General features: G+C 42.9%; 111 protein-coding genes and 3 tRNA genes (2 of these 114 cut by a window edge). 87 read left to right on the top strand and 27 right to left on the bottom strand.

Annotated elements, in window-relative coordinates; translation table 11 throughout:
* From ABE547_RS08230 to ABE547_RS08190, 9 genes are all read left to right on the top strand, one after another.
* Window positions 1–21: transfer RNA gene (locus tag ABE547_RS08230), tRNA-Phe, on the top strand (it extends 52 nt beyond the left edge of the window).
* A 24-nt stretch (window positions 22–45) separates the two neighbouring features.
* Window positions 46–118, top strand: a tRNA-Lys gene (locus tag ABE547_RS08225).
* 121 nt (window positions 119–239) lie between these two features.
* Window positions 240–887 carry a GntR family transcriptional regulator gene (locus tag ABE547_RS08220; RefSeq protein ID WP_347378329.1) on the top strand — a complete coding sequence of 216 codons (648 nt, stop codon included), beginning with the start codon at window positions 240–242 and terminating at the stop codon, window positions 885–887.
* A 3-nt stretch (window positions 888–890) separates the two neighbouring features.
* Window positions 891–1772: a LysR family transcriptional regulator gene (locus ABE547_RS08215; RefSeq protein ID WP_347378328.1), complete on the top strand. Its 882-nt coding sequence runs from the start codon at window positions 891–893 to the stop codon at window positions 1770–1772.
* A 196-nt stretch (window positions 1773–1968) separates the two neighbouring features.
* Entirely contained in the window at window positions 1969–3357 is a 1389-nt protein-coding gene (locus ABE547_RS08210; protein ID WP_347378327.1) for an aminopeptidase, read from the top strand.
* Between the two features lie 20 nt (window positions 3358–3377).
* Entirely contained in the window at window positions 3378–4730 is a 1353-nt protein-coding gene (locus ABE547_RS08205) for a peptide MFS transporter (protein ID WP_347378326.1), read from the top strand.
* A gap of 70 nt (window positions 4731–4800) precedes the next feature.
* Entirely contained in the window at window positions 4801–6588 is a 1788-nt protein-coding gene (locus ABE547_RS08200; protein ID WP_347378325.1) for an aminopeptidase P family N-terminal domain-containing protein, read from the top strand.
* Window positions 6589–6915: 327 nt separating this feature from the next.
* Entirely contained in the window at window positions 6916–9468 is a 2553-nt protein-coding gene (locus ABE547_RS08195; RefSeq protein ID WP_347378324.1) for a cation-translocating P-type ATPase, read from the top strand.
* A 32-nt stretch (window positions 9469–9500) separates the two neighbouring features.
* Window positions 9501–10718 carry an AI-2E family transporter gene (locus ABE547_RS08190; RefSeq protein WP_347378323.1) on the top strand — a complete coding sequence of 406 codons (1218 nt, stop codon included), beginning with the start codon at window positions 9501–9503 and terminating at the stop codon, window positions 10716–10718.
* 41 nt (window positions 10719–10759) lie between these two features.
* On the opposite strand, the gene ABE547_RS08185 is transcribed toward ABE547_RS08190, so the two are convergent.
* Entirely contained in the window at window positions 10760–11644 is an 885-nt protein-coding gene (locus ABE547_RS08185; protein WP_347378322.1) for a LysR family transcriptional regulator, read from the bottom strand.
* A 259-nt stretch (window positions 11645–11903) separates the two neighbouring features.
* On the opposite strand from ABE547_RS08185, the gene ABE547_RS08180 reads away from it, so the two are divergent.
* Together ABE547_RS08180 and ABE547_RS08175 are read left to right on the top strand one after the other, a co-directional pair.
* Window positions 11904–12287, top strand: a complete 384-nt coding sequence (locus tag ABE547_RS08180) for a transposase (protein ID WP_347378321.1) — start codon at window positions 11904–11906, stop codon at window positions 12285–12287.
* 280 nt (window positions 12288–12567) lie between these two features.
* Entirely contained in the window at window positions 12568–13209 is a 642-nt protein-coding gene (locus ABE547_RS08175; protein ID WP_347378320.1) for a transposase, read from the top strand.
* 485 nt (window positions 13210–13694) lie between these two features.
* Here ABE547_RS08175 and ABE547_RS08170 read toward each other — a convergent pair whose 3' ends face one another.
* The gene (locus ABE547_RS08170; protein ID WP_347378319.1) at window positions 13695–14309 is read right to left on the bottom strand and encodes a nucleoside recognition protein; all 615 of its coding nucleotides are present in this window, start codon (window positions 14307–14309) and stop codon (window positions 13695–13697) included.
* Window positions 14310–14492: 183 nt separating this feature from the next.
* Here ABE547_RS08170 and ABE547_RS08165 point away from each other — a divergent pair, with 183 nt between their 5' ends.
* Window positions 14493–15020 (top strand): nucleoside recognition domain-containing protein, encoded by a 528-nt coding sequence (locus ABE547_RS08165; protein WP_347378318.1) that lies wholly within the window; start codon window positions 14493–14495, stop codon window positions 15018–15020.
* 9 nt (window positions 15021–15029) lie between these two features.
* Here the strand turns inward: ABE547_RS08165 and ABE547_RS08160 are convergent, their stop codons facing one another.
* Complete coding sequence (locus ABE547_RS08160; RefSeq protein WP_347378317.1) at window positions 15030–15887, bottom strand: AraC family transcriptional regulator; 858 nt, start codon at window positions 15885–15887, stop codon at window positions 15030–15032.
* Window positions 15888–16129: 242 nt separating this feature from the next.
* On the opposite strand from ABE547_RS08160, the gene ABE547_RS08155 reads away from it, so the two are divergent.
* The 5 genes from ABE547_RS08155 to ABE547_RS08135 are packed head-to-tail and all read left to right on the top strand — an operon-like array spanning window position 16130 to window position 23272.
* Window positions 16130–17422 carry an extracellular solute-binding protein gene (locus ABE547_RS08155; protein ID WP_347378316.1) on the top strand — a complete coding sequence of 431 codons (1293 nt, stop codon included), beginning with the start codon at window positions 16130–16132 and terminating at the stop codon, window positions 17420–17422.
* A gap of 18 nt (window positions 17423–17440) precedes the next feature.
* Window positions 17441–18319, top strand: a complete 879-nt coding sequence (locus tag ABE547_RS08150) for a sugar ABC transporter permease (RefSeq protein WP_347378315.1) — start codon at window positions 17441–17443, stop codon at window positions 18317–18319.
* The gene (locus ABE547_RS08145; RefSeq protein WP_347378314.1) at window positions 18319–19164 is read left to right on the top strand and encodes a carbohydrate ABC transporter permease; all 846 of its coding nucleotides are present in this window, start codon (window positions 18319–18321) and stop codon (window positions 19162–19164) included. Before ABE547_RS08150 ends, ABE547_RS08145 begins: the two co-directional genes overlap by 1 nt.
* A gap of 37 nt (window positions 19165–19201) precedes the next feature.
* Window positions 19202–21385 (top strand): alpha-galactosidase, encoded by a 2184-nt coding sequence (locus ABE547_RS08140; RefSeq protein WP_347378313.1) that lies wholly within the window; start codon window positions 19202–19204, stop codon window positions 21383–21385.
* 27 nt (window positions 21386–21412) lie between these two features.
* Entirely contained in the window at window positions 21413–23272 is a 1860-nt protein-coding gene (locus ABE547_RS08135; protein WP_347378312.1) for an alpha-amylase family protein, read from the top strand.
* Between the two features lie 86 nt (window positions 23273–23358).
* On the opposite strand, the gene rbr is transcribed toward ABE547_RS08135, so the two are convergent.
* The 3 genes from rbr to ABE547_RS08120 all read right to left on the bottom strand — a co-directional run bounded on the left by rbr (window position 23359) and on the right by ABE547_RS08120 (window position 25067).
* Entirely contained in the window at window positions 23359–23895 is a 537-nt protein-coding gene (rbr, locus tag ABE547_RS08130; protein WP_347378311.1) for a rubrerythrin, read from the bottom strand.
* A 118-nt stretch (window positions 23896–24013) separates the two neighbouring features.
* Entirely contained in the window at window positions 24014–24559 is a 546-nt protein-coding gene (locus tag ABE547_RS08125) for an NADH peroxidase (protein ID WP_347378310.1), read from the bottom strand.
* Window positions 24560–24656: 97 nt separating this feature from the next.
* The gene (locus tag ABE547_RS08120) at window positions 24657–25067 is read right to left on the bottom strand and encodes a transcriptional repressor (RefSeq protein WP_347378309.1); all 411 of its coding nucleotides are present in this window, start codon (window positions 25065–25067) and stop codon (window positions 24657–24659) included.
* Between the two features lie 270 nt (window positions 25068–25337).
* On the opposite strand from ABE547_RS08120, the gene ABE547_RS08115 reads away from it, so the two are divergent.
* Together ABE547_RS08115 and ABE547_RS08110 are read left to right on the top strand one after the other, a co-directional pair.
* Window positions 25338–26240 carry a C40 family peptidase gene (locus ABE547_RS08115; protein ID WP_347378308.1) on the top strand — a complete coding sequence of 301 codons (903 nt, stop codon included), beginning with the start codon at window positions 25338–25340 and terminating at the stop codon, window positions 26238–26240.
* A gap of 432 nt (window positions 26241–26672) precedes the next feature.
* Window positions 26673–26894 (top strand): DUF1858 domain-containing protein, encoded by a 222-nt coding sequence (locus tag ABE547_RS08110; protein ID WP_347378307.1) that lies wholly within the window; start codon window positions 26673–26675, stop codon window positions 26892–26894.
* Between the two features lie 97 nt (window positions 26895–26991).
* Here ABE547_RS08110 and ABE547_RS08105 read toward each other — a convergent pair whose 3' ends face one another.
* Window positions 26992–27726 (bottom strand): adaptor protein MecA, encoded by a 735-nt coding sequence (locus tag ABE547_RS08105; RefSeq protein WP_347378306.1) that lies wholly within the window; start codon window positions 27724–27726, stop codon window positions 26992–26994.
* A gap of 413 nt (window positions 27727–28139) precedes the next feature.
* Between ABE547_RS08105 and ABE547_RS08100 the strand changes: the two genes are divergently transcribed.
* From ABE547_RS08100 to ABE547_RS08075, 6 genes are all read left to right on the top strand, one after another.
* On the top strand, window positions 28140–28352 hold the full coding sequence (locus ABE547_RS08100) for a hypothetical protein (protein ID WP_347378305.1): 213 nt from the start codon (window positions 28140–28142) through the stop codon (window positions 28350–28352).
* A 637-nt stretch (window positions 28353–28989) separates the two neighbouring features.
* Window positions 28990–30717, top strand: coding sequence for a glycosyl hydrolase family 18 protein (locus ABE547_RS08095; protein WP_347378332.1), 1728 nt, complete (start codon window positions 28990–28992; stop codon window positions 30715–30717).
* 57 nt (window positions 30718–30774) lie between these two features.
* Window positions 30775–31455 carry an N-acetylmuramoyl-L-alanine amidase gene (locus ABE547_RS08090; protein WP_347378304.1) on the top strand — a complete coding sequence of 227 codons (681 nt, stop codon included), beginning with the start codon at window positions 30775–30777 and terminating at the stop codon, window positions 31453–31455.
* Window positions 31456–31475: 20 nt separating this feature from the next.
* Complete coding sequence (locus ABE547_RS08085; protein ID WP_347378303.1) at window positions 31476–32525, top strand: L-threonylcarbamoyladenylate synthase; 1050 nt, start codon at window positions 31476–31478, stop codon at window positions 32523–32525.
* Window positions 32526–32582: 57 nt separating this feature from the next.
* Window positions 32583–33212 (top strand): uracil phosphoribosyltransferase, encoded by a 630-nt coding sequence (gene upp, locus ABE547_RS08080; RefSeq protein ID WP_347378302.1) that lies wholly within the window; start codon window positions 32583–32585, stop codon window positions 33210–33212.
* 18 nt (window positions 33213–33230) lie between these two features.
* Complete coding sequence (locus ABE547_RS08075; protein WP_347378301.1) at window positions 33231–33719, top strand: dCMP deaminase family protein; 489 nt, start codon at window positions 33231–33233, stop codon at window positions 33717–33719.
* A 30-nt stretch (window positions 33720–33749) separates the two neighbouring features.
* Here the strand turns inward: ABE547_RS08075 and ABE547_RS08070 are convergent, their stop codons facing one another.
* Complete coding sequence (locus ABE547_RS08070; RefSeq protein WP_347378300.1) at window positions 33750–33986, bottom strand: YaaL family protein; 237 nt, start codon at window positions 33984–33986, stop codon at window positions 33750–33752.
* 99 nt (window positions 33987–34085) lie between these two features.
* Between ABE547_RS08070 and ABE547_RS08065 the strand changes: the two genes are divergently transcribed.
* The 12 genes from ABE547_RS08065 to ABE547_RS08010 all read left to right on the top strand — a co-directional run bounded on the left by ABE547_RS08065 (window position 34086) and on the right by ABE547_RS08010 (window position 43400).
* On the top strand, window positions 34086–34313 hold the full coding sequence (locus ABE547_RS08065; RefSeq protein WP_347378299.1) for a pro-sigmaK processing inhibitor BofA family protein: 228 nt from the start codon (window positions 34086–34088) through the stop codon (window positions 34311–34313).
* Window positions 34314–34522: 209 nt separating this feature from the next.
* The gene (locus ABE547_RS08060) at window positions 34523–35500 is read left to right on the top strand and encodes a hypothetical protein (protein WP_347378298.1); all 978 of its coding nucleotides are present in this window, start codon (window positions 34523–34525) and stop codon (window positions 35498–35500) included.
* Complete coding sequence (locus ABE547_RS08055) at window positions 35436–36644, top strand: CpaF family protein (protein WP_347378297.1); 1209 nt, start codon at window positions 35436–35438, stop codon at window positions 36642–36644. The genes ABE547_RS08060 and ABE547_RS08055 overlap by 65 nt, the downstream gene beginning before the upstream one ends.
* Window positions 36592–37347: a type II secretion system F family protein gene (locus tag ABE547_RS08050; RefSeq protein WP_347378296.1), complete on the top strand. Its 756-nt coding sequence runs from the start codon at window positions 36592–36594 to the stop codon at window positions 37345–37347. The genes ABE547_RS08055 and ABE547_RS08050 overlap by 53 nt, the downstream gene beginning before the upstream one ends.
* A gap of 80 nt (window positions 37348–37427) precedes the next feature.
* Window positions 37428–38573 carry a hypothetical protein gene (locus ABE547_RS08045; protein WP_347378295.1) on the top strand — a complete coding sequence of 382 codons (1146 nt, stop codon included), beginning with the start codon at window positions 37428–37430 and terminating at the stop codon, window positions 38571–38573.
* A gap of 26 nt (window positions 38574–38599) precedes the next feature.
* On the top strand, window positions 38600–38776 hold the full coding sequence (locus tag ABE547_RS08040) for a Flp1 family type IVb pilin (RefSeq protein ID WP_347378294.1): 177 nt from the start codon (window positions 38600–38602) through the stop codon (window positions 38774–38776).
* A 17-nt stretch (window positions 38777–38793) separates the two neighbouring features.
* On the top strand, window positions 38794–40137 hold the full coding sequence (locus ABE547_RS08035; RefSeq protein ID WP_347378293.1) for a DUF5702 domain-containing protein: 1344 nt from the start codon (window positions 38794–38796) through the stop codon (window positions 40135–40137).
* Window positions 40138–40228: 91 nt separating this feature from the next.
* On the top strand, window positions 40229–41038 hold the full coding sequence (locus ABE547_RS08030) for a TadE family protein (protein WP_347378292.1): 810 nt from the start codon (window positions 40229–40231) through the stop codon (window positions 41036–41038).
* A 52-nt stretch (window positions 41039–41090) separates the two neighbouring features.
* Window positions 41091–41522: an A24 family peptidase gene (locus tag ABE547_RS08025; RefSeq protein ID WP_347378291.1), complete on the top strand. Its 432-nt coding sequence runs from the start codon at window positions 41091–41093 to the stop codon at window positions 41520–41522.
* 3 nt (window positions 41523–41525) lie between these two features.
* Window positions 41526–41948 (top strand): TadE family protein, encoded by a 423-nt coding sequence (locus ABE547_RS08020; RefSeq protein ID WP_347378290.1) that lies wholly within the window; start codon window positions 41526–41528, stop codon window positions 41946–41948.
* The gene (locus ABE547_RS08015) at window positions 41926–42663 is read left to right on the top strand and encodes a DUF6382 domain-containing protein (protein ID WP_347378289.1); all 738 of its coding nucleotides are present in this window, start codon (window positions 41926–41928) and stop codon (window positions 42661–42663) included. Before ABE547_RS08020 ends, ABE547_RS08015 begins: the two co-directional genes overlap by 23 nt.
* Before the next feature lie 122 nt (window positions 42664–42785).
* A complete protein-coding gene (locus tag ABE547_RS08010) occupies window positions 42786–43400 on the top strand; it encodes a rhomboid family intramembrane serine protease (RefSeq protein ID WP_347378288.1) in 615 nt (204 codons plus the stop codon).
* Here the strand turns inward: ABE547_RS08010 and ABE547_RS08005 are convergent.
* Entirely contained in the window at window positions 43338–44093 is a 756-nt protein-coding gene (locus tag ABE547_RS08005) for a HAMP domain-containing sensor histidine kinase (protein WP_347378287.1), read from the bottom strand. The two genes, ABE547_RS08010 and ABE547_RS08005, sit on opposite strands and share 63 nt — an antisense overlap.
* Window positions 44094–44182: 89 nt before the next feature.
* On the opposite strand from ABE547_RS08005, the gene ABE547_RS08000 reads away from it, so the two are divergent.
* Both ABE547_RS08000 and ABE547_RS07995 read left to right on the top strand, forming a co-directional pair.
* Entirely contained in the window at window positions 44183–44593 is a 411-nt protein-coding gene (locus ABE547_RS08000; protein ID WP_347378286.1) for an HIT family protein, read from the top strand.
* 23 nt (window positions 44594–44616) lie between these two features.
* Window positions 44617–45174: a sigma-70 family RNA polymerase sigma factor gene (locus ABE547_RS07995; protein WP_347378285.1), complete on the top strand. Its 558-nt coding sequence runs from the start codon at window positions 44617–44619 to the stop codon at window positions 45172–45174.
* A gap of 52 nt (window positions 45175–45226) precedes the next feature.
* Here the strand turns inward: ABE547_RS07995 and ABE547_RS07990 are convergent, their stop codons facing one another.
* A complete protein-coding gene (locus ABE547_RS07990) occupies window positions 45227–46294 on the bottom strand; it encodes an undecaprenyldiphospho-muramoylpentapeptide beta-N-acetylglucosaminyltransferase (protein ID WP_347378284.1) in 1068 nt (355 codons plus the stop codon).
* A 147-nt stretch (window positions 46295–46441) separates the two neighbouring features.
* Between ABE547_RS07990 and ABE547_RS07985 the strand changes: the two genes are divergently transcribed.
* Together ABE547_RS07985 and ABE547_RS07980 are read left to right on the top strand one after the other, a co-directional pair.
* Window positions 46442–47305 carry a DUF4367 domain-containing protein gene (locus tag ABE547_RS07985; protein WP_347378283.1) on the top strand — a complete coding sequence of 288 codons (864 nt, stop codon included), beginning with the start codon at window positions 46442–46444 and terminating at the stop codon, window positions 47303–47305.
* Window positions 47306–47386: 81 nt separating this feature from the next.
* Entirely contained in the window at window positions 47387–47863 is a 477-nt protein-coding gene (locus ABE547_RS07980; protein WP_347378282.1) for a hypothetical protein, read from the top strand.
* A 220-nt stretch (window positions 47864–48083) separates the two neighbouring features.
* Here ABE547_RS07980 and ABE547_RS07975 read toward each other — a convergent pair whose 3' ends face one another.
* Window positions 48084–48332: a TIGR03905 family TSCPD domain-containing protein gene (locus ABE547_RS07975; protein WP_347378281.1), complete on the bottom strand. Its 249-nt coding sequence runs from the start codon at window positions 48330–48332 to the stop codon at window positions 48084–48086.
* Between the two features lie 170 nt (window positions 48333–48502).
* Between ABE547_RS07975 and ABE547_RS07970 the strand changes: the two genes are divergently transcribed.
* The 16 genes from ABE547_RS07970 to glgB all read left to right on the top strand — a co-directional run bounded on the left by ABE547_RS07970 (window position 48503) and on the right by glgB (window position 70147).
* Window positions 48503–49195 carry a 5'-methylthioadenosine/adenosylhomocysteine nucleosidase gene (locus ABE547_RS07970; RefSeq protein WP_347378280.1) on the top strand — a complete coding sequence of 231 codons (693 nt, stop codon included), beginning with the start codon at window positions 48503–48505 and terminating at the stop codon, window positions 49193–49195.
* A 141-nt stretch (window positions 49196–49336) separates the two neighbouring features.
* Window positions 49337–50125, top strand: a complete 789-nt coding sequence (locus tag ABE547_RS07965) for a hypothetical protein (protein WP_347378279.1) — start codon at window positions 49337–49339, stop codon at window positions 50123–50125.
* Between the two features lie 103 nt (window positions 50126–50228).
* A complete protein-coding gene (locus ABE547_RS07960) occupies window positions 50229–51650 on the top strand; it encodes an aminotransferase class I/II-fold pyridoxal phosphate-dependent enzyme (RefSeq protein ID WP_347378278.1) in 1422 nt (473 codons plus the stop codon).
* Complete coding sequence (locus tag ABE547_RS07955) at window positions 51643–52230, top strand: guanylate kinase (protein WP_347378277.1); 588 nt, start codon at window positions 51643–51645, stop codon at window positions 52228–52230. The genes ABE547_RS07960 and ABE547_RS07955 overlap by 8 nt, the downstream gene beginning before the upstream one ends.
* Window positions 52217–53206, top strand: a complete 990-nt coding sequence (gene holB / locus ABE547_RS07950) for a DNA polymerase III subunit delta' (RefSeq protein WP_347378276.1) — start codon at window positions 52217–52219, stop codon at window positions 53204–53206. Before ABE547_RS07955 ends, holB begins: the two co-directional genes overlap by 14 nt.
* Window positions 53207–53210: 4 nt before the next feature.
* On the top strand, window positions 53211–54122 hold the full coding sequence (locus ABE547_RS07945) for a stage 0 sporulation family protein (protein WP_235250499.1): 912 nt from the start codon (window positions 53211–53213) through the stop codon (window positions 54120–54122).
* Window positions 54112–54882: a tRNA1(Val) (adenine(37)-N6)-methyltransferase gene (locus ABE547_RS07940; RefSeq protein ID WP_347378275.1), complete on the top strand. Its 771-nt coding sequence runs from the start codon at window positions 54112–54114 to the stop codon at window positions 54880–54882. The genes ABE547_RS07945 and ABE547_RS07940 overlap by 11 nt, the downstream gene beginning before the upstream one ends.
* A 441-nt stretch (window positions 54883–55323) precedes the next feature.
* Complete coding sequence (locus ABE547_RS07935; RefSeq protein WP_347378274.1) at window positions 55324–55584, top strand: hypothetical protein; 261 nt, start codon at window positions 55324–55326, stop codon at window positions 55582–55584.
* Complete coding sequence (rsmI, locus tag ABE547_RS07930; RefSeq protein WP_347378273.1) at window positions 55575–56438, top strand: 16S rRNA (cytidine(1402)-2'-O)-methyltransferase; 864 nt, start codon at window positions 55575–55577, stop codon at window positions 56436–56438. The genes ABE547_RS07935 and rsmI overlap by 10 nt, the downstream gene beginning before the upstream one ends.
* A gap of 162 nt (window positions 56439–56600) precedes the next feature.
* Window positions 56601–57713, top strand: coding sequence for a sn-glycerol-3-phosphate ABC transporter ATP-binding protein UgpC (gene ugpC, locus ABE547_RS07925; protein WP_347378272.1), 1113 nt, complete (start codon window positions 56601–56603; stop codon window positions 57711–57713).
* A 186-nt stretch (window positions 57714–57899) separates the two neighbouring features.
* The gene (locus tag ABE547_RS07920) at window positions 57900–58985 is read left to right on the top strand and encodes a helix-turn-helix domain-containing protein (RefSeq protein ID WP_347378271.1); all 1086 of its coding nucleotides are present in this window, start codon (window positions 57900–57902) and stop codon (window positions 58983–58985) included.
* A gap of 13 nt (window positions 58986–58998) precedes the next feature.
* Window positions 58999–61278 (top strand): hydratase, encoded by a 2280-nt coding sequence (locus ABE547_RS07915; RefSeq protein ID WP_347378270.1) that lies wholly within the window; start codon window positions 58999–59001, stop codon window positions 61276–61278.
* 170 nt (window positions 61279–61448) lie between these two features.
* The gene (locus tag ABE547_RS07910; protein WP_347378269.1) at window positions 61449–61928 is read left to right on the top strand and encodes an RNA polymerase sigma factor; all 480 of its coding nucleotides are present in this window, start codon (window positions 61449–61451) and stop codon (window positions 61926–61928) included.
* A gap of 17 nt (window positions 61929–61945) precedes the next feature.
* Window positions 61946–63826: a beta-propeller domain-containing protein gene (locus ABE547_RS07905; protein WP_347378268.1), complete on the top strand. Its 1881-nt coding sequence runs from the start codon at window positions 61946–61948 to the stop codon at window positions 63824–63826.
* A gap of 1195 nt (window positions 63827–65021) precedes the next feature.
* Window positions 65022–68126, top strand: coding sequence for a hypothetical protein (locus ABE547_RS07900; protein ID WP_347378331.1), 3105 nt, complete (start codon window positions 65022–65024; stop codon window positions 68124–68126).
* A gap of 110 nt (window positions 68127–68236) precedes the next feature.
* A complete protein-coding gene (gene glgB / locus ABE547_RS07895) occupies window positions 68237–70147 on the top strand; it encodes a 1,4-alpha-glucan branching protein GlgB (RefSeq protein ID WP_347378267.1) in 1911 nt (636 codons plus the stop codon).
* Between the two features lie 79 nt (window positions 70148–70226).
* Here glgB and ABE547_RS07890 read toward each other — a convergent pair whose 3' ends face one another.
* The 3 genes from ABE547_RS07890 to trmB form a co-directional block, all read right to left on the bottom strand.
* Window positions 70227–71462, bottom strand: a complete 1236-nt coding sequence (locus ABE547_RS07890; protein ID WP_347378266.1) for a DUF1002 domain-containing protein — start codon at window positions 71460–71462, stop codon at window positions 70227–70229.
* A gap of 79 nt (window positions 71463–71541) precedes the next feature.
* The gene (locus ABE547_RS07885; RefSeq protein ID WP_347378265.1) at window positions 71542–71865 is read right to left on the bottom strand and encodes a thioredoxin domain-containing protein; all 324 of its coding nucleotides are present in this window, start codon (window positions 71863–71865) and stop codon (window positions 71542–71544) included.
* Window positions 71866–72065: 200 nt separating this feature from the next.
* Window positions 72066–72719, bottom strand: coding sequence for a tRNA (guanosine(46)-N7)-methyltransferase TrmB (gene trmB / locus ABE547_RS07880; RefSeq protein WP_347378264.1), 654 nt, complete (start codon window positions 72717–72719; stop codon window positions 72066–72068).
* A gap of 215 nt (window positions 72720–72934) precedes the next feature.
* Here trmB and ABE547_RS07875 point away from each other — a divergent pair, with 215 nt between their 5' ends.
* The 9 genes from ABE547_RS07875 to ABE547_RS07835 all read left to right on the top strand — a co-directional run bounded on the left by ABE547_RS07875 (window position 72935) and on the right by ABE547_RS07835 (window position 81651).
* Window positions 72935–73246: a hypothetical protein gene (locus ABE547_RS07875; protein WP_347378263.1), complete on the top strand. Its 312-nt coding sequence runs from the start codon at window positions 72935–72937 to the stop codon at window positions 73244–73246.
* 3 nt (window positions 73247–73249) lie between these two features.
* Window positions 73250–74299, top strand: a complete 1050-nt coding sequence (locus tag ABE547_RS07870) for a V-type ATPase subunit (protein WP_347378262.1) — start codon at window positions 73250–73252, stop codon at window positions 74297–74299.
* Window positions 74296–76236, top strand: a complete 1941-nt coding sequence (locus ABE547_RS07865; protein ID WP_347378261.1) for a V-type ATPase 116kDa subunit family protein — start codon at window positions 74296–74298, stop codon at window positions 76234–76236. The genes ABE547_RS07870 and ABE547_RS07865 overlap by 4 nt, the downstream gene beginning before the upstream one ends.
* A gap of 28 nt (window positions 76237–76264) precedes the next feature.
* Window positions 76265–76696, top strand: coding sequence for an ATP synthase subunit C (locus tag ABE547_RS07860; protein WP_347378260.1), 432 nt, complete (start codon window positions 76265–76267; stop codon window positions 76694–76696).
* Between the two features lies 1 nt (window position 76697).
* Complete coding sequence (locus ABE547_RS07855; RefSeq protein WP_347378259.1) at window positions 76698–77006, top strand: V-type ATP synthase subunit F; 309 nt, start codon at window positions 76698–76700, stop codon at window positions 77004–77006.
* Window positions 77007–77080: 74 nt separating this feature from the next.
* Window positions 77081–77668, top strand: a complete 588-nt coding sequence (locus tag ABE547_RS07850; RefSeq protein ID WP_347378258.1) for a V-type ATP synthase subunit E — start codon at window positions 77081–77083, stop codon at window positions 77666–77668.
* Window positions 77661–79433 (top strand): V-type ATP synthase subunit A, encoded by a 1773-nt coding sequence (locus ABE547_RS07845; RefSeq protein ID WP_347378257.1) that lies wholly within the window; start codon window positions 77661–77663, stop codon window positions 79431–79433. Before ABE547_RS07850 ends, ABE547_RS07845 begins: the two co-directional genes overlap by 8 nt.
* 15 nt (window positions 79434–79448) lie before the next feature.
* Window positions 79449–80831, top strand: a complete 1383-nt coding sequence (locus tag ABE547_RS07840; RefSeq protein ID WP_347378256.1) for a V-type ATP synthase subunit B — start codon at window positions 79449–79451, stop codon at window positions 80829–80831.
* A 202-nt stretch (window positions 80832–81033) separates the two neighbouring features.
* A complete protein-coding gene (locus ABE547_RS07835; protein ID WP_235248668.1) occupies window positions 81034–81651 on the top strand; it encodes a V-type ATP synthase subunit D in 618 nt (205 codons plus the stop codon).
* A gap of 125 nt (window positions 81652–81776) precedes the next feature.
* Here the strand turns inward: ABE547_RS07835 and proC are convergent, their stop codons facing one another.
* The 4 genes from proC to ABE547_RS07815 all read right to left on the bottom strand — a co-directional run bounded on the left by proC (window position 81777) and on the right by ABE547_RS07815 (window position 85302).
* Complete coding sequence (gene proC, locus ABE547_RS07830) at window positions 81777–82574, bottom strand: pyrroline-5-carboxylate reductase (RefSeq protein WP_347378255.1); 798 nt, start codon at window positions 82572–82574, stop codon at window positions 81777–81779.
* Window positions 82575–82649: 75 nt separating this feature from the next.
* A complete protein-coding gene (locus ABE547_RS07825) occupies window positions 82650–83927 on the bottom strand; it encodes an amidohydrolase (protein WP_347378254.1) in 1278 nt (425 codons plus the stop codon).
* Between the two features lie 51 nt (window positions 83928–83978).
* Complete coding sequence (locus ABE547_RS07820) at window positions 83979–84680, bottom strand: L-2-amino-thiazoline-4-carboxylic acid hydrolase (protein WP_347378253.1); 702 nt, start codon at window positions 84678–84680, stop codon at window positions 83979–83981.
* 79 nt (window positions 84681–84759) lie between these two features.
* Entirely contained in the window at window positions 84760–85302 is a 543-nt protein-coding gene (locus ABE547_RS07815) for a DUF6512 family protein (RefSeq protein ID WP_347378252.1), read from the bottom strand.
* Window positions 85303–85439: 137 nt separating this feature from the next.
* Here ABE547_RS07815 and ABE547_RS07810 point away from each other — a divergent pair.
* From ABE547_RS07810 to ABE547_RS07790, 5 genes are all read left to right on the top strand, one after another.
* A tRNA-Lys gene (locus ABE547_RS07810) sits at window positions 85440–85512 on the top strand.
* A 153-nt stretch (window positions 85513–85665) separates the two neighbouring features.
* Entirely contained in the window at window positions 85666–86538 is an 873-nt protein-coding gene (locus tag ABE547_RS07805) for a DUF6282 family protein (RefSeq protein WP_347378251.1), read from the top strand.
* Window positions 86539–86629: 91 nt separating this feature from the next.
* Window positions 86630–87757, top strand: coding sequence for an ROK family transcriptional regulator (locus ABE547_RS07800; RefSeq protein WP_347378250.1), 1128 nt, complete (start codon window positions 86630–86632; stop codon window positions 87755–87757).
* Window positions 87758–88017: 260 nt separating this feature from the next.
* On the top strand, window positions 88018–89067 hold the full coding sequence (locus ABE547_RS07795; RefSeq protein WP_347378249.1) for an NAD(P)-dependent alcohol dehydrogenase: 1050 nt from the start codon (window positions 88018–88020) through the stop codon (window positions 89065–89067).
* Window positions 89068–89111: 44 nt separating this feature from the next.
* Window positions 89112–90479: an MFS transporter gene (locus ABE547_RS07790; RefSeq protein WP_347378248.1), complete on the top strand. Its 1368-nt coding sequence runs from the start codon at window positions 89112–89114 to the stop codon at window positions 90477–90479.
* Here the strand turns inward: ABE547_RS07790 and ABE547_RS07785 are convergent.
* Window positions 90468–90785 (bottom strand): hypothetical protein, encoded by a 318-nt coding sequence (locus ABE547_RS07785; RefSeq protein WP_347378247.1) that lies wholly within the window; start codon window positions 90783–90785, stop codon window positions 90468–90470. The two genes, ABE547_RS07790 and ABE547_RS07785, sit on opposite strands and share 12 nt — an antisense overlap.
* A 153-nt stretch (window positions 90786–90938) precedes the next feature.
* Between ABE547_RS07785 and ABE547_RS07780 the strand changes: the two genes are divergently transcribed.
* From ABE547_RS07780 to nrdG, 9 genes are all read left to right on the top strand, one after another.
* Window positions 90939–92465, top strand: coding sequence for a DNA methylase (locus ABE547_RS07780; RefSeq protein WP_347378246.1), 1527 nt, complete (start codon window positions 90939–90941; stop codon window positions 92463–92465).
* Between the two features lie 16 nt (window positions 92466–92481).
* Window positions 92482–92901, top strand: coding sequence for a hypothetical protein (locus ABE547_RS07775; protein ID WP_347378245.1), 420 nt, complete (start codon window positions 92482–92484; stop codon window positions 92899–92901).
* A 463-nt stretch (window positions 92902–93364) separates the two neighbouring features.
* Window positions 93365–93922, top strand: coding sequence for a molybdenum cofactor guanylyltransferase (locus ABE547_RS07770; RefSeq protein WP_347378244.1), 558 nt, complete (start codon window positions 93365–93367; stop codon window positions 93920–93922).
* A gap of 29 nt (window positions 93923–93951) precedes the next feature.
* Entirely contained in the window at window positions 93952–94464 is a 513-nt protein-coding gene (gene mobB, locus ABE547_RS07765) for a molybdopterin-guanine dinucleotide biosynthesis protein B (RefSeq protein WP_347378243.1), read from the top strand.
* A gap of 205 nt (window positions 94465–94669) precedes the next feature.
* A complete protein-coding gene (gene nrdD / locus ABE547_RS07760) occupies window positions 94670–96859 on the top strand; it encodes an anaerobic ribonucleoside-triphosphate reductase (RefSeq protein WP_347378242.1) in 2190 nt (729 codons plus the stop codon).
* A gap of 292 nt (window positions 96860–97151) precedes the next feature.
* Window positions 97152–97373 (top strand): hypothetical protein, encoded by a 222-nt coding sequence (locus tag ABE547_RS07755; RefSeq protein WP_347378241.1) that lies wholly within the window; start codon window positions 97152–97154, stop codon window positions 97371–97373.
* A gap of 9 nt (window positions 97374–97382) precedes the next feature.
* Window positions 97383–97613, top strand: coding sequence for a hypothetical protein (locus ABE547_RS07750; protein ID WP_347378240.1), 231 nt, complete (start codon window positions 97383–97385; stop codon window positions 97611–97613).
* A 127-nt stretch (window positions 97614–97740) separates the two neighbouring features.
* Complete coding sequence (locus ABE547_RS07745; RefSeq protein WP_347378239.1) at window positions 97741–99021, top strand: L-serine ammonia-lyase, iron-sulfur-dependent, subunit alpha; 1281 nt, start codon at window positions 97741–97743, stop codon at window positions 99019–99021.
* A 60-nt stretch (window positions 99022–99081) separates the two neighbouring features.
* Window positions 99082–99570: an anaerobic ribonucleoside-triphosphate reductase activating protein gene (gene nrdG, locus ABE547_RS07740; RefSeq protein WP_347378238.1), complete on the top strand. Its 489-nt coding sequence runs from the start codon at window positions 99082–99084 to the stop codon at window positions 99568–99570.
* Window positions 99571–99601: 31 nt separating this feature from the next.
* Here the strand turns inward: nrdG and ABE547_RS07735 are convergent, their stop codons facing one another.
* Window positions 99602–99943 (bottom strand): helix-turn-helix transcriptional regulator, encoded by a 342-nt coding sequence (locus ABE547_RS07735; protein WP_347378237.1) that lies wholly within the window; start codon window positions 99941–99943, stop codon window positions 99602–99604.
* Between the two features lie 185 nt (window positions 99944–100128).
* Here ABE547_RS07735 and ABE547_RS07730 point away from each other — a divergent pair, with 185 nt between their 5' ends.
* A complete protein-coding gene (locus ABE547_RS07730) occupies window positions 100129–100596 on the top strand; it encodes an ATPase P (RefSeq protein ID WP_347378236.1) in 468 nt (155 codons plus the stop codon).
* Window positions 100597–100615: 19 nt separating this feature from the next.
* On the opposite strand, the gene ABE547_RS07725 is transcribed toward ABE547_RS07730, so the two are convergent.
* Window positions 100616–101662: an AraC family transcriptional regulator gene (locus tag ABE547_RS07725; protein ID WP_347378235.1), complete on the bottom strand. Its 1047-nt coding sequence runs from the start codon at window positions 101660–101662 to the stop codon at window positions 100616–100618.
* 221 nt (window positions 101663–101883) lie between these two features.
* On the opposite strand from ABE547_RS07725, the gene araA reads away from it, so the two are divergent.
* The 3 genes from araA to ABE547_RS07710 all read left to right on the top strand — a co-directional run bounded on the left by araA (window position 101884) and on the right by ABE547_RS07710 (window position 105776).
* Window positions 101884–103383, top strand: a complete 1500-nt coding sequence (gene araA, locus ABE547_RS07720; protein WP_347378234.1) for an L-arabinose isomerase — start codon at window positions 101884–101886, stop codon at window positions 103381–103383.
* Between the two features lie 66 nt (window positions 103384–103449).
* The gene (locus ABE547_RS07715; protein WP_347378330.1) at window positions 103450–104151 is read left to right on the top strand and encodes an L-ribulose-5-phosphate 4-epimerase; all 702 of its coding nucleotides are present in this window, start codon (window positions 103450–103452) and stop codon (window positions 104149–104151) included.
* Between the two features lie 32 nt (window positions 104152–104183).
* The gene (locus ABE547_RS07710; RefSeq protein ID WP_347378233.1) at window positions 104184–105776 is read left to right on the top strand and encodes an FGGY-family carbohydrate kinase; all 1593 of its coding nucleotides are present in this window, start codon (window positions 104184–104186) and stop codon (window positions 105774–105776) included.
* A 247-nt stretch (window positions 105777–106023) separates the two neighbouring features.
* On the opposite strand, the gene ABE547_RS07705 is transcribed toward ABE547_RS07710, so the two are convergent.
* From ABE547_RS07705 to aroF, 3 genes are read right to left on the bottom strand one after another with little or no spacing between them, the layout of a single operon-like run.
* The gene (locus ABE547_RS07705; protein ID WP_347378232.1) at window positions 106024–106770 is read right to left on the bottom strand and encodes an SDR family NAD(P)-dependent oxidoreductase; all 747 of its coding nucleotides are present in this window, start codon (window positions 106768–106770) and stop codon (window positions 106024–106026) included.
* A 27-nt stretch (window positions 106771–106797) separates the two neighbouring features.
* Entirely contained in the window at window positions 106798–107859 is a 1062-nt protein-coding gene (aroB, locus tag ABE547_RS07700; RefSeq protein ID WP_347378231.1) for a 3-dehydroquinate synthase, read from the bottom strand.
* Window positions 107860–107876: 17 nt separating this feature from the next.
* Window positions 107877–108890, bottom strand: coding sequence for a 3-deoxy-7-phosphoheptulonate synthase (aroF, locus tag ABE547_RS07695; protein ID WP_347378230.1), 1014 nt, complete (start codon window positions 108888–108890; stop codon window positions 107877–107879).
* 200 nt (window positions 108891–109090) lie between these two features.
* Between aroF and ABE547_RS07690 the strand changes: the two genes are divergently transcribed.
* Together ABE547_RS07690 and ABE547_RS07685 are read left to right on the top strand one after the other, a co-directional pair.
* Complete coding sequence (locus tag ABE547_RS07690) at window positions 109091–109717, top strand: 4'-phosphopantetheinyl transferase superfamily protein (RefSeq protein ID WP_347378229.1); 627 nt, start codon at window positions 109091–109093, stop codon at window positions 109715–109717.
* A gap of 42 nt (window positions 109718–109759) precedes the next feature.
* On the top strand, window positions 109760–111508 hold the full coding sequence (locus tag ABE547_RS07685) for a glycoside hydrolase family 2 TIM barrel-domain containing protein (RefSeq protein ID WP_347378228.1): 1749 nt from the start codon (window positions 109760–109762) through the stop codon (window positions 111506–111508).
* A gap of 109 nt (window positions 111509–111617) precedes the next feature.
* On the opposite strand, the gene ABE547_RS07680 is transcribed toward ABE547_RS07685, so the two are convergent.
* The 3 genes from ABE547_RS07680 to ABE547_RS07670 all read right to left on the bottom strand — a co-directional run bounded on the left by ABE547_RS07680 (window position 111618) and on the right by ABE547_RS07670 (window position 114320).
* Window positions 111618–112868 carry an ammonium transporter gene (locus ABE547_RS07680; RefSeq protein WP_347378227.1) on the bottom strand — a complete coding sequence of 417 codons (1251 nt, stop codon included), beginning with the start codon at window positions 112866–112868 and terminating at the stop codon, window positions 111618–111620.
* Window positions 112869–112999: 131 nt separating this feature from the next.
* Window positions 113000–113338: a P-II family nitrogen regulator gene (locus tag ABE547_RS07675; protein ID WP_347378226.1), complete on the bottom strand. Its 339-nt coding sequence runs from the start codon at window positions 113336–113338 to the stop codon at window positions 113000–113002.
* A gap of 196 nt (window positions 113339–113534) precedes the next feature.
* Window positions 113535–114320: a Uma2 family endonuclease gene (locus ABE547_RS07670; protein ID WP_347378225.1), complete on the bottom strand. Its 786-nt coding sequence runs from the start codon at window positions 114318–114320 to the stop codon at window positions 113535–113537.
* 238 nt (window positions 114321–114558) lie between these two features.
* Between ABE547_RS07670 and ABE547_RS07665 the strand changes: the two genes are divergently transcribed.
* On the top strand, window positions 114559–115343 hold the 5' portion of the coding sequence (locus ABE547_RS07665) for a chloride channel protein (protein WP_347378224.1). Its footprint extends 493 nt past the window's final position; only the first 785 of its 1278 coding nucleotides appear in the window; the start codon lies at window positions 114559–114561; its stop codon lies beyond the right edge, outside the window.

Below are 115343 nucleotides of genomic sequence, written 5' to 3'. Positions count from 1 at the left end.
GTTCGATTCCGGCTCTGGGCATTTTATTTGCTAATAATTGAATAAGGGCGTGTAGCTCAGTCGGTAGAGCACTTGACTTTTAATCAAGTTGTCCGGGGTTCGAATCCCCGCACGCTCAGGAATGAGAGAGCGTAAATCCTTTTTTCGGGATTTACGTTTTTTTGTTGAAAAAAATGTAGAAATATGTTATGCTGACAGTAGATTGTTAACAATCTACTTTTTAAAAAGGATATACATTCATGGGAAAATTATCACATTGTACATTAAGAGAAAAAATTGTAGAAGAGATAAGAACTAAGATTCTGGATCAGGAATTGAATTCTGGCATGAGAATTATAGAACAGGATCTTGCAGAAGAATTTGGAGTGAGCCGTGGACCGATCCGGGAGGCTCTTCGTCAGCTGGAACAGGAAGGCATGATCGAGTATAAGAGAAATGCAGGATGTTCTGTTCGTAAAGTAACTCTGGAGGATATAAAAGAGATCTATATGCTTAGTTCGAATTACGAGATTATGGCGGTTCAGTCTTATGACGGTAATTTTTCTGATGAAGATATAAAGAGAATGGATACGATTCTTGAATTGATGAAGAATTTGAAAGATGCGAATTATAAGACGGTTGTTTCACTTGACTGTCTGCTTCACAGGGTGATTATTGAAAGAGCCGGATTATCGCGTCTTGAAAAAGCCTGGACAGACATGAATTATGGAAATATACTCAGCTGCTATGCAGGGAATCAGGACATAAAGCAGATTGAAAAAAGACAGTATCCAATACATAAAAAACTGGTAGATGCGTGCAGGACAAGAGATACGCAGATAATATGCGACGCAATTTCTGATCATTATAGCCTGACTGTGAACAGGATATTAAAGGAAGGAAATTAGGCAATGATTCTTTGGAAATACAAATATTTTGTTGATGTTATTGACAGCAAAAGTTTTACAAAAGCAGGAAAGAAAAATTTTGTATCACAAACTGCAATCAGTCAACAGATATCTTCGTTGGAAAAAAGCATAGGCGGAAAGCTTATTGACAGAGGTAACGGGGAGATTGTAGTAACTGAATTGGGGCAGATCGTGTATGATAAGGCGAAGGAAATGCTTCGTTTGAACGAGGAGATGTCAAAGGAGATACAGCAGTTAAAGGAAAAGCCTACGATTGATATAGGAGTGGATTCTTCTATCAATCGCATTTTCTGGGATAAGCTTCAGAATGTTATCAGAAGTAATTATAAAGGTTCTGAAGAGAGATTTGGCTTCAGTAAGATAGATCCCAGAGAGGGAGGAAGGATGCTGGAGGCGAATAAACTGGACATTTTTATCGGATATGGGATTCCGGTGCCTGATATGAAAATGGAATTGGAAGAGGAAGTTCTTTGTGAAAGTCCGATCGGTGTCTATGTAGGAAGTCATACTGCTCTGAAAGATAAAGAAGAACTCATGCTGAAGGATCTGGAAGGGTACAGAAGATATGAGACAAAAGTGTATCCCTGCAGTATACAGAATGCTTTCAAGGATGAGAAGGAAGCTGCAGAAGAGCAGACCCAGGAAGATATATCAGTATACGATAATATTGATACCATGAAGTTAAAAGTAGAATTTAATGATGGGTATGCATTCGCCGATAGTCGTTTTTTTTCATATGAGGACGGCGAAATCCGATTATTGTCAGACTACAAGGAATCCTGTAATTTGAAATTATTTTATCGTAAAGAAAAGAACAAAAAAAGAATACAGAAAATATATCGGGAGCTTCAGGATGTCATTTGAGATATAAGTTAATAGATATAATTATGATACAAAATTCACAAACCAGTCAGATAATGGCTGGTTTTTCTTTGTCTTATCAGAATATAACGCTATAACTTTTTCTTATTCCGATATTAGAAAAACTTGTTTGTAATTATTGTGAAACAGAGATAAAATCTGACATAGGGACTGCTGACAACAAAAGGAGGTGTAAAAAATGGAAAGAAAAAATATGTGGAAGCAGTATACAGATGCACAATGTCTGGAAGTTGAGCAATTAAGCGAAAGATATAAAAAATGTCTGAATGCCGGAAAGACAGAAAGAGAGTGTGTTGTCCTTGGAATTGAGATGGCGAAAAATGCTGGTTATCGTAATCTTAATGAATGTATAAAAGAGGGAACTCAGCTGAAGGCAGGAGATAAAGTGTACGCTGAGTGTATGGGCAAAGCACTTGTTTTATTTCAGATAGGAACAGAACCACTGGAAAATGGAATGAATATTCTTGGGGCGCATGTTGATTCTCCAAGACTGGATATTAAGCAGAATCCATTGTATGAAGACAGTGATATGGCATTTCTTGATACTCATTATTATGGTGGAATTAAGAAATATCAGTGGGTTACCATTCCGCTTGCGCTTCATGGAACGGTTGCAAAGAAAGATGGATCAAGCATAAACGTCGTTATCGGGGAAGACGAAAAGGATCCTGTATTAGTGATTTCGGATCTTTTAATCCATATTGCTCAGGAGCAGATGGAGAAAAAGGCGAACGTAGTGATCGAGGGTGAAAAGCTGGATGTTCTTGTCGGAACAAAGCCGCTTACAGAAACAGAGGAAGAAAAGGATCTGGTAAAGGCGTCCATTCTGAAGTATTTAAAAGATAATTATGACATGGAAGAAGAAGATTTTCTTTCAGCAGAGTTTGAAGTAGTGCCTGCGGGGAAGGCAAGAGACTGCGGACTTGACAGAAGTCTGATTATCGGATACGGACAGGATGACAGAGTATGTGCATTTACTTCATTATTTGCAATGCTGGAAACAGAAAATCCGAAACGTACAAGCTGTTGTATTCTGGTCGACAAAGAAGAGATTGGAAGCGTTGGTGCGACAGGTATGCATTCCAGATTCTTTGAAGATACAGTGGCAGAGATTGCTGCCCTTTCAGGTGGTATCGAGGGGTTAACCGTAAGACGGGCATTACATAATTCTTATATGCTGTCATCTGATGTAAGTGCGGCATACGATCCATTATTTGCAGATGCATTTGAAAAGAAGAATACGGCATTCTTTGGAAGAGGTCTGGTTTTCAATAAATATACCGGAAGCCGTGGAAAAAACAACACTAGTGATGCAAATGCGGAATACATCGCAAAGATCCGTAAAGTAATGGATGATAATGAAGTTGGATTCCAGACAGCTGAGATGGGAAGAGTCGATCTCGGTGGAGGAGGAACCATCGCATATATTATGGCAAATTACGGTATGAACGTAATTGACAGTGGTGTTGCAGTGTTATCTATGCATGCGCCACACGAAGTAACGAGCAAATCTGATATCTATGAGGTATACAGAGGCTATAAAGCATTTTTAAAAGAAATGGAATAAGGAAGAGAGGAAAAAAACCAATGGAAACTAAGAAAAAAGGCTATCCAAAAGCATTCTGGGCATGTGCCTGCACAGAAATCTTCGAACGTCTTTCCTATTATCTTGGACGTTCACTGATCTTAATCTTTGTAACAGCAACTGTAGCAACAGGAGGTCTGGGACTTTCTGATACAGTAGCAGCAAATATGCAGTCAAACCTGACAGCATTTTCTTACCTGCTTCCACTTTTGGGAGGAGTTGTCGTAGACAAATATATAGGTGCAAAATATACGACACCAATTGGTATGGTGATCGCAGGTGTCGGTTACTTCATGGGTTCCGTTGCAACCAGCACAACAGGCGTATATCTGATGATCTTCTTTGTCAGCGCAGGGCTTGCTCTTTTCAAAAATGGACCGATTATCGGACGTGTTATTACAGATAAATCACAGATGGACTCTGCATTTTCTGTCCGTTATTCTCTGGTAAATGTAGGCGCATTTATTGGAACATTTGCAGTTGGTATCTTATATAAAGACGTATTTGCAAAAGATGGTGTATTAGGTTTCATTCCATGCTTCAGACTTGCAGCATTGATCATGGTATTGGGTGCACTCTGGTATGTATTTGTATGCTGGAGATTCTTAGGCGATACAGCAGCACTGCCATTCAAAAAGACAATGACTGCTGAAGAAATCGAAGCAGAAAAAGCAAGAAAAGCTTCTGAAAAAGAAGAAAAACAGCCAATGACAACTGTGGAAAAGAAGAGAATCGGTGCTATTGTTGTTGCATCTATCTTCTCCATTATTTTCTGGATCTTCTGGTATCTTGGATATCTTCCGGTATACTACTACTGGGCAGAAAATGCAAACTGGGCTATTGGAGGATACGAAGTACCGGCAACATGGTTTGATGCAGCAAACTCTATGTTCTGTGTAATCTTGGGTCCGGTTGTTGCTTCCTTATGGAAGAAACTTGCAGCAAGACCACAGGGTGATATGAGTATTTTCCGTAAAACGGCTCTTGGTATCACAACAATCGGTTTAGGTTACCTTTTCTATATCCTTATGGATATTGTTCGTGGAGATGGAAAAGTCAGCGTAATCTGGCTTCTTGGATTTGCATTCCTTCTGACACTTGGTGAAATGTTCTTCTCACCACTGGGACATGCATTTATCAGTAAATATTCTCCAAGCCGTTACCTGGCAGTTATGATGTCCGTATGGGGATTTGCAACATTTATCGCTGCAAAATCTTATGGATACGTATACGGATTGTTATTTGGCGGTAATCTGGAATTCAGAGTTGCATGTGGAATCGTTGCAGTAATTGCATTAGTTTCTGCTGTCATCATGGTTGCTCTGGATAAGAAATTAGCTGCATTGGTAGACTAATGAAACAGATGTACAGGATGCAGAAGCTTCCTGTACATCATTTTTAATAAATGAATTGGAGAGAGGTAAAATGAACATTCGTGAAAGACTTTCAAAGCTTCGTGAGCTGATGGCCGAAAAAGAAATTGATATGTATATTATTCCAACAGCTGATTTTCATCAGAGTGAATATGTAGGGGAATATTTTAAAGCGAGAAAATTCATGACCGGATTTTCCGGTTCTGCAGGAACTGCTGTTGTGACAAAAGAAAAAGCATATTTATGGACAGATGGAAGATATTTTATTCAGGCAGCAAAGCAGATTGAGGGAACAACTGTAGAGCTGATGAAGATGAGAGAGCCGGGTGTTCCGACGATTGAAGAATATCTGCGCGAGAACCTTCCGGAAAATGGAACGATCGGTTTTGACGGACGAGTAGTATCCATGGGTGAAGGAATGGAATATGAAAAGATTGTCGCAGAAAAAGGCGGACAGATTGTATATGAATATGATCTGGTTGATACTTTCTGGGAAGAGCGTCCAAAAATGTCTGAAGAGCCGGCGTTTGCACTCGATGTTCAGTATGCAGGAGAGTCAACGGCAGACAAGCTTTCCAGAATCCGTGAGTTTATGAAAGAGCATGGAGCGACAGCTCATGTACTTACTACTCTGGATGATATCTGCTGGACTTTAAATATGCGTGGAAACGATATAGATTTCTTCCCGATGGTTTTATGCTATGCCATGATTAAAATGGATGGCGTGGATCTCTATATAGATGAAAGAAAGCTCGGAACTGAGATGAAGGAAAGCTTTGCAAAAGACGGTATTTCCATTCATGCGTACAACGATATCTATGAAGATATGAAAAAAATTGCCGGTGAGGAAGTGGTTCTTCTGGATGAAGCAAAGATTAATTATGCGATCTATAGAAATATTCCGGAAGAGGTAAAGACGGTAGAAGCGCGTAATCCGGAGATCTTATTTAAGGCTGTTAAGAATGATGTTGAGATCGAAAATATCAGAAAAGCGCAGTTAAAAGACAGTGTAGCGCACATCAGATTTATGAAATGGCTGAAAGAAAATATAGGAAAAATCAGAATTACAGAGATGACTGCTTCTGAGAAACTGGATGAGTTCCGTGTACAGATGGGTAATTTTATCCGTCCAAGCTTTGAGCCGATCTCTGCATATGGAGAACATGCGGCCCTCTGTCACTATACTTCTTCAGAGGAAACGGACGTAGAGCTGAAAGAGGGATCCGTATTCCTGACGGATACAGGAGCAGGCTTCTATGAAGGTTCTACAGACGTAACAAGAACATATGCGCTTGGAGAGATTCCTGATATTATGAAAGAGCATTTTACTATGGTTGCAATCAGTAATCTCCAGCTTGCAAGTGCAAAATTCTTAAAAGGATGTAATGGAATGAATCTGGACATCCTTGCAAGAAAACCGTTCTGGGACAGAGGACTTAACTTTAATCACGGAACAGGACATGGAGTCGGATATCTTCTGAATATCCATGAAGGACCGACCAACTTCCGCTGGCAGTACCGTGTGAAAGATACCCATCCGTTTGAGGAGGGAATTATACTGACAGATGAGCCGGGAATCTATTTTGAAGGATCCCACGGAGTTCGTCTTGAGAATGAGCTTCTTGTAAAAGCATGGAAGAAGAATGAATATGGTGAATTCCTGTGCTTTGAACCAATCACTCTGATCCCGATGGATCTGGATGCGATTATGCCGGAGATGATGTCAGAAGAAGAAAAACGTCTTTTGAATGAATATCATGCACTGGTATATGAAAAAGTGTCTCCGTATCTGGAGGAAGAAGAGAAAGAGTGGCTGAAAAAGTATACAAGAGCGATTTAATTATTACAATTAGGTTTTTTGATTGATATCATACCCTTCAGTTGAATGTGCTTTTCTGAGTTTGGCAGGAAAGCACATTCGTATTTTATATAATTTTTTATAAAAAATAAATTGACAAGAGTAATAAATTTTCGTATATTATAAAATAATAAGAGGGAGTAACTGGCATTCGTTTGTAAAAGACGGGTGTTTACGATGACGTCAATACGATGATGATTCATCCGTATCGTAATGAAATGGTGAGACTTTTATTGCATGTAGTTTATGTGCAATAAAAGTCTCTTTTTTATTTTCATAATAGATGTCAGACGAGAAAGGAGAATTAGAATGCTGACAAGTGAACAAGCCAGAAATAATCAGGAAAAGTATGGATTTAATGAATTAGTGGAAGGAAAAAAGAAAAGTGTATTGCAGATATTTGCAGAACAGTTCAAGGATTTTCTTGTAATCATTCTGATCATCTCAGCGATTATATCAGGAATCATGGGAGATGCGGAAAGTGCAGCTGTTATCTTTGTTGTAATTACCATCAACGCAATACTCGGAACGGTGCAGACCGTAAAGGCAGAGCAGTCTTTAAAGAGTCTGAAGCAGATGTCGGCACCGGAAGCAAAGGTTATGCGTGACGGAAGACTGATTCAGATTCCATCCAGAGAAGTAACGATCGGAGATGAAGTAATCATTGAAGCGGGTGATTGTATCCCGGCAGATGGAAAACTGTCAGAATGTGCAAGCCTTAAGGTGGATGAGAGTGCATTGACGGGAGAAAGTATTGCGGTGGAAAAGTCACTGGATGAAGCGCCGGAAGGAGCGGCTCTTGGAGATCAGACAAACATGGTATTTTCCGGAAGTTTTGTCACGTATGGCAGAGGAATCTATGAAGTGACAGAGATTGGAATGGGAACGGAGGTAGGTAAGATAGCCGGACTTCTGAAGACTACTTCTGAGAAGAAAACGCCGCTTCAGGTTAATCTGGATGATTTCGGGAAAAAACTTTCGATTCTCATCCTGATATTCTGTGGAATCATATTTGGGGTCAATGTATGGCAGGGCGGTTCTGCGGGAGATGCGTTTCTCTTTGCAATCGCACTTGCAGTTGCTGCGATTCCGGAAGCACTGAGTTCTATCGTTACCATCGTATTGTCGTTCGGGACACAGAAGATGGCAAAAGAACATGCTATTATACGAAAACTTCAGGCAGTGGAGGGGCTTGGAAGTGTGTCAATTATCTGCTCTGATAAAACGGGCACTCTTACGCAGAACCGAATGACGGTAGAGGATTATTATGTAGATGAAAAACGAATCCCAACATCGGATCTCAATATGGATCATAAAAATCAGAGACTGCTTTTAAAGTTCAGTATGCTCTGCAATGATTCCACGAATGAAAATGAGCAGGAGATCGGAGATCCTACAGAAACTGCGCTGATTAATCTTGGCAGTAATCTTGGACTGGAAGCATCAGAGATCAGAGAAAAATATCCCAGAAAGTCGGAGGTTCCATTTGACAGCGACAGAAAACTCATGTCAACAGCACATGAGATGGAAGAAGGGTATCTGATGGTCGTAAAAGGTGCTGTTGATGTGTTGATACAGCGCATGACCCGGATCAGAATTGGCGATACTGTAAGAGAGTTTACGGAAGATGATCAGGAAAAGATCATGCGGCAGAACCTGGAATTTTCAAGAGACGGACTTCGCGTTCTGGCATTTGCTTATAAAGAAACAGAGCAGGGCGCAGAGCTGACGCCTGAAGATGAACAGGAGCTGACCTTCCTTGGACTGATCGCGATGATGGATCCTCCGAGAGAGGAATCGAAAGATGCAGTGTCGGAATGTATAAAGGCAGGAATTAAACCGATCATGATTACGGGGGATCATAAGATCACCGCTTCTGCAATTGCAAAAAGAATCGGTATCCTGAAAGAAGAATCCGAGGCGTGTGAGGGAGCAGACATTGAGCATATGTCAGATGAAGAGCTTCGGGAATTTGTAAAAGACGTATCGGTATATGCAAGAGTGTCTCCGGAACACAAGATCCGTATTGTGCGTGCATGGCAGGAAAGAGGAAATATTGTTGCCATGACCGGTGATGGAGTCAATGATGCACCGGCTCTTCGACAGGCCAATATTGGTGTTGCCATGGGAATTACCGGAAGCGAAGTAGCAAAAGATGCGGCAGATATGGTTCTGACGGATGATAATTTTGCAACCATTGTAAAAGCGGTGGAAAACGGAAGAAATGTATATCAGAATATTAAAAATTCGATTCAGTTTCTTCTGTCCGGCAACTTTGGAGCGATTCTGGCAGTGTTATATGCCTCTGTAACAGGACTTCCGGTTCCGTTTGCGCCGGTTCATCTGTTATTTATCAATCTTCTGACAGACAGTCTTCCGGCGATTGCGCTGGGACTGGAGCCGCATACAACAGAAGTTATGAAGGAAAAACCACGTCCGATGAATGAATCCATACTGACCGGACCATATCTTGCGAGTATTGGAACAGAGGGACTGATTATCGGAATTATGACAATGGCTGCATTTTTCATTGGTTATCGGAACGGAGACGCCGTACTTGCAAGTACAATGGCATTTGGAACCTTGTGTACCAGCCGTCTGGTACATGGATTTAACTGCAAGAGCAATCGTCCGGTGATATTTACAAAACGATTTTTTAATAACATCTATCTGATCGGTGCGTTTTTACTGGGACTGGCGCTTATTACAGCAGTGCTTGTTCTTCCGGGAATGCAGGGATTATTCAAGGTGGTAAGTCTTAATATGGAACAGCTGCTTACGGTATATGGACTGGCACTTTTAAATCTTCCGATCATACAGTTGCTGAAGTGGATACGTCAGTTGATAAAAAAGAAGGGTTAGATCGGATTATGCTCATTTTTCAGGAGGTATAAATGGAGTTAAATAAAGAAACAATTCATAAAATAAAGGGCCTCATTGTATTTACAGCTGTGGTTATCATGTGTTTCTGGAAATATGATGTTGTGATTAAAGTATTTCGATTTGTGTTCAATATTATATATCCGTTTGTCCTTGGAGGAGCGATTGCATTTATTCTGAATGTTCCGATGAGTTTTGTTGAGAGACATCTGTTTTACAGAAAAGAAAAGGATGATGCAGATGAGGATGAAAATAAAAATGAAGAGTTAAAGGGGAAAGTCTGTCCTGAGAAAACAGCCAGACAGAAAAAGATAGTCCGTTTTATCAGTCTTCTGATCGTAATTGCCGGCGTGACGGGGATTATTGCATTTATTATGTTTGTTCTGATCCCACAATTAGCGGATACATTTTCCAATCTGGGAAAAAGTATTCAGGATTTTATTCCTACGATTCAGCAATGCGCAGACAGGTGGTTTCACAATAACAAAGAAATCATGGAATGGATCAATGGCCTGAAGTTTGACTGGAATAAGGTTGTAAATGCCGGTATAGGATTTTTAAGGAATGGAGCCGGAAATGTAGTAGAATCTACGATTAACACCGCCAAAAGCATCATAAGCGCATTGTCGACATTTTTTATTGCACTGTCTTTCTCAATATATGTACTGGTGCAGAAGGAAAAACTTGGAATCCAGGCAAAAAAAGTGTTATTCGCATTTGTGAGAAAAGGACGGGCAGAGGCTGCACTGGAAGTGATATCGCTGACTTATCGAACATTTTCCAGTTTTCTCACCGGGCAGTGCTTTGAGGCGATCATACTGGGAACAATGTTTGCTGTAACAATGGCCGTACTCCGGCTTCCATATGCATTACTTATCGGGATTGTAATTGCATTTACCGCATTGATCCCGATATTTGGTGCGTTTATCGGATGTGTGGTCGGCGCTTTCCTGATCTTTATGGTGAATCCTCTGCAGGCACTGATATTTGTGATTCTGTTTCTGGTTCTGCAGCAGATAGAGGGAAATCTGATATATCCGCATGTAGTGGGAAATTCGGTGGGACTTCCGTCAATCTGGGTGCTGGCAGCAGTCAGTATCGGAGGAAGTCTTATGGGAATAAAGGGAATGTTGATCTTTATTCCGGTGGTATCTGTGATGTATGCATTGTTCCGGGAAATTGTATACTTAAAATTGAAGCAAAGAAACATCAATCCGGATGATATAAATTAAAGTAGGGGACGGAGGATTTTTAAAAATTCCCCGTCCCCATTTTAGTTGATTAAAGTGGATTGGATATATGTAATAAATTCCTGAGCGATGTGTGACAGGTGATGGCTTTTGTTCCAGATTAAAATGTAGGATGCTTTTACGCATGGTTTTCGAATTTCTTTTATACTTATATCCGAATTGGCAATATCTGCTGCGGATGCAGGATATATTGCAATACCGACACCCTGGCGTACCAGTTCATAGGCATTCAGCATGTGAGCCATGCGACAGCGAATGGTGGGTGTTTGTCCGGTGTATTGGAACCAGTTGTTAATCTCATCCAGTCTGGAAGCCCGGGAAGGAATGATAAGATCATACGGAAGCAGATCGGCGGCTTCAAGAGTTGAGCTTTTATTGTGCGCCAGTGGATGATCTTTTGGAATCATGGCGATCCAGGGTTCCTGATATACAGGAATGGACTCCAGACCTTCTGCGATGTGTGGTTCCATGATTATGGCAAGTTCGCATAATCCTTTTGTGACGCGGTTAACAACGTCATCAGAATTGCCGTTCCAGAGATTATATTGAACAAGAGGATATTTTCGATGAAATGCAGCGATCCATTCGGAAAGCAGTCTGGGTGCGTGTCCTTCTACAGATGCCAGATACAGGGTGCCCTGCAGTCCGCTTTTGATTTCCCGGATGTCTTCCGTTGATTTATTTACCAGATCAAGAATCTGGCTGGCGTATTGTTTAAATAAGATACCCTCCTCTGTCAGCTGCAGGGCATGTGGTTTTCGGATGAAAAGCTTAGCACCAAGTTCGTTTTCCAGATCCTGAATCTGTCTGCTGAGAGGCGGCTGTGCCATACAGAGCTTTTCAGCGGCTCTGGTGAAATTAAGTTCTTCGGAAACAGCAAGAAAGTATCGGATATGACGGATTTCCATAAAATTTCCCCCTTATAAGAATAAAAATACTATACCTAAAAGGTATTGTTATATGTTTATTATATATATTTTACAATATGCAGTCAATGTGTTAAATTATAATCAAGAAAAGGAAGTCAGGACGGACCTTTAAAAAGTAAACAAGAGTTTCATTAAGCATTCCTATAGAACATGAAATTTGAAAAAAATAAAATCTCCCCGTATGATGTATATGAGTTTGGCGACTTAATACATCAGAAAACAAAGGAGATTTTATAACATGAGTAAAAGAAACCATTTAAAGGAACGCTTAAACGAAAAACTTGAAGCAATCACATTTAAAACCTTAATTGTCGGTGTCGATATTGCCAAGCATAATCAATGGGCAAGGTTTGTAGACTGTCGTGGCATCGAACATAACAAGGCTCTTAAATTTGAAAATAACCGAAATGGTTTCAATGCAATCTTAGCAAGAATTTATGAAATCTGCAAGAAGGAAGATTTTAATAAGGTTATCGTAGGAATGGAGCCAACCGGACATTACTGGAAGGCATTTGCAAATTTTCTGTTGAAGCAGGCAAAAATCACAGTTGTTTTGGTAAATCCTTATCATACAAAAAAAGGCAAAGGAGCTGGACGACAACAGCCAGACAAAATCAGATAAGAAGGATGCACTTACCATAGCAAGGCTGGTTAAGGACGGACGATATTTTGATACATATCTTCCGCACGATGTCTATGCAGAATTACGGGGACTGACAACGACCAGGCAAAGCATGAATAAGAGAAAAAAGTCCATCATCAATACAATTACTGCAGTGTTGGATGAATATTTTCCAGAGTTTGAAACAGTATTCAAGCATCCTTTTAAAGGGAAAACCTCAATGCACCTTCTGAAAGTGTGCCCTATTCCTAAGTTTATATTGGAATTAGGGGAAGATGGTGTGTTAGATGAAATTAAGAAGGCAGTCAAAAAGACGGTTGGCAGAAAAAAGGCAGCACAGCTGGTAGAAGTTGCGAGAGACAGCATAGGTGTTGATTATGGTGAATATGCAGCACGCTTTAAAATACAGCAACTGATGGAAGAACTGGAGTTAATAACAAGCCAGTTGGAAGAATTAGAAGTGGAAATGGCAGAAGCATTGAAGAAAACAGAAGTATCTGAATACTTGTTGAGCATAACCGGTATGGGAGTAGTTTCTCTTGCGACATGTCTGGGTGAACTAGGAGATCCGTTACGCTTTGAAGATGCAAGACAGATGAGCCGTTTGGCGGGATATAACCTAATAGAGGACAGTTCCGGTAAAAACAAAAGTGGAACGTGTATTTCAAAGCGAGGCAGAAAAAATCTGCGGAGCGTGTTGTATCAGATTTCACTTACGATGGTAGCAACCAATAAGGAGATGCGTCAACTCTATGATTACCTGAAAACAAGGGAAGATAATCCGCTGAAAAAGATGCAGGCACTGGTAGTTGTAAGCAAAAAGGTGCTTACCCTTATATTTACGTTGTCCAAAAAGAAAGCTTATTATGAACCGGAGCTTGTCTTCGGAAGTTATAGAAAGAGCCAGCTGCAGGCGGCTTAACAGATTTATAGTGCCGATACTGGTACAGGGATAAGGAGGATTCCTCCATCAGCCCAATGAGGCAGCACCTAAGCAAAAGTCTACCCTGTACCTTTATCCATAAAACAGAATGAAGGAATGTAAGGACATGGATCCAGTGAGAACTGATAGGGTAAGTGTATGGATAAACAAGGCGAATGATTTATTAATAATGAATTGATACCCGTAAAGGTATTGAGATAAATTTTAAAAATATGTGGGAGAGATGTATTGACAAATTTCAAATATTGAGATAGGAGGAATGATTTATGAAGATGAAGATGAGAAAGATCAGAACAATGCTGGAAGAATATTATGAAAGCTTTAGAACTGTTGTGTAGAAAAACAGGAAGATAATGTTCATTCGAAGGTAGATAGAAATGAGTAATATAGCAGATCATCCGTAACGGGATATCAGACAATGAGTTTCATGTGTGATATCCCGTTATTTTTGTGCCGGGAATTTTTTAGCTGTTGTCATGTTCAAACAGTTTACAATACAGAATAGCAGCCAGAGTACTCACAGATGTAGCGATAATTCCGGCACCGACAATTGCGGCAGGATTGACACTTCCGTATTGGCTCCGATACGCAATTACATTCACGGGAATCAGCTGAAGTGAAGAAATATTAAGGATCAGAAAAGAACACATTTCATTACTGGCAACTCCTTTTTTACGGACCGGTCCTGAGAGGAGACCAAGCCTTCGATCCTCTTCCAGATGTTCCAGTTCTTCCATTGCCTTCAGACCGGCAGGTGTTGCTGCCCAGCCAAGCCCCAGGATATTGGCGATAATATTGGTGGTAATGTGGCCTATAGAGGGGTGGTTTAGAGGAAGATCCGGAAATAGAAATTGTATAAAAGGAAGTATTTTTTCGGAAGCAGACTTGATAATACCGGATTTGGAGGCTATCTCCATGATTCCGACCCAGAAAGACATGATTCCCATCATGGTAATGCACAGAGCAATAGCTTCCTTAGAAGAATCCACGGCAGCATTGGTGATGTCCGGCATTCGCCCGGTAAAAGCAGCATATATGATCCCGGTCAGAATCATACCGGCCCAGAGATAATTTAACATAGTTGTCACCTTAAGGTGGAAATTGTTATATTATATGTGTGGAAAATGTGGATTATTAAAAAGGGACAGGGGAATTTTCATTGGGGACGGAGGATTTTTAAAAATCCTCCGTCCCCAATGAAAATTCCCCTGTAGTTATGCATATATTTTAAGTGGATATTGTGGATAACAGGGAGTTTAGGAATGAAGTTCGTATTATATCTGGCGGATTTTATTGTGCCGCTTGTGATTTTTGGGATTATCTGTTATGGACTTTTAATGAAGGTCAATGTATATGATACTTTTGTCAAAGGTGCCAAAAGTGGATTTTTTACTGTGATCAGGATCATGCCGACGCTGGTTGGTCTGATGGTGGCCGTCGGAATATTAAGAGCTTCCGGATTCCTGGATTTTCTGTCAGATATGATCGGCATGTTTTCTGAAAGGATTGGATTCCCGGGGGAGTTGGTTCCGCTTACGGTAGTGAAATTGTTTTCGTCGTCCGCTGCGACAAGTCTTCTTCTGGATGTGTATAAGGAATATGGGACGGATTCATATATTGGTCTTATTGCTTCCATCAGTATGTCCTGCACGGAGACGGTTTTTTATACAATGAGCGTATATTACATGACCGCAAAAGTCACAAAAACGAGGTACACGCTCGGAGGTGCTCTTTTTGCAACTTTTGCAGGCATTGCTGCAAGTGTACTGCTGGCCGGATGGATGGTGTAGAATGCAGGATTACTTTAAAGGTTCCAGTCGATTTTCATTGCGCCAGTTTCTTGGTGATATTCCATATACTTTTTTAAATGCACGCGAGAAATGCAGCTGGTTCGGATATCCGACGGCATTTCCGATATCCGCAACGGACAGACCTGTTAGTTTTAAGAGTTCGGCTGCTTTTGTCATGCGGTAGCTGATCAGAAATTCCTGCGGAGATTTGCCAATGATATCATGAAATATTTTCCCGAAGTAGCTGCGATTCAGTCCGCAGGAATCAGCGATGTCTTCCACTGTGATATCATTCTGGAAATTTTGTTCTATAAAGGTAAGAGCTTCTTTAATATAGAAATCTCTCAATTTTCCTCCTTGATTTAATCTGACTGAATGTGCGGAACGCATAAAATAGTCAAGAAAAAGAAACAGATGCCCGATCAGGTGCATGGGAGATTCTGTAGAATGCTGGACGATATACAGCATTTCATTCATCATATCATTTCTCAGATCCTTGGAGCCTGCATGATATACCGGATTGTCCGGTCTTAGCCCTGCGATTTCGATAGCTTCTCTGGCTCTCAGTCCATCGAATTCAATCCAGACATATTCCCAGGGAAGATCGTGATCAGCAATATAGGTATTGATCTGATGTGGAAACAGCATAAAGCCCTGTCCGCTTTTGATCTGATATTCTACGGTGTTTCCCGGAGATTTGTCTACGAGCAATTTTCCGGTTCCGGATATTACATAATGAAACAGGTAGTGATTTCTGGCAGCAGGACCAAAAGAATGGGAAGGCTTACAGTGTTCCCAGCCATACTGGTAGAGTCCCAGGTCAACAAAGTTTTCATTGGGAAAAACAGAAAAAAGTACGTTGTTCATAATGCCCTCCTTTGGTGATTTTTTTGTATTATATACCAAAATGCTTGCATAGTTCAATATATCGGGAAAAAAGTTGTATTTTGATATAAAACAAGAGAAATATGGATATTTATGGACGCATAAAGGCATGTTACAATTTTTTTGTGAAAAAGAAAAACGAAAAAAACCTGATGAAATGCAACATAATCCCGGGATAATCAGGAGAAAAGCCGACAAACATGTTGGAAAGGAGTAAATGAGAGATGTATAAAAGAGGAAAAAAATTAATCAGTACAGGACTGATCCTCTGTATGGTTGCGGCCATGGCTCTTCAGGGTTGTGGAACAAAAGACAAAAGCGACGGAAAAATAGAGATTAATCTTGTTCAGTACAAACCTGAGGCGGTAAAAACATTTGAACAGATTGAAGAAAAGTTCAATGAAACACATGATGATATTCATCTGACGATTGAATCGCCAAATGATGCAATGACAGTGCTGAAAACGAGATTTATCCGGGAAGATAATCCGGACATTATCGGAATCGGTGGTGACGTGAATTTTTCTAATTTCATGGATGCTGAGATCCTTATGGATATATCAGACTTTGAAGGATTGAATGATATTAAACAGGCATACAGGGATATTGATAAGGCACTGGAATTTGTACCGCTGGAGGGGACTTATGCCGTTCCTTATGTTGCAAACGCAGCCGGAATTCTTTACAATCGTGAAATGTTTGAAGAACATGGATGGGAAATCCCGGAAACATGGGATGAATTCATGAGCCTGTGTGAACAGATTCAGTCAGAAGGTATATTGCCGATGTATTTCGGTTTTAAGGACACATGGACCTGTCTTGCACCGTGGAATGCGCTTGCAGTAGGTCTCGCACCCATCGATGTATGCCGTCAGGTGAACAAAGGTGAGACAACATTTACAGATGAATACAGAGAAACTGCTGAAAAAATGCTGGAAACTATTCAGTACGGACCGGATGATCCGTTTGCTTATGACTATAATGGAGCCTGTACGGCCTTTGCAAATGGAGAAGCAGCGATGTATCCGATCGGAAGCTATGCAGTACCTCAGATTCAGACGGTAAATCCGGACATGGATATTGATTCTTTTGTAATGCCGGCAAATGATAAGGAAGAGGATAATGTACTGAATTCCGGTATTGACCTGCAGTTCTGTGTAATGGCAGACTGTGAAAATAAGGAAGCTGCCTATGAGGTGTTGGATTTCCTTTTGAAGGATGAAAGTGTACAGGCTTACCTGGATGCACAGAATGCAGTACCTTGTAAAGAAGGTGATTTCGAACTGTCTTCTATGCTGGATGGAATGAGAACCTATATTGAAGAAGGAAGAATGGCAGACTATCAGGATCACTATTATCCGTCAGAAATGTCAGTTGATGCACAGATTCAGACATTCCTCATGAAAAAAGACACAGATGCATTTCTTAAGAAATTTGACAAGGATTGGATAAGATACAATCGTGATATTATCCAGAAAGTTCAGGATTACGAAAAAGAACATGCAAATGAAAATTAGGGGAAGGAGAGATAGAAAATGAAGAAAAAGCAAATGAACGGCAGAGAGCGGACATTTTTACTGATTACGATACCGATCGTGGCTCTGTTTTTCTGTTTTAACACATTGCCGCTGATTAAGGGCGTGATCTACAGTTTTACAAACTTCCGTGGATACGGAAGCTTTGACTGGGTAGGGCTTCGAAATTATATAGATCTGTTTACGGATATCCGAGTGGGACATTCTTATCTTTTTACGTTTAAACTTGCGATTGTTGCAACAATTTTGACCAATGTAGTCAGTCTTCTGCTTGCACTGGGATTAAACAGTAAGATTAAATTCAAGAGTACACTGAGGGGTGCCTACTTTATCCCGAATGTACTTGGAGCATTGGTTGTCGGTTATATTTTCAACTATTTCTTTACCTATATTCTCCCTGCATTTGGAGAGATGATTGGAAGCAGTACATTTTCTTCCAGTATGTTGTCCAATACAAAACTGGCCTGGATTGCGGTCGTAATTGTATGTGCATGGCAGTCTATTGCTATGAATACTATCATATATATATCCGGTCTGCAGACAGTTCCGGAGGATGTGTATGAAGCGGGAGCAATTGACGGAGCAACTGGATTCAGAAAATTTCAGCATCTGACATTTCCACTGATTATTCCGTTCTTCTCCATCAATATGGTACTTTGTGTGAAGAACTTCCTGATGGTATTTGATCAGATTATGGCATTGACCAAAGGTGGACCGGCTCAGAGCACAGAATCTATCTCTTATCTGATTTATAACAATGGTATGGGCGGCGGACAGTTTGGATTCCAGAGTGCCAATGCAGTAATCTTCTTTATTGTAATTGTGGTACTTTCTGCATTCCAGATGACGATCACCGGTAAGAAGGAGGAGCAGTTGTAATGAAAAAGAACATAGGAAAAGAAAGAGTAAACTGGCCTTTGACAATTTTATTGATTCTGGGATTGATCACTGTAGCATTTCCATTATATATGACGATTATGATCGCATTTAAGCAGCCTTCAGAGATGACAAACAGCATTGCCGGAATCCTGTCTCTTCCGAAAAGCTGGAGTCTGAATAATTTTAAAGAAGCAATGGAAGTAACAGATTTCTGGCACTCTCTCGGAAACAGTATCCTGATTACGATGATTACCGTTATACTGTCTATCCTGATTCATTCACTGCTCGGATATGCAATCGGAAGAAATAAGGCACACAGTAAATTTTACAAAGGAATTTACTTCTATGTAGTCAGCGGTATGTTTGTTCCATTCGCAATTCTGATGATGCCTCTGGTAAAGCAGACGGCACAGATGGGACTTGCAAATATGGCGGGTGTGATTATACTATATGTTGTATTCTATATGCCGATGAATGTGCTCCTCTATTCCGGATATCTTACCAATATCCCAATGGCTCTGGAAGAAGCTGCATGTGTGGATGGCGCCACCACATGGACAACGTACTGGAAGGTGATCTTTCCGATTATGAAGCCGATGCATGCGACGGTTGCAGTACTGACAGCGCTCGGAACATGGAATGATGTTATGACACCGCTGGTTATCATGTCAGGTTCCGGCAATACAACGTTGCCGCTGGCACAGCTGAACTTCCAGACACAGTTTGGAACCAATTACAATCTGGCATTTGCATCATATCTGCTTGCATTGTTACCAATTCTGATCTTCTATCTGATCTGTCAGAAGCAGATTTTGAACGGTGTAGTAAATGGTGCAGTTAAATAATTCTTAAAATATTACATCATTAAAAAGGAGAATCGCTATGGGAATTATCTATTGTCAAACAGACAGAACATTTACGATACATACAATGACAACAACTTATCAGATGAAGGTAGATGACTATGGATTCCTTTTGCATCTGTACTACGGGAAAAAAGTAACGGGATGTATGGATTACCTGTTGACTTATTATGACAGAGGATTTTCCGGTAATCCGTATGATGCAGGAAATGACAGAACATATTCTATGGATTCCCTGCCTCAGGAATTTCCCTGTCTCGGAAATGGAGATTACAGAAGTGTGGCTCTATCTGTTGAAAATGCGGATGGTACGTTCAGTTGTGATCTGAGATACAGGGGATATGAGATTACAAAAGGAAAATATAGACTTCCCGGTCTTCCGGCAGTATATGCGGATGAAGAAGAGGCCCAGACGTTAAAAATTGAGCTGGAGGACCGGGTAACGGGTCTCCAGGTCAATCTATTATATGGAGTACTTACGGACCTGGATGTGATTACCAGGAGTGCAGAGATTATTAACGGTGGATCTGGAAAAATCTATCTGGAGAAGGCTCAGTCCGCATGCCTTGATTTTCTGTATGGAGAGTATGATCTGATTACATTTTACGGGCGTCATGCAATGGAACGTAATTTTCAGAGAGTTCCTGTTGTTCATGGAAGTCAGGTGATCGGAAGCAGAAGAGGAGCTTCCAGTCATCAGTATAATCCAATGATGATCCTTGCGGAAAAAGGGACAACAGAAGATGTTGGATGTGGTTATGCAATGTCATTTGTATACAGCGGAAATTTTCAGGGAGAGGCACAGAAAGATCAGTTTAATCAAACACGTATCCTGATGGGGCTTCAGGAGGAGATGTTCCGTTATCCACTGGAAGAAGGAGAAACTTTTTATTGTCCGGAAGTAATCATTACATTTACGGATAAAGGATTAAATCAGCTGTCTCAAAATCTGCATTCGTGTATTCGTCATCATGTGTGTCGTGGAAAATATAAAGAAACGGTTCGCCCGGTACTGATCAACAGCTGGGAAGCGTCTTACTTTGACTTTTCAGGAGAGTCGATCTATGAGCTTGCAAAGCATGCAAAAGAAGCTGATATTGAGATGCTGGTGATGGACGACGGCTGGTTTGGAAAAAGAGAAGATGATAACAGCGGACTTGGCGACTGGTATGTAAATGAAGAAAAACTTGGTGGAACATTAGGAGATCTGATTCAGAAGATCAATGATCTTGGCATCAAATTCGGCATCTGGATTGAACCGGAAATGATATCTGAAGACAGTGATCTGTACCGGACATATCCGGACTGGGCACTGGCAATTCCGGGGAGAGCTCCGGTGCGTGCGAGAAATCAGCTGGTATTGGACTTTTCAAGAAAAGAAGTGGTAGATTATGTCTACGAACAGATCTGTAAGATTCTGGATCAGGGCAATATTGAATATGTAAAATGGGATATGAACCGAAGCCTGATGGATATCTATTCGGTGTCTGTAAAAGATCAGGGAAGAGTTATGTACGATTATGTTCTGGGGGTATATGAATTTCTGGAACGGCTGGTACAGAGATATCCGGACATGCTGATCGAAGGATGCAGCGGCGGTGGTGGAAGGTTTGATGCCGGAATGTTATATTATACGCCGCAGATCTGGTGCAGCGATAATACAGATGCCATAGATCGCCTGAAAATTCAGTATGGAACTTCTTTTGGTTACCCGGTTTCCGCAGTAGGCTCTCATGTGTCGGCTGTACCAAATCATCAGACCGGAAGAACTGTATCAATGAAGACACGAGGGATTACAGCGATGGCCGGAACATTCGGTTATGAGCTGGATCTTGGTGCGCTGACGAAGGAAGAGAAGGAAGAAGTCAAAAAGCAGATTGCAGATTATCACAAATATGCACCATTGATTCAAAATGGAAAGTATTATCGTCTGTCTGATCCGTTTCACGATGAAATATGTGCATGGGAATTTGCATCGGAGGATGGAAAAGAGGCTCTTTTGAATGTGGTGATGCAGGAGATTCATGGAAATATGACGGTCAATTATGTAAAAATGAGAGGACTGAATGCAGGTGAGATGTATCAGGAGAAAAATACCGGAAAAATGTACAGCGGAGCAGCTCTGATGGACGCAGGAATTCCTGTTCCGGTAGAAACCGGAGAATATCAGGGATATCAGCTGCATTTTGAAATCTTTGAATAGAGAACAATTCAGGAGAGGATAAAGACAATGGAATCGAAAGAGGATGTCAGATTCAAAGAACGGTTAAGCAGACATCATGATGAACTCAGATGGCTGTATATGGAGTTATATCAGAATGATGATATGTTTGCTGAACTGTGTTCGCAGATGTATGAGTATTATAAAAAACGTAGAGAATCATTGAAAATCAGAGATGCATATCGCGAAAAAGAAACGGATTGGTTTCAAAAGAAAGATATGCTCGGTGTGATGCTTTATATTGATAATTTTGCGGGTACAATAAAAGGCGTGACAGAAAAGCTCCCTTATCTGAAGGAATGTAATGTAAACTGCATTCATCTGATGCCGTTTCTGGATACTCCGAAAGGGCGTTCAGACGGCGGATATGCAGTATCTGATTTCCGGAAAGTAAGAGCAGATCTTGGAACGATGGATGATCTTGCAGAGCTTGCGGACAGGTGTCATCAGAATGGAATCAACCTGTGTATGGATTTTGTCATGAATCATACTTCCGAAGATCATGAATGGGCCAGACGTGCCAGACAGGGTGACGGGGAGTATATGAGCCGGTATTTCTTCTATCAGGACAGAAGGATCCCAGAAAGATACGAACAGACGGTTCCACAGGTATTTCCAACTACGGCACCGGGGAACTTTACCTATCTGCAGGAGATGGACCACTATGTGATGACGACTTTTTATCCATATCAGTGGGATCTGAATTACCGCAATCCAAGAGTATTTAACGAAATGATGTATAACTTCCTGTACCTGGCTAACCAGGGGATGGATATCATCCGGATCGATGCAGTCCCGTATATCTGGAAAGAACTGGGAACGCAGTGCCGAAATCTGAAGCAGGTACATACGATCGTTCGTATGATGCGAATGATTAGTGAGATTGTGTGCCCAAGCGTACTCTTATTGGGAGAAGTGGTCATGGAACCGGAAAAGGTGGTTCCTTATTTTGGAACAGTGGAGAAACCGGAATGTCACATGCTGTATAATGTTACGACGATGGCAACGACATGGAACAGTGTGGCAACGAAAGATGTCCGCCTGCTGAAGCAGCAGATGGATATTGTGAACAGTCTGCCCAAGCAGTATACATTTTTGAATTATCTGCGCTGTCATGATGATATCGGCTGGGGATTAGATTATCCGACCTTAAGAAAATGGGGAATGAATGAACCGCAGCATAAGAAATATCTGAATGATTATTTTACCGGAAAGGTGGAGGAAAGCGTCAGCCGCGGTGAGCTGTACAATGACGATCCGGTAACGCAGGATGCCCGTTTCTGTGGGACGATTGCATCTATGTGCGGAGTGGAATGTGCGGGCTTTCAGGGTAAGAAGCTGGAGGATTCCGGTGATGAGGAAATGAAGGCAGCGGTGCGTCTGGATATTATGCTGCATGCCTATATGCTGACCCAGTCAGGAATTCCGATGCTTTACAGTGGTGATGAAATCGGGCAGACGAATGATTACAGTTATAAACAGGATCCGGAAAAAGCAGAGGATTCCCGCTATATTCACCGTGGACAGTTTCACTGGGAACTTGCAGAGAACAGACATGATGTATTAAGTGTTGAGGGCGCTATCTTTCAGGCACTGGATCGTCTGGAACAGATCCGGAGACAGGAAAATGTATTTGATCAGAAGGCAGATGTCTATACCTATGATGTTCATGAAGATGCGATACTGGGAATTTTCAGAGAATATCAGGGAGAATATCTGATCGGACTGTTTAACTTCAGTGATCAGCCCAAAACTGCGTGGATGCAGGAAGAGGGAAGCTTCAGGAGTCTGATGACAGATGAAAAACTGGAACTGAAAGATATTGTGGTTCCGGGACATGACTTTCTGTGGTGTAAGAAAACAGATTAAACGGTACTTGTAAAAATTACCGATATATTAAGAGGGAAAGTTGCAAAATTTTGCAACTTTCCCTCTTTGATATGTCTTATAAGGAATTAATAATTTTCAGCTTTGCGTTCAAAATGAGCCTTTGGATGAGCGCATACCGGGCATACTTCCGGAGCATCTTCTCCGATGTAGATATATCCGCAGTTGTTACATTTCCATCCAAGAGGAGCATCTCCCTTGAAGGTAGTTCCATTCTTGTAATTTTCAAGAAGCTTGTTGTAGCGTTTTTCGTGTGCAGCCTCTACTTCGCCAACCAGTTCAAACTTTGCAGCCAATTCCGGGAAGCCTTCTTCTCTGGCATCCTCAGCCATCTGCTTGTACATTTCTGTCCATTCGTAATTCTCGCCTGCTGCAGCATCAGCAAGATTTTCCTCTACAGTTCCGATTCCGTGAAATTCTTTGAACCACATTTTAGCGTGTTCTTTTTCCTGATTTGCAGTTTCTTCAAAGATGTTTGCCATCTGTACAAATCCGGCCTTTTTTGCAGCAGAAGCGTAGTAAGTGTATTTGTTACGTGCTTGAGATTCTCCTGCAAATGCAGCCATAAGATTCTTTTCTGTTTTTGTTCCTGCATATTTTGACATAGTTTAGTTCCTCCTTATAAATGTATTATTAAAATGGCATGATATAAATTCATAAGAATGTCTGTTATATAAAAATGAGGATGAATCCGGGATTCATCCTCATTTTTATTAAATGGGATTACTCGCCAAAGTATCTCTTTAACAGGCCTTCGAATGCTTTTCCGTGTCTAGCCTCGTCTCTTGCCATCTCATGAACTGTATCATGGATTGCATCAAGGTTAGCAGCTTTTGCTCTCTTAGCAAGATCAAACTTACCAGCTGTTGCACCGTTCTCAGCATCAACTCTCATCTCAAGGTTCTTCTTTGTGCTGTCTGTTACAACTTCTCCGAGTAATTCTGCAAATTTAGCAGCATGTTCAGCTTCTTCGTAAGCAGCTTTCTCCCAGTATAATCCGATCTCCGGATATCCTTCTCTGTGAGCAACTCTTGCCATTGCAAGGTACATACCTACTTCAGAGCATTCGCCTTCGAAGTTTGCTCTCAGGTCTGCAAGGATGTCTTCGCTAACGCCCTTAGCAACACCTACAACGTGCTCTGCAGCCCATTCTCTTTCGCCAGCCTGCTCTTTGAACTTATCTGCGCCAACGCCACATACTGGACATTTTTCCGGTGCAGCTTCGCCTTCATAAACATAACCACATACTGTACAAACAAATTTTTTCATGATGAATTTCTCCTTTTCTTATTTAAATTTTATTAATTTTAATATTAGTAATTGTTACTGATATTAAATTACCACAACTGATATGTTTTGTCAATTATTATTTCAGCTTTTTTTCTTCTTTCTCAGCGCAATCAGCACAAATACCATAAAATAAAGTAGTGTGTGAATCAATAGTTCCGTTGAAACATTCATTTGCAAGTTTATTAATCTGGTGAATGTGTTCTTCGCTCATCTTCAGATCATATACATTGCCACAACAATTGCATACAACATGGTAGTGAGGATCCCTTCTTCCGTCGAACCGGTCGCCTCCGTTCGGAGTGGAGATCTTGACGACTTCTCCGATATCTGCCAGCAGATTCAGATTGCGGTAAACCGTCCCAAGGCTAATATTGGGAAATTCTTCTCTTACATGGAGATATACGGTATCAGCAGTTGGGTGTTCCATAGTATTTGACAAATATTCTTTGATAGAAGCTCTCTGCCTGCTGTATTTTAAAGTTGCCATTTTAATCCTCATTTCAATAATAATAATTATTATTATAATCAGTATAAGATGGATTTAAATTTTTGTCAACGTAAAAAAACAAAATGTAACAATTTGTAATAATTATATCGTTATAAAAAGTAGAATTTTCGGGAAACTACGTAGAGTGTGGAGATATAAACATTGTAAAATGGCTTGACAAAGCGATTTCACATGGTATAATTACATCGTAACATATGTAACAATTCTGTAACATTTACAAAAGATAAGAAAACATAAAGGAGGGAGTTTATGGATTCTGGTCTTAAAAAAGGATTGTTCCTGGTTACTTTTACGGGAGCTATGATAACATTGCCGGCCACGGTACATGCATCAGATGCTGAAAATGATAACATGTTGCCACAGGTCGGAATTGAGGAGGTACTGGGTGAATGTTATCTGTCTGATAAAGACATAACCATAGAAGATTATCTGGTGCCGACAGAGAAGGGTGAGTATTTAGATATGGCGTTCGCTGACGTGCAGTCGTTTCTTTATATAAGAAGCGCGCCGTCAACGGACAGCGAATGGATAGGAAAATTATATCCTGATTACGCAGCAAGGATCATCGGACCGGTAGGGGAGTGGACACAAATAGAGTCCGGATCCGTTACAGGATATGTGTATTCTGAATACATTACCATAGGAATGGATGCAGAACAAAAAGCACAGGAGATTATGCAGAGTTCCGGAGTTCAGGATGCAAAAGAAGCGTTCCAATACGCGGAATCCAGAGAAGAAGAAGAGGCGAGACTGCGAAAAGAAGCAGAAGAAGCGGCAGAAAGAGCGAGAGAAGAAGCCGCTGCGAAGGCGGAAAAAGGACAGGCAATTGTTGATTACGCATGCCAGTTTATCGGAAACCCCTATGTATGGGGAGGGACAAGCCTGACGAATGGAGCGGATTGTTCCGGATTTGTTCAATCTGTATTTGCACATTTTGGGGTTTCATTGCCAAGAACCACCTGGGATATGGAAAACGTAGGAACGCCGGTAAGCTATGAAGAAGCCATACCGGGAGATATCATACTATATAACGGACATGTGGGGATCTATATGGGTAATGGACAGATTGTGAATGCAATCAACAGTGCAAAAGGGATTGGTATATTACCGGCGACATATGCAAATATAATAACAATAAGAAGAATTATTTAATTTGGGACGGAGGATTTTTAAAAATCCTCCGTCCCAAATTAAATATCCCCTGTCCCTTTTTAGTGCTTTTTAAAAACTTTGTAAAGTAAATGTACAAAATAGACAAAAATGTAAAATTTTGTAAAAAAGTTTAAAATGTATTTATCCAAGTTATCCACATTGAAATAGCCGAAAAAGGTGGAAAAAATGATGTTTTTCAAAAATTATCCACATTATCCACATAAATCGGAATGAAATTGGGGGATTATTCCAGATAAAAAAAAGAACGAACGTTTTGTGGAGTTGTTATAAAAATTGATTTTTGTCGAAAAAAAACGAAATAGATATTGACATTTGAGTAGTCAAATATTAGGAAGAATTTTGCGGAAAATGTTTACACAATGGGAAAAAGACATTATAATGAGAATATTGAAGAGAAAAGGAGGCGATAAGATGGCACAGATTACGAAAGATATGACTTTTGGTGAATTGCTTTCAAAGTATTATGATACATGTCCGAAGATTGTTGATGTTTTGATTGAAGCTGGTATGGGATGTATCGGCTGCCCGCATTCACAGATGGAATCTATCGAAGAGGGTGCAATGGGACACGGAATTGATCCGGATCTTTTGATTGCAAAGCTGAATGCAACACTGCAGGCAAGTCAGGAATAGCAAGTGATCATATAGCGTGAACTTTGCAGATGACAAAGTATGAAATGAAAAAGATGCTCTTGGAATTTATCCAAAAGCATCTTTTTTTCATCGTAGATTATACCGTTGCGAGTTTTTGAACAGCATCTGAAGAAATCAGAGTTTCGCAATGTTCTTCAAGAAATGCCAGCATCGCGCCGGAAGCATGTTCCGGAGTACCATACTCAGAAAGCATATTGCAGATGCGATTAAATTCTGCGGAGGTATGCTCTGACTGAGCAAGTGCAAGAAGATACATGTCTTCCTGGTGGTCTTTGTATAGTGTGTTGGAACCGGTGTACATCGGAGCAAGCAAATGCGCTGCTTTCAGTACATTATCCATAATTGTGAAAGAGAACAGGCGTACCACTTCCCGGGGAGCCTTTTCTTCTTCTTTTTTCGTCTCTGCCGCGCCGGCAGGTGCTGCATCAAATTTTTCCTTTACTTTATCAAGCAGTTCCAGCAGACTGTCTGCTCCGTTAAGTTTGCCGGGAGAATCCTTTTTGCGTGAATCCCGTTCACCAGGAGAAGACGGTGCGAATTTTGAAAAGCGGGTATCGAGTTCCTCAGGGTCCTCGACTTTAGTAATTATCAGCACAATAGAATCGGATGAAGGAATTGCTTCTATCATAAGAGGTATGTCTTCTGCTTCAAATCCAAATTCGAAGGCTGCCTGTTGCATCATATCGCGGAAAAGTGATTTGGCTTTTTCGGTTCCGTATGCCAGCTCGCTTAACTGAAGCTGCCGGTCTGCCAGATCCGCACGTGTTAAAGTGCAGCGAATCTGATTGTCACTTAGTTTTTCAATCTTCATATTCATCACTTCCTTCTAAAATAGTATATCATAGAAAATGTAAGATGTTAAATAAAATAAGTATAAAAAGTGCTTGCACTAGTCTATTATATCAGATATAATTACAATACTAGAAGATAGTTTTCCCTGATAGCTACGTTCTTAGAACAAAGGAGGGAGAATTTCTTAAATATTATTAAATATTTCAATTCTGTTATCAAAACGGAATGAATCTATCAAACAAATCAGATTTCGCCATTTCTGGCAAAATAATTCACACTAACACTAACATATGTATAATGCCGGAACTATCTTCTATTTATAATGTAAGCTGAAGCATATAAGCCAGATTTATGTATCACATGCATCTCCTTTATTGGTATTATATGCAGATACAGCCGTAGTTATCATCCGGTGGATAAGGAGGATGAAGCATGCAAAATGATAAAAATCTGCAGCAGATGTTCCAGGAACTTACAGGGTATGAAAAAAGGAATGTAGAACTGAAGATTAATGGAGCACCGGCAAGCCCCATGCAGATTGTACAGGCCCACATGATGCGTGAGCACAATGAATATATGCGAGAGTATGTACTGGACGAGGAAGGTGACATCAAAGAACTGCGTTTCCAACGTATTGAAAAATAATATAATAATTGAATAAGATTTGCAAATATCCCGCAAAATACAATAAAATGTCGAAATAAATAATGACGTGTGTCGACTGGTTTGATATAATGAAATCTGTAGGAGGTGCAGCATGGAAGATAAAGAAAAAAGAAGCCGCACAACTTTGGACCGTACAGGAAGCATCAAACGACCAAACGAGGCAGGACAGAAAGTACAGCAAACCACGGAAACCGAGTCTGCAGGAAGTCGTGCCGGTATGCCTAGAACCGGTGGAGATGAGACCAGGACACGTCGAAATGCTGGAAAAGAATATATAGATCAGAAGGCCGGTACGATCAGAACAGGAACGTCTGAACGCCGCACCGGAGGAACGAGAAGTACAACACCAAGATCAGGGAATGCATCATCGAGACCAACAGGTGCATCTGCAAATGTAAGAGGTACATCTGCGGGAATGAAGAACACATTGACGGGTTCAAGAAACGTATCGGGACAGGAGAGAAGAACCGGAGAATCCTCAAGAAGAAGTTCAGAAAGATCGACAGGGACGCAGAGAAGGCGGTCTCAGAATTCGAGGCCACAGTCTCAAAGACCGTCATCAAGAAAAAGGCCGGCTGGCAAGGCACAGTCCAGGAGAAGAAGAAAGAGAAATCTTATGCTTAAGATGATTCTTCTGTTGATATTAATAGCTGCAGCGATCATAGGAGTATTTTTGTGGAAAAGATACAGTCCTTCTAAAGAAACGTATGATTTACAGAAATATTATGGAATAGAAAATGAAGGACAGATGGCGATTACCGTTGATAACCAGGTGGTAGAGCCACATGGAATGATCGACAACGGAAAAGCTTATATTGAGTATAATGTGGTGAGAGATTATATCAACAGTCGGTTTTATTGGGATCCGAATGAAAATATTCTCCTGTATACGCTTCCGAAAGATACAGTATCTGTAGAGGTTGGAAGTAAGGATTATTCTGTGTCCAGAGAAAAGAAAAGTGAAGATTATATTATTTTAAAGACAGAAGGAAGCACAGCTTATATTGCACTGGATTTTATCCAGCAGTATACAAACATTGAATATGAAGTGTTCAGTGAACCGGATCGCGTGATGATTCAGACAGAATGGGGCGAGACAAAAGTCGCGACGGTGAAAAAAGATACACAGGTGAGATATCAGGGCGGTGTAAAGAGTCCGATATTAACCGAACTGAAGAAGAAAGAAGAAGTTACCATCGTAGAAGAAGAGGAAAACTGGAGTAAGGTTCGTACAAAGGATGGTTTTATAGGCTACGTGAAAAAGAGTGCTCTGAAAAAGGTTGAAACAAAGAATTTGACCAGAGAGTTTGAAGAACCGGTCTATACGAACATTACAAAGGATTACACGATCAACATGGCATGGCACAACGTGACCAATCAGGATGCGAATAATAACGTATTGCAGAGAATTGCACAAAGTAAGGGTCTTACGACAATTGCGCCTACATGGTTCCATATTGCAGATACCGATGGCAATATGAATTCGATCGCTTCAGCAGATTATGTAAATTATGCACATCAGTCGAACATTGAAGTGTGGGCGACGATCAGAGATTTTGACGGTGGAATTAATTCCTATGATGAGTCTTATGAGGTTCTCAGTTATACATCGAAGAGAGAGAATCTGATTAATGAGCTGATCTCAGAATCACTTCGTGTTGGAGTAGATGGCATCAATGTGGATTTTGAAAAGATTTCGGATGAATGTGGAGAACATTATATACAGTTTATTCGTGAACTTTCAGTGAGGTGCAGACAGAACGGTCTGGTGCTTTCTGTGGATAATTATGTTCCAAAGGGTTATAACATGCAGTATGACCGCAAAGAACAGGGAATCGTGGCAGACTATGTAGTCATCATGGGTTATGATGAGTATTTTGCAGGTTCTCCGGAAGCGGGTCCGGTGTCTTCCTATGATTTTGTAAAAGAAGGAATTGAGGAAACATTAAAGGAGGTTCCGGCTGAAAAAGTAATCAGCGGCATTCCGTTCTTCTCAAGATTATGGAAAGAAACACCAAAGACCGAGGAGGAGCTGGAAAGTCAGGAAGGAACTGACGAGGCCGAGTATACGATGAATGTGGAAAGCGAGGCCATGGGAATGGACAGCGCAAAAGCACAGGTAGAGCAGGCCGGAGCGGAGATTACCTGGGATGATGCGGCTGGTCAGAATTATGCAGCATGGGAAGTAGACGGTACAACATATAAGATCTGGCTGGAAGATGAAAACTCACTTGAACCGAAGCTTAAGCTCATGAAAGAGAATAAGCTTGCCGGTACAGCTGCATGGGCACTTGGACAGGAAAATGCTGATATCTGGAATCTGATATTAAAATATGTAAACTAAAATAAAATACCTCTCGAAGTCATATAGTATGATATAAGACAGTCGGGAGGTATTTTTTTGTACAGAAAAGTAGAGCTGATAATTCTGGTTTTGATATTGATAGGCCTGGCGGCATTGAGCAGGAACCTGCAGCAGTATGTCTCGAGTAATCAGGTTACACAACAGGAAGATGTGATCGTGATCGATGCCGGACATGGAGGATTTGATCCTGGAAAGATAGGAGTGAATCAGGCGAAAGAAAAGGATATTAATCTTATTATCGCAAAAAAAGTGAAAGAAAAAATTGAAAAAAGAAATATAAAAGTTGTCATGACAAGAGATAAAGATACTACGTTAGCGGAAGATAATGATGTTAATAAAAAAGTACAGGATATGAAAGCAAGGGTACAGACAATCAATAAGACAGCTCCGGCACTTGTAGTGAGCATTCACCAAAACAGTTATAGTGATGAGAAAGTGCATGGAGCGCAGGTGTTTTACTATTCACATTCAGAAAAAGGAAAGAGGGCAGCAGAGATTATGCAGAAAGCATTACTCGAAATAGATCCGGAGAATACAAGAGAGGCGAAGGAAAATGATACATATTATCTTCTGAAACGTACGGAAGTGCCGACAATCATTGTAGAGTGCGGATTTCTCAGCAATTATGAGGAAGCAGAAAAACTGATTGATGAGAATTATCAGGAACAGATTGCAGATGTGATCGTAGAGGGAATCATAACTTGTCTGGAAAACTAGAGTGTAGTATAATAAAAAACATGAGAACAATAATAGAGAAAGTAAATAAAAATGAATTAAATACAGAAATTATCAAAGAAGCCGGGCGCATCTTAAAAGAAGGAGGACTGGTAGCATTTCCTACAGAGACAGTGTATGGTCTGGGGGCAGATGCTTTAAATGAAGATGCGGCCAGAAAGATATATGCCGCAAAAGGGAGACCGTCCGATAATCCTTTGATCATTCACATTACAAATATGGATGCTTTAGGAAAGATTACCAGAAACGTTTCCGAAAAAGCGAAGAAAGTAGCACAGCATTACTGGCCGGGCCCGCTTACCATGATATTTGACAAAAGTGAGATCGTTCCTTATGGAACAACCGGGGGGCTGGATACGGTGGCCGTCAGAATGCCGGTACATGATGTTGCAAAGGAAGTCATAGATGCCGGCGGTGGATATATTGCCGCACCAAGCGCTAATACATCCGGACGTCCGAGTCCTACGACTGCACAGCATGTTGCAGAAGATATGGATGGAAGAATTGATATGATCGTAGATGGCGGTGCGGTAGATATAGGTGTGGAATCCACGATTCTTGATATGACAGTGGATCCGCCGATGATACTGCGTCCGGGAGCTGTTACAAAAGAGATGCTGGAAGAACTGATCGGTGAGATTGATGTTGACAGAACACTGATCCAACCGGACAGTAAAAAGGTTCCGAAAGCACCGGGCATGAAGTACAGGCATTACGCACCGAAAGCAGAGCTTACGATTGTCGAAGGAAATATTGATCAGGTGGTTTGTGAGATCAACCGGCTTACGGATGAAAAACAGAAAGAAGGGTATAAAGTCGGAATCATCGGCACCAGGGAAACTGTCGGCAGATATCTGTATGGTGACGTAAAATGTATTGGGACCAGAGAGGATGAGGCAACGATTGCGGGAAATCTGTATGGTATCCTGAGAGAGTTTGATGACGACAAAGTTGACTTTATCTACAGCGAATCTTTCGCGACAGATGGCATAGGCAGTGCGATTATGAATCGTCTGTTAAAAGCGGCAGGACATCATGTGATCAGGATATAACAGAGCATGTAAAAAAATGATACAAAAGTATATGCAGACAATGAAGGAGGAGAAAAGATGTCAAAAGTACAGGTTATGGATCATCCGTTGATTCAGCACAAGATCACTTACATTCGAAGAGAAGATGTAGGATCAAAAGAATTCAGAGAGATCGTCGGGGAGATTGCATCTCTGATGTGTTATGAAGCAACACGGGATCTCAAGCTTCAGGATGTGAAGATCAAAACGCCAATTTGTGAAACAACAGGGAAAGAACTGAGCGGAAAGAAGCTTGCAATTGTTCCGATCTTAAGGGCGGGCCTTGGAATGGTAGATGGTATGATTCATATGATCCCGTCTGCAAAAGTAGGTCATATCGGATTGTACAGAGATCCGGATACATTTGAACCGATCGAGTATTACTGTAAACTGCCGGCTGATTGTGATGAGAGAGAAGTGTTCGTGGTAGATCCGATGCTGGCAACCGGAGGCTCCAGCGTTGCGGCGATTCAGATGCTTAAGGAGAAAGGTGTAAAACGTATCCGCTTTATGTGTATCATTGCGGCACCGGAAGGTGTAGAGAGAATGCAGAAGGAACATCCGGATGTGGACCTTTATATTGGTGCACTGGATGATCATCTGAATGATCATAAATATATTGTTCCGGGCCTTGGAGACGCAGGAGATCGTATTTTTGGAACCAAATAGGCTTTGGGGAGGTACTGTATGGGAAATAAGCGAGAGGATTACATCAGCTGGGATGAATATTTTATGGGCGTAGCGAAGCTTTCAGGTATGCGCTCCAAAGATCCGAATACACAGGTTGGCTGCTGTATTGTGAGTCAGGATAATAAGATTCTTTCCATGGGATATAATGGACTTCCGGTAGGGTGCTCGGATGATGTGTTTCCGTGGGACAGAGAAGGGGAAGACCCGCTGGAAACGAAATACGTGTATACTGTTCACAGCGAACTGAATGCAATTCTGAACTATCGGGGAGGTAGTCTGGAAGGAGCAAAATTATATGTTTCACTGTTTCCGTGTAACGAGTGTGCAAAAGCGATCATTCAGAGTGGAATTAAGGAAGTAATCTATGACAGCAACAAGTACGAGGGAACAGCTGCGGTGATGGCATCTATGAGAATGTTTGATGCGGCTGGTGTCAATTATCACCAGTATCACCGAACCAATCGTGAGATTACGATCCGATTATAGGATAATGAATGGAAAAAACAGGCCGGGATGTCAGAGCATCCGGGCCTGTTTCAGCAGGAAACGATATCGCTTCCATGCTGCATTTCCTTCGTAGATATAACAGTCGATCAGATCAGGATCAGAGGCGTTCTGGAAATTATTATAGGCATCATCTAACTGGCGTCTGGCAAGCGCAATTTCGTCCAGAAGCGTATCTTTTTCAGGATCAAAAGACAGGCGTTTGTATATATCTTCTTCTGCAGTATTTCTGCGGTTGAATAATTGCATAATCTACCTCCATATAAATCTGTCGTTTTCTTTGTAGTATAGTATAGACGGATTTCAGGAATAAAATACCACATGTGGATATATATATGGAATAAAGATATGATGGAAGGAAGAGTCGGTATGGAGCGCAGGACATCACTGGTGGTTAATTTCGTGATTCGTGTAATCGTGGGGTGTACCATGATCTTTTTTGCAAATGAATGGCTGGATATGCAGGGATATTCGGCACATGTAGGATTCAATCTGATTACTCTTTTGACAACAGGAACTCTGGGAATTCCAGGGGTTGCACTGTTATACGGAATTACATTTTACAAAATTCTGTAAGAGTTGCACAAAGTTTCGCGGTTTTTAAAAAAGGGGTAGACAGATATAAAGTACAGGGTATATAATCGTCCTACAAGTTACAGATGATAACTTGTATCTGATTTGTTTGTTCTGAATATCTGATTCAGAAAATTTCAATTTATTCTATTTCAATGCCGTTTCGGCAGTTATTTCAATTTTAAGAAAAAAGAGACAAGGAGGAATATTATGTGAGCAGTGGATGCCTGGTGATTTGTGATCAGGAAGAGGAATATGCGGCTGCGCTTGCTGATTTTCTGGCAAGAAAAAAGGGACTGGCACTGAGCGTGCAGATGTGTAATGATACTGCGCAGGTGTTAGAACTTCAGAAAAACTGTCCGATTGATATTCTGCTGATAAGCAGCAAATGTCCGAAAGAAGACAGAGGCAGAATCAGATCGGTAAATACGGTGATTTTAACTGATTACAGGAAAGAAGAGACAGATGAAAATGAGTCTGCAGTCTATAAGTATCAGTCGGGAGAAACAATTATGAGAGAACTGATTGGGAAATGTAGTAAGATGTCGGTTGCAGAAAGTCTTTTCCTGGAGACGGTCCGTAAAAAAAGTATGAAAACGATCGGAATATTTTCGCCGATCCATCGATGCGGAAAGACAAGCTATGCACTGGAACTTGGAAAAAGGCTGTCGGTGTCGCAGAATGTGTTATATCTGAATCTGGAATTATATGGCGGAATCGGAGGGTATTTCCCGGAAACGGGACAAACACTTGCTGATGCGCTTTACTATTCCAGACAGGAACGCAAGAATTTTGGAGCAGTGCTGACAGGGATGGTCAGGCATCTTGGCTCTTTGGATTATCTGCTTCCGGTAAGAATATCAGAAGATATAAAGGCAGTGGAACCGGAAGACTGGATCTGTCTTCTGGAGCAGATTGCCGCGTATAGCCTTTATGACATTCTGATTCTGGATATAGACGAGGGGATTCGGGGCGTATACAGCATTCTGCGGTTATGTACGGAAATCTATGTGCCGGAAGTGACAGATGAGATTGGCAGAGCGAAGATGTTTCAGTTTCAGGAAGAGTTGCATCTTCTGGGGTATGACGATATAAGCAGAAAGATTACAGTAAGGAGGTGGGAGCATGATACAGGCGGAACAATTGCATGCGAGGATCCTGCAGAAGCTGGATATGACCAGAGAAATTGAAGATGAAGAATTGACGGAGCTGATCTATGGAGTCCTGCAGGAGGTTTCCCGGGAGGAACATCTGACGCTTGAGAGAAAAACGCTGCTTGGAAAGGAATTGTTTAACGCGTTTCGAAAGCTGGATCTGCTGCAGGAGTTTCTGGAAAATGAAGAGATTACTGAAATAATGATCAACGGAACGCAGAATATCTTCTATGAAAAAGAAGGGAGAATCTTTCAGTCGGAGAAGAGGTTCCTTTCACGGGAAAAGTTGGAGGATGTCATCCAGCAGATTGTGGCAGGAGCAAATCGACTGGTTAATGAGGTCTCGCCGATTGTGGATGCAAGACTTCCGGACGGTTCAAGAGTCAATGTTGTGCTTGCGCCGGTGGCGCTGGACGGACCGATCGTGACGATCCGTAAGTTTGGAAAAGATGTTCTTACCATGCGGCAGCTGATAGAATGGAATTCTGTCAGTGAAGAAGTATCCGAGTTTCTCGCTGTTCTTGTTGAGACGGGATACAATATATTCATAAGTGGCGGAACCGGATCCGGAAAAACCACATTTCTCAATGCGTTATCGCAGTATATTCCAGGAGAAGAAAGAATTATTACAATTGAAGACAATGCAGAACTGAAGATTCAGAATGTACCGAATCTGGTCAGGCTGGAGGCACGAAATGCCAATATAGAAGGAACGGGTGCAATTACGATCCGGGATCTGATAAAATCGGCGCTTCGAATGCGCCCGGATCGAATCATTGTCGGAGAGGTACGGTCAGCTGAAGCGATTGACATGCTTCAGGCATTGAACACCGGTCATGACGGAAGTCTGAGTACCGGACATGCCAACAGTCCAAGAGATATGTTAAGCCGTCTGGAGACGATGGTTCTGATGGGCATGGAACTTCCGCTTCCTGCGATTCAGCGGCAGATCGCTTCGGGGATAGATATTATTGTGCACCTGGGAAGGATGAGAGATAAGAGCCGTAAGGTACTTGAGGTAACAGAGGTGCTGGGGTATGACAGAGGCGAGATTCTGTTGCAGACGTTATATAGGTATGAAGAAGAGCAGGCAGGGGGAAGAAAGTCGGGTGGCTGGAAAAAAATTCATGAACTTACACACAGAAAGAAGCTGCTGGCAGCAGGATATCACACGCCGTGACCGGTTTGGTGCAGTTTTGAAGACCGTTGGAATTCTATTGATAACAGCGTGGATGTATTATGGCACTTTCCTGGTGACCGTGCTGTTCATTCCTGCCGGCTGCCGGATGTACCGGATGTTTCAAAAGGAACTGGAAGAAAAAAAGGAGGCTGAGTTTCAATTGCAGTTCAAGGAGGCGATTCAGACGCTTTCTGCATCTTTGAACAGCGGATACTCTGTGGAGAATGCTTTTTATGAGACTCAGAAGGAACTTCTTATCATCTATCCACCGGAAGCAAGAATTTCCAGAGAATTACTGATAATTGTAAGAAAGCTGAAAATACATGTGCCGATAGAACAGGCGTTAAAAGAATTTGCGGAATGTACACAGACAGAAGAGGTCCAAAGCTTTGCGGAAGTATTTGGCATGGCAAAGAGAAGCGGTGGAGATATGATTGGCATTATACGGGATACAGTACGACAGATCAGTGACAAAATAGACGTAAAAAGAGAAATTGACACGATTCTGGCGGCGAAGAGATATGAATTTCGGGTGATGTCTGTCATCCCATATATCATTATTGGGTATATGTCGGTCAGTTTCCCGGAGTTTATGAAGAGTCTGTATGGCAATGCGGCAGGAATCGGGGTGATGACAGGGTGTCTTGCAATCTACACAGGCGCATATTATCTGGGCGTAAAGATGATAAAGATAGAAATCTGAAAAATGAAAGAATAAAATACTGGAAATATATATCTGTTGTGCTGGTGGTGGCGGGAAGCCTTCTTTTTCTTGGGGATTGTGTGAATTCTCTTGTGAAAACAGATGGAAAGATCGCACGAAACGATTACGGGAAGGGAACCCGAACAGAAGAACTGGATGTAAAAAAAGGAGATTCAAAAAGGACATCCGTAGAGGTGCAGGTTACGGAAAGAATGTATTCGGAACAAGAGATTCAGGAGTTGTTTCAGAGTATTATCAGGAAAATGGATCAATGGATTCTTGGAGATAATGAGAGCCTGGACAGAGTGGAAACAGATATGAATCTTATAACACAGATCCCGGATACTCCGGTGGAGGTATCATGGAAACTGGATCGATACGATGTAATGAATGTCCGGGGAGAGATCCAGGAAAAAGAAATAGACGAAGAGGGGGAAGTGGTGAATCTCAGTGCAGTCCTGACATATACGGAAGATGAGACGCAGCAGGCCATGTATCAGTGTGCTGTCCGGATCTGTCCACAGACAATGACGGCTATGGAGGCAAAAAAACAGTTCATCAAAGAAACACTCCAAAAGGACGAGCAACTGGACCGAACGGAACGTGTCTGGAAACTTCCGGATACCATTCAGGGAGAAGCAGTGTCTTATTATCATAAGATGGACAGTCGGGGATTCATATTGATCATCATGGGAATCATATCCGGATTATTGCTGAAGGCCCTGAGACAGCAGGAACTGAAAAAGGCAGAGGACGAACGAAAGAGACAGATGATGCAGGATTATCCGGATATTGTCAATAAGATTACCCTGTTCCTCGGAGCAGGAATGACCGTAAAACGCGCATGGAAAAAGATTGTGGAGGAATATGTGAACAGGAAAAATACAGCCGGGATACGCTACGCATATGAAGAGATGAAACAGACCTGTTATGAGATGGAAAGTGGAGTTGCGGAAGCAGAAAGTTATGAAAACTTTGGCAGACGGTGCAATGTACAGGCTTATATTCGTCTGGGAGCACTCTTGTCACAAAATCTCAGAAAAGGAACGAAAGGTCTGGGGGATCTTCTTAAGATGGAATCTGTGCAGGCTTTCGAAGACCGCAAGGCAAGAGCAAAACGTATGGGTGAAGAAGCAGGTACCAGGCTTTTGATCCCGATGTTCCTGATGCTTGCAGAAGTATTGATCATTGTGGTTGTGCCGGCATTTTTATCCATGCAGATATAAAAAGGAATCAAGAAAGGAGAATGAATATGTGGAGAATACGTTATATGATGCAGGTATTGAGAGAAAAGCGGGGGATTGGAGTTGTGGAAGTCATCCTGATACTGGTGGTACTGATCGGACTGGTCATTATATTCAAGTCCCAGCTTACGAGCCTGGTAGAAACAATCTTCGAGAAAATAACCAGCGAAAGTGCGGGCATTTGATAAGTGGAGAAGTGACTGTGTATCTGAGTCTGATATTTCTTCTTTTATTGTCGTTTGTTATGGCAATGATAGAGAGTGCATCTTTACAGATGGCAAAAAATTATCGCCGGGCAGATACGAACCGAGCTCTGGAATGTGTATTTGCAGAATATCAGAAAGAACTTCTGGAAGAATACGATATCTTTGCACTGGAAGGAAGCTATGAAACCGGACAGTATTCGGAACAAAATATTGTAAACAGGCTGGCTTACTATGGGGCAGATCATATGGAACATCAGATTGAAAGAATACAGATGCTGACGGATCAGGGATGTCAGACTTTTTATAATCAGGCAGTGCAATATATAAAACATCGATATGGGATACAGAAGGTTGAAAAAATGCTGGGAATGTCTTCGCTTTGGAAAGAACAGGAGAAGCAGTCGCAGGAATATTCAAAGGAGGAAACAGATAACCAGAACCGGATAGAAGAACTTCTGGAAGAGCAGGAAATGGAGCTTCCGCAGGAAAATAATCCGCTGGAGCATACAAGCCATCTGAAAAATTCTCCGCTGCTGGAACTGGTTCTTACGGAAGGACAGGAAGTGTCGCAAAAACGGACTGAACAGGAGGAGATGCTTCCTGACCGGGAGAAGCAAAGCGGGTATGGTACTTTTGCGGATGTGGAGGGAGAAAATGGGCAGCTTGGAAAGCTGTTGTTCGGAGAGTATCTTCTAAAGCATTTCTCAGCGTTCACAGGACAAGATCATGAGGGGCCATTGGACTATGAACTGGAATATATTATTGCAGGGAAGGAAAGCGACAAAGACAATCTGGAAACGGTAATTAAAAAACTTATGATTTTAAGATTCGTTCCGAACTATGCGTATATACAGACGGATTCTGTGAAGAAAGCGGAGGCAGAAGCGACGGCAGCAGCCCTGTGTGTGCTGCTGGCCGTACCGGCAATTACAGAGGCGGCAGTACAGGCAATTCTTCTGGCATGGGCATACGGAGAGACGATTATGGATATGCGTTCTTTACTGGCGGGAAAAAAGGTTCCGTTTATCAAATCTGAAGAGAGCTGGCAGTTGTCCTGGCAGGCTTTTCTGACACTGGGGACAGAAGAGGATACAAGTGAAGGAATGGATTATGGAGAGGGAATGGATTACAAGGAATATCTGCGAGTACTGCTATTTCTGGAAAAGAAAGAAACGGCGGCGATCCGCACCTTGGGAATCATCGAGCAAAATCTGAGGATGCGATACGGACAACCATATTTTCATGCAGATTATTGTATCAGCAGGATGGAAATTCACACAGAGTGTACATTACGAAGAAATATCAGTTACGATTACAAAACTTATTATGGATATCAATAGTTTATAAAGAGGCAAAGGAAGATGTCCTTCCGGATATCGAAATTAATCCCAGACTACATGAAAATCTGACGAAAGGAGAAGGATTCGCATTATGAATAGAAAGATACTCCCCTCACAACCTATCTATGATACAAAGTCCGGGAGGACATCTTCCTTTGTCTCTTCCGTAAAAGGCAGTATCACGGTGGAAGCCGCTATAGCGGTACCTGTTTTCTTTCTTGCGGTTGTAAGCTTGCTATATCTGATGGAAATGATGGCAATTCATACTGCAGTTCGTTGTGGTCTGCAGTATGCGGGAAAGAAACTGGCAGAAGAAGCTTATGTAGCGCAGGTGTTGTTGCCCTCCAGAATTGAAAATGATGTAATCTATGCGATCGGTCCGGACAGGCTGGAGAGAAGTATTGTTGTTGATGGAAGTACGGGGATTCAGTGTGACAGCTCCAGAATGTCGATTCAAACAGGAATTGCCGAACTGGAGGCTGTTTATCAAGTCAGAATTCCGATCCCGATGTTCGGGATCGCACCGATTACCTGTAAAGAAAGCATGAGGATCAAAGCCTGGACAGGATATGAAAGAGATGAATTTGGAGGATCCGATGATGAGATGGTATATGTGACGGAAACGGGTATCGTATATCACCGGGATTATCATTGTTCCCATCTGGATTTGTCCATTCATATGACAACAAAGGAGAAAGTGGAGAAGCTTCGTAATGAAAGTGGAGGAAAATATCATCCCTGTGAACAATGTGTGGATTCAGACAGAGGCGTGGTATATATAACGGATTATGGAGATCGCTATCATACATCGCTGTCATGCAGTGGACTGAAGCGTACAGTCTATGCAATTCCGTTATCAGAGGCTGTTGGAAAAGGAGCCTGTTCAAAATGTGGTTATTAATGAAGATATAAAAGTATAATCAGGAAGGTCTGATTTATAGAAAGGAATAAGAATGGAAGAGATCAGTCATGCAATCTGTACGGGAATTCTGGTCTATCTGTCCGTGGAGGATGTCAGAAAGCGAAAGATTCCGCTGGTGATTCTGACGGTGGGAGGATGTATGGCGTTCATCTATCAGTTGATGTGGGGAACGGAAGACATAAGGGAGACGGCAGCGGGAGCGGGAATAGGCGTATGCTTTCTCGTGGTCGGATGGCTCACCGGAGAAAAGATTGGATACGGGGATGGTATAGTAATAATGGTGCTGGGAATCTATCTGGGAATATGGAAACTCCTGGAGGTACTTGCGGGAGCATTTTTCCTTCTTGCCGTGGCGGGAATGATCTGCCTGGCAGGAAAGAGATTTTCCAGAAAACAGACATTGCCCTTTTGTCCGTTTTTGACTGCGGGATATGTAATCTGCCTGTTATGCAAAGGAGGATAGACTGTGAAAAATAAATTGTGCAATGGAAGTATCACGGTGGAAATGTCTTTTTTGATGCCGATGATCTTATTTTTGATTCTATCCTGTATTCTGGCGGTTTTCTACTATCATGATAAAAACATCATATCAGGGGTGGCTTATGAGACGGCTGTGGTAGGAAGTACAAAAGCGAGAGAACGGGAAGGGGTTACCGCTGAGGAACTGCAGGAACTGTTTGAGCAACGTCTGCAGGGCAAGTGTATACTTTTCCCCGGAGTACGTGCGAAGATCGGGGTCGGAGAGAAAGAAATCAAAGTAGAGGGCAGAGCCTCGTGGAACCGGATACAGATGTCGACTGTAAAGTATGCATCGGTGACGGAACCAGAGACATATATTCGAGATATCAGAAGGTGGAAGAATAAAAATGGAACGAAAAATCACGATTGAAGAACCTGTGTTATATAAGGAAGATTATCAGATGAAGATGATGAAAGCGAATACTCTTGAAGGGATTCTGAGAGTGGAGGGAAGGGGAATCAATGGAAAAAGCTGTTACGACTATGATGTCAGTGGAAAGATATCTATGAAAGCCATGTATGAAAGAAGTAAAATTAACAGTGAAGATATCAGGACGTTTTTGATGCAGTTTAAAGCAGTTTTGAAAGTCACAGAAGAATATCTTCTGAACATTCACTGTATTTTATTGAAGCCTGAGTATATATTTTATGAAGAAGGGAGATTTTATTTTTGTTATTACCCGCCCGCCAGACAGGATGTATGGGAAGAATTTCATCTGTTGACGGAATATTTTGTAAAACAGGGAGATTATCAGGAACAGGAATGTGTCCGGCTGATGTTTTTGCTGCATAAAGAAACTATGGAAGAAAACTACAGTCTGGAAAAGCTGATGGCAGAATGCATGCAGGAAACAGAAGTAAATGAGAAAAAAGAGAAGAGATCAGAAAAAGAAGTAAGAGAAGGCAGTAAGAATGTGGAGTATGATTCGGAAGAACATGACTGGATTACAGAACAGGAACTTGGGAGCAACATTATGAGAGAGACGGAAAATATGTGGACACCGGTAAAGCGTTTCCTCGGACGGCATAAGAAACAGAAATGGGGTGACTGGGACGGACTGCATATCGAAGAAGAGGATCTGTAGAGAGAAGCCCCGAAATGTCAGGAGACTCCCTGAAATGTCAGAAAGCCCATGGAGAAATCCCGGCAGGTATGCTATACTAAAGCCAGTGTAAACATATCTTTGAAGGGTAAAAGGCATTATTCATGAAAAAAAATAAAATCAAAGCTCCCTGTACGGTTGCATTAATAGCAGTGAATGTTATCGTGTTTTTGTTTCTGTCATTCAGAGGAATGACAGAGGACGGAATGTTTCTTCTGGAACACGGAGCGATGTATGTTCCGTATATGATTGAAAAGGGAGAATATTACCGGATATTTACCAGTATGTTCCTTCATTTTGGATTTGATCATCTTTTGAATAACATGGTCATACTGGCAGCAATCGGATGGAATCTTGAATATGAGATCGGACAGCTGAAATTTGTGATCCTGTATCTATTCAGTGGTTTGGGCGGAAATCTTCTGTCTGCATACTGGGATATTCGTGTGGGTGATTATGCTGTTTCCGCCGGAGCTTCGGGCGCGATCTTCGGAGTGATAGGGGCTTTATTGTATGTAGCGATCCGTAACAGAGGACGTATCGGAGATATATCGGGAAAAGGACTTGTCTTTATGATTATCCTGAGTCTGTATTACGGATACAGCAGCGGCGGAGTGGATAATATGGCGCACATAGGAGGACTGATTGCGGGCTTTTTATTGAGTGTTCTCCTGTACAGGAAGAAGAATCGTAAATTCCGTTCCGTCTCCGGGTACTGATGAGACTTTGACAGAACCACCATGAGCCTGGATCACACGCCTTGTGATTGGAAGCCCAAGTCCGGTGCCGTCTGGTTTGTGTGTGATAAACGGTTCGAAGATGGAAGATATCTCATCGGCGGGGATTCCGCATCCGGTATCCGAAATCGTGATTTTAAGAACCATTTTCTCCGTGCATGCAGTGAGACGGATGGATGGACGAGAGGAGGCGTCGCTGTTAAGAACTGCATCGCGTGCGTTTCTTAACAGATTCAGAAGTGCCTGCTTCAGCTTGACCGGATCAATGAGCATGGAAGGCAGATCGGGTCTGATTTCAGAGGAGAACTCTATATCCGTATCTATGATGGATGAAGCGAAAGACAAAGATAAAACCTTCAGGTAAGTATTCATATCCGTCAGACGGGTATTCAGGCGCTCCCCATTGTTGTAGGAAGACAGTTCTTCCAGAAGCTGTGTCATATATTCTATATCCTGATGAAGCTCAGACCAGTGGTCAAAAGAAAGAACTTCCGGATGCTGTGATTCAATGAGTTGTAAGGTACTGTAAACGAGAGTCAGAGGGTTGCGAATTTCGTGACTGATGGTACTGATATCCATGCGGTGAGACTCAAGAAGTCTTGAAAGCAACTCTGATTTTTCCGGACTTTCCTGCATTATCTGTTGTAATTTGTCATAGTCTGTCGAATGAAACATAATCGATACCGCCCCTTTCTGATGTATCAGTTTAGCATTGGCGGTTGAAATAATCAATTACTATTTTTTAAGAAAGAAGGATGAGAAAAATGAAGGATGATAACTGTATATTCTGTAAACTTGCAAACGGGGATATCCCAACTGCTACACTGTATGAGGATGAAGATTTCAGAGTGATTCTGGATGCAAGTCCGGCGGCAAAAGGACATGCACTGATCATTCCAAAAGAGCATTATGCGAATCTGTATGAGCTGGATGATGAACTGGCGTCAAAGGTTCTTGTGCTGGCTAAAAAGATGATCACGAAGCTTACGGACATTCTGGGATGTGATGGATATAATATCGTACAGAACAATGGAGAAGCGGCAGGTCAGACGGTATTCCATTTTCACATGCATCTGATCCCGAGACATAAAGATGACGGTGTCGTACTGGGTTGGAAGATGGGAGAACTGACAGAAGAAGATAAAGAGGATATCTTATCAAAAATAAAACAATAGAAATGAAGGATTAAAAAGTGGGAATGGAGTCTAAAGATAAAACTACTTTTGACATGGTCTATGAGGAAAATGCCGAGATTGTGTATAAGGTGGCGTTAAAATACTCCGGGAACCATCATGTAGCAGAAGAGATTGTACAGAGCGTTTTTATTAAATTATTTGTAAATATGGAGCATGTAAATCTCAATGCAATTCGCCCATGGTTGATTCTGACTGCAAAGTATATGAGCTTGAATTACAAAAGAGATACGCATCGGGAGATGCTGATGGAGAGCATGGATCAACTGGAAACAGAAGGACACACGGATGTACTGGAAAACAGTGCAGAAGACGTCTTTATGAATAAGCTGGAAGAATGTGAAGTAAGAGGATATACAGGAGATATTCTGGAAGCGTTATATCGCAAGAATGAACGCTGGTATGATGCAATTACGTTTACATATCTTCTGGAAAAACCACAGAAAGAAGTCGCAGAAATTATGGGTGTAAGTCCGGAAGTGCTATATAGCATGCTGTATCGGGCGAAAAGATGGATACGGAAGAATTATAAAGGACGGCAGGACCACTTGCATGAAACATAAAACAGGTGTCTGCAGGACACCTGTTTTGTCACATAAAGTTATGAAAAATGCATTATGAGCGAACGACAGATTCGATCAGATCGATAATGGTATCAATGGAATTCTGCTGAGGAGAATTCTTCATTGCATTGATATAAGTCTCGCGGTTTTCGTAAAGATTCTGAATCGCGTTAAGAAGAACTTCCTGAGACAATTCTTCTTCTTCCAGTACCACGCTGTACCCCTGACGTTCGAAGGAGCGGGCATTTAAGATCTGATCCCCGCGGCTTGCATTGGCAGAAAGTGGAATCAGCAGATTCGGTTTATGGAGTGCCAGCAATTCACAGATGGCATTTGCACCGGCTCGTGAGATTACAAGATCTGTCAGAGCAAAGAGGTCTTTCAGTTCATCTTTGATATATTCAAACTGGGCATATCCTTCCAGTCCCTGCAAGGATGAATCAATCTTGCCCTTTCCGCAGAGGTGAACCACCTGGAAAGATTTCAGAAGTTCCGGAAGAATACCGCGTACTGCATCATTGACAGCTACAGAACCAAGGCTTCCGCCGACAACCATGATCACAGGTTTGTCGGATGTAAAATGCAGGAAGTCGCGGGCCTTGTATTTATCGCCGGATAGAAGTTCCTGACGAATCGGTGAGCCTGTCAGAACAGCCTTACCCTCTGGAAGGTGTTCCATGGTCTCCGGAAAGTTGCAGCATACTTTGGTTGCAGAAGGAAGAGAGATCTTGTTGGCAAGTCCGGGTGTCATGTCAGATTCATGGATGATCGTTGGCACATGACAGCCCTTTCCGGCAAGAACGACCGGAACTGACACAAAACCGCCTTTGGAAAAAATAACATCTGGCTGGAGAACTTTTACCAGTTTTTTGGCTTCTCCCAGACCTTTGATGACACGAAAAGGATCCGTAAAGTTCTGAACGCTGAAGTAACGACGCAGTTTACCGGAAGAAATTCCATGGTATGGAATACCAAACTGTTCAATCAGCTCCTTTTCGATTCCATTATAAGAGCCTATGTAATGGATATCATATTGTAATTCTTTAAGACGAGGCAGCAATGCAATATTAGGGGTAACATGCCCAGCGGTGCCGCCGCCAGTTAAGATAATGCGTTTCATAATGACCTCCCAATCTTGATATACATATCTATGTCAAAAAAGACATACGTTATATTATATATTATACGTTTACTGGGAAAATGGTCAAGTGGCAAGTGGTGCAAGATGGTTGAATGAAAATGATGTGCCAAAGTAGAGGATGGAAAAATGGAAGAGCATAAAGATGAATTGACTGAATTCTTGCAGGAAGAATTCAGAAAATCGGCAGAAAAAGAAGAAGAGAATATTAGAAATGATACAGGCCTCTTCATGCCGGAAGGTATGAAAGAATCTTTACGTGCCAAAATCGATGAACAGATCCTTGAGATACAGCAGGAACAGGCAGTTGCTCAATTATCGGACGAGGATCGGAAAGCGCTGGAACTCGGACGGAAGATTATGCAGGAAGAAAAGAATACGGATGTTCCGGCAAAAAAAGTGGTGCGGCGGAAAAAAGGCTGGAGGCTTTACGTGGGGCTGGCAGCAGTGCTGGTACTCGTAATGGCAGTCGGGCTGACCAGTATTGGCGGGCCGGAGAGAATCGTGCGTTTTATGAAGCAGGCGGTCGGAGAGCGTGAGGTGGAGAAAGTAAATTCAAGTGAAGATAATCTGACAATAGTGGAACACGATGAAGAAGTTGCATATGAGGAAATAAATAAAGTTTTTGGAACGATGCCAGTAAAGGTTGTAAATGGACCGGAAGGTATACGATTTGATCGAATGGAATTAGATACAAAGATGCAGATTGCAGAAGTATTATATCAATACAAGAATAGTACAGTGGTATATTTTATTAATGCATCGTATAAAAATAGTTCGTGGGGTGTAGATGTAGAAGATAAATTGATTGATTCATATACGAAAGAAGTTGAAAATTGTGAGATAAAAATCAAAGTGTATGAAGTGTTAAATAGTAAGAAAACAAGATGTTCTGCTAGCTTTCAGTATAATGGGTTAGAATATTTTTTGATAGGAACGATGAGTGTTGAAGAATTTGATGCTATAGTAAATAATTTGTTTTTTTTAAATTAAACGCGTCAGTTTTTGAAAAGTTATGTGTTTATATATATGAGGGTGGAAAAAAGCCTATAAGAATCAGATGGGAGGTGAAATATGAAAAGGAAAATTATGTCTGTATGTTGTGCGTTGGTATTGACGCTGGGGCTGGTATGTGGATCGATGCAGGAGGCAAAAGCAGCATCTACGGATCCGATTCTGGATGGTTCATATCTGACGCATGACGAGGAGTCAATCGGCTATGACACAAAGATTACCAGAGGCGAAGACTTACTTACAGGTTATTCCAAGTGTGTGCGCCTTGGTCCTGGAGAGATTTATGCGGGTGGAACGACTATTGCTGTTCAAGTGGTAGATAGTGTGCAACTTGCAGTTACAATTGAACGGGCACAGGAGGGTGATGATGCATGGTCCATCTACGATGGATGGCAGAAAGAAAGCTTTAATACGGATAGAGTGTCTTCCAACAGAACCTTACAGGTAGAAGGAGGATATTATTACCGGGTTCGTTGTACGCATGCGGCAAATAGCGATGTGAGCAGTTCTTTTACTGATGGTGTCTATGTTGAGTAATCGAGAGATTCAAAAATCTTAAGAAGTACTGGGGGCTGTACTTACAATAACAACAACATATCTTGCAATATTTCGGTTGGTGAAAGTCCAATCGTAACATGTAAACTACCCAGTATGATTATGTCAAAATGAAAAATGCTTTTACAGGGAAGAGGGATACCTGTCCGCAAGTCGGACGAGTATCCCTCTTCCCGTATTGTTTGTTTATTATAGATATTGATTAGTTCTGCTGACCGGCTGCGATTTTCAGAGCTTTTGCCAGCTGATCCGGACAGGAAGTGGTCTTGTATCCGCAGGTGATTCCCTCCATGCGGGAGATGGCATCCTGTACGTTCATGCCTTTTACCAGGCTGGAGATCCCTTTCGTATTGCCATTACAGCCTCCGATAAATTCTACGTTTTTGATGGTGTCTCCGTCAAGCTCAACACGAATGAGCTGAGAGCAGACGCCGGTTGGTCTATAATCCATGTGATGATCCTCCTTTGTTTGTAATGCATGATGTTTTCGCGTTTGTCGCAATGTCAATATGCATTATAGCAGAGAATGAAAAGGTTTTCCAGAGAAATTCATTAGTTGTCACCAGTCGTTTTTTCGTCTATAATTGAGCTATGATCGTGAGATAAGGAGGATTTGGATAGATGATAGGTATTATTGGAGCGATGGAAGAAGAGGTCGCATCTTTGAAAGAGGAGATGGATGTCCAGGAGATTGTTGAGAAGGCCGGTATGATGTTCTGCAAAGGAATTTTGTGCGGTCAGAAGGTGGTCGTTGTAAGGAGCGGGGTCGGAAAGGTCAATGCAGGAATCTGTGCACAGATCCTGGTAGATCTTTTCCAGGTGGATCTGCTGATCAATACCGGTATTGCAGGATCACTGGATGCAAGAATCGATATTGGAGATATGGTTATTTCCACGGATGCGCTGCAGCATGACATGGATGCATCCGTATTCGGTGATCCGGTCGGACAGATCCCAAGACTGGATACGTTTTCATTTCCGGCGGATGAAGCGCTTGCAAGAAAGGCGATTCGGGCAAATGAAAAGGCGAATCCGGATATTCGTACATTTACGGGAAGGATCGTAAGTGGAGATCAGTTCATCTCTTCCAAAGAGGTAAAGGATCGGATCGTAGAGAATTTCCATCCGCTGTGTGTGGAGATGGAAGGCGCGGCGATCGCGCAGGCAGCATATCTGAACAAAGTTTCGTATGTCATAATTCGTGCCATTTCGGACAAAGCTGACAACAGTGCGTGTATGGATTATCCGACGTTTGAAAAGAAGGCAATCGCCCACAGTGTAAGGCTTATGAAAGAACTTCTGCCGATGATCTGATAAAAAAGAAGAAAACAAAAGATATAAAATATTACAGGATCTGCCGGTATTCTACAGGAATGCCGCAGAATCTGTAGAACGGTTTTTGAGCTCTCCTTTGGAATTTCAAGTATAATTCAAAGCAAAAGGAGGGCTTTTATTATGTTAAAAATGATAGTAGACAAACATGTATTGTTTGTACTCATGGGAATCCTGACTATTCTGGGAGTGGTAAGTAAGTGTATTGCAAATGTAACTTTGAATCGGCTGGTACGTGCTGCGGGAAATATGAATAAAACGACGCATCCGTTTGTACGGCTGGTGCGTGCAAAATTCGAGCATGCCTGTATGGTCAGTGATAAGGTGGAAAATGTCGGAGTGTTTGTGGACAAGTTCCTGTATGAGTACAAAACGGTGGGTATGCGTCTGCACAGCTGGCGCAGAATGGAAAAGGCTTCCGCAGGATTGTGTCTTCTTACCGGCGTATCCGGCGCATTTCTGGAATATCAGGTTCATGGAATGTCGGACGCAGTGATCCGGACGGGGGCAGCAGGAGGAATCCTTGCGGTGTTGATCTATCTGCTTCACCTGACGACGGATGAGGAGTATCGTCTTCAGGCAGCGAAGAATTACATGGTGGATTATCTGGAAAATGTGTGTCTTCACAAGTATGAGAAGGCGAATCAAAAGGAGTTGAAAGTGATGACTCCGGATATGCCGGCGGCAGAGTTTGGAGTTATGCTGGAAGAAGAGGTTCAAAAATTGCCGGAACCGGAACTTGTGGCTGCGAAAGATACCTCTCCTGTGAAACCGCAGGTTCAGGAGATACAGCAGGAAGATGTCCAGAAAAAAGAAGGAAGAGATTTCAGAAAATCTTCAGAAAAACAGGAAGTGAAAGACCAGGAACGGGACGTGCTTATCCGCCAGATCCTGGAGGAGTTTATGGCTTGATTAAACTATCTCGATTTGATAAAATATCAATGATATGTTTTTTTGCTATATACAGCTAAGAAGAGCATTATTTTTAACGAAAAGATAACAGCCGGGAGCAGCAATGAGCACTTTATACGAGAAATTAAGAACATACAGCCATTCTGATTATTATGGTTTTCATATGCCGGGGCATAAGCGCCATCTGGATCTCATGCCGGGAACTTCGCCGTATTCGATTGATATTACGGAGATAGACGGGTTTGATGATCTGCATCATGCAGAGGGAATTCTTCTGGAGGCGCAAAGACGTGCCTCTGAGGTTTATCATGCAGAAGAGACCCATTTCCTTATTAATGGAAGTACGGTGGGGATTCTGAGTGCCATTGCCGGTGTAACACAAAAGGGAGATACGATACTTGTGGCAAGGAATTGCCACAAGTCCGTGTATCATGCGATCTACATGAACGAGCTGAATCCGGTATATTTATATCCGCGTTTTGATGAAGAGGTTCAGCTGAATACCGAAATATCTGCAGAGGATGTGCAGAGGGCCCTGGAAGAGCACCCACAGATCCGGGCGGTTGTGATTGTATCACCGACATACGATGGAGTAGTGTCGGATGTGGCTGCGATTGCAGCAGTGGTACATGAAAAAGGACTGCCTCTGATCGTGGATGAGGCACATGGGGCTCATTTTGGTTTTCATGAGGCATTCCCGGTCAGGGCGAATGAGCTTGGTGCAGATCTTGTGATCAACAGTCTCCATAAAACACTTCCGGCTTTGACGCAGACGGCTCTTCTGCATATCAACGGAAAGATTGCAGATCGGGAAAGAGTGCGGAGATATCTGGGCATGCTGCAAAGCAGCAGTCCTTCCTATGTTCTGATGGCGGGAATTGATGCCTGTGTGGAGCTGATATCCCGGAGACAGGAAGAAATCTTTCCGCCATATGTAAAGCGGCTAAGAGAACTTCGCGGCAGACTGCGGAAGCTGGAGCATCTGAATCTGGTGGAAACAGAGCATTATGATATTTCAAAGGTTGTGATCTCTGTAAGGAATGCGGATATGACAAGCCACGAATTGTATCGCATGCTTCTGAATGAGTATCATCTTCAGATGGAGATGGTGGCCGGAACATATGTGCTTGCGATGACCAGCGTAGGAGATACGGAGGAAGGAATGTGCCGGCTTGCGAAGGCACTTCTGGAGATCGATCAAAAATGCGGACGCAGAACAGAGACACTTCGGTATCCGCTGGACGGAAGACAGCCGGTACTTCCGAAAGTATATGGAAGTGCAGAGCTTGAAAGATGTATAAAAACGGCGGAAAGAAAGACGATAAAAACCGTTTCCTGGGAACAGAGTGAAGGCTTCGTCTCCATGGAATCGGCATATCTGTATCCTCCGGGAAGTCCGCTTATTGTGCCGGGAGAGCGAATTACAAAAGAGGCGGTTGATCTGCTCGAATGGTACAGAGACAATGAATTTGCCATAGAGGGTCTGAAAACGAATGATTGCATAGAGGTGTGGACAGATGGGTAAGATATATTATATGATGGGAAAAAGTTCTTCGGGAAAAGATACCATATATAAAGAGTTGCTTGAAAGGATGCCGACGCTTGGAACCCTGATACTGTACACAACCAGACCGAAAAGAGATGGTGAACAGAATGGGGTGGAATATTTCTTCATATCTGATGAAGAGATGGAGAATTTCCGGCGAGAAGGAAAGATTATTGAACTTCGTACATATCATACCGTGTACGGTGACTGGAAATATGCTACAATAGATGATGGACAGATGAATCTGGACGATTCGGATTATCTGATGATCGGGACTCTGGAGTCATACTGTAAGACAAAGGCGTATTATGGGGAAGAGCATCTGATACCGATATATATAGAGGTGGAAGACGGAGAAAGACTGCTCCGGGCGATAAAAAGAGAGCAGCAGCAGGAAACCCCGGGATATGCAGAGGTCTGCAGGAGATTCCTGGCAGATCAGCAGGATTTTTCAGAGGATCATCTGAGAGAAGCCGGAATTACAAAACGATACAACAACGATGATAAGATACGATGTATAGAAGAGATCATAGGAGAGATACAACATGGGAAGCTTTAAAGACGTGGTTGGTCACAAGGACATAATTAATTATATCAGAAATGCAGTTTTAAATGACAAGGTATCGCATGCCTATATTTTAAATGGTGAGAGAGGTTCTGGAAAAAAACTGCTTGCAAATCTGTTTGCAATGACACTTTTGTGTGAACAGGGCGGACCGGATCCCTGTAATCAGTGCCATTCCTGCAAGCAGGCAGAGAGCGGCAATCATCCGGATATCATCCGTGTTACGCATGAGAAGCCAAACAGTATCAGTGTAGATGATATTCGTACACAGGTGAATAATACCGTAGATATCAAGCCGTATCAGGGGCCGTATAAAGTATACATTATTCCGCAGGCAGACCTGATGACACCACAGGCACAGAATGCGCTGTTAAAAACGATCGAGGAACCGCCGGAGTATGCGGTATTTCTCCTGCTTACAGAGAATGCGGAGACGCTTCTTGCGACGATCAATTCCAGGTGTGTTATGCTGAAACTTCGCAATATCAAGGACACACTGATCAAAAAATATCTGATGGAGAACCTTCAGATCCCGGATTATAAAGCGGATGTGTGCACTGCATTTGCGCAGGGAAATATGGGACGTGCCATTATGCTTGCCAATTCCGAGCATTTCAATGAGATCAGAGAAGAAGCGGTGCAGCTGCTGAAATATATTCATGAGATGGAATTGAGTGAGATCGTAAGTGCCGTAAAGAATATCACAGTGTATAAATTAGAAATTGTGGATTATCTGGATATCATTATGATCTGGTATCGGGATGTCCTGTTATATAAAGCAACAAAAGATGTCGATAAAGTCGTGTTTAAAGACCAGATGACTTATATTAAAGAACAGGCAAGAAAGAGCTCCTATGAGGGAATTGAACTGATCCTTAAGAGCCTTGAGAATGCAAAGAGCAGGTTAAGGGCCAATGTAAACTTTGACCTGGTTATGGAGCTTCTGTTCCTGACGATAAAGGAGAATTAATCATATGACAAGAGTAATAGGTGTGAGATTCAGACCTGCGGGCAAGATCTATTTCTTTGCTCCGGGAAAGCTGGACATTAAGACAGGTGATAAAGTAATCGTAGAGACTGCAAGAGGCGTGGAATATGGTTCTGTTGTTACAGGACCGAAGGATGTGGAAGATGAACGGATTACACCGCCGCTCAAATCAGTCATCCGGATCGCTACGGCAGAGGATGAGAAAAAGGAAGAAAAAAACAGGGAAAAAGAGAAAGAAGCATTTAAGATCTGTCTGGAAAAGATTCACAAGCATGGTCTGGAGATGAAACTGATCGATGCAGAATATACATTTGACAATAATAAAGTATTGTTTTACTTTACGGCAGATGGAAGAATTGATTTCCGTGAATTGGTAAAGGATCTTGCGAGCGTATTCCGTACCAGAATTGAACTTCGTCAGATCGGAGTACGTGATGAGACAAAGATCCGTGGAGGAATCGGAATCTGCGGGCGCCCATTGTGCTGCCATACGTATCTGTCAGAATTTGCGCCGGTATCGATCAAGATGGCCAAGGAACAGAATCTGTCTCTGAATCCGACGAAGATATCAGGTGTATGCGGAAGACTGATGTGCTGTCTGACGAATGAGGAAGAGACGTATGAAGAACTGAACAGTCATCTGCCGACGACTGGTGATCATGTAACAACTCCGGAAGGGCTTAAGGGGGATGTTCATTCGGTCAATGTTCTGCGTCAGCTGGTCAAAGTTATTGTGACGCTGGATAATGATGAAAAGGAAATCCGCGAATATAAGGCCTCTGAACTTAAATTCAAGTCCAGAAGAAAGAAAAAAGATGTAAAACTGACAAAAGAAGAGCTCAAGGAACTGAAGGCGTTAGAGGAGAAGAATGGAGCGTCAAAATTAGATGATGAATAGAACGTCCGGAAGAGACAGAAAAATATACCTGAAAGAAGAAGAACGTCTGGATGATCTGCAGATCAAAGGATATGAGATTATTCAAAGTCCGGGGAGATTCTGTTTTGGTATGGATGCTGTGCTGCTGTCTTCATTTGCAAAAGTAAAAAAGAGTGAAAAAGCGCTGGATCTGGGCACCGGGACGGGAATTCTTCCGATTCTTCTTGAGGCGAAAAATCCGGGTCTGCATTATACAGGACTGGAAATTCAGGAAGAAAGCGCGAAGATGGCAAGAAGAAGCGTAAGCTATAATGAACTGGACGATAAGATCGATATCGTTATGGGAGATATTAAAGAGGCAGCCTCTATATTCGGAGCGGCCTCTTTTGAGGTCATTACGACAAATCCGCCGTATATGATCGGAGACCATGGATTGAAGAATCAGAATGAAGCTCTGTATATTGCCCGGCATGAGGTACTGTGTACATTAGATGATATCTTAAGAGAAAGCGCGAAGATACTGAAAGTAAAAGGGAGATTCTACATGGTACACCGTCCGTTCCGTCTGCCGGAGATTATGGCGAAGATGTGTGCATACGGAATTGAGCCGAAGCGCATGCGGCTTGTGTATCCCTATGTGGATAAAGAACCCAACATGGTTCTGATCGAGGGGATGAAAGGCGGCAATCCGAGAATGCAGGTGGAACCACCGCTGATCGTGTACCGCAAAGACGGAACCTATACAGAAGAATTATTGAAGATGTATACAACATTTCAGTAGGGCTTTTCTTCTGAAATGTTGTACTTCCATAGACAGTGCTTGACTGTGCCTGTTCATTTTGTTATTATACGTTACACAGATAGCCGGTATATAAGAAGCTATCGCCATGTTATAATTTCTCTGTATTCCTTTCTGGAATCATATGCTCAGGAATTACAGTATCTAAAAATAATCGTTCCGATTCGGAATTAATTCCAGAAAAAACAAAGAGGCGAGATTGTTGAGAAAAAGGATTTGGTGCAGGTGATTTTATCTCCACTGATGTCTGGAAGTTCCTCGGAAAAAGAACGAATACTTCGTGTGTGCCAGATTTTGAGAGACGCGGAAGCAGAAGATAATATATCAAAAGAAGAAATTGAAAAATTTCGTGCAGTGATATATGCATTTGCAGTAAAATTTTTGAAACGAGAAGAATTAGAGGATGTAAAGGAGGCATTCAGGATGACAATACTTGGGGAAATGATCTGGGAAGAGGGAAGAGAAGAGGGAAGAGAAGAAGGAAGAGAAGAAGGTGTATTGCGTGGAAAACTTTCTCTGATCTGCAAAAAACTTCAGAAAGGGCAGCAGATAGATCGGATCGCAGAGGCGTTGGAAGAAGATGTTTCTTACATTGAAAGTGTTTGCAGGATTGCAGATAAGTATGCACCGGAATATGATGAAGAGAAAATATACAGGGAGTTTATAAAGAACAGATGCAGATAAGAAGAAATGTTACGACGGGTACATTATATTTATGCGCGACACCAATCGGGAATCTGGAAGATATGACGTTTCGTGCAGTTCGGATATTAAAGGAAGTGGATCTGATCGCAGCGGAAGATACACGCAACAGCATTAAGCTGCTGAATCATTTTGAAATCAAGACGCCGATGACCAGTTATCACGAATACAATAAGATTGAAAAAGGGCATAAGCTGGTAGAGCGACTGCTGGATGGACAGGATATTGCACTGATTACAGATGCCGGCATGCCGGGAATCTCTGATCCGGGAGAGGAACTGGTGAGTATGTGCCAGGAGGCGGGCGTGCCGGTGACAGCAGTACCTGGAGCATGTGCCTGCGTGACTGCGCTTACGATATCCGGTCTTCCTACCAGGAGATTTGCATTTGAGGCATTTCTTCCGACTGATAAAAAGGAACGGCAGACGATTCTTGATGAATTGAAAAATGAGACAAGAACGATGGTGATCTATGAGGCACCGCATCGTCTCAGAAAAACGCTTCTGCTTTTGAGAGAAGTTCTCGGAGATCGCAGGATCAGTATCTGCAGAGAACTGACCAAGAAGCACGAAACGGTATATGCCACAACAATAGAAGAAGCGTGTGCCTATTATGAGACGCAGGAGCCGAAAGGGGAATGCGTGATGGTTATAGAAGGAAAAAGCAGAGAAGCGATTCGCAGGGAAGAAAAGGCCGGATGGGAAGAGTTGAGCATTCCCGCACATATGGAGCATTATATGAGCCAGGGAATGGATAAAAAGACGGCAATGAAGCAGGTGGCGAAGGACCGGGGGGTAGGAAAAAGGGATATCTATCAGGCACTGCTAGAGGAGTAGTGCTGGTTCACGCAAGAGTGTCTTGGTCAACTTGTATAGAAATTTGAAAAAAAATTGTTCAACTTGGGCATACCCCCGGTTGAACTTTTTTTATATACTGTATAACAGAACGAAACAGACAGCGTTAATACGTAATTTTTTATATCAGGAGGAACAGGAACAATGGCAAGTTTATCACTGAAGCACATTAACAAAACATATCCAAATGGATTTGAAGCAGTTAAAGATTTCAACCTTGAAATTGAAGATAAAGAATTTATCATCTTCGTAGGACCATCAGGATGTGGAAAATCTACAACACTTCGTATGGTTGCAGGTCTGGAAGAGATTTCTTCCGGTGAACTGAAGATCGGCGATAAAGTTGTAAATGATGTAGAACCAAAAGACAGAGATATCGCAATGGTATTCCAGAACTACGCTCTGTATCCACATATGACAGTATACGATAACATGGCATTTGGTCTGAAGTTAAGAAAAGTACCAAAGGATGAGATCGACAAGATGGTTCGTGAAGCTGCTAAGATCCTGGATCTGGAACCACTGTTGGATCGTAAACCGAAGGCTTTGTCAGGTGGACAGAGACAGCGTGTTGCTATGGGACGTGCTATCGTACGTAATCCTAAGGTATTCCTTATGGATGAGCCTCTTTCAAACCTGGATGCAAAACTTCGTGGACAGATGCGTGTTGAGATCTCCAGATTACATCAGAGATTAGGTACAACTATTATCTACGTTACACATGACCAGACAGAAGCTATGACACTGGGAACCAGAATCGTAGTTATGAATGCCGGTGTTGTTCAGCAGGTAGATACACCTCAGACACTGTATGATCGTCCGTGTAACCTGTTCGTTGCAGGATTCATCGGATCTCCGCAGATGAACTTCGTAGATGCAACATGTAAGGTTGTTGGCGACAAGGTATACCTGGTAGCAGGACCTTCAGAGATCGAGCTTCCACCTGCAAAAGCTAAGAAGCTGATTGATGGCGGATATGCAGGAAAAACGGTTGTACTTGGAATTCGTCCGGAAGATGTACATGATGAGCAGATGTTCATCGAGGCTTCTCCGAATACTGTAATCGAAGCTAAGATCCGTGTATACGAGATGCTTGGTGCAGAAGTATTCTTATACTTTGATTATGAAGGATCCAGCATGACAGCAAGAGTTGATCCTAGAACAACTGCAAGAACAGGTGATACTGTTAAGTTTGCACTGGATGCTGAAAAGATTCATGTATTTGACAAAGAGACAGAACTTACAATTACAAACTAAGATATATGCAATGAGGCCAGACGCAGATGCGTCTGGCCTTTTCGGTGTATAGACGGAAACAGATTCCGAAAATGCAGGAAATCAGGCTGGCAATTTTTTCTTGTCGTATATATTTTATCTGGTATAATGTATGCATAGCATTCGTAAAAATTGTGGAATGCGATATAAAGAACAGGAGGTTGGGACGTGTTATCGAATCAAATATTGCATAAGGCGCTGCAGGATATCAAGAATATCGCTGGATGTGAGTGCGCGGTCTGGGATGCAGAAGGGATCTGTGTGGTCATGACCAATGAAAAGATGACGGAGTACAGCAGCAACGCGGCCGAAGCCTGGGAGAAAGCCGGAACGATCGATGAACTGATTCGGGAAGATCTGGGAATGTTTCTGGTCTATGATGACGATGAACTGGTCTATGTACTGGGACTGAAAGGAGCTGGTGCGCAGACACAGATGGCAGGAAGAATGGGGGCCAGTCAGATCAAGAATCTTCTGTTCGCGTATAAGGAAAGAATGGATAAGAATCGGTTTATTCAGAATCTGCTGTTGGACAATCTGCTGCTGGTTGACATTTATAATCAGGCCAAAAAAATGAAGGTTCCGGTGGAGACAAGAAGAACGGTATTTGTAGTGGAGCCTAAGAATGAGGAAGACAGTCTGGTTCTGGAAACGTTAAAAGGATTATATGCGGTCGGAACAAAGGATTTTGTTACGGCTGTTGATGAAGGACATACGATTATCGTGAAATCGCTTCAGCCAACAGATGGATACCCGCAGCTGCATCAGATGGCAAGAGAACTTGTGGATACCTTGAATGCAGAAGCAATGGTAAGCGTCAGAGTTGCTTTTGGCACGATTGTTGATGAGCTGAAAGATGTATCCAAATCTTATAAAGAAGCGGATATGGCGCTTGAAGTAGGAAGAGTATTTTATACAGAGAAGAAGATTCTGGCATATAATGAACTGGGAATCGGAAGACTGATACATCAGCTTCCGTCTTCACTTTGTGAAATGTTCCTGAAAGAAGTATTTGAAGGCGGAGAAGTGAATCATTTTGAAGAGGAAGAACTGACAACAGTATATACTTTTTTTGACAACAATCTGAACATATCTGAGACGGCAAGAAGATTATATGTCCATCGGAATACACTGGTATACAGGCTGGAAAAGATTCAGAAAAAAACGGGATTAGATGTCAGAGTGTTTGAAGATGCATTGACATTTAAGATAGCCATGATGGTGGCAGATCACATGAAGTATATGAAAGATTAGGAGGAGACAAGACATGGTGAAATTATACGACAAGGGAGTCTATCTGCTGAATGGAACAGAAATTGTCGAATGTCCGCAGGAGGTTGCTGCGAAAACAGGAAAAGAAGTGTCACAGGAGGAAGCTGCGAGGAATACGATGGCATATCATATTCTGGCGGACCATAATACTTCCGGCAATATGGAAAGATTACAGATTAAGTTTGACAAACTGACCTCTCACGATATTACATTTGTAGGGATTATCCAGACAGCGAGAGCATCAGGATTAGAGAAATTTCCAATTCCATACGTGCTGACAAACTGTCACAATTCTCTGTGCGCGGTTGGCGGAACCATTAATGAAGATGATCACATGTTTGGTCTTACCTGTGCGAAAAAATATGGCGGAATCTATGTTCCTCCGCACCAGGCAGTCATTCATCAGTTTGCACGCGAGATGCTTGCGGGAGGCGGCAAGATGATTCTGGGTTCTGACAGTCATACCCGTTATGGTGCACTTGGCACAATGGCGATGGGCGAAGGCGGTCCGGAGCTTGTAAAACAGCTGTTGAATAAGACATATGATATCAAGATGCCGGGGGTAGTGGGAATCTACCTTGACGGCGAACCGATGAAGGGCGTCGGCCCTCAGGATGTCGCACTTGCAATTATCGGGGCAACGTTTAAAAACGGTTATGTGAATAATAAGGTTATGGAATTTGTCGGTCCGGGTGTTGGTAAACTGAGTGCGGACTTCCGTATTGGCATTGATGTTATGACAACAGAGACCACCTGTTTGTCTTCTATCTGGAAAACAGACGAGAAGATTCAGGAATTCTACGAGATTCATGGAAGAGCAGAAGATTATAAAGAACTGAATCCTGGAGCAGTTACTTATTATGATGGTATGGTATATGTCAACTTAAGTGAGATCAGGCCGATGATCGCGATGCCGTTCCATCCGTCTAATGTATATACCATTGACGAGGTAAATGCAAACCTGGAGGATATTCTTCATGATGTAGAGCAGAAAGCGCTGGTAAGTCTGGATGGAGCAGTTGATTATTCCCTGCAGAGTAAGATTGTAAATGGAAAATTATATGTGGATCAGGGAATTATTGCAGGCTGTGCCGGTGGTGGATTTGAGAATATCTGCGCGGCTGCAGATATTATTATGGGACACTATATTGGCTCTGATGAATTTACATTCAGTGTATATCCGGCAAGTACACCGGTTTATATGGAACTGGTGAAGAACGGAGCGGTTGCGGATCTGATGGAAGCAGGAACAATCGTGAAAACTGCATTCTGTGGACCTTGCTTCGGGGCAGGAGATACACCGGCCAACAATGCTTTCTCTATTCGCCATTCTACACGTAACTTCCCGAACCGTGAAGGTTCCAAGCTGCAGAGCGGGCAGATTGCATCTGTTGCACTTATGGATGCACGTTCTATTGCAGCAACTGCTGCAAATAAGGGCTTCCTCACACCTGCAACAGCAATGGATGTAGAATATAAAGGACGCAAATATCATTTTGATAAGAATATCTATGCTAACCGTGTGTTTGACAGTAAGGGTGTGGCTGATCCGTCTGTTGAGATCAAATTTGGTCCGAATATCAAGGACTGGCCGGCAATGCCGGCGCTGGCAGAGAACCTGCTTCTGAAAGTCGTATCTGAGATTCACGATCCGGTAACGACAACGGATGAATTGATTCCTTCCGGAGAGACATCTTCTTATCGCTCCAATCCTTTGGGACTGGCAGAATTCGCATTGTCCAGAAAAGATCCGGCATATGTGGGACGTGCAAAAGAGGTTCAGAAAGCGGAAAAAGCAATTGAAGCAGGGCAGTGTCCGCTGGAAGTTCTGGAAGAGCTGAAGCCGGTTATGACAAAGGTAAATGCGGCTTATCCGGAGATCGGAAAGGGTAATCTGGGAATCGGAAGTACAATTTTTGCTGTAAAACCAGGTGATGGTTCCGCAAGAGAGCAGGCGGCCTCCTGTCAGAAGGTGCTTGGCGGATGGGCGAATATTGCCAATGAATATGCAACAAAAAGATATCGCTCTAATCTGATCAACTGGGGAATGCTTCCATTTATTACAGAGGAAGATCATGAGCATCTGAGTTTTAAAAACGGAGACTATATCCTTGTGCCTGAGATCAGAAAAGCAGTGGAAGCGAAAGCATCCGAGATCAAAGCATATGTGGTTGGAGAGGAACTGAAAGAAATCACATTAAAACTTGGCGATATGACGGATGCAGAGAGAGAGATTATCTTAAAAGGATGTCTGATCAACTATTACAGAGGATAAAGGATATCATTAAGGCTGCGATAAAAGCATCGCAGCCTTTTTTCTACATATTTTTATGATAATATGAAAATGAATGCAACAGTTTACTGCTTTTTGGACTCTAATAAGTATAAGGACTGGCAGTGCGAAGTGAAATATCAGGAAAGGCAATCCGGCAGGGAGGGAAGGGTATGAAATGTGATGCAAAGACGTTTGCCAGGATGTATGAAGAAATCTATGCAGATCTGTATCGATACGCTCTGTGTATACTGAGAAACCAGCATGAGGCAGAGGATGCGGTCAGTGAGGCGGTGATATCGGCTTATGAAAACATCCAAAAGCTCAGGGCACAGACGGCTTTTAAAAGCTGGATGTATACGATCCTGACAAATATATGTAAAAAAAGATTGAAAAAATCTGCGAAGGAACTACATAATGTGTGGGAAATACCAGAGAAGAATGAATTATGTGAAGAACCGGATTACGGAAGAGATGCAGAAGTCCGAAGAGCATTCTTTGTCCTGTCTGAAGAAGAGCAGATGATCATAGGCATGTCGGTTTTTGGTGGATACAATAGTGCGGAGATCGGGAAGATATTGGGTATGAATCCCAATACTGTCCGATCCAGGAGGAGCCGCGCTCTTCAGAAGATGAAATGTGTTCTGAGTTAGAGGAAGGAGGCTGTGCCATGAATAAGAATGAACAGAATGTGATTGATCAGATACGAAAAGGAGCAGAAGAGATAGAAGTTCCGGATCGTTTGAAACCGGACCAGATCCGGGAACTTCTGGAAAACAGAAAGCAGAAAAAACGATTTCCAATTTCCCGGATCGGGGTTCTTGCAGCAGCGTGCGTTGTCGTGGTATCAGGAATCCTGTTGTGGACAGATCAGCGTATGGGACAGAAGAACGGAGATACCGGGCAGAATGCAGACAGTCAGATAAGCGCGAGTAAAGAACTTGCTATGGCTGAAAGTTATGATCAGATCTATCAATATGTAAAATCCTATCAGGATTCTATGATGACCAGAGAGGCGGTTACGTATGATCTGGGGATTACAGAAGAGGCTTCGCTGGATTCAAGTGTTTCCGCGAATGGCTTCGGCATGAAGCAGGAGTATGGCAATTCGGGAGATTATTCGCAGACGAACGTCAGACAGGAAGGGGTCGATGAAGGTGATATCGTAAAAACAGACGGGATATATCTGTATGTTGTGGAAGAAAATGGATACGTGGTGGATATTGTCTCAGTAAATGGCGGAAATATGGAGAAATGTGGAAGTGTCACGCTTGAAAAAGAATGCACGATTCGGGAAATCTATCTGGATACAGAACGAAAAAGAATGGTGCTGATCTCAGAACAGGACTATATGACGGCAGACGGGGGAACAGTGGAGACAGAGGCGTTGACCTATGATATTGCGGATGTGGCGGAGCCGAAAGAAATTGGCCGTATGTCTCAGAGTGGAAATTACAATACATCCAGAATGGCAAATGGGTATCTCTATCTGTTCAGCACATATTATGTGAATAGTCCGATTGTCAGAGAGGATCCATCAACATATGTTCCGTTGATTAATGAAAAGGAGATGGAGCGGTCGGATATCTGTCTTCCACAGGTGTCTCAGGGCTGCATGTATGAAGTGATCACATCGATCGATATTGCGAACCCGGATGAAATCTGTGACAGTACAGCGATTTTCAGCAAAGGCGGGCAGACATACGTCAGCAATCAGAACATTTATTATTATGAAACGCAATGGGAAGATTCCGACAGATATACGACAACTGTCCGGAAGTTTGCATATCAGGACGGAAAACTGGAGGGAAAGGCACAGGGAAGCTTTGCCGGATATCTGAATGATACCTTTTCTATTGACGAGTACCAGGGAAAGCTGAGAGTTGTGACGACAGATGGCGACACCAATGCAGTCTATGTGATGAATGAAAGTCTGGAGATCACCGGGGCTATAGAAGATCTGGCAAAAGATGAAAGGGTATATTCAGCCAGATTTATTGGAGATACCGGATACTTTGTTACTTTCAGGGAGACAGACCCGCTTTTCAGTGTAGATCTGTCAGACCCGGAAAATCCGAGGATTATCGGAGAACTTAAGATTCCTGGTTTCTCGGAGTATCTGCACTTCTATGGCGAGGACAGATTGCTTGGGATCGGTATGGCTGCGGATGAAAACACAGGAGCAACGGAAGGGGTAAAGCTTACGATGTTTGATATCTCGGACCGGACAGATGTAAAAGAAGAAGCAACGTATGTGATAGAAGATGCCTATGGAACAGATGTGGCGTATGATTATAAAGCAGTTCTGGCTGATCCGCAGAAAAATCTGATTGGATTTGCCGCCTATGGAATCAGAGGGGAAGACTACTACCTTTTTACCTATGAAGAGGAGACGGGATTCGTCTGCAGACTACAGGAAGAAATAAACGGAAATTCTTCCGGCGGAACCAGAGGCCTGTATATAGGAGATACACTGTATGTAATACGGGGAAATGTGATTGAAGCATATGATCTTGCAAATTCTAAAAAATCCGGGGATATCATATTGTAGAAATTGAAAAAATATTTTTAAAAAATCAGAATATTTAACAATTGTAATCAAATTATAAATTAATAAAAAGAAAATAGAAAAGTAGTGTTGACAAATGTGAACGGGAGTGATATTATATAATCAATCCAAAGGAAACCAGTTATAAATCATGAAAAGGATTCCTGACGAGAAAGGGAAGCTTGATAATATCATAAAGTTAGTGTTTATAGTTTGAGATCGGATATTTATATCTGCTAAGGAAATATCAGAAGATATGATAGTATGAAATCATTTGGTACAGCATCGAATGATTTATGAAAATAATTTTACTGATACAGAAAACGGATAGAATATCAGATATCATTTCCGGAAATATCTTAAGCCATATATCATATATCAAAAAATATTGGGTATCGGATATTTGTATAAATATCAGGTGTTTAAAAGTAAGATATAAGAATATGAGTAAGAGAGATTATGAGAAATATAAATGTAAATATTAAAGTTATGGTAAACAGTATTTATAAGTGGAAAGAATTATATTCATATGTCGGTGAGTATGATGAATGATTGGAAATAAAAGAAAAGGAGGCTTAATCCATTGGACAACGTTTCAGAATTTAAAAATCAATATGTTAGTGGTATGGCAAATAGTTCCCGTAGAGTAAGCCTTAACCATAGAAGATAGGAACCGGTGCGAAAGAATAGAAAGAATAAATCGGAGTAGAGAAACCGGATAAAATATATAGATAAAGATTTGCAGACATATTGAGTAAGTATACCACATAAAAATTCGATTATTTGAAAATGTGTAAAGAAACATTCGATAATATATTTGAGAAGATTCGTTTATTAGAATATAACGAGAAAAGGCATTGGGAACATTTGAATATAGAATGAATCCTCCGATTCGTGTAAATGAATATTATAAAATTGAATAAATAAGTGGCCATCATAATTGAAGAAGATTATGATGGCTATTTTAATTCCAGGGGATTAAGATGGGAAGAGTAGTATGTAGCTATAGCAGGTATGTCAAGTTATGAGTTTGTAACTTTTGTAATATATTTTTAACATTTTTAGGAGGATATTTTGACAATAGGAAGACCATATGATAAACTTATATAAGTAAAAATGTAAGTTCACATGTTAGTTTAAATATATTATTGAGGTGAGAAGTTTGGATAAATATGAATATCGGGTAAAAACAGAGCAAATGTTGGAACATTTGGAGAAGAAGGAATATAAAAAAGCAATGGATATCGCGGATACAATAGACTGGAGAAGGGTCAAAAATGTATCTATGCTGAATACAGTCAGTGAAATCTATGAATATAATGGGGAGCTTCAGAAAAGCAGGGATGTTCTTTTTATCGCGTTTGACCGTTCGCCGGGAAGCCGTAAGATTGTTTATCGCCTGGGAATTCTTGCGTTGAAGCTCAATGATATCAGTGAAGCTACGGACTGCTATGAAGAGTTTGTAAAAATTGCTCCGAAGGATCCGAACCAGTATATTTTAAAATATAAGATCTTAAGAGCGCAGGGAGCTCCGTTGACGGAACAGATTGCGGCAATGGAAGATTTTAAGAAAGCAGAATATATTGAAAAATGGGCGTATGAGCTTGCCAAGTTATATCATGAAGCAGGAATGACAGCAGAATGTCTGGAAGAGTGTGATGATCTGATTCTCTGGTTCAGTGAAGGAAAGTATGTATATCTGGCAATGGAGCTGAAGATGAAGTATAAACCGCTGACTCCGTTGCAGCAGGAGAAGTATGACAGTCGTCCGGGAGCAGTCAGAAGAAATAAAGCGATAGAGCCGGAACTGGAAGAGGAAACGGAAGAAGAAGCAGAAGAGGATCAGGAAGAAGAACTTTCCCAAGAAGAGAACGGGACAGCAGAGGTGCCGGAAGAGGAACAGGACGAAGAGGAAGAAGAAGAGGATGAGGACGAAGATGAGGAACCGGTTCAGCCGATAAGAGCCGGGGCGGAAGATATTCTTCGCGAACAGGAAGCCTGGGAAAGAGAACAGGAAGAAGAGGATGAAACTGTAGAATTTCCTGCGGATGAAAAACCGTATTCTTCGATTACACAGATTGTAAAGGGTGCTACTCTGGAGGAAGCTCTTGCAAATGGAGTTGCGCTTGCAAGCGGCATTAATATTGAAGAGAAGGCTATGAAGGAGAAGGAGGATGAACTTCTGCTGGATGGCCAGATGCGTATCGATGATATCCTTCAGCAATGGGAAGAAAAACAGAAGGTAAACGCAGAGGCAATAGAAAAACAGAAAGAAAAAGATATGGAGCGGATCCGACGCGAAAAGGAAGAAGCACGGCTTCGTAAGGAAGAGGAGCGTCGGGAAGTAGAGAGAAGAGCGGCTGAAGCAGAAGCAGCGAGAAGAGCCGCAGAAGAAGCCGCAAGGAGAGCAGCGGAGGAAGAGGCCGCAAGGAAGGCCGCAGAGGAAGCCGCAAGGAAAGCAGCGGAGGAAGAGGCAGCGAGAAAGGCAGCAGAAGAAGCTGCAAGGAAAGCCGCAGAAGAGGAAGCAGCTAGAAAAGCCGCAGAAGAAGAGGCAGCGAGAAAGGCAGCAGAGGAAGCCGCAAGGAAAGCCGCAGAAGAGGAAGCAGCTAGAAGAGCCGCAGAAGAAGAGGCTGCGAGAAAGGCAGCAGAGGAAGCTGCAAGGAAAGCCGCAGAAGAGGAAGCAGCTAGAAGAGCCGCAGAAGAAGAGGCAGCGAGAAAGGCTGCAGAGGAAGCCGCAAGAAAGGCTGCAGAGGAAGCCGCAAGAAAGGCAGCGGAGGAAGAGGCCGCAAGAAAGGCAGCGGAGGAAGAGGCAGCGAGAAAGGCCGCAGAAGAAGAGGCCGCAAGGAAGGCAGCAGAAGAAGAGGCTGCGAGAAAAGCGGCGGAAGAAGAAGCCGCAAGGAAAGCCGCAGAGGAAAAAAGCCCGACAAAGACACAGAGAATTCCAGATGATATTATAAAACTGATGGAAGAAATGGAAGAAGATGATCCCGAGGAAGAATATGAAGATACATTTATAGAAGAAAGTGTGGATGAACTGAGGGATGATGATCTGGAAGGAATAGAAGCAGAACTCGCAGATATTGACTTTGGCGATAATGATTTCTTTGAAGAAGATGCTTATGTCGAAAGTGAAGATTACGACGAGGCTGAGGACTTTGGAGAGGAAGACTTCGAAGAAGAGGATTTTGAAGAAGAAGACTTTGGAGAAGAGAACTTCGAAGAGGAGGACTTTGAAGAGGAAGATTTCGAAGAAGAAGACCTTGAAGAAGACTTTGAAGAAGAGGACTTTGAAGAGGAAGATTTCGAAGAAGAAGATTTTGAAGAAGAGGACTTCGAAGAGGAAGATTTTGAAGAAGAGGACTTCGAAGAGGAAGAAAATTTTGAAGAAGCATCGCTGGAGGAAGAACTGGAAATAGAAGAGCCTTCTGAAGAAGAGATTCAGGCAAGAATCAAGAAATCAAAGGGCGGAGTTCCGTTTGATACAGGATTTGTTGTAACCGGTCGATATGACTTAAGTGCTACCAGTGAGATCGGATTGAAGGCGGGACTTACAGAAGAACAAAAGAAACTATTTTCTTACTTTGTTCCAGTAAGAGGAATGAGTGAACAGATTGTGGAAGTACTTGATAATGACAGAAGGGCACAGCGTGAAGGTACTTCAAAAACGGGAAATCTTCTGGTAATCGGACGTAAGGGCTCTGGTAAGACGGTACTTGCTGTTGATATCGTTAAGGCAATTCAGAAACAGAGGAACTTAAAGCAGGGCAAGGTTGCAATTGTGACCGGCGAATCTCTGAACAAAAAGGAGCTTACCAACATTATTCAGAAGCTTCGGGGCGGAGCAATTATTATTGAAAAAGCAGGAAAATTAAATTCCAGAACAATTAAGGAACTGAATTATCTGATGGAAAAGAAAACCGGAGAACTTCTGGTAGTACTGGAAGATCAGAGAAAGCCACTGGAGCGTCTTCTGACCGCTAATCCGGATTTTAAGAAGAAATTCACTTCCAAACTGGAACTTCCGGTATTCATCAATGATGAACTTGTTACTTTCGGGCAGACATATGCAAAAGAAAATGGATATAAGCTGGATGAGATGGGAATTCTTGCACTCTACAGTCGTATCGATGTGATGCAGCGTGAAGACCACGCAGTGTCTGTTGCAGAGGTAAAGGAAATCATGGATGAGGCAATTGCTCATTCACAGAAGGCAAATGTAAAACACCTGGCAAGAAGAGTGTTTGGCAAGAGTACGGATGAGTCCGACAGAATTATCCTGAAAGAAGAAGATTTCAAGATATAAGAAAATTTCAAAAGGGTTTTGACAAGTAATATTTGTCAAAACCCTTTTATTTTGTCAGACACTAAAGTATAATACAAATATATTATGAAAAAGAAATGCGAGGGGTGAAAATGGCTGAAAAAAAGATAAAACCGTATGAGATCGGAGAGTTAGACCATTATCTTTTAGGACAGGGCACTCACTATGAGATCTACAAAAAGATGGGCGCGCATCTGGTAAAAAAGGGAAAGAAATCAGGTGTATATTTTGCTGTATGGGCGCCGCATGCACGTTCCGTATCAGTGGTAGGAAGTTTTAATGACTGGGATATGGAAGCCAATCCGATGAAGCGTGAAGAGCCTCTGGGGATCTATACCTGTTTTATTCCGGATGTAAAAGAGCTTGATCTGTACAAGTATTGTATCGAAACGTATAGTGGGGAACATGTTTTTAAGGCGGATCCTTATGCCAATTATGCAGAGTTGCGACCGGGAACGGCATCCAGAGTTGTGGATATTACAGGTCTGGAATGGACGGATGCAGAATGGCTGAAGAAAAGAGCGGACTGGGATCATACAAAATCACCAATGTCGGTGTATGAGGTGCACATCGGATCCTGGAGAAGACATCCGGGAACGGAAGATACAGGATTCTATAATTACCGGGAATTTGCAAAAGAAGTTACAAAATACATTAAGAATATGGGATACACACATGTGGAGCTGATGGGAATTGCAGAGCATCCATTTGACGGATCCTGGGGATATCAGGTAACGGGATATTTTGCACCGACTTCCAGATATGGAACGCCGGAAGATTTTGCCTGGATGGTTAATTATTTCCATCGGAATAAAATTGGTGTTATTCTGGACTGGGTACCGGCACATTTCCCGAGAGATTCCCATGGGTTGGCTAATTTTGACGGAACACCGACTTATGAGTATGCGGATCCGAGAAAAGGAGAGCATCCTGACTGGGGAACCAAGATCTTTGACTTTGGCAAGAATGAAGTGCGGAACTTCCTGATCTCCAATGCGTTATATTGGATCGAGCAGTTCCACATAGATGGACTCCGTGTAGATGCTGTTGCTTCCATCCTCTATCTGGATTATGGAAAGAAAGACGGAGAATGGGTTGCCAACAAGTATGGTGATAATAAGAATCTGGAAGCGATTGATTTCTTCAAACATTTGAATTCGGTTGTTCTTGGACGCAATCCGGGTGCTCTTATGATTGCAGAGGAATCAACGGCTTGGCCACAGGTGACCGGTAAGGTTGAGGATGGAGGCCTTGGATTCAGTCTGAAGTGGAATATGGGCTGGATGCACGATTTTACGGAATATATGAAGCTTGATCCGTATTTCCGTAAAGACAATCATTATATGATGACATTTGCCATGAGCTATGCATACAGTGAGAATTATATTCTGGTATTGTCTCACGATGAGGTAGTTCATCTGAAGTGTTCAATGCTGAACAAGATGCCGGGACTGGGATTTGATAAGTATGCCAACCTGAAGGCCGGTTACGCATTTATGATGGGACATTCCGGCAAGAAGCTTCTGTTTATGGGACAGGAATTTGCACAGCTTCGTGAGTGGAGCGAGGAAAGGGAACTGGACTGGTATCTTCTGAAGGAAGAGCCACATATTCAGATCCAGAACTGGGTAAGAGATCTGCTTCATCTGTATAAGAGGAAAAAAGCACTTTATGAGATGGATCAGAGCTGGGAAGGATTTGAGTGGATCAATGCGGATGATACATACAGAAGCATATACAGTTTTATGAGACATTCAAAGGATAAGAAACGGAATCTGCTGTTTGTGTGCAATTTTACTCCGATGGCAAGAGATGATTACCGTGTAGGTGTACCAAGAAAGAAACAGTATAAGTTAATTTTGAACAGTGACGATGTGAAATACGGAGGAACCGGAGAAGAAAGACCGGTTGTGTATAAAGCAGAAAAGAAGGAATGCGACGGAAGGCCATATTCTTTTGCATATAAGCTTCCGCCGTATGGAGTCGCTGTATTCGAATTCTAATATTATAAGGAAGTGCTTGGTGTGAGCATTGAAAAAAACGGACTGCCGTATTGCGGCAGTCCATTTTTTTCAATGTAATTTAATTAGCTGTATCATCGGAATCGGCAGAGTCATTGTCGATTACCAGTCCGGAGTCTTCCTGAGAAGAATCATCAGAACCATCTGTGTCTGTATCAGTAGTGTCAGTATCGTCGGATCCGTCAATATCCTGACCGGCATCGGAGTCAACCGTGTCTGAATCGTCAATGTCTTCCGTTGCGGCTGCATCATCTTCAGAAGCGTCTTCGCTGTCATCAGCATCATCGTTGCCGCCGAAAAGATCTTTGAAGAAATTAACGATCTTGCTCCAGAAACCACCGTCATCATCACCGTCAGCAGCACTCTGAACGGCGTCCAGGGTACTGTCTATAATAGCATTATCACCGAGTAGGTCATCCTTTGTCTGGCTGATGATACCACCATCACTGTCACCGCCTGTAAAGATTCCTTTGATAGATGACCAGAGATTGGAGAAAAAGCCGTTGTCTTTGCCACTGAGATTATCCAGTGTGTTTTTTAATGCTTTTACATCATAATCATACTGGGAGATGGATTCCATCAGAGAGACAATCTTGTTCATCTGATCTTCGGTAAGTGTGATGTTGTAAGAATCAGCAGCATCCTGAACAACACCCTGAATCTCTTCCGGACTACTAATATTATCTTCGATTACTTCTTCTTTGACCTTGTTCATCAGATCTGTTGCCTGTTCGCTGCCGATCGCATCTGCAAGTTCTCCGGTCGTAACCAGTTCCTGAGTGGCAGCTTCTTTCTGCCCCTCATCCAGTGTTTCGCCGCTGGCAGCTTCATAAGCCATCATGATTCCCGTCAGAGCACCGGTTCCGGATACTTCTATTGGAGAAGCAGCAACAACGTTACAATTTTCTACACCGGATGTTAAAAGTGTACTGGAGATCATGGCACTCGTTACGTAAGTGAGATTTGCCACTTTTACCTGTACACCGCCGCTGCTGGTAGGTTCTACATAAGAGCAGCTGTAAGTGCGGGTTCCGATCTGTGCTTCGGAAGCGATACCCTCCATGTATTTGCGTTCATCTGCGTTGGTAACTTCTATAGTTGCTACTTCGTCTGCTGAAGTTCCGAAATATTCATACATAGAAGTCTTTTGTTCTTCTGTTAAATTGGCGCCGAGAGTTACGACTTTTGAGCTGTCTGCACAGACTGTCATAGGAATACTTCCGAATGTAAGTACAGCTGCCATCATAACCGGCAATACTTTTTTAAACTTTTTCATAATGCGTGGTGTAATCACCATGCCTCCTTTTCATTCAATATTTTTCCTGGATACTACCTTAATATAGCATATACAGGTATATTTGCAAAGAAAATATGCCTTAACTATTTCTAAAGATTTTCTGTAGGCGTTCCTCAAATTGTTCTTCGTCTATGACGCCCCTCATAACGGCGAGCAGTTCGCGGTTATGAAAAAATACGAAGGTTGGGATGATGTCAGCTTCGTATTCTGCCGCAAGAACAGCAGATTCTTCAATCTCAACTTCACAGAACTTGATCGATCCCCGGTACTTTTCTTCCAGGTGTTCCATAACGGGCTTCATCATGGCGCACTTTCCGCACCAGATCGCATAGAACATAACCACTGTCGGCAGAGTACTTTTTTTCACTTCTGTTTCAAAATTTCGGGCTGTTAAATGTAACATGTGGGATTCATCCTTTCTTTATTGACATCCTGGATTAAGAAACCGCAGGACTTCATCCAGAGATTTACGTAGGCAGGAACATCGCCTGTTCAGACGTTTCCTGCGATAAGAGAATTTACATAGCTTTTGGCGGAGACATTTTCTGGTTTTCTGGTTCATAACGGTACTTCCAGACATAGAGTTTTCTATATTAATATATGTTAAGATCGTCTGACTGCAACCAGTTTGAAGATGGGATTTCCCATGGAAGAGAATTTCTCTTCATATTCGGTCATGATGTTTCCGGGATTCATCGTATCATCATGATGCAGATCATAAGTAATCTCAGAAATGCAGAACATTCTGGATGAGGTAAGCTGTTCGACAGAAAAGTCAAAAAGCTGGCGATTGTCAGTCTTGAATTCTACGGTGCCGTCCGGGGTCAGAACTTTGTCATACTGGGTGAAAAATTCTTCAGAGGTGAGACGGCGTCTTGCGTGTCTGGCCTTGGGCCACGGATCGCAAAAGTTCAGATAGATGCGTGATACCTCTCCGGGGGAAAATACTTCTGCAATCTCATGTGCATCCATACAAATAAAACGAATGTTAGTCGGTGCGTTTTCCATGGTCTGGAACTTTTCAACGGCGCGCAGCAGAACACTGGAATAACGTTCGATTCCTATGTAGTTGATATGTGGATTCCTGGAAGCAAGGGTTAAGAGGAACTGACCTTTTCCCATGCCGATCTCGATGTGAATCGGATTGGAGTTCTGAAAAGTATCGTGCCAGATTCCTTTGTGGTTTTTTTCATTCTTAACAACTTCTTTACACTCGTTCAGAACACTTTCTGCGCGAGGTATATTTCTAAGGCGCATAAACGGAACCTCCCTGTTTTCAAGCTTTTGCATACTTTTTTTAGTGTATATCCTGATCGGTGAAAAGTCAACCGTTTCCAGGATTGTTAGAAAAATGTCAAATATGTTTTTTTTGGTAAAATTTACTATGGAATTTTGAAAAAATAAGAGTATTATAATACCATGGGTTAAAATCAGGAGTATGACCTGATAATAAGTTGAACAGGAGGCGGCTTATGAATTCTGTGATTGAAAGATTGGCGGATATTGAATCTACAGCAGAAGCGATTGTGGATCATGCCCAGGCTCAGAAGACAGAGATCGAAAAAAAGATTCAGGCAAAACGAGATCGGTTTGACCAGGAGCTTGAAGAAAAGACGCAGGCAAGGGTGGATAAGATAAGAAAAGAGTCAGAGCAGAGGGTAGATAAGATTCTGAAAGAACAGAAAGAGAAGAATCAGGATACGATCGAGAATCTGAAAAAGGAATTTGAAGAGAATCACGAGGCATATGTTCAGGAGATTATCAGACATATAATAGAGGTGTAAGACATGGGAAATGTGATGGCATACAGCGGAATCGTGACGAAGGTTCGCGCAATGTCCGCAAAGCTTCTTACAGATCGGGATTTTGATAATATTGCAGGACTTGGGAGCGTGCCGGAAGCAATAGAATATCTGAAAGCAAAACCGGCATATGCAGAATATATCAATAAAATGGATATATCTTTATATCACAGAAGGCATGTGGAAAAAGTACTGTATCAGTCGCTTTTTGATGATTACTCCAGAATCTTCCGGTTTGCGGGAGTGGAACAGAAAAAATTCCTCAAATTATACTGGAAGCGTTATGAGGTGGATCTGATCAATTACTGTCTTCGTATTGTATTTAATCATTATGAGAAGCCATTTGATCTTGAATATAAGAAGGAATTTTTTGACAGGTATTCTCAGATATCGATTGACCGGCTGATCACGTCAAAAAATATTGAAGAACTGGTGGATAATCTGAAGGATACCGAATATTATGAGCCACTTCACAGACTCAGGGAATCCGGAGCGGCAACATTATTTGATTATGATCTGGCACTGGATCTGTATTACTTTTCCATGATGTGGAAAAAGAGCAGGAATCTGTTAAAGAAAAATGAATTAAAGTTGTTTACCAGAGATATTGGATCGAAGGTGGATCTTCTGAATATCCAGTGGATCTATCGGGCGAAGAAGTATTATCACATGCTTCCGCCTGACATCTATGCAATGACGATTCCGATCCATTACCAGATAAAAACAGAGGAGTTTAAGCAGCTGGTGGAAACTCCGAATCTGGAACAGTTTGAACGGGAACTGGAAAAGACCTATTATGCGAAAAAATTCCATTATCAGGATGTCAGTAAGACATTGGAACAGATATATAAGGACTATCTGGAAAAATTATACATCTCAGACAGGCGGAAAGAACCATATTCAATCGCTACTATTAATACGTATCTGTTCCAGAAGGAAGAAGAAATCTATAAACTAACAACGGCCCTTGAATGTATCCGCTACGGTTTGTCGAAGGGTGAGACGTTAGGATACTTAGGAGGTGTGGTTCAATGATTGTAAAGATGAAGTTTTTGAGCATCAGCGGTCCGAGAAACGATATTGACCGTGTGTGCGATCAATATTTGTCCAAATATGAAATGCAGTTGGAAAATGCGATTGCGGAGCTTAAGACGACAGACAATCTGCAGCCGTTTGTAGAGGTGAATCCATATAAAGAACCGCTTGCAAAGGCTGAGCAGTTTGCAGCTCTTCTCGGAGATGACAATCGTAAGGTTGATACGTCCATGTCAAAAGAAGAGATGCTGGATATGATCCGGGATATTAATCATGATTATGTAAATATGTTGGAAAAGAAAGAGCTGTTGAAGAAGCAGGCGGACGATCTCAGAGAACGATTGAGTGTGCTGGAACCGTTTCGAACGCTGGAACTGGATATGCACAAGTCTTTGCGGTACAAGTATATGAAGGTTCGTTTCGGGCGGATCGGTGTTGATTATTATAAGCGACTGGAAAAATATCTGTTTGATGATCTGAATGCGATCTTTGTACAGAGTACCAGGAATGAAAATTATGTTTACGGATGCTATTTTGTGGCGAATGTGGATGCCAGCAGGGTAGATACGGTGTTTAATTCTCTTCATTTTGAAAGAATTTCTATTCCGTCAGCATATATTGGAACTCCGGAGCAGGCATGTGAAGAACTGCAAAAAGAGATTGATCAGGTTCAGGAAGAGATGAAGGATCTCGATCAGAAGATAGAGAAGCTGATGAAGAGCCATGCTCCACAGCTGATCGGTGCACAGAAGAAGCTGGAGTCCATGTCAAATAATTTTGATGTCAGGAAACTCGCAGCCAGAATTGACCAGGGAGAAGATGATGAGAAGGAAGAGTATTATATTCTCTGTGGCTGGATGGGGGAAGATGATGTCAAGAAGTTCCTGAAAGAATCAGAAAAGGATGACAGAGTATTCGTTGTGGTGGAAGAAGATCGGGAGAAATTTTTTGGCGAACCACCGACCAAGCTTAAGAACCCGAAGTTTTTCAAACCATTTGAAATGTTTATTCGTATGTATGGTCTCCCTGCATCGGATGAGATGGATCCGACGATATTCGTCGCATTGACGTATACGTTTATCTTCGGAGCGATGTTTGGTGACGTGGGACAGGGACTGTGTCTGTTTGTATTTGGAGGGCTTTTATATCTGATCAAAAAGATTAACCTGGCAGGAATCATATCGATTGCAGGTCTGTTCTCTACATTTTTCGGTTTTATGTTTGGAAGCCTGTTTGGATTTGAGAATATTCTGGAAGCGAGATGGCTGCGGCCGGTAGAGGCAATGACAAATCTGCCGTTTATCGGTCAGCTGAATACAGTGTTCGTTGTTGCGATTGCATTTGGTATGGCACTGAATATACTGGTTATGATCTTTAATGTGGTCAATGCAGCAAAAAAGCATGATCTTGAAAATCTGCTGTTTTCGCATAACGGACTGGCAGGTCTGGTATTCTATGGGTTCCTTGTACTTACGATTGTATTATATATGACAGGACACAAGGTTCCGGGCAATGTGATGATGGCAGTGTTCCTGGGAGTACCGGTTTTATTGTTTGTATTTAAGGAACCGCTTGGTAATCTGGTTGAGAAGCGGCACAAAAAGATGGAAGAGGGAAAAGTAATGTTTTTCGTGCAGGCATTCTTTGAACTGTTTGAAACGATGCTGAGTTATTTTTCCAATACCATCTCATATGTGAGAATCGGTGCATTTGCAGTCAGCCATGCGGCGATGATGGAAGTTGTGCTGATGCTGTCCGGCGCAACAGAAGGAAGTACGAACTGGATCGTGTTTGTACTGGGCAATATTCTGGTATGCGGCCTGGAAGGACTGGTCGTAGGAATTCAGGTTCTCCGTCTGGAGTATTATGAGATGTTCAGTCGTTTCTATCGGGGAACCGGAAGAGAATTCAAGCCATTTAACAGAAAAGAACAATAAAGACCCTATTATAAGGAGGATATGAATTATGAACACTACCGTAAAATTATTACTTATTGTAACTTTAATGCTCAGCATTATCATTCCGTTTGGATATTTTCTGATCGGACAGAAGACGAAAAAACGTTATAAGAGAGCGATCGGTACCAATGTGTTTTTCTTCTTTGGAGCATGTCTTGTTGCCGGAATCATGTTGTTTGGCGGAGAGCCGGTACAGGCGGCGGATGCGGCTGCTGCAGCTTCTAATGCAACGGGCTTTGGTTATCTTGCCGCAGCATTGTCAACAGGTCTCTCCTGTGTCGGCGGCGGAATTGCCGTAGCAAGCGCCGCAAGTGCAGCTCTTGGTGCGATCAGTGAAGATTCCAGCGCACTTGGTAAATCTCTGATTTTCGTAGGTCTTGCAGAAGGTGTGTGTCTGTACGGACTGATCATCTCCTTCATGATCTTAGGTAAGTTGTAAGATGAAAATGTATCTGATCAGTGATAATATCGATACGCTGACGGGAATGCGTCTGGCAGGAGTGGACGGCATTGTGGTACATGAGAGAGATGAATTGCGGGAAGCGATCGAAACAGCTATGGAAGATCCGACGATCGGAATCATTCTTCTTACAGAAAAGTTTGGAAGAGAATTTCCGGATCTGATCGATGAGATCAAGCTGGAGAGAGATATGCCGCTGTTGATCGAGATCCCGGACAGACATGGAACCGGGCGTAAGAAAGAGTTTATCACGTCGTATGTAAATGAGGCAATTGGACTGAAACTGTAAGTGCGGCAGGGAAAGAGGAGGAATCAGGGATTTCCGGTTCTGCAGGTCTAATAATCAGGAAGAAGGTGACATACTTGACAATAGAAGAAAAGATATCACATCTACAGGAAGCTGCGATGGAAGAAGCACGGGCAGAAGGCAATCGCATTATGAAACAGCATGAGACAGTGCTGGAGAATATATTTGAGCAGCATCGTGCGGAAGCGATCCGCCAGTCTGAGACCAGAGTGAAGGCAGAGGGAGTCAATGCAAAGCAACAGCTGAATATGGTAATGTCCAAGGCTCAGCTGGAACTGAAACGTGATTTCAGTAAAACGCGAAAAACGCTGAAAAAAGAATTGTTTGTGGAAGTAAAAGAAAAACTGCAGGAATATATGCAGACAGAAGAATATAAACGTATGCTGGTACAATATATTGAAAAATCTGTAAAATATGCGAACGGGGAAGCTATGACAATCTATATCAACCCGTCTGATGCGGATAAAAAAGAATATCTGGAAGAGCATACAGGAATGACACTTACGGTCAGCAGGGAAGATTTTATCGGCGGAGTGAGAGCTGTCATTCATGGAAGGAATATCCTGATTGACCATGCATATAAAGGTGCATTGGAAAATGAATATCACAATTTCATGTTCAGAGGAGGTGCAGGAGATGAATAGTCGTAATACCGGAAAAATCTACGGTATCAATGGTCCTGTTATCTATCTGAAGGGAAAGCATGACTTTAAAATGTCAGAGATGGTCTATGTCGGAAATGAGAAGCTGGTAGGAGAAGTCATTTCCCTTGATAAGAATCTGACGACGATACAGGTGTATGAAGAAACATCCGGATTAAAGCCGGGAGAGATCGTAGAAGGAACCGGATCTGCCGTGTCTGTTACACTGGCGCCCGGAATCCTGGATAATATCTTTGATGGAATCGAGCGGCCGCTTGAACAGATTGCGGAAAAAGGCGGGGCATTTATTACCCGCGGAGTCAGCGTAGATTCTCTGGATACCGTAAGGCAGTGGGACACGCATATTACGGTAGAAGAAGGAGACCTGGTTCATGGGGGGATGGTAATTGCAGAAGTGCCGGAGACGCGTGCAATCATGCACAGATGTATGGTTCCTCCGGATGTGGAAGGACGTGTAGTGTCGGTTGTCCCGGATGGAAAATATACGATACAGGACGTTCTGGTTAAAGTAGAGCTTGTGGACGGAAATATCCGGGAACTTACGATGACGCAGAAGTGGCCGATCCGTGTACCAAGACCGGTAAGTAAGAGATTTCCGGCGAGTGTCCCGCTGGTAACCGGACAGCGTATCCTGGATACCATGTTCCCAATCGCAAAGGGCGGAACAGCGGCGATCCCGGGCGGATTCGGTACCGGAAAGACGATGACGCAGCATCAGATCGCAAAATGGTCTGATGCGGACATTATTATCTATATCGGATGTGGCGAACGTGGAAATGAGATGACACAGGTTCTGGAAGAATTCTCTGAGCTGGTGGATCCAAAGTCGGGCAATCCGCTGATGGACAGAACTACATTGATCGCCAACACTTCCAATATGCCGGTAGCTGCGCGTGAAGCTTCCATCTACACAGGACTGACCCTGGCAGAGTATTATCGTGATATGGGATATGATGTGGCGATTATGGCGGATTCTACATCCAGATGGGCAGAGGCGCTCCGGGAATTGTCCGGACGTCTGGAGGAGATGCCTGCAGAGGAAGGATTCCCGGCATATCTGGCGTCCAGATTGTCCGCGTTCTATGAAAGAGCCGGTATGATGCAGACGCTGAACGGAGCGACAGGATCCGTGTCGATCATCGGAGCGGTTTCCCCGCAGGGTGGCGATTTTTCCGAACCTGTCACACAGAATACAAAACGTTTCGTGCGCTGTTTCTGGGGATTGGATAAATCTCTGGCGTATGCAAGACATTTCCCGGCGATCCACTGGATGACCAGTTACAGTGAGTATCTGAATGACCTGAGTGGATGGTATTCAGACCATGTATCACCGAAATTCCTGGATTACCGGAATCGTATGATGACGCTGCTGAACCAGGAAAACAGTCTGATGGAAATTGTAAAACTGATCGGAGGAGATGTGCTTCCGGATGATCAGAAACTGATTCTGGAAATCGCAAGAGTGATCCGTCTGGGATTTTTGCAGCAGAATGCATTTCACAAGGATGATACCTGTGTATCGCTGGAAAAACAGTTTAAAATGATGGATGTAATCCTGTATCTTTATAAAGCCTGCCGGAAACTGGTTGCGATGGGAATGCCGATGTCTGTTCTGAAGGCGGAAGGAATATTTGAAAAAGTAATTGCGATCAAGTATGATGTTCCAAATGACAATCTGCAGCTTCTGGACATGTACAAGGTTGATATTGACAACTTCTATCACAGAGTTATGGAAAAGAATGCATAGAGGGGGAATTGAGAGATGGCAATAGAATATCTTGGACTGAGTAATATTAACGGACCTCTTGTTGTACTGGAAGGAGTACAGGATGCTTTCTTTGACGAGATCGTAGAATTTGTAGTAGACGGTAACATCAGAAAGATGGGGCGAATTGTAGAAATAGATGAAGATAAGGCATTGATACAGGTATTTGAAGGGACAGAGAATATGTCGCTTGGCAATACCCATACAAAGCTGACCGGACATCCGATGGAAGTGAAAGTATCCGAGGATATGCTTGGGAGAACATTTAATGGTATCGGACAGCCGATCGACGGACTGGGACCGATTCGTTCTGACGATAAACGAGATGTAAATGGCCTGCCGCTCAATCCGGTGCGCCGCGAGTATCCACGAAACTATATTCGCACCGGAATCTCAGCCATCGATGGACTTACTACACTGATTCGGGGACAGAAGCTTCCGATTTTTTCCGGAAACGGGCTTCCGCATGACCAGCTTGCAGCGCAGATTGTGAAACAGGCATCTCTGGGAGATGATTCTGACGAAGAATTTGCAATTGTATTTGGTGCGATGGGCGTAAAGCACGACGTGGCAGAATTTTTTCGGAAAACATTTGAAGAGAGCGGAGTGTCAGATCACGTATGTATGTTTCTGAATCTTGCAAATGATCCGGTGGTAGAACGACTGATTACGCCAAAGGTTGCACTGACGGTAGCAGAATATCTGGCGTTTGAGCGTAATATGCATATCCTGGTTATTCTGACGGACATGACTTCGTTCGCTGAGGCGATGCGAGAGGTCTCATCCTCCAGAGGAGAGATCCCGTCAAGAAAAGGATATCCGGGATATCTGTACAGTGAGCTGGCGACGATCTATGAACGTGCGGGTATCGTAGACGGTTCCAACGGCTCTGTGACGCAGCTTCCTATCCTGACGATGCCGAACGACGATATCACACATCCGATTCCCGACCTGACAGGATATATTACAGAGGGGCAGATCGTACTGGATCGTAATCTGCATGGACAGAGTATCTATCCGCCGATCAGCATCCTGCCGTCATTGTCACGACTGATGAAGGACGGTATCGGAAAAGGCTATACCCGAGAAGATCATCAGGCACTGGCGAACCAGTTGTTCTCATCTTATGCAAAAGTGGGTGAGGCAAGAAATCTGGCTTCGGTTATCGGTGAGGATGAATTGTCGAAGATTGATAAACAGTATCTGAAATTCGGAGAAGAATTCGAGAAGCGCTATATCGGACAGGGACCGACAGAAAACAGAACCATACAGGAGACACTGGATCTTGGATGGGAATTACTACGGTTACTCCCAAGAGAAGAATTAGACCGAATTGACACAAAACTGATAGAACAATACTATCCACGTGAAGCAGACTAGACATGGATATGCAGACTGCGAAAGGATACTTTCGTAAGGCTGCATATTCATGGCTAGGAGCGACGTGACCGAGCGCCGAAAGGCGCGAGGTCTCAGTCGCGGAGGAGCCGAAGGGTTCGGACTGCTTCGGAGTGACCGGATGCTGGCTTTGGAAAGTCAGTAAAGTAGCAATGGTGGAAAAGTATAGAAAGGAAGGCATCTTATGGATCCCAGAGAATTTCCTACAAAAGGTAATTTGATGCTTGCAAAAAATTCTCTTGCACTGGCGCATCAGGGATTTGATCTGATGGACAAAAAGAGAAATATCCTGTTAAAAGAACTGATGAGTCTGATTGATGAGGCGAAGGATATACAGGAAGAGATTGATGCAACATTTACCAGGGCATATGCGTGTCTGCAGCGAGCGAATATTGAACACGGTATCAGTAAGGTGCAGGAACTTGCATTTACTGTTCCGATAGAGGAATCTATTCGTATTCAGACCAGAAGTATTATGGGAACAGAGATTCCTCATATAAAATATGATGCCAGACAGAATGATCTGACATATTCATTCAGCACAACGCATGAGTCAATTGATATTGTCCGGGAAGCATTTCGAGAAGTAAAAGATCTGACAATCAAGCTGGCTGAAGTAGAAAACAGTGCATATCGGCTTGCAACTAATATAAAGAAGACACAGAAGAGAGCAAATGCACTGAAAAATATTACTATACCAATGTATACAAATCTGGTGTATACCATTAATAATGCATTGGAAGAAAAGGAAAGAGAAGAATTTACCCGGTTGAAAGTCATCAAAAAAATGCAGGGGAAATAAAAAAGTTACATGGGGACGGAGGATTTTTAAAAATTCCCCGTCCCCATGTTTGAAAGACTTATCCCCGTAAAAAAAGGAGTTATCCACGAAAATGTGTGGATAACTCCTTTTTGTCAGATTATATTTTAAAGCTGGCGTGATTTTTCAGTTGCTACATTAATGCATTCAATAACAGTGCCTCTCATGCCGCCTTTTTCCAATGCTTCGCATCCCTCAATGGTTGTTCCGCCAGGAGAGGTTACCATATCTTTTAATTCTCCCGGGTGTATCCCCTTTTCCAGAATCATTTTTGCGGTTCCAAGACAGGTCTGAGCAGCCAGGCGGTATGCAGTGGCTCTGGGGAGTCCTTGTTTTACGCCGCCATCAGCCATAGCTTCAATGAACATTGCAACATAAGCCGGGCCGCCTCCGCTTAAACCACATGCAGCATCAATCAGATGTTCGGGAACCATTTCTATGATACCAATCGCACTGCAGATTGCTTTGGATGTTTCTAATTCATCCTCGCTCAGATCATTATCAGAGCAGAGGGCGAAGGCACCTTCGAAGACCATAGCCGGAGTATTAGGAAGAATTCGAAGAATTCTTGGTGTACCATCAATCATGTTCTGGAGACGTTCTACAGTAACTCCGGCAACAATAGACATCATTGCTTTATTATCTAATGCCTTTTTACACTGAGAAAGAGCTTCCGCAGCATTTTGCGGTTTTACAGCGAGAAGAATAATATCACTTTTCTTGCAGACATCTTCATCGTCTGCTGCAAGATTAACACCCCATCCCTTTGCCTTTTCCATCATTGCAGGATTGATGTCATAAACATAAGCGTTTTCTTTCGGAAGAACGCCACTTTCCAGTGCTCCGTAAAGAATCGCACCACCCATATTGCCGCAGCCGATAATACCAATTTTTTTTGTAACCATAGTTATGAACCTCCTTTGTGGATAATGTGGATAAGTGGTGGGGACGGGGAATATTTAAAAATCCTCCGTCCCAAATTAAAAATGCCCTGTCCCTTTATGGAATTCCCAGGCCTTTTCTATGCTTCCGGGTGTCTCTATTAATAATTTTGTCCCTTCTGCCATGCATCTTGCTACATACATCATGCCTTTGTGTCCGATGCTCATTCCTGCCTGTCTGGCAGCCGCCCAGTGATGCAGCGGGGTACCTTTGCACATGGTGGCGGCACTGATCGTGATGAGTGGAACGGTGTGGCTGACTTCAGATGCGTCGGTGCCGATGGAGATGGGAACGGGTTCGGATTCCAACGGTTCCAGTCCTTCAAAATAGTGACCATTATTCTGTAATCCGGCTTCTTCTGTGATCTTTGATGCGAAGTTCAATTCTTCCTCAGTATATTCCGGAGTCGGAATCCGGGTCATGGCATCGTAATAGAGTTCAGTGAGTACGCGATTGACTTTCATCTCTTTGCAGCTCTTGACTAATTCGATGTCCACGGTGGTGCCCGTCATAAGTGCGGCTCCTTTTGCGCAGTTATCAACGCGTTGGCTCGCATCTTCTGTGCGGGCGTGAAGGCTGGAGCGGATGAAGTAGTTGGTCATGGCGAAGTCGGGAACGACGTTGGCCGGCTGACCGTTATCAATGTATGCGTAGTGCATCCGCACATCGGAAGGGACATGTTCCCTCAGATAATTGACTCCGATGTTCATGAGTTCTGCAGCATCCAGTGCACTCCTGCCATTTTCCGGTGCTTTGGATGCGTGTGCGCTGACTCCGTGAAAACGATAATTTTTGATATCCTGTGATTGCCAGATATCATTGCTGATCCGGTTTCGGTCGAATGGATGCCAGGTGACAGCGACGTCCAGGTCATCAAATACACCCTGGTCATTCATTACGATCTTTCCGGACATGATCTCTTCTGCCGGGCAGCCGTAGACACGGATGGTTCCGGATGTCCTGTTTGCTGTCATGTCGTCTTTTAACGCACAGGCAGCAGCAGCAACGGCAGTTCCAAGTAGATTATGTCCGCAGGCATGTCCGAGACTGGCAAGTGCGTCATATTCAGCAAGAAATCCAAGTACAGGATTTCCGGTTCCCCACTCTGCAGTAAAAGCAGTGTCAATACCGGCAGTTTTCCAGGTAATCCGGAACCCCTGATGCTCCAGATAATCGGCAAGACATCTGGATGAAAGTGTTTCTTCATAAGCAAGTTCCGGATGGGCATATATGTAATCAGCAACATCGATCAGTTCAGATCGATGTGCCGCGAGCCATCCGGCAATTATGTTTTTGTCATCGTTATTCGTGTTCACAGTACGAAGTACCTCCTGAAGTAATATGTAAATAGCTCTAAAATATTCTGGCTAATCAGCAGTGTATACACCGTCGAGAACATCCAGATACTCCCGGCCAAATGTGTGAACGTAATCGGCGAGAGCAAGATCTATGATCTCCCGACCCTTCTGACCAAATGTGTCCAGTAACGTCTTGCAGATAGTGTGTTTCAAATGTGCAGTGTGATAGTTGAAATCTTTCATGCAGGAAGTTCCAAGCGCTTTTTTCTTGGCAGCGAGTGCTTCCACCTCTTCGGAAGACAGAGGATGTCCCCAGTCAAATTCACAGCGTTCTCCGCCCCAGCTTAATGAGGTGGATGTCGGAGTACAGACGAAATCCTTTCGAAATCCCTGATATACTGCGTTGTCAACATTTACGCAGTAGTATTTTCCGTATTCGGTAATATCATGCTTCTTCCATGCTTCGCACCAGGCGCATCTGGAAATATAGGTCTGCAGAGTCGGTTCGGTTCTCAGCATGCCGAATTCCATCTGTCCATCATAGTCAGGCTTCCATTCGCCATAGGCCTGATTGGTCATCGTATTCAGTTCGTCTCCGTGTGCCAGAGCATTTGCAGCCATTCTGGCACCACGTTCATTTCCGTAGGTGGTCATGCCTGCAAGAATGGCATCCTTTCCTTTTTCTCCGCACTCTTCGATTGCGTGCTTCGCAAGAAATGCAAACATCATGGCGTGATGTTCTATTTTACAGGCAACAGGTTCATGAGTCATATGAAACCCTCCTCTCTTATTGTAACGCAATAAAGTTAAACTGATTATACTACACTTTGCGAAAAAAAACATAAAGAATTCAGAAGATTGGATAAAATAGAGGAAGATTGGGAGGATAGCAGGTGAAAATAAAGAAAAGCAGTATTGCAGCAATCCACAGGATACACACATTGCCGGAAGATGGAAGAGCGATATGACGGGCTGTATGTTTTGAAGTCAGAAGAAGAACATAAAAATAAGAGGCATAAACATGGCTGATCAGGATACTTCCAAAGAAGATCAGAATGTCTGCAACAAGAAAATGCATTCCGAGAATACCGGTATATGTATAGAATGCAGCGATTATAAATCCCATTCCACAGAGTACTGCAAGAAAACGGGAATAAAAGTATGCAGAGAAAGATTTGCGTCTATGCGCATATCGCCAGACGGACAGAAAAAAGAAAGGGAAAAATAAAAGTTTCGTATGTTCCCAGACGGATTCGTTGATCGGACAGAACAGAGCCGTAAAGGCAGAATATCCTGACAGACGGTAGAGAAAATGATTCAGCGTACCGAGTACTGCGGTGACAGCTATATAAGGCAGATCTTTTTTGTTGTAATATTTTCGTAAATGATTCATAGATGGCACCTCCCCTTCTAATATATGAAGGAGAATAAAAAAATATGAAAATATAGTAAAAAAACACTTGCATTTTTGAAAATCATATTATATAATAACACTTGTCGTTACGGAGAATGTAATGAAAAAGAGAATATGCGCGATTAGCTCAGTTGGTAGAGCACCTGACTCTTAATCAGGGTGTCCAGGGTTCGAGCCCCTGATCGCGCAGTTAGGAATCACTGTTTTTGAAGACTTAGAGCTTCGGGGGCGGTGATTCCTTTTTTGTGCGTGGAATAATCTTATGAGAATCTGTGTATTTACGGAGAATTATATTATAATAGGTGCAAAAGAGATAAGTGTAACAGAAGGTGGAGGAAACATATGGATATAGGAAGAGAGTTAATTCAGGGTTCGATAGATCTTCATGTACATGCCGGACCGGATATCGTTATGAGAAAGTATACGGATGTTCAGCTTGCCCGGCAGTATCAGCAAGCCGGAATGTCCGGATATGTCAGCAAATGCCATCATGGAGATACCAGTGCGCGGGCGGCGGTTGTGTCGGAAATGGTTCCTTCTGTAAAGGTATATGGTGGAATTGTATTGAATGATGCAGTGGGAGGTCTGAATGAGGCCGCCGTATACGCCTGTGGGAAAATGGGAGGAAGGATCGTCTGGTTCCCTACGGTGGATGCTTTTTGTGATGCGGAATATAAAAAGGATCATTCGAATGAACATCTGGGTGGTGGAAATGAACAGCCCGGACGAAGCAGAAAGATACGTATCATGGATGAGAACCGGAAACTGATTCCGGAGGTTTATCCTGTATTGAAGCAGATTCAGGAGCAGGATATGATTCTTGCAACCGGGCATCTGTCCCCGTCTGAAAGTCTGGCACTTCTTAAGGCAGCAGCATCCATGGGAGTCCGCAGGATGATTGTAAGTCATGTATCTTTCCCGATTACAAATGCGGATCTGAGTCTTCAGCAGGAGTATCTTGCATGTGGAGCAATGCTGGAGCACTGTTTTTATACACCCTATTACGGGATGTGTTCCTGGGAAGAGATTCTGAAAAGCATAAAAAAGGCAGGCGCGGACAGGATTCTTCTTTCTTCGGATCTTGGACAGATCAAAAGCCCGGATCCGGCAGAAGGAATGAAAATGTTTGCCAAAAAGCTGTATGAATCCGGGATATCTGAAAAAGAGATCCGGCAGATGATGGTGAAAAATCCGAAGGAGCTGCTGGGAATGTGATTAAAACCGGACATGGTTGTCATCTTGTAATTACAAATAGATGATGATATACTAAAAAAAACACTTTAATAAAGTGGTACCTGGAGGAAGTATGGCAAAAGCGAAAAATACAAATATGGAGGTAAAGAGGAAAAATCGAAATCGAATCTATCGTTATGTGCGTAAGTGTAAGGTGGTGTCGAACCCGGATATTGCATATGAATTAAAACTGAGCCTCCCGACAGTAACTCAGAATACGAAAGAATTGATAGAAATGGGATTAATTACGGAGCGAGGAGAACTGGAATCTACCGGGGGAAGAAAGGCAAAGGCCCTGTCAATTGAGGAGAATTCCCGGCTTGCAGTCGGCCTTGACATTACCAGGAATCACATTGGATTATTGTTGACGAACCTTAAGGGAGAGATCCTGAATTATGAAAGGATATATGATCCATTTGATAAAAGCGAGGCTTATTTTTGCGGTGTAAATAAACAATTAGAAGAATTTCTTGAGAAAAGCCACGCTGATAAGGAGAGAATACTGGGAATCGGTATTTCATTTCCGGGAATCGTAGACCTGCAGAAGGAGGCAATCACTAATTCTCACGCACTGGACGTAAAGGCATTGGCCTTTCGGGAGGTGGAACGATATTTTCCATATCCGTGCTTCTTTTTGAATGATGCGAATGCCGGGGCGTATGCGGAAGGGGTTCAGGCGGAAGAAAAGAAGAGTTTTTTCTATTTGTCACTCAGCAATACGGTGGGGGGTGCATTGTACAGTGATGATCGGCTTGTCTATGGAGACGAGTTTCGCTGCGGTGAGGTTGGCCACATGACGATCGTTCCTGACGGAATTCCCTGCTACTGTGGTAAGTCGGGATGCCTGGACTCTTATTGTTCTGCAAAAAGGCTGAATGAAATTGCGGGAGAAAAGCTGGGAGATTTTTTTGTCGGTCTGGAGCAGGACAGACAGGAATATAAAGATGCATGGGAGCGATATACCGATTATCTGGCAATCGCAGTCAATAATCTTCATATGGTATTTGATTATGACATTGTCCTGGGAGGATATGTGGGGAGTTATCTGGAAGATCACATTCTGGAGATACGAAAAAAGGTGGCTGACAGGAATACGTTTTCAGGGGATGGGCAGTTTGTAAAAGTATGCAATTATAAAACGGGGGCGGCAGCGCTTGGAGCAGCATTGTACGTAATAGAGTTGTTTATTGAACAGATATAATGGAATATAGAATGAAGGGCTGGTGTAAGGCTGGGATATATAATCCTGATCTTGTGCCAGTCCTTTTTTGCGCTATAGGGAACTTGTTTTTGTGTAAAGCATACAAAAACAAGGAGGGAAAATGGTGAGTATTTACAAAAAACAAGAAGTTACAATACTTTCTATTGACAAATGTAAGTCTAAAAACTATTATAAAATACATAATAAAACTATTTAATAAAGGATTTAATAAAAAAGAGCAGATACAGGAGGAAGGAAAAGTGGAAGGTAAGATGAAAGTAGCAGTTATGAATGGGATTGGAAAAATGGGATTTGAAGAGCGTGAGATTCCGAAGCCGAAAGCAGATGAAGTGCTGGTAAAACTGGAATATGTCGGTATCTGTGGTTCAGATCTGCACTATTATGAGACCGGAGCAATCGGGGATTATGTAGTAGAGCCTCCGTTTGTGCTCGGTCATGAACCGGGTGGTACGGTCGTAGAAGTGGGAGAGAATGTCAGCCATCTGAAAATCGGAGACAGAGTTGCTCTGGAACCCGGAAAGACATGCGGTCACTGCGAATTCTGCAAACAGGGAAAATACAATCTGTGTCCGGATGTTGTGTTCTTTGCAACACCGCCGGTGGATGGGGTGTTCCAGGAGTATGTAGCACATGAGGCAGATCTTTGCTTTAAGCTGCCGAAAAATGTAAGTACGCTGGAAGGTGCACTGATTGAACCACTGGCAGTCGGTTTTCATGCAGCAATCCAGGGAGATGCCCATCTGGGGCAGAAGGCTGTAGTAATGGGAGCCGGGTGTATCGGTCTGGTATCGATGATGGCTTTGAAGGCAAGAGGTGTATCGGAAGTCTATGTCGTTGATGTGATGCAGAAGCGTCTGGAGAAAGCGATGGAGCTGGGAGCTTCCGGAGTGATCAATGGAGCAAAAGAAGATGTGCTTGAGCGAGTGCGTCAGTTGACAGATGGAAAAGGCATGGATCTTGTGATTGAGACGGCCGGCACGGAGATTACGACCAGACAGGCAATTCATATGGCGAAGAAGGGCTCCAATATTGTTCTGGTCGGATACAGTAAATCTGGTGAAATGACACTTCCTATGAGTCTGGTGTTAGATAAAGAACTGACATTTAAGACGGTATTCCGTTATCGCCATATTTATCCTATGGCGATCGATGCGGTAGCATCCGGAAAAGTCAATTTAAAAGGGATCGTTACAGATATTTTCCCGTTGGATGAAGTACAGAAAGCGATGGATTACAGTGTGAATAATAAGGCGGATATTGTAAAAGCAGTGATTCAGATTGCAGAATAAAAAGATGGATTTTAAACAGTAATTACGATGGAGGCAGGGATGTCATGGAGAATAAAGATACGAATATAAAAGTACCCTTAATCAGTAAGGTTGCTTATGGTATGGGTGATGTGGGCTGTAATTTCAGCTGGATGTTTGTTGGAAACTTTTTGATGATTTTTTATACAGATGTATTTGGAATCAGTATGAGTGCGGTTGCAGCGCTGATGCTGTTCTCAAGATTCTGGGATGCCATTAATGACCCGGTGATCGGTGCATTGAGCGATAAGACACATACCAGATGGGGACGATACCGGCCCTGGCTTCTCATTGGGGCTCCTCTTACAGCTCTGGTTCTGATGCTGTCCTTCTGGGCACATCCGGAGTGGTCATCCACTGCCAAGATTGTGTATATGGCAGTTACATATTGTATTCTGGTCCTGGGATATACCTGTGTCAATATTCCTTACGGAACCTTATGTGGAGCTATGACACAGAACATAGAAGAACGTGCGAAGATCAATACATTTCGTTCTGTCAGTGCCATGATCGCAATCGGAATCATTAATATCGTTACAGTGCCTCTGATTGCGGCACTGGGAAATGGCAATGATAAAAGAGGGTATCTTCTGGTGGCGGTCATTTATGGATGTATCTTTGCAGCATGTCATATTTTCTGCTTTGCAAAAACAAAAGAGACGGTCGAGATACCGGAAAAACAGAAGATTTCTTTGAAGGTACAGCTTGCAGCAGTGATGAAGAACAGACCATATTTGATCGCTGTTGCGGGACAGTTCCTGTTTGGTGTGACACTTTATGGAAGAAATGCAGATGCTCTGTATTATTTTACCTATGTGGAAGGCAACAAAGCATTATTCAGTACGTATTCACTGTGCATCATCATTCCTTCCATTATCGGAGCAGCGTGCTTTCCTCCACTGTTTAAGCTGACGAATAACAAAGGTCGTGCAGCGTCTGTATTTGCCCTGTTGACAGGAATCAGTATGTTTATTATGTATTTCTTCAGTGTGGGAAGTTCTCCGATACCATTTTATGTGTTCTCCTGCTTGGCACAGTTTTTCTTTTCCGGATTTAATACGGCCATCTATGCGATCATTCCGGACTGTGTTGAATATGGTGAATGGAAAACCGGTCTGCGAAATGACGGATTTCAGTATGCATTTATCTCCCTGGGAAATAAAGTGGGAATGGCAATTGGAACTTCCGTACTGGCAGCAGTGCTTGGGGCATGTGGATATGCCGCTAATGTTCAGCAAAATGATACGGTCCTGGCAGTCATGAAGCACTCTTTTACGACGATTCCGGGAATCCTGTGGATGATCACAGCATTGGTGTTATTCTTCTATCGCCTGAACCGGAAGGCGTATAATAACATTGTCAAAGAAATTAAGGAGAGAAAGTCAGGGCATTAAAGCCTTCAGAGCGTGACTTTCAGTTTCTATCCGGGCCTTTAATTCAAAGATCAGGCGGCATTGCTGCCTGATGTCCAGGGTCCGTTCTTCACATTGCTTTCTAATGCGCTTCAGACGATCGGCATACAGAATGACACTGCGGTCTTCCATATCTTTTCCCTTCAGCATGGATTCTTCGAGAACAGCTTTCTGGTACATATTTTCGACGGTTTCCAGCTGTTTCAGTAATTCGGGGATCTTTTTCAGATATTCATTATATATTTCAATGCGGTGAAGTTCTTCCTGTGTATTCAGTAATAAATCCATATTTTCCTCCATATTTTTTGTTTTTTTCAGTATAGCGCAAAAGCAGGTCTGATGTACAGAGATATTCCATATATTTTCCACTTGAAAAACGAACATAAGTTCGATATAATTGAAATGAAAAACGAACATAAGTTCGAAAAAAGAAGGGGTATAATGGAAACAAACAGGGTCTATATAGCGATTGATTTGAAATCTTTTTATGCATCTGTGGAATGTGTAGAGCGTGGACGTAATCCGCTGACAACACATCTTGTAGTGGCGGATAAGAGCCGTACGGAGAAAACGATCTGCCTTGCAGTATCCCCTTCTTTGAAAACCTACGGGATTCCAGGAAGGGCAAGGCTGTTTGAAGTTGTACAGAAGGTAAGGGAGATCAATGCAAAACGAAGGTGCAGGGCTCCTGGCGGAGTGTTTCAGGGAGTGTCGGATGATGCACAGAAGCTGGAAGCATCACCGGCCCTTGAAGTGAACTATATTGTGGCTCCTCCGCAGATGGCACTTTATATGAAATACAGTGCGCGTATTTACGATATTTATCTGAAATATGTGGCGCCAGAGGATATTCATGTATATTCGATCGATGAAGTGTTTATGGATGTGACGAATTATCTGGGAACTTATCGGATGTCAGCCAGGGAGCTTGTGCAGAAGATCATACGTGATATATTGGAGTCAACGGGGATTACAGCAACGGCGGGCATCGGGACGAATCTGTATCTGAGCAAGGTTGCCATGGATATTGTGGCGAAGCGTATCGAGCCGGATCAGGATGGAGTGAGAATTGCGGAGCTGGATGAGATGTCGTACCGGGAACTTTTGTGGTCTCACAGACCGCTTACGGACTTCTGGAGAGTAGGAAAGGGGTATGCAAGAAAGCTGGAGGAACGAGGCTTGTATACGATGGGGGATGTGGCAAGATGTTCTATTGGCAGGCCATCGGAATATTATAATGAAGATCTTTTGTATCAGACATTTGGTGTGAATGCAGAACTTCTGATTGATCATGCCTGGGGATGGGAGCCCTGTACAATTGCAGATGTCAAGGCATATCAGCCGGAGAACAACAGCGTGGGATCCGGACAGGTACTGCAGCATCCCTATGATTACGGAAAAGCCAGATTGATTGTGAGGGAGATGACAGATCTCCTGGTACTGGATCTGGTCGATAAACATCTGGTGACGGATCAGATCGTGTTGACGGTTGGATACGATATTGAGAACCTGAATACTGAAAAGAAGAAAAAGGCATATCGGGGGAAGGTGAAGACTGATCATTACGGAAGAACGGTACCGAAGCATGCACATGGAACGGTGAATCTGGACAGGCAGACTTCATCTACAAGAGAGATCATGGATGCAGTTATGCATCTGTATGAAAGAATTGTTGACAGGGAACTTCTGGTGAGAAGGATATATCTTACGGCCAATCATGTGATAGATGAAGCACAGGCCGGCAGAAAAGAAACCTACGAGCAGCTGAATCTTTTTACAGATTATGAGGCACAGCGGGAAAAAAGAGCTGAAGAAGAGAAGGCGTTTGAGAAAGAAAGAAGGATGCAGGAAGCGGTGCTTCGTATAAAAAAGAGATTTGGAAAAAATGCGATTCTGAAGGGAATGAACCTGGAAGAAGGCGCTATGACGATTGAAAGAAATGGTCAGATCGGAGGCCATAAAGCATAATGATGGGAGGATGCACATGGGAGGCAGGGAAAATGATTACAGTGACATGATTCACCGGAATCATCACATATCGAAGACGCATCCTCAGATGCAGGTGTCTGTAAGGGCGGCACAATTTGCTCCGTTTCAGGCGCTGACCGGGTACGGGAATGCGATTCGTGAGGTGTCCAGACTGACGGACAGACGAGTTGAGCTGGATGAATATGAAAAAGAACGGATCAATCAGAAGCTTTTACGGTTAAAAGGACGGATTCGGGAGCATCCGGCAATTGCAGTGACTTATTTTGTGCCGGATCAGAAAAAAGACGGTGGTGTGTATGTACGTGTTACCGGAAGAGTACAGGGGATGAAAGAATATGAACATATTCTTGTGATGGAAGATGGTACCCGGATAACAATCGAGGAGATCCTGGAGATAGATATGGGCGATGCCTGAAGTGCGGCGTCTTTCTGTTATCTTTTTTTCATTCGGATCCCCTCGGTTTCGAAACAGCTGAGCCAGGGATATTCCATGTAATTTACATGGATCTGACCACATACTTCTATCCCTTCCGGCTTGTAATATACCTTTCCGAGGATGCTGTTATCGAAGATATACCCCTGTTCTGTTAATTCCTGTTGACTTTTATTAGTAAAATCTACTAATATCTCCAGACGAGGAGGGGCACATCAGCTGGATATTTCTTCAATATTGAGGACAATATCTTTAAAATTCAGACGTTTCATATAATCAATCGCTTTGTCATTTAATTCAACCATAGTCTGCATTCCCCTTTCTGGTATCTATCATGGCACAGAGAAGATGAAAAAACAAGATTTTTTGAAACAGGCTGCTTTTGTTTGTCCGGTTGACCTGCCTGACAAAAAGAGATAAAATGGGTTACAGTTTGAGGTGTATTATGGACGGATTAATATTGGCGGGCGGAAAGAGCACACGCATGGGAGGAAAGCATAAAGGGTTTCTTCAGATGGAAGCGGAGACTTTTATGGATCGATTAACAAGAGAAATGAAGCGGCGGGCAGATCGGCTGTGGATTTCGTATGGAAGGGACATCCATGCGAATTATGAGGGCTGCCGGGTGGTTGTGGATGAATATCCGGGATGTGGCCCCATTGCCGGGATTCATGCGGGACTTTGTGTCTGTGAATCGGAGCTTTTGATGGTGGCAGCGTGTGATATGCCGTTTTTAAAATCAGAATTGTATGTGCTGCTTGAAAAACATATAGCGGACCATGATGGGGCAGTGCCGGTGAGTAAAGGCAGAATACATCCGCTTGCAGCAATCTACAGAAAACGTATCCTGACGGTTCTGGAAGAGCAGCTTGAGTCCGGAAACTATCGGATGAGAGATGCACTTGCAAAAATGGATATTGTATATGTGGATGTATCCGGAAAGCCGGAGTATGAACAGATGATTCGGAATATCAATACAATAGAAGAATATCGGAAAATATGAATCCGGTGAAATCGAGAGAAGAGATGGAAATGGAAAGAAAAAAGCAGATGATTGCTGTGGTATGTGGTGTGAAAAACTCCGGAAAAACGACGCTTCTTACCGGGCTGGTAAAAAATCTTACGGACAGGGGTTTGAAAACGGCAGTGATCAAGCATGACGGTCATGATTTTGAATGTGATATAAAAGGAACGGACAGTTTCCGCATGAAAGAAGCAGGGGCATATGGAACAGCGGTGTTTTCTTCGTATCGGATTTTTATACATAAAACCGGAACCGGGGAGAAAGACGAGGAACTGATCGGAATGTTTCCGGAGGCAGATGTGATTCTGATTGAGGGAATGAAAGAAAGCGAGTACCCCAAGATTGAAGTGATCAGAAAAGAAATATCAAAAATGCCGATATCGAATCCAAAAGGACGTTTTCTGATCGTGACGGACTGGGAAAGCGAGATATATGATGAACCGGTAATGAGATTTGATCAGGTAGAGGAGATTGCAGACCGATTGTTAGATCAATTACAGAATAGAACAAAGAATTATTAGAATTGGATAAAAAATAGAATGAAAAATTGTGTTATATTACGAATATTTGAATTCGTTAAATTTCCTCTTTTATTTTTGATGATTATGGGGTATCATAGTATATGCACTAGATGTTGTGCGAAACTGGTTGGTTAGGAACAATATTTGGTGGTGTAGAACGGGGAACACCCATGGTATTGTCAGCAGATATAAGTGAGGGACAGATATGAATATTGAGGTAAAAACGAATGTAATCAAGAGAAATGGTGAGGAAGTAAACTTTGATCTGAATAAGATTATCAATGCAATTAAGGCTGCGAATGGTGAAGTTGATAAGCTTTATCAGATGAATGAATATCAGATCATGGCGGTTGCGGAGAATGTTGCACAGCAGATTCAGAGATCCACCCATGCAGTGAATGTGGAAGACATCCAGGATATGGTCGAGACCGGCATTATGGAGATGAGAGGCTACGAGGTCGCACAGAAGTATGTACGTTATCGCTATAAACGCGAGCTGACCCGTAAGTCTAATACAACGGATAATGGAATCCTTTCTCTTCTGGAGCATATGAATGAAGAAGTGAATCAGGAAAATTCCAATAAAAATCCGGTCATCAATTCTACACAGCGGGATTATATGGCAGGTGAAGTGAGCAAGGACCTTTCCAGACGTGTGCTGCTTCCGGAAGAGATTGTACGTGCACACGAAGCAGGAATCATTCACTTTCATGATTCTGATTATTTCGCACAGAAGGAGCACAACTGTGATCTGATCAATCTGGAGGATATGCTTCAGAATGGTACTGTGATCAGTGAGACTATGATTGAGAAACCGCACAGCTTTTTTACAGCATGTAATGTAACGACACAGATCGTTGCCCAGGTTGCAAGTAATCAGTATGGAGGACAGTCTTTTACACTGGCACATCTCGCGCCGTTTGTTGATATCAGCCGTCAGAAGATCCGTAGAAATGTTATCGCTGAACGTGAGGAATGCGGCGAGAATCTGGATGAGAATATTATTAACAAAGTGACAGAGCGCAGACTGAAGGATGAGATCAAGAGCGGAATCCAGACGATTCAGTATCAGCTGATCACATTGATGACCTGTAACGGACAGGCACCGTTTGTAACGATGTTTATGTATCTGGATGAAGTACCGGAAGGAAGAACCCGTGACGATCTTGCAATGATCATTGAGGAAGTTATGCTCCAGAGAATGCAGGGAGTTAAGAATGAGAAGGGGGTATGGATCACACCGGCGTTCCCGAAACTGATCTATGTTCTGGATGAAGATAATATTACAGAAGGTTCCAAGTACTGGTATCTGACAGAGCTTGCTGCAAAATGTACTGCAAAGCGTATGGTTCCGGATTACATTTCTGCAAAGATCATGAAGGAACTGAAGAAGGGTGAAGTATATCCCTGCATGGGATGTCGTTCTTTCCTGACGGTAGAAGATACGCAGATGAATCCGGACGGAGGTCATAAGTTCTACGGAAGATTCAATCAGGGAGTTGTCACGATCAATCTGGTAGATGTGGCATGTTCTTCCGAAGGAGATATGGAGAAATTCTGGGAGATTCTGGATGAACGTCTGGAGTTGTGTCATCGCGCGCTTCGCTGCAGACATGAGCGTCTGCTTGGAACGGTATCTGATGTGGCACCGATTCTGTGGCAGAATGGTGCGTTGGCAAGACTGAAAAAGGGTGAGAAGATCGATCGCCTTTTATATAATGGATATTCTACGATTTCCCTGGGCTATGCAGGACTCTATGAGATGTGTGTACGTATGCTTGGAAAATCTCATACGGATCCGGAGGCAAAGCCGTTTGCAATGCAGGTAATGCAGAGACTGAATGACAAGTGCAAAGAGTGGAGAGAAGCCGAGAACATCAGTTATTCTGTATACGGAACTCCGATGGAATCTACAACATATAAGTTTGCAAAATGTCTGCAGAAGAGATTTGGAATTATTCCAGGTGTAACGGATAAAAATTATATTACCAACAGCTATCATGTACATGTGGCAGAACAGATCGATGCATTTAAGAAGCTGAAATTTGAGGCCGACTTCCAGAAGCTGTCTCCGGGAGGAGCGATCAGCTATATTGAAGTACCGAATATGCAGAACAACATACCGGCAGTATTGTCTGTAATGCAGTATATTTATAATAATATTATGTATGCAGAGCTGAATACCAAGAGTGATTATTGCGAATGCTGCGGTTATGACGGGGAGATCCTGATTAAAGAGGATGAGTCCGGAAAGCTGATCTGGGAATGTCCGAACTGTGGTAATCAGAATCAGGACAAAATGTTCGTTGCCCGCAGAACCTGTGGATACATTGGAACACAATTCTGGAATCAGGGACGTACGCAGGAGATCAAGGAGAGAGTGCTGCATCTGTAAAGCGGAAGAATAAAGGGATATAAAAGTTTATATAGAAAGAGCTCATGCCATTGTTTATGGGATGAGCTCTTGCCGCATAAGGAAAATTTTTTATAGAAGATGTTTAGGGATTATTTCAAATAAAATATACTGGTAAATTTACAAAAATTGTGTTAATGTATATGTAAAGTATTACATTTCTAATTTCTAAGCGGAAACGCATCTTTGATATCGTCTGAAAATATCTGACAGGAAATCTCAATGCTTTCAATCTGTCATCTTTTATAATGGAATCAAAAGGCTTCCGGAGAAGATGGAGTTAAGTTTATCAGATTTATATGAAATTCCGGAGCTTGACCCCTCTCTGGAACTGAAAGCAATGTTGCTGAATATTAATCCGGGGAAGAATGAAGTTCTAAAAGAGGCGTGCCGGGCACTGAAGGATTATGCGGAATACACATGGCGGGTCCGTAAGTATGCAGAAGAAATGATGCTGGAAGAAGCCGTAGAAAAAGCAATAGAAGAATGTATATAGGAAGGAATTATGGCAGAGTTTTTGTCAGAGAACAGAGCGGAGGCGAAGTCGGTGAGTATTTACGAATATGATGAAGAAAAACATATGCGACAGACGAGAGAAGAAGGAAGAGAAGAAGGGAAAGAGTGTATCAATAGCCTGAATCGGAAACTTCTGGAACAGGATCGAATAAGAGATATTATGAAAGCAGCAATGGATGCAGAATATCAGGAGCAGCTTCTGAAAGAATTTGAGCTATAAGATAAGGTAAAAGTTGCAGTAACCCTTTCCCGTATCATGATTTCCGGTTATAATAAAAGCAGATAAGAATGAATCACAGTCAGGATGAATGAAATTCTTGTAATAACCTATGTCAAGGAGGATCAAAATGAATAAAACGGATGAAAAATATCAGGCATATGTTCAGATATTGAAAGAGGAACTGATTCCGGCAATGGGGTGCACGGAACCAATTGCGCTGGCTTATGCGGCAGCAAAGGCGAGAGAGGTATTAGGGGAAATACCGGATCGTGTGTGGATAGGTGCCAGTGGAAGTATTATTAAAAACGTAAAGAGTGTGATTGTGCCGAATACGAATCATCTGAAAGGAATTCCGGCAGCAGCTGCTGCAGGAATTGTTGCCGGGGAAGCAAAAAAGGAGCTGGAAGTAATCTCAGAGGTAAGCGAAGCAAAAAGGAATCAGATCGCAGAATTTCTGGAACAGACAGAGATTACGGTAGATTATATCGATAATGGGATCGTATTTGATATTATTATAGAAGTGTATAAGGGAGCTTCCAGTGCAAAGGTGCGGATCGCCAATTATCATACGAATATTGTGCGAATCGAGAAGAACGGGGAAATCGTTCTCGATATTCCGGTAGAAGGAGAGTCGGAAGAGGGACTGACAGACAGAAGTCTTCTGGATGTAGAGGCAATCTGGGACTTTATTAATACAGTAGATATAGATGATATCCGGGAAGTTCTGAGCAGACAGATAGAGTATAATACGGCGATTGCAGATGAAGGTCTGCGTGGGGATTACGGTGCGAATATAGGAAGTGTGCTCCTGTCTATGTACGGCGATGATGTAAGAAACCGGGCGAAAGCACGTGCGGCAGCAGGGTCTGATGCAAGAATGAACGGGTGTGAGCTTCCGGTCATTATCAATGCCGGAAGTGGCAATCAGGGAATGACCTGTTCTCTTCCGGTTCTGGAATATGCAAAAGAGTTGAATGCGGGAGAGGAAAAAACTTATCGTGCACTGGCACTTTCGAATCTGATCGCGATTCATCAGAAGACGGGAATCGGAAGACTGTCGGCATATTGTGGTGCAGTAAGTGCCGGAGCGGCGGCAGGAGCCGGAATTGCTTATCTGTGTGGAGGAGGCTATGAAGAGGTAATTCATACAGTGGTCAATGCTCTGGCAATCGTATCCGGTATGGTGTGTGATGGAGCGAAGGCATCCTGTGCAGCCAAGATTGCTGCATCGGTGGATGCGGGAATCCTGGGATATCACATGTTTCTTCAGGGGCAGCAGTTCTATGCAGGAGATGGTATCGTGACCAAAGGAGTAGAGGCAACGATACATAATATCGGGCGTCTTGGAAAAGATGGCATGAAAGAAACGAATGCAGAAATTATCCGGATGATGATTGGAGAAAATTAGTCTTTGTGACGAATGGTGACGGATCATGACAGGTTACAGAAACTGAAAAGGAGGGAGTCTATGCATTACGGAAATATAAAAGAATGTGATATTGCGGACGGACCGGGCGTGCGTGTCAGTCTGTTTGTATCCGGATGCCGGCACCACTGTAAGGGATGCTTTAATTCGGAGACATGGGATTTTCAGTATGGTAAACCATATACAAAGGAAACGGAAGAAGAGATCATCCGTCTGCTGGAACCGGGTTTTATACAGGGATTTACGCTTCTGGGAGGAGAACCTTTTGAACCGGAGAATCAGGTAGAGCTTGTAAAGCTGTTAAAACGGATCCGTGAAACGTATCCGAAGAAAGACATCTGGTGCTATAGTGGGTACCTGTATGATGTGGATATGATTCCGGGAGGAAAGGTCTATACAGAGGTAACGGAAGAGATGCTTTCTTATATAGATGTTCTGGTAGATGGCAAATTTGTAGAAGAGCTGAAGGATATAACGCTCGTGTTCCGCGGAAGCAGCAATCAGAGAATTCTTCATTTAAAAGAAAAATAGAGAATATAAAAAAGACAGATCTGGCAGGAAGTTAATCTTCCTGCCAGATTCTTAGTGTTTTAATGATTTTTTCTTTTTCGTCCACAGAAAATCTGCGGAAAATGCTGAGGAGTTCATCATTCTGCTGCTGTTCTTTTTCGCTCAGAGGAGGAAGGTCTCTTCCGGCGTCCAGAATCGTATCAACAGACACATTACAAAGCTTAGAGTAATAAAGCAGAACTCTAAGATTCAGCTTTGCGCGGTTATTCTCCACGTTGCTGACAAATGGAACAGTACATTCAAGATCTCTGGCAACCTGCTCCTGGGTGATGCCTCTCTCATTTCTTAGCTGTTTCATTTTTAATCCTACTTTTGAGAAATCAATTTCGCCCATGTCCCGACTCCTTGTATAAAACGTTGATATATATAATATAAATCATAACTATATAATATTATAAAAAAGGCCAAGAATCAATATATGAATTGGAATATACTGTGTTAATATTATATCAGATGAGAAACCATATCTTTTATGCAAAAGAAAATGTTATTGAGAATCAGAGAAAGGAGTGACAAAATATGAAAGTTGAGATCCCGGGATACGGAGAATTGAATCTGAAGTATCTGATACTGGATTATAATGGGACGATTGCGGTAGACGGCAGAATACCGGAGAGGATAAAGGAGAAACTGAGGAGACTGGCAAAGGAATTTCAGATCTGCGTTGTTACTGCGGATACGCATGGAAATGCAAAGGCTTCCTGTGAGGGACTGCCGGTAAATGTCTGTACATTTCCCTCGGAGGATGCAGCTGGTTCCAAAAAGAGGATTGTGGATGAATTGGAAAATGAAACGTGTGTCTGTGTAGGAAACGGAAGAAATGATATTCTGATGTTCCGCTCGGCGGCTCTTTCGATTGCAGTGATGGACGCAGAAGGCATGTATGGAAAGCTTGCCATGGAAGCCGATATCTGTGTGCGGTCCATGGAGGAGGGGCTGGATCTGCTCCTGCATGAAAAGAGGCTGATTGCTACGCTGCGTGGGTAGCAGAAACGAAGAGCCGCGGCTAATGTCCCTGTTTCCGGTATTTGGAAGGGGTCATACCGTATTTTTCCTGAAAGATTTTATAAAAATATCCTTTATTATGGTAGCCGACAATATCAGAAATTTCATCGATGCTTTTGGCAGATTCGGTCAGAAGCTGTGCGGCTTTCTCAAGTCGGATGTTCTGAACGTACGCGGAATAGGTAAGTCCGGTCTTACTTTTGATCAGTCGGTTGAAGTAATCTTCCTGATAATGAAACGTATTCGTGAGATCCCGGATGGTTACGTCGGTAAAATTACGCTGAATGTACTCCGCAACTTCTTCAAAGACAATCCAGTTCATGGTCTTTCGCTGTTCTCTGGAAAGGGAGAATTCATACCGGGTGCTCAGAATCCGGAAGATGCGCAGCAGCAGCCCCTTGCAGATATAGTGTGATCCAACACGATTGTGATACAGTTCTTTCAGCAGCAGATACAGGCAGTCTTCCAGTTCATCTGCATCATCGGCAGATGGATGGAAATGCAGGTACTGCTGCACATCTTTCTGCTTCAGCAAGGCGGCCTGGAGGAAGGAAATGATTTTCTGAGTCGTTACATTCTCGTTCATGACTTCTGTGAACATCTGATTGTCAATCCCAAGAAACAAAATCGTTGCAGGCAGATCCAGCAGGTAGTCCTGATGAAGACAGTTTTTGTCGATCAGACAGAGATCACCTCTGGAAAATACGATGTCTTTTCCCAGGATCCGCTGGCGGAATTCGCCCTCTGCAACGTAGGCCAGTTCGATATAATCGTGAGTGTGAAGCTGTGTCTTCTCACCGGAAGAAAAAGACAGCTGATAGCAGAAAGGAGCAGGTGAAGGACACATGGAGGCGTGCAGAACCTTTGAGGAATCAATGCTCCAGCACAGAGCAAAGATACGCTCCTGTGAAAGCAGCGGGTAGGTTTTCACCTCCTGCACCGATCTGGAGTATTCCGGGCAGACAAGGCGGGATCCGAGTTTATGATCCGGTGGCAGCAGATTGCAGTCATCCGTGGTGATCCGGCGGCATAATTCAGATAAAGTCAAGATCGCATCCCCCTTTCGTTAAGACTCTTCGGTGAGTCCTTGTATAGCTTGATTATAACATATTTATGAGCAGTGAAAACGGGTTACAGGTCGGAATAGGTAACTTTTTTGCAAAAGCGGCAGAGTTATGAAATTGCAGGAGGGAGAAGCATTTTCTTATAATGAAAAAAAGTAACACGCACGTATTGTTGTATTCAGGAAAATGTAAAGGAGAGACGAATATGTTAAAAGCAAAGAATTATCAGTTCTGGTTTTGTACAGGATCACAGGATTTATATGGGGACGAGTGTCTGGCACATGTAGCAGAACATTCAAAGATTATCGTGGAAGCGCTGAATGCATCAGGGAATCTTCCGTATGAAGTGGTATGGAAACCGACTCTGATCACGAATGAACTGATCAGGAAAACGTTTAATGAGGCAAATATGGATGAGAACTGTGCGGGTGTGATCACATGGATGCATACATTTTCCCCTGCGAAGTCCTGGATCTTAGGACTGCAGGAATACAGAAAGCCACTGCTTCATCTGCATACACAGTTTAATCGCGAGATTCCGTACGATACCATTGATATGGATTTCATGAATGAGAACCAGGCGGCACACGGGGACAGAGAGTATGGTCATATCTTCAGCCGTCTCAGTATGGAGCGCAAGGTGGTTATGGGATACTGGGAAGATGAAGATGTGCAGAAGAAGATTGGCTCCTGGATGCGTACCGCGGTTGGGGTGATCGAAAGCAGTCATGTGCGCGTTATGCGTATTGCAGACAATATGAGAAATGTAGCGGTAACCGAAGGTGATAAAGTAGAGGCTCAGATCATATTTGGATGGGAAGTGGATGCATATCCGGTCAATGAGATCGTAGAAGCAGTAAATGCCGTATCTCAGGCTGATATTGACACTCTGGTGGAAGAATATTATGATAAATATGAGATTCTTCCGGAAGGCAGAGATGAGAAAGAATTCCGTGAACATGTTGCCGTTCAGGCGGGGATTGAGATCGGATTTGAGAGATTCCTGGAGGAAAAGAACTATCAGGCAATCGTAACACATTTTGGTGATCTTGGCGGACTCAGGCAGCTTCCGGGACTTGCAATCCAGAGGCTGATGGAAAAGGGATATGGATTCGGAGCAGAAGGAGACTGGAAGACTGCTGCAATGGTACGTGTGATGAAGATCATGACACAGGGCATGAAAGATGCGAAAGGAACATCCTTTATGGAAGATTATACTTATAATCTGGTGCCGGGTAAGGAAGGAATCCTGCAGGCGCATATGCTGGAAGTATGCCCAACGATCGCAGACGGTAAGATCAGCATCAAGGCACAGCCGCTCAGCATGGGTAATAGAGAAGACCCTGCAAGACTTGTATTTACATCCAAGACAGGGCCTGCAGTTGCGACCTCTCTGATCGACCTTGGTGACAGATTCCGGCTGATCATCAATGATGTGGATTGTAAGAAGACAGAAAAACCGATGCCGAAGCTTCCGGTAGCGACTGCATTCTGGACACCGCAGCCGAATCTCAGAACAGGCGCAGAGGCATGGATTCTGGCAGGCGGAGCACATCATACGGCATTCTCTTATGACCTGACTTCCGAACAGATGGGAGACTGGGCTGCAGCGATGGGAATTGAAGCAGTTTACATTGATAAAGATACGACGATCAGACAGTTTAAGAATGAGCTTCTTTGGAACAGCATAGCATTTCGCAGGTAGTCAGAAGTATAGAGAAACAGAAACGGTATCACAGAAGATTTTAGTGTGAAGAAAGAGGTAGAGAAGATGCTTGAAAAATTAAAACAGGAAGTATATGAAGCCAATATGCTTCTTCCAAAGTATGGTCTGGTAACGTTTACCTGGGGCAATGTAAGCGGGATCGATCGGGAATCAGGATTATTTGTCATTAAACCAAGTGGAGTGGAATATGACAGACTGAAACCGGAAGATATGGTCGTTATGGATCTGAATGGAAATAAAGTAGAAGGTGAATATAATCCGTCATCTGACACGGCAACTCACGTGGTGCTTTATAACCGATTTCCAAATGTCGGTGGCATCGTCCATACACATTCTTCATGGGCTACCAGCTGGGCGCAGGCAGGAAGAGGTATTCCGTGTTATGGTACGACGCATGCGGATTATCTGTATGGAGAGGTTCCGTGTGTGAGAAATCTTACAAAAGAAGAGATTGAGGAAGCATATGAGAAGAATACAGGTATTCTGATCGCAGATGATTTTGAGCAGAAGGGGTTGGACTATATTGCCACACCGGCAGTGCTCTGCAAAAACCATGGCCCGTTTACCTGGGGAAAAGATGCACATGAGGCTGTTCATAATGCAGTTGTACTGGAAGAGGTTGCGAAGATGGCGGCGCGCTGCGAGATGATCAATCCGCAGAATCAGCCGGCACCACAGGAACTGCAGGATAAGCACTATTACAGAAAGCATGGTGAGAATGCTTATTACGGTCAGCCGGGCAAATAATTCATATCGAAGACAACAGGAGGAAAACAGATATGAGCAATGTAAAAGAAGTGATTGAGAGTGGAAAAGCGTTTTTGGGAATTGAACTGGGATCTACCAGAATCAAGTCCGTACTGATTGATGAAAATCATAATCCGATTGCATCCGGAAGTCACAGCTGGGAGAATCGGTTTGAAAACGGAATCTGGACATATACACTGGATGACATCTGGGCAGGAGTAAAGGACAGCTACCGGGATCTTGCAAAGAATGTGCAGGAGGAATATGGAGTTACCATTAAAAAGCTTGGAGCAATCGGTTTCAGTGCCATGATGCACGGATATATGGCATTTGACAGGGAGGAAAATCTTCTTGCGCCATTTGCTACATGGAGAAACAGCAATACGGGAGCGGCAGCAGAGGTGCTGATCGACCTGTTCCAGTATAATATTCCACTGAGATGGAGCATTGCGCATCTGTATCAGGCAATTCTGGATGAGGCAGAGCATGTAAAGGATATTGCATACATGACGACTCTTGCCGGATATATTCACTGGCAGATGACAGGAGAAAAGGTTCTGGGAGTCGGAGATGCGTCAGGCATGTTCCCGATTGATATGGCCACAAAGGATTATGATGAAGAGATGGTTCAGAAGTTTGATAATCTGGTGGCTGATAAAAACTATCCATGGAAGTTAAGAGATATCCTGCCGCAGGTAAAACTTGCCGGAGAACCGGCAGGAGTACTGACAGAAAAAGGAGCCCGCATGCTGGATGAATCCGGTAATCTGGAAGCGGGTATTCCGGTCTGTGCACCGGAAGGAGATGCAGGAACAGGAATGGTGGCTACCAACAGCGTTGCCAAACGTACCAGTAATATTTCCGCGGGAACTTCATTCTTCTCCATGGTAGTGCTGGAGAAGCCTCTGAAAAAGCTGCATACGGAGATTGATATGGTTACGACTCCGGACGGAAGTCTGGTTGCAATGGTTCATTCGAACAACGGAACAACGGATCTGAATGCCTGGGTAGGACTGTTTAAAGAATTTGCAGACAGTATTGGTGCAGATGTGGATATGGACAAGATGTATGCAACGCTTTACAATAAGGCGCTGGAAGGCGATGTTGACTGCGGAGGAATCCTTTCTTACGGCAACTATGCAGGAGAGCCGATTACGGGTGTGGAAAAAGGAAGACCGATGGTGGTGAGAACACCGGAAACAAAGTTCAATCTGGCAAACTTTATGCGTTCTCATCTGTATACTTCTCTGGGTGTCATCAAAGTGGGTATGGATATTCTTACAAAAGAAGAAGGCGTTGAGATTGATACCGTTCTGGGACACGGCGGACTTTTCAAGACCAGAGGTGTAGGTCAGAAAGTTCTGGCAGATGCGATCAACACGCCGGTTGTTGTCATGGAGACGGCTGGAGAAGGCGGACCGTGGGGAATGGCAATCCTGGCTGCATATATGGTACAAAAAGAAAATGGTGAAGCACTGGGCGATTATCTGAACCAGAAAGTCTTTGGCGCAGATGCCGGCTCAAGAATTGATCCGGATCCGGAAGGTGTAGCAGGGTACGAAGTATTTATGGAAAGATACAAAAAAGGCCTGGATGTAGAGCGCAGAGCCTGCGAAGATCTGTAAAAACAGACAGATATTTTTGCATTAAAAAGGACTGCATTGTTTGGGAGGAGTGCAGCCCTGAGGAAAAAGTTATGAAAAAGATTTAATTTGTTCTTTCGAACAATTATAAGTATAAAGAATAATTGTGATGAAAGCGTGATAAAAATACGAACGATTTGTTAACAAATATTGAACGAGTGATTTCGCGCGTTAATGCGATAAAAAAGGGACGGGGAATTTTTAAAAATTCCCCGTCCCTTTTTTATCACTATACAGTGGTAAAGAGATCGATACACTGACCGGTCATGACATCCGGTGCATCGGCTAACAGATATACAATACCTTTTGCAACATCTGCGGAACTTCCCATCTTCGCTCCGTCCTGGCCGACAGAGTGATTGTAAACGCGTTGCCCCGGAGTGTCTACCATACCCGGTGCTATGGCATTTACCTGAATGCCGTATTCCTGGGTCTGGATCGCTGCAGTCTTGGTCATGGTCACGATGGCCCCCTTAGCTACAGAGTAAGCACCCATCTGGGAAGCGATCCGGCCCATTCGGGAGGATACGCTGACTACTCGCCCGCTTTTCTGAGCGATCATGGTAGGAAGGATGGTTTTAAAGCACAGGAAGGGGATCTTTATGTTGGTCTTAATGATCTGATCCCACTGCTCTTCGGTCCAGTCCCAGAGCTTGATCGCCTGATGTTTAATATTTTTATAGATTTCTTTCGGATATCCACCGGCATTATTTACGAGAATGTCGATTCTTCCGTATTTTTCAAGGACGGTATCTGCCATGGCCTTTACCTCTTCTTCTATGGTGAGGTCGTGAGACAGAGAGATGGCATTTCCGCCGTTTTCTTTTATCATGTTTACCGTTTGATCCAGATCAGACTGTGTTCTTGCGACGGCAACAACGGTTGCACCCTCAGCAGCGATGGCAAGTGCCGCATCCCTGCCGATGCCCTTTCCGGCGCCGGTTACGATTGCGATTTTTCCTTCTAATTTTTTCATAATAGATTGCTCCTCCAAATTGTGTTGTTATACCATACGTGTGTTGTCTGCAAAGAACTGGATGGAGGCAGGCTTGATGTAGCTGTCGCCGATCTCGTGCAGCAGTACAATGTTCAGGTGATTGTTGAGATTTTTTTTATCCAGAGAGATTGCTTCTGTCAGGGTTCCGAGTGGAAGCCCACATTCATGAGGGAGTTCGTAGCGTTCCAGAACATCGAGGATCTTCCCGGAGGTTCCGGAAGCAGTGAGACCTTGTTCCTCTGCAAGACGTGTAATCTGATACATTCCGATAGACACAGCCTCGCCGTGGCTTTCTCTCTGATATTGAAATTGTTGTTCAATGGTGTGGGCGAGTGTATGTCCGAAATTCAGCAGCATACGTTCGCCGGTATCAAACTGATCGTGTTCGACTACAATACGTTTGATGTCTACGCAGCGGCAGATGATGGATGGCAGTTCTTCTTTGAGATCTTCAAAGGAACTGTGAGAAGCCAGTGTCCGGAATAATTCGGCATCCCAGATACATCCATATTTGATGACTTCGCCCATGCCGTCATGAATAAAACGCTCATTTAAACTATTCAGAACAAGCGGGTCGATCAGAACCAGGGAAGGCTGGTAAAAAGCTCCGACCAGATTCTTGCCCTGCGGAAGGTCTACGGCAACTTTGCCGCCGACAGAGGAATCGACCTGTGCGAGCAGAGACGTCGGAATCTGTACAAGCTTTACGCCGCGCAGATAAGTGGCTGCCGCAAATCCTGTCAGATCGCCGATTACACCGCCACCCAGTGCAATGATCAGATCGCTTCTGGACAGTTTCGCGTCCAGGAGTGCTTTGTACACGGTCGGAAGGGTCTGAAAGTCTTTGGTCGATTCTCCATGAGGAAGAATCAGATGATGACATTCGTAGGTTCCTGACAGGTTAGAAACCAACTGTTCTCCGTACAGAGGAAAGACATGATCGTCGGAGACGATCATGATCCTCTTTCCGGAAAATATTTGTGTAATATAGGAAACTGCGCGATCCAGGATATGATTTTCAATATATATAGGATAACTGTCTTTTCCGAGATTGACTGTAAGTTTCATAAGTTATGGCCCGCTCTCTATAAGGATTTCCCGACTACCGTTGCAATCTGGGATATTTTCTTTACCAACTCACTGTATTTTTCCGGCTTCAGAGACTGTGCTCCGTCGCAGAGTGCACATTCCGGATTGTTATGAACTTCAACCATAAGTCCATCTGCACCTGCAGCGACAGCTGCCATAGCCATGGAATCTACCAGCCACCACTTTCCGCCTGCATGGCTTGGATCTACAATGACAGGAAGGTGTGTAAGTCTCTTTAATACCGGAATGCTCTGAAGATCCAGTGTGTTTCGGGTATAAGATTCAAAGGTTCGGATACCGCGTTCACAGAGGATGACGTTTTCATTACCGGAAGCCATGATGTATTCGGCTGACATGATCCACTCTTCATAAGTAGCATTTAATCCTCGTTTTAAGAGAATCGGGCGGTCTAACTGTCCTAACTGTTTTAACAGATCGAAGTTCTGCATATTACGTGCTCCAATCTGAATCAGGTCTACTTTTTCATTGAAGATATCCAGATAGTCCGGAGACATCAGCTCTGTAACGATTGGAAGCCCAACCTCTTTTCTGACTTCGCATAAGATATCAAGGCCGTCAAGACCAAGTCCCTGGAAAGAGTAAGGACTGGTTCTTGGCTTGAAAGCACCGCCTCTTAACAGGTTGGCGCCGGCTGCTTTGGCTGCTTTTGCAATCTCCATTACCTGATCCAGAGTTTCTACAGAACATGGACCTGCGATCATTGCGAGATTACCGCCGCCGATCTTTACTCCGGATACATCAACGATGGAATCTTCGGGATGAAAAGCACGGTTGGCAAGTTTATAAGGTTCCTGAACATGCATAACCTTAACTACGGAATGATCGACTTCGAATAACTTTGGGTCGATCTTGGATGTGTCTCCGATACAGCCGATAATGGTCATTTCCTGACCTTCTACAACATGGGTATCAAGTCCGCGTCTTTTGATCATATTTTCGACACGAGAGACATCTTCGTGGGTAGTGCGTGGTTTCAATACGATAATCATAACTGGTAATCCTCCTTGGAAATATGTATAATAATAGTAGATTTCATTTAAAATGGTAATGAAACTGCGGCATATTCGCACTGTAGAACTTTAACGTGCGAAACTAATGTAATACTAACGCAATAAAAAATAGATGTCAACACTTTTTATGAAAAATTTGAGAAAGGTTATTGTAATGAAATAAACCGGAGGTCATATATATGGTAAGAACCTGGATTACAGATATAACCCCCTTATTAATAGAAGAAACGTATCAGAAATATTATGAAAATGTTCCGCTTTGGCGTCAGGAAAAAGCAAAACGCTTCCGGATGGCACAGGACAGGGCAAGAAGTATAGGTGCCTGGACATTGTGGGAATATGTGAAGGAGACAGAAGGACTGGGGGAGACATGTGTATTTAATCTTTCGCACTCGGGAAACTATGCATTGTGTTCCTTCAGTGATGAACCGGGGCAGATGGTCGGATGCGATGTGGAAATGATCGGAGATATGAAGCTTTCGGTTGCCAGACGGTTTTTCTGTGAGGAAGAGTATCGTCATATTGTGGAAATACCGGACTCGGAAAAACAAAAAGAGATGTTCTATCGTTACTGGGTATTAAAAGAAAGCTTTATGAAAGCGACGAGAAAAGGCATGGCATTGGATACACGTACGTATGCGTTTTGCTGGGATGAGCAGGGGATCCCGAAGCTTTTGAAAAAACCCCGTGAATATCCGGAAAAATATTATTGCAGAGAATATGCAGATGCGGGGAATCGGGCAAGAATTGCAGTATGTTCGACGGATGCAGACATAGATCCCGGGATCCATGTTCTGGTGCTGTAATTTCCGGAACGTATTCTGGATAAGAAGGAAGAGGTGGATGGTATGAAGCAGCTGGAGACGATGTGGACCTCACAGATAGATCCAAAGCATGTGTGGGAAGAATATCCAAGACCGCTGATGAAGCGGGACAGTTATGTCAATCTGAATGGATTATGGGAATATGTGATTACGGATACCAAAAAAATTCCTGAAAAATATGACGGTACGATCCTGGTGCCATTTTCTCCGGAATCCTTTCTATCCGGAGTGGAAAGACAGTTAAAGCCGCAGGAGTATCTGTGGTATCGAAGGACACTGCCGAAGACTGTAGAAAAGACAGAAGGGAAGAGATGGCTGCTGCATTTTGGCGCGGTGGATCAGTATGCGGCAGTCTATCTGAACGGAAAATTTCTTGCCGGACATCTGGGAGGATATCTTCCGTTTTCAGTGGATATTACAGAAAAGATGACGGGACAGATGGACGAATTGATCGTGATGGTGAGAGATTATTCGGATACCTGTTTTTACAGCAGAGGGAAACAGAAGCTGAAAAAGGGTGGGATGTTCTATACGGCGCAGAGCGGGATCTGGCAGACTGTCTGGATGGAACAGGTGCCGGAGCATTATATCTGTAATCTGGAAAATACTCCTCTGTACGATGAAGGTAAGCTCAGGATCCATGTAACATCCTCTTATCCGGAGAAAAAGGAACCTGTCGAAGCAGTAATCTACACAGAAGAGATGCAGCCGATTCGGACAGCCGGATATACAGGAACCGATCTGGAGATTGCGATTCCTGATATGCACAGCTGGAGTCCGGAAGATCCTTATCTGTATCAGATAGAGGTCTGTATGGGAGAGGATCGGGTTGAGAGTTATGCAGCGATGCGGCACATCAGTGTGGAAGAGGATGAAAATGGAATTCCAAGAATGTGTCTGAATCATCGACCATACTTTCAAAAAGGAGTACTGGATCAGGGATACTGGCCGGATGGTTTGTATACACCGCCCTGTGATGAGGCGATGATCTATGATATCCGGAAGATGAAAGAGCTGGGATTTAATATGCTGAGAAAGCATGTAAAGATTGAGCCGCAAAGATGGTATTATCATTGTGACCGTCTGGGAATGCTGGTGTGGCAGGATATGGTAAATGGAGGTCAGAGCTATCGCCACTGGTATGTGACCTATCTGGCGACTGCAATGGAATTCTTCCATATAAAAAGAAAAGATTCAACACTAAGGCTTCTTGGAAGACGGGAAGAAGAAAGCAGAATCCAGTTTCTGGAAGAAATGAAACAGACGATCCGTCATCTGTATAATCATCCGTCAATCGTAACCTGGGTTCTGTTCAATGAAGGATGGGGACAGTTTTATGCACAGGAGGTTACGCGGGAAGCAGAAAGAGAAGATCATACCAGACTGATCGACCAGGCAAGCGGCTGGTTTGATCAGGGTGGAGGGGATATCCACAGTATTCATGATTATTTTTTCCCATTGAAAATCGTGCCGGAGAAGAGAGTAGCGGCACTTACGGAATTTGGCGGATATTCACTTGGTCTTCCGGGACATCGGATGTATGAAAAGATATATGGTTATCGGACATTCGGAACCATAGAAGAGTTGACAGAAGGATATCGGAAGCTGATAGAGCAGGAGATTCTTCCGAACGTGAAAAATGGTCTGTCAGCTACCGTATACACACAGCTTTCGGATGTTGAAGAAGAGGTGAATGGAATCCTTACATATGATCGCCGGATATTGAAGATGAAGGAAGAAGTGGTCGTACAATTGAATAATCGGCTATTATAAAAGAAAGAGAGACTGCTGCACAATATAGATTAATATCTTTATTATGCGTCAGTCTCCTTTTCACTTTAAGAGGAAATATATCGATAAATGGGTTGCGTTATTATCAAAATTATATACGGAAGTTGAAATCTGCATATGCGCTGGAGCCATGTTCGTGAACGTCCAGGCCATCGATTTCTTCTTCTTTGGTAACACGAAGTCCGATTGTTTTGTTGATCACTGTAAATACAATGAATGCCATTACGAATACAAAAGCTGCAGTTGCGGCAACACCAAGTATCTGGGTTCCCAGGTTACATCCATCACCAAAGACACCGGTAAGAATGGTACCGAACGCACCACATACACCATGTACACTGATCGCACCGACCGGATCATCGATTTTGATCTTCTGGTCAATAATTTCAACAGAGAAGACAACGATTGCACCTGCGAGAGCACCGATGATGATGGCTTCCCACTCATTTACAACGTCACATCCGGCTGTAATTGCAACCAGACCTGCAAGAGAACCATTAAATGTCATAGATACATCCGGTTTGCCATAGCGTACCCATGTGACGATCATTGCAACCAGTGTTGCGGCTGCGGCTGCGAGGTTGGTTGTCATGGCGATATGGCCAAGGCTTGTAGTTGCGGCTGTGGTAGAACCACAGTTGAATCCGAACCAGCAGAACCATAAGATAAATACACCGAGAGCCGCAATTGGAAGATTGTGTCCCGGAATTGCTTTGGCTTTTCCGTCTTTTCCGTATTTTCCGATACGAGGTCCGAGGATCTTAGCACCAACCAGTGCGCAGATACCACCGACCATATGTACTGCAGTAGAACCGGCAAAATCGTGGAATCCCAACTCAGATAAGAAACCGCCGCCCCAGATCCAGTGTCCGGATACCGGATAGATGAAGATACTGATGGCAGCACTGTATGCCAGATAAGCTGCGAATTTTGTTCTTTCAGCCATAGAACCGGATACAATTGTTGCCGCTGTCGCACAGAAAACGGTATGGAAGATCATAAATACTCCGATTGGAAGGCCGTTGATCATTCCGTCTGCATCTGCGAGAGATGTAGGGTTAAAGAATCCTTTGATACCGATGATACCGTGAAAATCTGTTCCGTGCATGAGTGCGAATCCAAATACAAAGAAGAATAAACTTCCGAGTACAAAGTCCATCATATTTTTCATCAGGATATTTCCGGTGTTCTTTGCTCTGGTAAAACCGGCTTCGCACATTGCAAAACCAGCCTGCATGAAATATACCAGAATGGCACCGATCATTGTCCACATAATATTCATAAGCAGTCCGGCCGCTTCTGTCACGTCCATTCCACTTTCAATCAAAGCTGCTAAATCCATAAAAGTACCTCCTTAGATATCAATAAAAAGAGGAGATAATCCTGGCTTTGTTGCCTGCGTGATTATCTCCTTTGATGGGTGTTCTATATAAATTGTAGTGTGCATCAGTGATCTGCCGTACAGATGTTGTCTTATAAAGCATCTGTTCCCCGTTCTCCGGTACGGATACGAACGGCATCTTCTACCTCGTATACAAAGATCTTTCCGTCACCATACGTGCCGGTTCGGATTTCCGATACGATTTTGTCAATCAGATCCGTGGCAATTCCGGAATCAACGACGGTTTCCACTTTTACCTTTGGCAGAAGATTTACATTGTATTCTGCACCGCGATAAACTTTTTTGTGACCTTTCTGGTTGCCGTATCCCATTATATTACTTATCATAAGGCCGTTTACATGGTTTTCATCCAGTATGGACTTTAAATCTTCGAGCTTTTCCGGCTGGATGACTATTTCCAGTTTTTTCATAGCATTACCTCCCTTTGTTCCTTAGATAAAAATCAAAAAAAGGCGCTTCCCACATATAGGAAAACGCCTTTGTTTTTGATGGGTTTCATTATACACGACAAAATTGATTTGTAAATAGTAAATTTTTAAAAAGGTATTATTTTATAGAAAATGTACAGTAAAACAGAAAGTTTTGAGAAAATTTTGGCAAAAATAATTATGGCTCAAATTCTGTAAAGTCGATTGCCAGATCTTCATAAATACCGATGGGCACACTGTCACAAAATCCGTAGGTTTTCATGTCAAAATCTTCTTCGGCGTCTTTGAACCGATATACAGACACTCGCTCCTGCGCGGGGTCGATGATCCAGTATTCGTGTACTCCTGCTGTCCAGTATTTGTTCAGTTTTACAAGATAATCTCTTTTTCTGCTGGAAGATGAAACTACTTCCGCAACGAAATCAGGGGCACCGTTGACCCTCTTTTCCTCGATTCTTTTCTGATCACAGACAATGATCAGATCAGGTTCCAGCATAGTCTTATTGTCGTTGTCAAGACGGACATCTATCGGTGACAGAAGGACCTTGCAGGGGCCTTTTTTTTCACGGATGTAAGAATAGATCTGGAAAAAGAGTTCACCTATGATGGCCTGATGCCGGATAGTGGGCGGATCCTGAAAAATGAGATAACCGTCTATCAGCTCTGCATGTATACGATCAGGAAGGGCATAGTAGTCGTCCAGTGTGTAATGACCGTTTTTCGGACTGACTGTATAAGCAGGGATAGATTCACACAATCTGTCGGCATGAGAGTCCGGGTGATACTGCAGAGAATCCAGACCCAGGGCAGAGATCAGTGCGTCCATCGTGTCCAGCTGCGGATAGCGGGTTGCGCCGCTGAAGATCTTATTGATCGTTCCGAGAGAGACGCCGGATATCTCTGCCAACTGTCTGTTTGTAAGACCGAGTTCCTTTTTTCTGGCTTTTAATATATCGATATTCATGCGGGACCTCCTTGTGCCGGGATAATTGTTATATGTTTCATCTTTCAATCTGTGATTATTCTATGAAGAAAAATGGTTTATCCTTATATTGATTATTATATAAAAATATAGAAAAGTCAACCATAAAATATTATAAAAATATAAAATTACCAAAATATATAAAATACGTTGAAAAGAGGAAAACATTTGATATAATGAGAAAAGAGAATAATTTAGTTATAGAAGGAATGAATGAGCGATGGAAAACATGACAGATAAGATTTTACATATGCTGCAGGCATGGAAAATACTGATTGGAACACTGATAAAGTGGATGATTTTTTCGGTAGTCATAGGAGGGGGGATCGGAACGATTGCCAGTCTGTTTGCCCATGTTATTACATGGGTAACAGAATTTCGTATTATGAATCCATGGATGATCTTCGGTCTGCCGGTGGGTGGACTTCTGATTGTCTTTTTGTATAAGATAACAGGGCAGGGAAAGAATTCAGGAACGAATATGGTGCTTCTGGTAGTGCGCTCCGGCGAAGAGGCAGTACCGGGGAGAATTGCGCCGTTGATACTGCTGTCTACGGCAATTACGCATCTGTTCGGAGGATCTTCCGGACGAGAAGGAGCGGCTCTTCAGTTTGGTGCGAGTCTGGGAGGATGGCTCGGAAGAATTCTGCATCTGAATGAAAGTGACAAAAAGATTGTAATGCTCGCCGGGATGAGTGCGGCATTTGCTGCTCTGTTTGGGACACCGATGGCTGCTGCGATATTCCCAATGGAAGTGATCAGTGTAGGCGTCATGTATTATGCCGCACTTGTGCCATGTATGTTTTCTGCATTTATTGCACAGCAGATCTCTGTTCTGCTGAAAGTTCGGACACTGACGTCTCCGTATCCGGTTGAAAACGTACCGAAGTTTTATAGTACTGCGGGGATAAAGGCCATTCTTCTTGCGGTAGCTTTTGCATTTGCAGGAGCAGTATTTTGTGTGCTTCTCCACTGGTTTGAGGAACGCCTGAAGGAGTGGTTTGT

This window comes from Dorea sp. YH-dor226 (assembly GCF_039832105.1).
Lineage (GTDB): Bacteria > Bacillota > Clostridia > Lachnospirales > Lachnospiraceae > Dorea_A.
This window is presented reverse-complemented; position numbering and strand designations above follow the sequence as displayed.

What these genes read in the sequence shown, in the direction of transcription:
- aroB (WP_347378231.1), bottom strand. Translation starts at nt 107,859, where the DNA reads ATGAAACTTACAGTCAATCTCGGAAAAGACAGTTATCCTATATATATT.
- glgB (WP_347378267.1), top strand. Translation starts at nt 68,237, where the DNA reads ATGGCTGAAAAAAAGATAAAACCGTATGAGATCGGAGAGTTAGACCAT.
- ABE547_RS08185 (WP_347378322.1), bottom strand. Translation starts at nt 11,644, where the DNA reads ATGGAAATCCGTCATATCCGATACTTTCTTGCTGTTTCCGAAGAACTT.
- ABE547_RS08190 (WP_347378323.1), top strand. Translation starts at nt 9,501, where the DNA reads ATGGAGTTAAATAAAGAAACAATTCATAAAATAAAGGGCCTCATTGTA.
- ABE547_RS08170 (WP_347378319.1), bottom strand. Translation starts at nt 14,309, where the DNA reads ATGTTAAATTATCTCTGGGCCGGTATGATTCTGACCGGGATCATATAT.
- ABE547_RS08135 (WP_347378312.1), top strand. Translation starts at nt 21,413, where the DNA reads ATGGAATCGAAAGAGGATGTCAGATTCAAAGAACGGTTAAGCAGACAT.
- ABE547_RS08100 (WP_347378305.1), top strand. Translation starts at nt 28,140, where the DNA reads ATGCAAAATGATAAAAATCTGCAGCAGATGTTCCAGGAACTTACAGGG.
- ABE547_RS08085 (WP_347378303.1), top strand. Translation starts at nt 31,476, where the DNA reads ATGAGAACAATAATAGAGAAAGTAAATAAAAATGAATTAAATACAGAA.
- ABE547_RS07870 (WP_347378262.1), top strand. Translation starts at nt 73,250, where the DNA reads ATGGGAAATGTGATGGCATACAGCGGAATCGTGACGAAGGTTCGCGCA.
- ABE547_RS08195 (WP_347378324.1), top strand. Translation starts at nt 6,916, where the DNA reads ATGCTGACAAGTGAACAAGCCAGAAATAATCAGGAAAAGTATGGATTT.
- ABE547_RS08065 (WP_347378299.1), top strand. Translation starts at nt 34,086, where the DNA reads ATGATGGAAGGAAGAGTCGGTATGGAGCGCAGGACATCACTGGTGGTT.
- ABE547_RS07985 (WP_347378283.1), top strand. Translation starts at nt 46,442, where the DNA reads ATGGAAGAGCATAAAGATGAATTGACTGAATTCTTGCAGGAAGAATTC.
- rsmI (WP_347378273.1), top strand. Translation starts at nt 55,575, where the DNA reads ATGCAGATAAGAAGAAATGTTACGACGGGTACATTATATTTATGCGCG.
- ABE547_RS08055 (WP_347378297.1), top strand. Translation starts at nt 35,436, where the DNA reads ATGATACAGGCGGAACAATTGCATGCGAGGATCCTGCAGAAGCTGGAT.
- ABE547_RS07890 (WP_347378266.1), bottom strand. Translation starts at nt 71,462, where the DNA reads ATGGTGATTACACCACGCATTATGAAAAAGTTTAAAAAAGTATTGCCG.
- ABE547_RS08040 (WP_347378294.1), top strand. Translation starts at nt 38,600, where the DNA reads ATGTGGAGAATACGTTATATGATGCAGGTATTGAGAGAAAAGCGGGGG.
- ABE547_RS08115 (WP_347378308.1), top strand. Translation starts at nt 25,338, where the DNA reads ATGGATTCTGGTCTTAAAAAAGGATTGTTCCTGGTTACTTTTACGGGA.
- ABE547_RS07780 (WP_347378246.1), top strand. Translation starts at nt 90,939, where the DNA reads ATGGAAACAAACAGGGTCTATATAGCGATTGATTTGAAATCTTTTTAT.
- ABE547_RS07675 (WP_347378226.1), bottom strand. Translation starts at nt 113,338, where the DNA reads ATGAAAAAACTGGAAATAGTCATCCAGCCGGAAAAGCTCGAAGATTTA.
- ABE547_RS07910 (WP_347378269.1), top strand. Translation starts at nt 61,449, where the DNA reads ATGAAATGTGATGCAAAGACGTTTGCCAGGATGTATGAAGAAATCTAT.
- ABE547_RS07860 (WP_347378260.1), top strand. Translation starts at nt 76,265, where the DNA reads ATGAACACTACCGTAAAATTATTACTTATTGTAACTTTAATGCTCAGC.
- ABE547_RS07820 (WP_347378253.1), bottom strand. Translation starts at nt 84,680, where the DNA reads ATGACTCATGAACCTGTTGCCTGTAAAATAGAACATCACGCCATGATG.
- ABE547_RS08215 (WP_347378328.1), top strand. Translation starts at nt 891, where the DNA reads ATGATTCTTTGGAAATACAAATATTTTGTTGATGTTATTGACAGCAAA.
- ABE547_RS08155 (WP_347378316.1), top strand. Translation starts at nt 16,130, where the DNA reads ATGTATAAAAGAGGAAAAAAATTAATCAGTACAGGACTGATCCTCTGT.
- proC (WP_347378255.1), bottom strand. Translation starts at nt 82,574, where the DNA reads ATGGTTACAAAAAAAATTGGTATTATCGGCTGCGGCAATATGGGTGGT.
- ABE547_RS07960 (WP_347378278.1), top strand. Translation starts at nt 50,229, where the DNA reads ATGAGCACTTTATACGAGAAATTAAGAACATACAGCCATTCTGATTAT.
- ABE547_RS07750 (WP_347378240.1), top strand. Translation starts at nt 97,383, where the DNA reads ATGGCAGAGTTTTTGTCAGAGAACAGAGCGGAGGCGAAGTCGGTGAGT.
- nrdD (WP_347378242.1), top strand. Translation starts at nt 94,670, where the DNA reads ATGAATATTGAGGTAAAAACGAATGTAATCAAGAGAAATGGTGAGGAA.
- ABE547_RS08140 (WP_347378313.1), top strand. Translation starts at nt 19,202, where the DNA reads ATGGGAATTATCTATTGTCAAACAGACAGAACATTTACGATACATACA.
- ABE547_RS07915 (WP_347378270.1), top strand. Translation starts at nt 58,999, where the DNA reads ATGGTGAAATTATACGACAAGGGAGTCTATCTGCTGAATGGAACAGAA.
- ABE547_RS08220 (WP_347378329.1), top strand. Translation starts at nt 240, where the DNA reads ATGGGAAAATTATCACATTGTACATTAAGAGAAAAAATTGTAGAAGAG.
- ABE547_RS07815 (WP_347378252.1), bottom strand. Translation starts at nt 85,302, where the DNA reads ATGAATCATTTACGAAAATATTACAACAAAAAAGATCTGCCTTATATA.
- ABE547_RS08105 (WP_347378306.1), bottom strand. Translation starts at nt 27,726, where the DNA reads ATGAAGATTGAAAAACTAAGTGACAATCAGATTCGCTGCACTTTAACA.
- rbr (WP_347378311.1), bottom strand. Translation starts at nt 23,895, where the DNA reads ATGTCAAAATATGCAGGAACAAAAACAGAAAAGAATCTTATGGCTGCA.
- ABE547_RS07680 (WP_347378227.1), bottom strand. Translation starts at nt 112,868, where the DNA reads ATGGATTTAGCAGCTTTGATTGAAAGTGGAATGGACGTGACAGAAGCG.
- ABE547_RS07670 (WP_347378225.1), bottom strand. Translation starts at nt 114,320, where the DNA reads ATGAATATCGATATATTAAAAGCCAGAAAAAAGGAACTCGGTCTTACA.
- ABE547_RS07905 (WP_347378268.1), top strand. Translation starts at nt 61,946, where the DNA reads ATGAATAAGAATGAACAGAATGTGATTGATCAGATACGAAAAGGAGCA.
- ABE547_RS07865 (WP_347378261.1), top strand. Translation starts at nt 74,296, where the DNA reads ATGATTGTAAAGATGAAGTTTTTGAGCATCAGCGGTCCGAGAAACGAT.
- ABE547_RS07735 (WP_347378237.1), bottom strand. Translation starts at nt 99,943, where the DNA reads ATGGGCGAAATTGATTTCTCAAAAGTAGGATTAAAAATGAAACAGCTA.
- araA (WP_347378234.1), top strand. Translation starts at nt 101,884, where the DNA reads ATGTTAAAAGCAAAGAATTATCAGTTCTGGTTTTGTACAGGATCACAG.
- ABE547_RS07935 (WP_347378274.1), top strand. Translation starts at nt 55,324, where the DNA reads ATGACAATACTTGGGGAAATGATCTGGGAAGAGGGAAGAGAAGAGGGA.
- ABE547_RS07970 (WP_347378280.1), top strand. Translation starts at nt 48,503, where the DNA reads ATGATAGGTATTATTGGAGCGATGGAAGAAGAGGTCGCATCTTTGAAA.
- ABE547_RS08145 (WP_347378314.1), top strand. Translation starts at nt 18,319, where the DNA reads ATGAAAAAGAACATAGGAAAAGAAAGAGTAAACTGGCCTTTGACAATT.
- ABE547_RS08205 (WP_347378326.1), top strand. Translation starts at nt 3,378, where the DNA reads ATGGAAACTAAGAAAAAAGGCTATCCAAAAGCATTCTGGGCATGTGCC.
- mobB (WP_347378243.1), top strand. Translation starts at nt 93,952, where the DNA reads ATGGAAAGAAAAAAGCAGATGATTGCTGTGGTATGTGGTGTGAAAAAC.
- ABE547_RS07790 (WP_347378248.1), top strand. Translation starts at nt 89,112, where the DNA reads ATGGAGAATAAAGATACGAATATAAAAGTACCCTTAATCAGTAAGGTT.
- ABE547_RS08095 (WP_347378332.1), top strand. Translation starts at nt 28,990, where the DNA reads ATGCTTAAGATGATTCTTCTGTTGATATTAATAGCTGCAGCGATCATA.
- ABE547_RS08150 (WP_347378315.1), top strand. Translation starts at nt 17,441, where the DNA reads ATGAAGAAAAAGCAAATGAACGGCAGAGAGCGGACATTTTTACTGATT.
- ABE547_RS07715 (WP_347378330.1), top strand. Translation starts at nt 103,450, where the DNA reads ATGCTTGAAAAATTAAAACAGGAAGTATATGAAGCCAATATGCTTCTT.
- upp (WP_347378302.1), top strand. Translation starts at nt 32,583, where the DNA reads ATGTCAAAAGTACAGGTTATGGATCATCCGTTGATTCAGCACAAGATC.
- holB (WP_347378276.1), top strand. Translation starts at nt 52,217, where the DNA reads ATGGGAAGCTTTAAAGACGTGGTTGGTCACAAGGACATAATTAATTAT.
- ABE547_RS08000 (WP_347378286.1), top strand. Translation starts at nt 44,183, where the DNA reads ATGAAGGATGATAACTGTATATTCTGTAAACTTGCAAACGGGGATATC.
- ABE547_RS07945 (WP_235250499.1), top strand. Translation starts at nt 53,211, where the DNA reads ATGACAAGAGTAATAGGTGTGAGATTCAGACCTGCGGGCAAGATCTAT.
- ABE547_RS08050 (WP_347378296.1), top strand. Translation starts at nt 36,592, where the DNA reads ATGAACTTACACACAGAAAGAAGCTGCTGGCAGCAGGATATCACACGC.
- ABE547_RS07885 (WP_347378265.1), bottom strand. Translation starts at nt 71,865, where the DNA reads ATGTTACATTTAACAGCCCGAAATTTTGAAACAGAAGTGAAAAAAAGT.
- aroF (WP_347378230.1), bottom strand. Translation starts at nt 108,890, where the DNA reads ATGATTATCGTATTGAAACCACGCACTACCCACGAAGATGTCTCTCGT.
- ABE547_RS07730 (WP_347378236.1), top strand. Translation starts at nt 100,129, where the DNA reads ATGAAAGTTGAGATCCCGGGATACGGAGAATTGAATCTGAAGTATCTG.
- ABE547_RS07965 (WP_347378279.1), top strand. Translation starts at nt 49,337, where the DNA reads ATGTTAAAAATGATAGTAGACAAACATGTATTGTTTGTACTCATGGGA.
- ABE547_RS07940 (WP_347378275.1), top strand. Translation starts at nt 54,112, where the DNA reads ATGATGAATAGAACGTCCGGAAGAGACAGAAAAATATACCTGAAAGAA.
- ABE547_RS07800 (WP_347378250.1), top strand. Translation starts at nt 86,630, where the DNA reads ATGGCAAAAGCGAAAAATACAAATATGGAGGTAAAGAGGAAAAATCGA.
- ABE547_RS08025 (WP_347378291.1), top strand. Translation starts at nt 41,091, where the DNA reads ATGGAAGAGATCAGTCATGCAATCTGTACGGGAATTCTGGTCTATCTG.
- ABE547_RS07990 (WP_347378284.1), bottom strand. Translation starts at nt 46,294, where the DNA reads ATGAAACGCATTATCTTAACTGGCGGCGGCACCGCTGGGCATGTTACC.
- ABE547_RS07900 (WP_347378331.1), top strand. Translation starts at nt 65,022, where the DNA reads ATGTTGGAACATTTGGAGAAGAAGGAATATAAAAAAGCAATGGATATC.
- ABE547_RS07975 (WP_347378281.1), bottom strand. Translation starts at nt 48,332, where the DNA reads ATGGATTATAGACCAACCGGCGTCTGCTCTCAGCTCATTCGTGTTGAG.
- ABE547_RS08005 (WP_347378287.1), bottom strand. Translation starts at nt 44,093, where the DNA reads ATGTTTCATTCGACAGACTATGACAAATTACAACAGATAATGCAGGAA.
- ugpC (WP_347378272.1), top strand. Translation starts at nt 56,601, where the DNA reads ATGGCAAGTTTATCACTGAAGCACATTAACAAAACATATCCAAATGGA.
- ABE547_RS08030 (WP_347378292.1), top strand. Translation starts at nt 40,229, where the DNA reads ATGAATAGAAAGATACTCCCCTCACAACCTATCTATGATACAAAGTCC.
- ABE547_RS07875 (WP_347378263.1), top strand. Translation starts at nt 72,935, where the DNA reads ATGAATTCTGTGATTGAAAGATTGGCGGATATTGAATCTACAGCAGAA.
- ABE547_RS07775 (WP_347378245.1), top strand. Translation starts at nt 92,482, where the DNA reads ATGGGAGGCAGGGAAAATGATTACAGTGACATGATTCACCGGAATCAT.
- ABE547_RS07980 (WP_347378282.1), top strand. Translation starts at nt 47,387, where the DNA reads ATGAAAAGGAAAATTATGTCTGTATGTTGTGCGTTGGTATTGACGCTG.
- ABE547_RS07955 (WP_347378277.1), top strand. Translation starts at nt 51,643, where the DNA reads ATGGGTAAGATATATTATATGATGGGAAAAAGTTCTTCGGGAAAAGAT.
- ABE547_RS07840 (WP_347378256.1), top strand. Translation starts at nt 79,449, where the DNA reads ATGGCAATAGAATATCTTGGACTGAGTAATATTAACGGACCTCTTGTT.
- ABE547_RS07685 (WP_347378228.1), top strand. Translation starts at nt 109,760, where the DNA reads ATGAAGCAGCTGGAGACGATGTGGACCTCACAGATAGATCCAAAGCAT.
- ABE547_RS07845 (WP_347378257.1), top strand. Translation starts at nt 77,661, where the DNA reads ATGAATAGTCGTAATACCGGAAAAATCTACGGTATCAATGGTCCTGTT.
- ABE547_RS08200 (WP_347378325.1), top strand. Translation starts at nt 4,801, where the DNA reads ATGAACATTCGTGAAAGACTTTCAAAGCTTCGTGAGCTGATGGCCGAA.
- ABE547_RS07705 (WP_347378232.1), bottom strand. Translation starts at nt 106,770, where the DNA reads ATGAAAAAATTAGAAGGAAAAATCGCAATCGTAACCGGCGCCGGAAAG.
- ABE547_RS08010 (WP_347378288.1), top strand. Translation starts at nt 42,786, where the DNA reads ATGAAAAAAAATAAAATCAAAGCTCCCTGTACGGTTGCATTAATAGCA.
- ABE547_RS08075 (WP_347378301.1), top strand. Translation starts at nt 33,231, where the DNA reads ATGGGAAATAAGCGAGAGGATTACATCAGCTGGGATGAATATTTTATG.
- ABE547_RS07785 (WP_347378247.1), bottom strand. Translation starts at nt 90,785, where the DNA reads ATGGATTTATTACTGAATACACAGGAAGAACTTCACCGCATTGAAATA.
- ABE547_RS07770 (WP_347378244.1), top strand. Translation starts at nt 93,365, where the DNA reads ATGGACGGATTAATATTGGCGGGCGGAAAGAGCACACGCATGGGAGGA.
- trmB (WP_347378264.1), bottom strand. Translation starts at nt 72,719, where the DNA reads ATGCGCCTTAGAAATATACCTCGCGCAGAAAGTGTTCTGAACGAGTGT.
- ABE547_RS08125 (WP_347378310.1), bottom strand. Translation starts at nt 24,559, where the DNA reads ATGAAAAAATTTGTTTGTACAGTATGTGGTTATGTTTATGAAGGCGAA.
- ABE547_RS08165 (WP_347378318.1), top strand. Translation starts at nt 14,493, where the DNA reads ATGAAGTTCGTATTATATCTGGCGGATTTTATTGTGCCGCTTGTGATT.
- ABE547_RS08160 (WP_347378317.1), bottom strand. Translation starts at nt 15,887, where the DNA reads ATGAACAACGTACTTTTTTCTGTTTTTCCCAATGAAAACTTTGTTGAC.
- ABE547_RS08015 (WP_347378289.1), top strand. Translation starts at nt 41,926, where the DNA reads ATGGAACGAAAAATCACGATTGAAGAACCTGTGTTATATAAGGAAGAT.
- ABE547_RS08110 (WP_347378307.1), top strand. Translation starts at nt 26,673, where the DNA reads ATGGCACAGATTACGAAAGATATGACTTTTGGTGAATTGCTTTCAAAG.
- ABE547_RS07835 (WP_235248668.1), top strand. Translation starts at nt 81,034, where the DNA reads ATGGATCCCAGAGAATTTCCTACAAAAGGTAATTTGATGCTTGCAAAA.
- ABE547_RS08120 (WP_347378309.1), bottom strand. Translation starts at nt 25,067, where the DNA reads ATGGCAACTTTAAAATACAGCAGGCAGAGAGCTTCTATCAAAGAATAT.
- ABE547_RS08180 (WP_347378321.1), top strand. Translation starts at nt 11,904, where the DNA reads ATGAGTAAAAGAAACCATTTAAAGGAACGCTTAAACGAAAAACTTGAA.
- nrdG (WP_347378238.1), top strand. Translation starts at nt 99,082, where the DNA reads ATGCATTACGGAAATATAAAAGAATGTGATATTGCGGACGGACCGGGC.
- ABE547_RS07995 (WP_347378285.1), top strand. Translation starts at nt 44,617, where the DNA reads ATGGAGTCTAAAGATAAAACTACTTTTGACATGGTCTATGAGGAAAAT.
- ABE547_RS07805 (WP_347378251.1), top strand. Translation starts at nt 85,666, where the DNA reads ATGGATATAGGAAGAGAGTTAATTCAGGGTTCGATAGATCTTCATGTA.
- ABE547_RS07710 (WP_347378233.1), top strand. Translation starts at nt 104,184, where the DNA reads ATGAGCAATGTAAAAGAAGTGATTGAGAGTGGAAAAGCGTTTTTGGGA.
- ABE547_RS08070 (WP_347378300.1), bottom strand. Translation starts at nt 33,986, where the DNA reads ATGCAATTATTCAACCGCAGAAATACTGCAGAAGAAGATATATACAAA.
- ABE547_RS07745 (WP_347378239.1), top strand. Translation starts at nt 97,741, where the DNA reads ATGAATAAAACGGATGAAAAATATCAGGCATATGTTCAGATATTGAAA.
- ABE547_RS07755 (WP_347378241.1), top strand. Translation starts at nt 97,152, where the DNA reads ATGGAGTTAAGTTTATCAGATTTATATGAAATTCCGGAGCTTGACCCC.
- ABE547_RS07855 (WP_347378259.1), top strand. Translation starts at nt 76,698, where the DNA reads ATGAAAATGTATCTGATCAGTGATAATATCGATACGCTGACGGGAATG.
- ABE547_RS07690 (WP_347378229.1), top strand. Translation starts at nt 109,091, where the DNA reads ATGGTAAGAACCTGGATTACAGATATAACCCCCTTATTAATAGAAGAA.
- ABE547_RS08210 (WP_347378327.1), top strand. Translation starts at nt 1,969, where the DNA reads ATGGAAAGAAAAAATATGTGGAAGCAGTATACAGATGCACAATGTCTG.